This is a genomic window from Pseudomonas antarctica (genome assembly GCF_001647715.1).
In the GTDB taxonomy this organism is placed as follows: domain Bacteria; phylum Pseudomonadota; class Gammaproteobacteria; order Pseudomonadales; family Pseudomonadaceae; genus Aquipseudomonas; species Aquipseudomonas antarctica_A.
The window spans coordinates 3,874,309-3,989,651 of the sequence record NZ_CP015600.1 but is presented as its reverse complement, the minus strand read 5'-3'; the positions used below and the strand labels follow the sequence as shown (position 1 = coordinate 3,989,651).

Genomic DNA, 115,343 nt, shown 5'->3' with positions numbered 1-115,343 from the left:
TGGGTGTGTTGGGCTCGGTGTCGATGCCGATTGGCTCCACCGATGACTCGATGGTGAAGGTGGCGAGCGAGACGGTTTCGGCGCCGAAGTTTTATGAGCGTTACTTCTCGCTCGTGGATGTATTCCTGCCGCAAGAAGTGAAGAAGGCCGCGCACATTCCAGAGACGCCGAAGGCGGAGCTGGGCGTGCCGGAACCGAAAGCGGCGCCGGTTGCTGAAAAAGTCGAGGCGCCAAAGGAAGTACCGGCAGCGCCTGCCGTTTCGGAGCCGGTTGCCACGCCACCCGAGGCGGCACCGATTGCCCCGACAGCGGAACCGGCCCCAACGCCTGCAGCTGATCCTGCACCTGCGGCGACCAATCCAAAACTGCCGGCGCCAACAGAGGCGATTCCGCCCCTGCCAACCCCTTCGCAGTAACGTTGACCGCTGCGGGGTTCGTCTCTTCGACGTTCATCCCGTAGCGGCTCAAGCCTCCACGCGCTCCTTCGCGACCGATCATTCATACGCCAGCGGCTCAACGCCGCCAGCGCGATGAAGTGCGGGTGCCCGCCTCAAAGCCCTGATGCTAAATCTGCTCAGCGCTGCTGCGTTTTATCTTGAAGTGCAGGAACGTCACGACGCCGACATTTTTTCGTCATCACGGCACTTTAGGCTGGCTGTGCAGGTCATTTATTGACAGCCGCTTTAAACCAACAAGGAGTCCGCCATGGACGATTACCAAGAAGAACTGCTGGAGTACCACGCGTTTGAATTGGATCCGCTGGATCCGGTCGATGACGCAACCGAGCTGTAAGACCGACTTCAGGCGGAATGCCGCTGACTGCGGCGAAATTCCCCTGGGGTCTGGTTGTTCCACCGCCTGAACGCCCGTTGAAAGGCCTGGGCTGAGGCAAAACCGAGCAAATAGGCGATCTCGCCGAACGCCAGTTCCGTATCGCGAATGTAGGTCATGGCCAAGTCGCGGCGGGTATCGTTGAGAATCGCGCGAAACTGAGTGCCTTCTTCGGCCAGTTTGCGCCGCAGTGTCCAGGTAGGCAGCTTCAAGCGTGCCGCCACTTCTTCCAGGTCGGGCTCCCGGCCGCCATTGAGCATCGGCCCGAGCAACCGGGTAATGCGCTCACGCAGGCTGCGGGTGCGGGTCAACTGCTCCAATTCGTGTTCACATAACTTCAACAACAGGTGCCAGGTACTGGGGCAGTGCTGTGGGTTACGCAAGGCCAGGGTCTGCTGGTTGAGGCGCAGTTGATTGGCGTCGGCGCCGAAGTGGACCGGGCTGTCACCGAGTACACCGTACTGTTCGCTGTACGCCGGGGCTTCAAACTCGATGTCTATACGCTGTGCCTGCACCGGTTGCTGCGCCACACTCGACAATTGCTGCAGCCAGCCGGCGATGATCGAATCCACCACAAAACGGTTGTAGGCATTGTAAGGGCTGATGGAATAGAAACGCAGCCAGGCGCCTTCGGTGTCTTCGTGAAAGCTCGATTGCCCGCGATAGTTGGAGCCGTACAGCGCTTCAAAACGGGTCAATGTGCGGGCCGCTTCTCGCACATTCGGTGCCTGTGCGGCAGTCACGCCTGCCAGTCCAGCCTGGCTCAGGCGACTCAGTTGGCCCATGCGCAGCCCCAGGCCAGGGTCGCCGGTCAGTTGGATGGCTGCGTGGCCCAGGCGCATGTAGCGCGGGATCGACAGGCGCGCCCCCGCTTCGGCGAGGCGCGCCGGGTCCAGGCCGTATTGCAGCAACAGCGGTTGCGGGTCCAGGCTATGGCTTTCAATGGCGTCCGCCAGGGTGTGCACGAAGCCCACCGAAAGATCGCCCAGGCGCACCGGCTTCACGGCACTACAACCAGATATTCAGCAGGCGCGCGCCACGGGCGTCGTTGCCTGTGATGACGTGCCCGTTGCCGCTGAGGAAGCTGTGCCCGGCAGTGCCCAGGTCCCAGAACTGCCCGCGCAGGAATACGCTCATTCCGGCGCTTGCCTGGCTGATTGGCTGTTGGCTGATCAGGGTGAGGCGGCGCCAGGCTTCGCCTTCACTGAGTTCTTCGGGCTTGAGGCTGATTTCGGGCGGCGTTGAAACGCTTTTAAAGCCGCGCCATGGGCGCTCCCAGGTGTCGCGGCCGGTCACAAAGGCTGGCACTGCGACCAGTTGCGCGCCTTGCTCGTTGAGTTTGCGGTAATTGTCCGGGTACCAGCTGTCGCTGCCGATCAGGATGCCCAGGCGTCCGGCCGGGGTGTCGACCACGCTGACGATGTTCTCATCGCCCGGTTCGATAAAGCCGCGCTCGTCGTAGATCGGGTAGAACTGGCGCTGTGGCTGGCCTACCGGCAAACCGTCCGCGCCAAACACCAGGCTGGCGTTATACAGCGCACCCTGACCGACCTGCAGTTGCCCCTGGCTGACACTCGGGTTGGGCAGGGCGATAGAGCCGGCCACCAGCGTGACCCTGAATTCTTTGGCCAGGCCGCCGAACAGCAGCTGATAGTCGCGGGCCATGGCCGGTGCTTTCATGCGCAGGTAGGCATCGTCCATGCGGTTATCGCCGGTGGCGCTGATCCAGGCGCGGGCGAATTGCAACGGGTTGCTGGCCGACAGCCAATTCATTGCATCTTTCAGATGCACCGCCTGGTACAGCTCGTTCTTCTCGCCGCTGAGCATCAGCCACGTGCCGATGTGTTCCGGCAGCACGACGATGGTCTTGTCATTGATCAAGCCTTTGTCCCGCGCTTTTTGCAGGTAGGCCGCGAGCTTCAGGTGCAGGCGTTCCAGGCTTTGGTAATCGGCGGGAAACAGCTCTGGCTGGATACCCAGCAAGTTACCGCGATCGGCGGGTTGGCCTTCGTTGATAGCCAGGGTGATGCGCAGGTCCGATAGGTAATGCGCCACAGGGCGCTCCTGGGTCCAGACCAGATACGCGGCGACGGCGGCAACCAGGGCCATGGTGACGGTGAAGGCTAGAAGTTTACGCATGGGGCAACAGACAACAGACCGGGTGCAGGGTTCGCCGACTAGGGTAGGGCCCAGGCAGCGGCTTGCCAAGGGGCGCTGTGCATTTGGATCAATAACTTGTCAGTTTCAGTCATTGAGCGGTAGTCCATCGCCTCTTAGTCTGTGGGACATAAACCGATGGCGCGCCGTTCGAGCGCGTCACGTCCCGTGATGATCCGTTGTGGAGCTGTACCATGACCGCTGCTGCCTACCCGCACTTGCTGGCCCCGTTGGACCTGGGTTTTACCACCTTGCGCAACCGCACCCTGATGGGCTCGATGCACACTGGCCTGGAAGAAAAACCCGGTGGTTTCGAACGCATGGCCGCCTATTTTGCCGAGCGCGCCCGTGGCGGCGTCGGCCTGATGGTCACCGGCGGTATCGGCCCGAACGATGAAGGTGGCGTGTACGCCGGTGCAGCCAAACTGACCACCGACGAGGAAGCACAAAAGCACAAGATCGTGACCCAGGCGGTGCACGAGGCGGGCGGCAAGATCTGCATGCAGATCCTCCACGCCGGCCGTTACGCCTACAGCCCCAAGCAGGTCGCCCCCAGCGCGATTCAAGCGCCGATCAACCCGTTCAAACCCAAGGAGCTGGACGAGGAGGGCATCGAGAAGCAGATCCAGGATTTTGTCACCTGCTCGCTGCTGGCCCAGGTCGCCGAGTATGACGGCGTCGAAATCATGGGCTCCGAAGGCTACTTCATTAACCAGTTCCTCGCCGCCCACACCAACCACCGCACCGACCGTTGGGGCGGCAGCTACGAAAACCGTATGCGCCTGGCGGTGGACGTCGTGCGTCGAGTGCGTGAAGCCGTGGGCCCGAATTTCATCATTATTTTCCGCCTGTCGATGCTCGATCTGGTGGAAGGCGGCAGCTCCTGGGAAGAGATCGTGCAGTTGGCCAAGGCCATCGAGCAGGCCGGTGCGACCCTGATCAACACCGGTATCGGCTGGCACGAAGCGCGTATCCCGACCATCGCGACCAAGGTGCCGCGTGGTGCATTCAGTAAAGTCACCGCCAAGCTACGCGGCTCGGTGAAGATTCCGCTGATCACCACCAACCGCATCAACACCCCGGAAATCGCTGAGCAGATCCTCGCCGAAGGTGATGCCGATATGGTCTCGATGGCGCGGCCGTTCCTGGCCGACCCGGAGTTCGTCAACAAGGCCGCTGCCGGCCGTGCGGATGAAATCAACACCTGTATCGGCTGCAACCAGGCCTGCCTGGACCACACGTTTGGCGGCAAACTGACCACCTGCCTGGTCAACCCGCGGGCGTGCTACGAGACCGAACTCAACTACCTGCCGGTGAAACAGATCAAGAAAATTGCCGTGGTCGGTGCCGGTCCTGCCGGGCTGGCGGCGGCCACCGTGGCGGCTGAGCGCGGTCATCAAGTGACGCTGTTCGACTCCGCCAACGAGATCGGCGGCCAGTTCAATATCGCCAAGCGTGTACCGGGCAAGGAAGAGTTTTTTGAAACCCTGCGCTACTTCAAACGCAAGTTGCAGACCACCCACGTCGAGCTGTGCCTCAACACCCGCGTGGATGTCGCGCAACTGGCGGCGGGCGGCTATGACGAAATCATTCTGGCCACCGGCATTGCACCGCGCACCCCGGCCATCCCGGGTATCGATAACGCCAAGGTGCTGAGCTACCTGGACGTGATCCTTGAGCGCAAACCGGTGGGCAAGCGCGTTGCGGTGATTGGCGCCGGCGGTATCGGTTTTGACGTCTCCGAGTTCCTGGTGCATGAAGGCGTGTCCACCAGCCTGGACCGCGAAGCGTTCTGGAAAGAGTGGGGCATCGACACCCAACTGCAAGCCCGTGGTGGCGTGGCGGGCATCAAGCCCCAGCCCCATGCACCGGCGCGCGAAGTATTCCTGCTGCAACGCAAGACCTCCAAGGTCGGCGACGGGCTGGGCAAAACCACCGGCTGGATCCACCGCACGGGCCTGAAGAACAAGCGGGTGCAGATGCTCAACAGCGTCGACTACTTGAAGATCGATGACGAAGGCTTGCATATCCGCATCGGCGCCGAGGGTGAGCCTCAAGTGCTGGCGGTGGACAATATCGTCATCTGCGCCGGGCAGGATCCGCTGCGCGAATTGCACGATGGCCTGGTCGCAGCGGGCCAGAGCGTGCACCTCATCGGCGGTGCCGATGTGGCGGCCGAGCTGGATGCCAAGCGCGCCATCAACCAGGGCTCGCGTCTGGCTGCCGAGCTATAAGGCGACGCAAGGGGGCGGTGCTAGACTACCGCCCCGTTTTTTATTCAGATGCTTGCTAATGGGTCCTTTCGACTGGCTTCCTCGCGCTCCACTTGAACCCTTGCTGCTGGATTGGCTGAACGGGGTCGAGTTGGCCGTGCTGCGGCTGGACCGTATCGACCCACTTATCAGCGGCAACAAGTGGTTCAAGCTCACTCAACATCTGGCCGACGCGCAACAGGCCGGTGCCGCTGGACTCATCAGCCTGGGTGGCGCTCATTCCAACCATCTGCACGCGCTGGCGGCGGCCGGCAAGCGGTTTGATTTCCCCACCGTCGGCCTGTTGCGCGGCCATCCTCAAGACACCCCCACCATCCTTGATCTGAAAGCCTTCGGCATGCAGCTGCACTGGCTGGGTTACGGCGGTTATCGCGCGCGTCATGACGCCGGTTTCTGGCTGCCGTGGCGTGAACAATATCCCCATCTCTATCCCGTGCCCGAGGGCGGCGGCGGACGGGCCGGTGCAATGGGTTGCGGGGTGTTGGTCGAGCAGGCGCGCGAACAACTGAACACGCTCGGTTGGGCTGATTACGACGCATGGTGGTTGGCGGCGGGCACCGGCACCACACTGGCCGGGTTGGCGCTGGCAGAGGCGGGCGTGCATCCGGTGTTCGGTGCCTTGGCGGTACCGGATGATCACGGGGTTGCGCAGAATGTGCAGGCCATCGTGCAGCATGGCTATGAACTGCTGGACGCGAGCCGAGGCGGTTTCGCCAAGGTCGACCCGTTATTGCTCAATTTTATCCAGGCCACGGAGCAGGCATGCGGCCTGCTGCTGGAGCCGCTTTACACCGGCAAGGCCTTGCTGGCATTGAAGCAACAGATCGAGGCGGGACGCTTCGCCCCCGCCACTCGCTTGATCTTCGTGCACACCGGCGGCCTGCAAGGCCGCCGGAGCATGCAGGGTTAGCGCTTGGGCATCATGCGAAACACAGTGTTATCGCGCATGAAGTAATGGTGGTACAGGCCGGCCAAGGCATGCAGGCCGATCAGCCAATAACCGACGGTGCCTCCCAGCTCGTGCCATTCTTTGATCTGCTTGGACAGGTCTTTGTTTTCGCCAATCAAGGGCGGCAACTCGATCCCGTAGAACATCACGGAATGGCCCTGGGCACTCACGATCAGCCAGCCGAAAATCGGCATGCCGATCATGAATACGTACAGCGCCAGATGCATCAGTGTCGCCAGCAACGATTGCCATTGTGGCGGTGCCGGCACGATCTTCGGTGCAACGCCCAAGGTACGGGCAAACAGGCGCAGCCAGACCAGCACAAACACCGTCAGGCCGAACATGTAGTGCATTTCTACAATCAGCGCCCGCCCGCCACTGCCTTTGGGAAAGATCCCGCGAAACTCAATGCAGGCGTAAACCACCGCCAGCAGCACCACCATCAACCAGTGCAGTGCAATCGACATGGTGCTGTAGCGCGTATCGGAATTTTTCCACGGCATCGCTTTCTTCCTCACTCATCAGGGCAAACCTCCGTTCTTTGGCGACGGAGTCCTATTACTGTAAGCCTGTTTTGGCGGGTTTGCCCGGTGCGAATGCCGTTGTATTGACCTCTATCAGTGGCTTTGCGGCATTTCACCGCGGGCCAGGCGCTGGTTGATGTCGCTAATCACCGCCGGCAGGTCGGTAATGGTGTCGATCAGGTAATGCGGGCGCGAGCCTTTGAACATCGCCTCGATACGCTTGCGCTCGCTGGCCAGGGTGTCCTGGTCCAGCGCACGAAACTGTTCGTAGTTCAGGCCCAGGGCATTGCCCGAGCAGGTCAGGGCCACGGTCCACATTCCGGCGCGGCGTCCTTCGAGGATGCCCGGCACGGTGTCATCGACCTTCACGCACGCCGCCACATCGTCAATACCCAGGGCGATCACGTTGGCCAGGGCCTGGGCCGGCCACGGACGGCCGTTGGGCACTTCGTCGGTGGCAACCACGTGGTCGGCGATGTAGCCATTGATAGCGGCCAGGGCGACCACCTTGTCCATGACTTGCTTGGGGTAGCCGGAGCAGGAGCCGATCTTGATGCCTTGAACGCGCAGCCGGGCGAGGGTGTCGAGGGCGCCGGGGATGAGGGCCGAGTGCTCGGCGATCTTCTCGATCTGCAGCGGCATGAAGCGTTGGTAAATGGCAGTGACGTCGTCATCCGTCGGCGTGCGGCCGAAGGCCTTGCGGTAACGCTCGGCTACCTGCGGCTGGTCGCAGAGTGTGCGGATATGGTCCCACTTGCCCATGCCCATCGGGCCGCGGGCTTCGTCGATGGAGACTTGCACGTCGAACTCGGCGAAGGCTTCGACAAAGATCTGCGTGGGGGCGAAGGAGCCGAAGTCGACCACAGTGCCGGCCCAGTCGAGGATCACGGCCTGCAAGGTGGTGGGGTTTTGATAGTTCATAGCTGAGATCCAAAAGATGAAAGGTTGATGTGCATGGCGTGCAGTGCCTGGGCGATGGCCGCGACGGCGGCGCGCATCTCGGCCGTGTCGACATGGCCGATGCAGCCCACGCGAAAGGTGTCTACTTCGGTCAATTTGCCGGGATACAGGATGAAACCCTTGGCCTTGACCCGCTCGTAGAACGCCTTGAACTGGTAACGCGGGTCTTGTGGGGCATGGAAGGTGACGATGATCGGGGCCTGGATCGCCGTGGGCAGGAAACTGCGCAGGCCAAGTTCGGCCATGCCGTCGAGCAATGCCTGGCAGTTACGGGCGTAACGTTGATGGCGCGCGGGCAGGCCGCCTTCCTCAACGTATTGCAGCAGGGCTTCGTGCAGGGCCGCGACCACATGGGTCGGTGGCGTGAAACGCCATTGGCCGGTCTTGGCCATGTAGCTGTGTTGGTCGAACAGGTCCATCGCCAGGGAGTGGCAGTTGCCTTGGGCGGCGGCCAGCGCCTGTTTATCGGCGAACACAAAACCCATGCCTGGCACGCCTTCCAGGCATTTACCTGACGCTGCGATCAGCGCGTCGAACCGCACCTCGCGGGCATCGATCGGCAGCGCGCCGAAGGAACTCATGGCGTCGATGATCAGGCGCTTGCCGTGGTTTTTAACCACGTCGGCGATCTGCGGCAGCGGGTTGAGAATGCCGGTGCTGGTTTCACAGTGGATCAGCGCTACATGGGAAATGGCCGGGTCGGCTTGCAGCAGGCGGTCCACATCGGCGGCGGCGGTGGGTGCATCTTCGGCGGTTTCGAAGGTGCTGAAATCGCGGCCGAGCACTTCGCAAATCCTGGCCAGGCGCTTGCCGTAGGCGCCGTTGATCAGCACCAGTACCTTGCCATCACGCGGGACCAGCGTGCCGATGGCGGCTTCGACCGCGAAGGTGCCGCTGCCTTGCAACGGCACACAGTCATGGCTGTGGCTGGCGTTGAGGATCGCCAGCAGTTGCTCGCACACACTGGCGGTGAGTTGGTTGAAGCGCTCGTCCCATGAACCCCAATCCACCATCATCGCCTGGCGCGTGCGGGCGGACGTGGTCAGTGGGCCGGGTGTGAGCAGGATCGGCGCGGTGCTGGTCATCTGAGGTCCTCGCGGGCATTGGGTTGACTCTAAGGCGCCTAAATTGCAGTTTGGCTTGTCATCAATCAAATTGTTTGTTGTTATGCGAGCTATCAGTGAGGCCGATAGCTATGAATTTGTTCCAACTGCGCGCATTCGATGCCGTGGCCCGTGAGGGCAGTTTTACCCGGGCGGCGGCGCGGCTATTCATCAGCCAGCCGGCGGTGACCGGGCATATCAAGGCGCTGGAAGAGCACTACCAGATCCCGCTGTTGCGCCGTACGGCACGCCGGGTGGAATTGACCGAGGAAGGCACACGCCTGGCGGCGATCACCCGGGCGATCTTCGGCCTGGTGGACGAGGCACAGACCCTGCTGGAGGCCAATCGGCAATTGCTCGCCGGGCGCCTGGAAGTCGCGGCGGACGGCCCACACCTGGTGATGCCGATGATCGCGCGGCTGCGCGCACGCTACCCAGGCATTACCGTCAACCTGCGTCTGGGCAATGCCCAGGAAACCCTGGCGGCGCTGCTGTCGGAGCATGCCGATGTGGCGGTGCTCACCGAGGTGGAGCCGCGCAGTGGCTTGCATCTGCAGCCCCTTGATGAATCGCGGATCTGCGCCTTGGTACCGGCCGGGCACCCTTGGCTGACCGACCCGGCAGGCATTCGCCTGGAGCAATTGCACGACGTGATCATGGTGCTGCGCGAGCCCAGCTCCATCACCCGTCGCACTTTCGACAGCGCTTGCGCGATCGCCGCTGTGCAGCCCAGGGTGTTGCTGGAACTGGACAGCCGCGAGGCCGTCACCGAAGCCGTCGCCGCTGAACTGGGGGTGGGGGTGGTGTCGTCGATGGAGGTCAGCCGTGACCCGCGGGTGCATGCCATTCCCTTGCAGGGCGAGGGGCTGGTGAACCGGCACATGCTCGGTTGCCTGGAGCGACGCCGCTCATTGCGCCTGATCCAGGCGTTTTTCGAGTTGGCGTCTTGACGGTTTTTTGGTGGAACGATGGGTTTTTGCGCTATAAACTCTGCCCCCAAAGCGCCGGCCAGTAGACGTCTCGGCGCGATGGACAGGAAGAGAGTGAGTCATGGGCGCACAGTGGAAAGTCAAACATAAAGAAGCGGCATCCAATGCCAAGGGCAAGATTTTCGGCAAGCTGGTGAAAGAAATCACCATCGCCGCCCGCAACGGTGCCGACACCGCGACCAACGCCCACTTGCGTCTGGTGGTGGAGCAGGCCAAAAAAGCCTCGATGCCCAAGGAAACCCTGGAGCGCGCCATCAAGAAAGGCGCCGGCCTGCTGGGTGAAACCGTGCAGTACCACCGCGTGACGTACGAGGGTTTCGCTCCGCACCAGGTGCCGCTGATCGTCGAATGCGTGACCGACAACATCAACCGTACCGTGGCGGAAATCCGTGTAGCGTTCCGCAAGGGCCAATTGGGCGCATCCGGCTCTGTGGCGTGGGACTTCAACCATGTGGGCCTGATCGAGGCGTCGCCGGACAGCCCTGACGCTGATCCGGAAATGGCCGCCATTGAAGCGGGCGCCCAGGACTTTGAAGACGGCGAAGAAGAAGGCACCACCTTGTTCATCACCGAAACCACCGACCTCGATGCCGTGCAAAAAGCGCTGCCGGAGCAGGGTTTCACCGTGCTGTCGGCCAAGCTGGGCTATATCTCGAAGAACCCGGTGAGCGGGTTGACCGATGAGCAGATGGCCGAAGTCGAAGCCTTCCTGGAAGGCCTGGACAACCACGATGACGTGCAGGATATGTTCGTCGGCCTGGCCGGCTGATTTGTAGCTGAATACATGCAGTAAAAATGTGGGAGCAGGCTTGCTCGCGAATGCAGTGTGTCAGTCGCCAGATCAGCTGACTGACACGCCGCATTCGCGAGCAAGCCCGCTCCCACATTGGTTTAGTGGTTTGGCAGAGACCTCAGCAGCGCTTCGATTTCTTCGAAGCCCGGTCGCGCTAACACATCCGGTTGGCAGCATCGTTTCTGCAGTTCTACCAGTCCCTCGTCGTTGAACTCAGTCTCGATCCGCTCCAACAACTCCCCAAGCAACACCCCAAACGCGCGCACTTCGATGCGCTGCAATGCCCTGGTTTCCAGGGTGTCCGCCGTGGCATGGAACGACGCCGCGCCAAAGTCCCCGAGCAAGCAATCGCCTGCTGCATTCCACAGAATATTGTGGCCGTACAAATCGCCATGGGTGATGCCGTGCCGGTGCAAGTGCGCCGCCACCGAGGCGATGCCACGCGCCATGCGCAAGGCCACATCGACGCTGAAGCGAGTCGTGGGCTCGTAGATATCGCGCGTGCAGGACGCCAGGCTCGGCAATGCCGCGAGGTTGCGGTAGCTCGGGTCGATCAGGTCCATGACCAGCGCGGCTTGATTATCAGGGTGACCTTTGATGCGGCCTTCTACCTTGATCAGGTTGGGGTGCAACCCGGCAGCGATGCAGGCCTGCATTTCATGCAGCGGTGAACCGTCGCTGGTGATCGTGCCTTTGTACAGTTTTACCGCGACAGGCAAGGCTTGCGGCTTCCACAACGCTTTGCGAATGATCCCCGAGGCGCCTTCGCCCAGCACTTCGCCCAGGTCCAGTTCTGACCAGGGAATGTTCGGCGTCACGTCATCAGCGGCCACGTCCACCGCCATTTCCACCGGGTTACCGGCATAGGCCAGCCACGTCAGGCTTGGCAGCGTCAGCAGCCATTCCGGCAGTTGGGTCAGACGGTTGGAAGCGATGCGTATCAGCTCCAGGTTTTTGCAGTTGGCCAGGCTCTCCGGCAGGTGCGCCAGATGGTTGCCGGCCAGCATCAGTTTTTGCAGCAACGGCCGCTCGCCCAATTCGCTGGGAAGTTGGCTGATGCAGTTGTCGGTGAGGATCAGCCAGCGCAATTGCGGCGGCAGCGCGGCGGCGGGTACATGGCTGATCTGGTTGGCCTTGAAGCCGATCATGCTCAACTTGGCGCACTGGCCCAGGCATTCGGGCAGTTCGGTAAAGGCGTTGTCCGAGCAGAACAGCACCCGCAAGTGCGACAGGCGATGCAGGTCGTCCGGCAGGCTGCTCAGGGCGTTACCCGTGAGGTTGAGGATTTCCAGGGTGTCGGCCAGCTCGAAGATTTCTTGCGGGAATTCGGTCAGCCCGCAGGCCAGGTCCAGGCGCTTGGTACCGGCCAATTGGCCAGTCTTGAGTTGGTCGAGGGTATTCATGAACGGCGCGGTCACTCGGCAATAGGGTGTAAAAGGCGCTCATGATACCGGGTCGGGCGCACGTTGCGGGCAGACGGTTTGCAATTGGTTCAGGCGGCTGGCGGTGCGGGCGAGGTCGATGGCCTGGCCTTCCAGAGATTCGGTCAACGGCTGTTGGCCGATCAGGGTCAGGCGTTTGTCCTGGTCGTAGAGCACGTCTACCAGGTTGATAAAACGCTGCTGCACAGCAATTGGACACTCTGCCAGTTGCGGCAGGCCATCGATAACCCAGTGGTCGAAGTCCGCGCATAGCAGCAGGTAGTCCATGACCGCCGTGAGCTGTTCGCACAGGTCGTTGAAGGTGAACACGATAGTGCGCGCCTGATGGCTGCGGCACACGAGCTGCCGGTTGCCGACCCTCAGGGCGTGTGCCGGGCCCTGTGTGGCGGGCAGCCCGAGCGCTTCACGCTGGGCGACGGTACCCGGCCATACATACTGGCCGCCGGTAAAACGCTGCTCGGCATGGGCCTGGGGCAGGCTGCGAAAGTCCTGGGGTGAACTGACTTCCAGCACCTCCATACGCGCCGCGATCAGGTCAATTACCGGCTTGAACCGCTCGTGGTACAGCGGATTGGGCAGCAACCCTTCGGGCGCATAGTTGGAGGTCACCAGCACCAGCACGCCGCGCTGGAACAAGGCCTTGAACAACCGACTGATGAGCATGGCATCGCCGATGTCGTGGACGTGGAATTCGTCGAAACACAACACCCGGCAACCCGCCAGCAGCTCATTCAGGGTGGCGGCCAGGGCGTCGTCATGCTCACGGTGCTTGAACATGCCCCGGTGCAGGCGGGCAAAAAAAGTGTGGAAGTGCACGCGCTGTTTTTCGGCAATCGGCAGCGCCTGGAAAAAGCCATCCAGCAGCCAGCTTTTGCCACGCCCCACGGGGCCATACAGGTAAAGGCTACGGGTGGGCTGCCCGGCAAGCAGGTGCTGGGTCTCGCGGGCGAGGGCGGTGATTGCCCGGGTTTGGCCGGCACTGAGGATATAGCCCTGCTGCTCGGCCTTTTTCTGAAAAAACCTCGGGATCGGGGACGCGTTCGGGGTATCTGTTTTTTTACCGAGCAGACGCTGAATCAAGGAAAGCACAGCCAATGCGGTTCACTCTGTATTTCTGTGGTCCCTTACTTTAGGGCGCCCGCCGTGATTTGACCAATAGAGAACGGCGCCGCCAGCTATCTCGAAAAAGCATGGCGGGCGGGTAAACCTGAGCGAACTGGCGGTTTATCGTTAAATGACTAATCTCATACACAGTTGTCACCCCTGTATAAGGAATTGGGGCTGTGAAGGGACGAGCAGTATTGGCAGTAATGGGCGCCATGCTCTGTAACACGTTGTACGCTGCGCAACTTCAGGTTGAGGTGCGCATCGACGTGCAGCGAGGTTGCCAGCTGGTGGGAACCACCCGCAGTGCTGGCATCGAGCAACTTGGCGTACTGGATTTCGGCAGCGGCCCGCGTCTAGACGACCCGGCCGGTCCCCTGAGTGCGGCCCTGATCAGCCAGCGCCAGCCGCGTCTTGAATGCAACCCTGATACACCTTATCAAGTGCGCGTGGATGGTGGCCTGCATGGCGGCACCGGCGAAGTGCGCTACCTGACCAGCGCCACGTCTTCCACCCAACCCATTCCCTATCGTCTCTACGCCGACGCCGCGCGGCGTATCCCCTTGCCCGTGAATGAGCCACTGAGCGGCCGCGTGCCGGATTCCGGCAGCGTCGATCTGCCGTTGTATGGCCGCATTGAATCGCTCAAGGACATTCCTGCCGTCGGTCGCTACACCGACCTGCTCAAGGTCACGGTCACATGGTAAGCCGGGGCTGGGCCCTTGTGGCGATGGGCGGCCTGTTGCTGCTGGCCGACGACGTCCAGGCGGCTGTCAGCGGGCAGATCCACGCACGCCTGGTGATCACTGCCAGTTGCCAGGTGAGCAAAGGCATTGAGAGCGCACCGGTCAGCCCTTCGGGCGGCGGCGCATTGCTCGACTTCGGCAGCCAGGGCCCGACGTGGAGCAACCCGTTGGGCGCCGCTGTGACTGACGGCGCCAGTGCGCCGCTGTCGGTGTCGTGCAACCCGTCGGTGGTCAGCAGCTTCACGGTGACGATTGACGGTGGCGCCCACGGTGACGGCACCACGCGACGCCTGAGCAACGGGCGCCAGACCATTGCATATCGGCTGTCCGCTGATGCGCGGGGCCAAAGCGCCTACAGCATCGGCCAACAACGCAATTTCGTCGTGACCAAGGGCACGCAAGTACCGATCCCGGTATTCGGCTCGGTGGTGGCGAATACCAGGGCCCTACCGGCCGGCATCTACACAGACACCCTGACGGTGACTCTGGATTGGTAAATCATGAGGATGAACATCATGCATGCACTCGTATCGAAAGCAGTTTTTCCATTGATCGCGCTGGTGTGGGTGTCGGGCGCGCAGGCGGCCACCGTGGCCGGCACCGTGAGCGCGACCCTGGTGCTGACCAGCAGTTGCCAGGTCAATGGCGCGGCGGCGACCGGCGGGATGAGCTTCGGTAACTTGAACTTCGGTACGGCCAATAGCCTGTTCACCGAAGCCGACGGCCAGGTGTTGGGCGGAGGTGGTGGGGCGTTGTCGATTCTGTGCTCGGCAGGTACCTCGCCGACGTTGACGGTGTCTGCCGGTGCCAATGACGGCAAGTCCACAGGCGGCGCGCGGGCCCTGTATGACGGCGTCGCCAACTACGTGCCCTACGATCTCTACACCGACAGTGGTCATTCGAATTTGCTGGCAATCGGTGGGGTGATCAACCTGGCGCCCAGTACCGGTGTGGCTCAAGCCGTGAACATTTACGGCAAGGCCAATGGTAAGGCGGGACTGCCAGCCGGTACTTACACCGACACGGTTAACGTGACCCTGACGTTCTGAGTGCCATGAGCCGGGCAGCGTGGGCGGTGGTGGTGTGCATAGGCTGGGGAATGCCGGTGTCGCTGCAGGCGGTGACGAGCCAGTCGTTCCAGGTCAGCGCGACCATCACCCCCGGCTGCCTGGTGGTCGGGGGCGGCACTAATTACGGCAGCCTGGCGTTCGGCACGTATTCGGCACTGGCAACCAGCACGGCGTCCGTCGCGCTGACCGGCGGCGTGACCCTGCAATGTACGCCGGGGGTTGCGCTGAGCATGACGGTTGATGGCGGTTTGCATAACAACAGCGGGCGCCGCATGCAGCTCACTAGCGGCAGTGCTCAGGTGGCCTATCAGCTGTTTCGGGACGCGGCCTTCAGCCAGAGCCTTGGGATCAGCCAAAGCGTCAGCGTGGCCTACAGCAATGCCGCGAGTATCACCTTGCCAATTTATGGGCGAGTGCAGTTACCGGGTAATCAGCCTGGGGGGACGTACAGCGACACGTTGCAGGTGCAACTGTCGTGGTAAAGCGATTGGCAATGAGGAGTAAGACCTATGTATTCAGCTTCCCGGCACTGGTGGGCAGCAGGTTTGAGCGGGTTGTTGGCGTTAGCGGCGGGGCAGGCCCAGGCGGCCAGTTCGGTGCTGATCTGGCCGATTGATCCGGTGTTGGAGGCTGATCAACAGGCCAGCGCACTGTGGCTGGAAAATCGCGGCACGGAGACCGCCAACCTGCAAATCCGCGTGTTTGCCTGGTCCCAGAGCGGCTTCGATGAGCAGTACCAGAACCAGCGCGACGTGATCGGCAGCCCGCCGGTGGCGAAAATCGAACCGGGCCAGAAGCAATTGGTGCGCTTGACCCGTACCAAACAAGTGCCACCGGGCCAGGAGCTGGCCTATCGCATCATCATCGATGAGATCCCCTCGGCCACCCCTGCGCCGGCCCCTGCGGATGGCAAGACCGCCGCCGCGATCCGCTTCCAGATGCGTTATTCGGTGCCCTTGTTCGCCTATGGCCCAGGCCTTTGGAGCAAGGTTGACGGTACGCGCGATCGCGACCCCAAGAGCGCCGGCAAACCTGACTTGAGCTGGAAGAAAGTCACGGTGGGCGGGCGCAACTACGTCGAAATGCGCAACCAGGGCGCCGTTCACGCGCGCTTGACCGATGCCACATTCAAGCAGGGCGGCCAACCTCGTCCGCTGGTGGAAGGCTTGATGGGGTATGTACTGCCGGGTGCGACCATGCGCTGGCCAGTGCCGGATGGACTGCCGGCCGATCAGCCGCTGCAGGTACGAGTCAATGGTGCAACGCAATTGGAGAGCCTTGCGCCGGGGCGGTAAAGCAGTGTGGTAGGGCACGGAATAGCCCTTGATGTTAACGGATGGAGACGTCCATTGATGGACACAAAGCCTTGGTGAGCCACGATCGGGCTCGATGTCTATGGCGATCGGTGTGGGTGGTGAGTGGCCTCTGCGGGCTGGTGCTTGCGCCGCCGGGCGCCGCCGCGCCGTTGCCGCCCCCTCCCAGCAGTATGGAGGCTGTTGCCGATGCACAGTTATTCCTGGAACTGGTGGTCAACCAGAGGGACACCGGCCGCGTGGTCGCCGTCAATCAGCGCGCCGGGCAGCTGTTTTTGCCGGCGTCGGTGTTGCAGGAAGTCGGCATGAAACTGCCGGGTGAGGTCCCCGCCGAGGTGGCGCTGGAAAATCTGCCAGGCCTGCACACCGATTACGACAGCCAGGGCCAGCGCCTGATGCTCACGGTGCCGCCTGCCTGGTTGCCGGAGCAGTTTATCGGCAGTCGTGACAATTACCCGCGTACCCAGGCGCTGACCAGTTTCGGGGCGTTGCTCAACTACGACGCCTACCTCAACGATACGGATGACGCGGGCACCTATCTCGGCATCTTCAACGAAGTCAGGCTGTTCGATACCTGGGGCACCTTGTCCAATACCGGCCAGTACCGCACCACTATTGGCCGGGAGACCGTTGGCAGCAGTCTGGACAATGGCTATCGGCGTTATGACACTACCTGGCGATTCTCCGACGATGAACGCCTGTTGACCTATGAAGCGGGCGACGTCATCAGCGGTGCCTTGCCCTGGAGCACCTCGGTGCGCCTGGGCGGGGTGCAAGTGTCGCGGGACTTTGCAGTGCGCCCGGACCTGGTCACCTACCCCTTGCCGCAGTTTGCCGGGGAGGCGGCTGTGCCGTCGTCGGTGGACTTGTTTATCAATGGTTATAAGTCCAGCAGCGCCGATCTGCAGCCTGGCCCCTACACCCTCACCAACGTGCCGTTTATCAACGGCGCCGGGGAGGCGGTGGTGGTCACCACCGATACGCTGGGTCGGCAGGTCTCGACCACGGTGCCGTTCTATGTCACCAGTACCCTGTTGCAAAAGGGCTTGTCAGACTTCTCGGTGGCGGCCGGTAACCTGCGCCGCGATTACACCGTGCGTGATTTCGGCTACGGCCCCGGCGTGGCCAGCGGCACCTTTCGTTACGGGCTGTCGGACGCGTTTACCCTGGAAAGCCACGCCGAAGCCTCCAATGACCTGACCCTGGGTGGTGTGGGCGGCAACCTTCGCGTCGGCAACTTCGGCGTGCTCAATACGGCCATCAGCCAAAGCCAGTATGACGGCGGGACAGGCCAGCAACTGAGCCTGGGCTACCAATACAGCAACCAGCATTACAGCCTGTCGTATCAGCGCGTGGAGCGGCGCGATCAATATGCTGACCTGAGCCTGATCGACACCCCCTACGCCAGCCTCAGCAAGCGCAGCCAGCAGGCGACGTTGAGCCTTAACCTCAACGAGTTCGGCAGCCTGGGCGTGGGCTATTTTGATGTGCAGGCGGCCGACAACTCTCGCACCCGCCTGGTGAACATGACCTGGAGCAAGCCGCTGTGGCGCAACAGCAGTTTTTACCTGTCCGCCAACCATGAAGTCGGTGACAGCAGCTGGGCGGTGCAGGCCCAAGTGGTGGTTCCCTTCGACGTCTACGGCAGTCTCAGCCTGGGCACTGAGCGCAGTAAAACCGGGCAAAGCCAGCAGCGGGTCAATTACAGCCGCGCGGTACCTGCCGAGGGTGGCGTGGGCTTCAACCTGGGTTACGCCAGCGGCGATGGGCCGGCCTATCGTCAGGCTGACCTGACCTGGCGCCTGCAGTCGGTGCAGTTGCAGGCGGGTGTGTATGGCAGCAGCGACGCGCAAACCCGTTGGGCGGACGCTACCGGGTCGCTGGTGTGGATGGACAACCAAGTGTTCGCCGCCAACCGCGTCAACGATGCGTTTGTGGTGGTGAGTACGGATGGCGTGGGTGGCGTGCCGGTGCGCTACGAAAATCAGGTCGTGGGCGAAACCGATCGCAACGGCCACCTGTTGGTGCCGTGGACCAGTGCCTACTACCGCGCCAAATACGAGATCGACCCGCTGAACCTGCCGTCCAACGTGCAAGTGCCGAATGTGGAGCAACGGGTTGCCGTGCGCCGGGGCAGCGGCTACTTGCTTGAGTTTCCGGTGCGTCGGGTGCTCGCGGCGAGCATCACGCTGGTCGATGCCCAGCATCAGGATTTGCCCCTGGGCAGCCAGGTACGCCATGAGCAAAGCGGTGCACTGGCGGTGGTGGGTTGGGACGGCCTGGTGTACCTGGAAAACCTGGTGGCCCATAACACCTTGCAAGTCACGGTGGGCGACGGCCAGACCTGCCAGGCAACGTTCGAGCTGGATACCACGCAAGAGCAAGTGCCGCTGATCGGGCCACTGGTGTGCCAATGACATAAGGAGTGTGCGAGTGCGAGTGAGGGTCAAGGAATGGCTGTTGGTGTGGCTGCTATTGGCGAGCCTGGGTGTGTCGGCGCAGGTGCAGGCCGTGTGTTCGGTGGTCGCCACCGTGCCGGCCAGCTTTGGCACGACGGTAAGTTCGATGACTGTGCGCACCACGTCCCAGCCCAGCTCAACGACCAACGCCGGCTTGAGCTGTACCCCGGCGGTGCTGTCGGTATTGGCTTCCAGCGACCATTTCTACGCGACCGTTACCGGTTCGTCGCAGGGCGGTTTAGTTGGGCCGACCGGTGATGTCATCAGCTATACCATCTACGCCAACAACACCGCGTCGTTTCCGATGACTCGCGGTACCGCGTTCGATTTTGGCGGCAGTGGCGGCATTGCCGCGTCCCTGGGGCTGGTGTTTGGGCCCGGCACAAAAACCGTTCCGCTGTACTTCGCTACCACCGTTGGCAGCAACGTGGCGGCGGGTGTGTACAGCGAGACGCTGAGCATTTTCTGGAACTGGAACTATTGCTCGGGCATTGGCATTGGCGGGATCTGCCTGGGCCGCGAGATCAACAGCGGAACGACCACGCTGAACGTCAGCATGACCGTGGTCAATGACTGCCAGATCACCACGCCGCCGATCGCATTCGGCAGTGCCCCGGTGGTCAGTGCCTTCGCCACGGTCACCGGGCAGGCCAGCATTGCCTGCACCAAGGGCAGTGCCTACACCGTAGGGCTCAGCGATGGGCAGAACCCGCTCAGTGTGGGCGGCCGTCGGCAGATGGTTTCTGGCAGTAATTTTCTCGCCTATGACATTTTCCAGGGAGCGGGCTCCACCCGCTGGGGTAGCGTGGGCGCAGCGCGGCGGGCCAGCGCCTCGGCAGAGATCAACCCGGGCAACGGCTTGGGCACCGGCAGTCAGGTATTCAACTACAACGCGAAAATCTACACCGACCAGGCCACACCGCCGGGTGGCACCTACCTCGACAACGTGGTGCTGGACGTGGGCTTCTAGAACTTCAACATCTGCGTGGCGGGCTGATCCACCGGGCTGACCATCGCATAGTTGTACCCGGCGCCGGACCAGTATTCGGCTTGCAAGCCATCGGCGCTGCGGCTGCCACGGGGCAGGAAGCCGTTGTCCGGGCCCGGCGGGCGAATATAGAAGCTGATGCGGCGACCTGTCGGGTCTTCGTACAGCACCATGGCTGCCGCGCCTTGGTCCGTGGTGAGCAGGCGCCCGCTCACCGGTTTGAAACCGGACTGGCTCAAGTCCGGCAGGCGATGCGCCTGGTTGAAATAACGGTCCAGCCACGCCTGCATGGTGCCGCCATCCTGCGTCTTGTAGTCGGCGGGCATGATGCCGTCCTGGGCAAACAGGCGGTAAGCCTGCATGGCATCGGCCATCGGCAACATCGGCGGTTGAGTGGCTTCGCGGGCATGCCATCCCCCCACGCCGCCGAGGCTGACGGCGATCAGCAACACGGCTGCGGTGGCGAAGTGGCGACGGGACTGATGCTTGATGCGTAGGCGAATCAGTGCCGGGTCCAGGTCGGGGTTGGCCGGTTGTTGCAAGGCCCCGCTCAGTGACGCACGCAGCAGGTGCGCATCCTGCTGCCAGGCCTGTACCTGAGCGGCGATGTCGGGGTGCGCCGCCAAGTAGGTTTCAAGCACGCGACGGTCGCTCTCCAACAGTTGGTGGTCGACGTAGGCATGCAAATCGCGTTCGCTGGGGGGCAGGCTGATCATTTGAGTATCCGCAGGGAAGGGCTGGCAATTTCGCCATCGCTGAGTTGACGCAAGGCTTGGCGCGCCCGGGACAGGCGCGACATGACGGTGCCCACAGGCACCTCCAGGATATTGGCAACTTCCTTGTAGCTTAAGCCTTCGACCGACACCCACAGCAGCAGGGCGCGTTGTTCGGTGTTGAGTCGGTCGAAGGCTTGCAGGGTCGATTGGGCCATCACCGTGCGCTCCACCGAGGGCTGTGCGTCGTCACGGCCGGTGAAGAATTCGAGCATGCGCGCATAGCGCCGACTGCGGCGGTGGGTGTCGAGGAACTGCCGGTAGAGGATCGAGAACAGCCAGGCGCGAAGGTCGCCTTCGAGGCGTTTATCGGCCCAACTGATGATCGCCCGTTCCAGGGTCGACTGCACCAGATCGTCTGCGCTGCTGGCGTTACGCGTCAGTGACACGGCAAAACGCCGCATTCTGGGGATGAGTTCACGTAACTGTTCGTCGAGTTCATGCATGGGGGTCTGGCTGGTCGCTACGCTGGGACTAGAGAGACGTCCGGCGTTGAGGGTTATTCCCGGTTCCGAAAAATAAACCCGGAACCCGGGAATAGAGCTGATCGGCGTTCGTCTTAATGCTCCGACCTTATGTTTCAACCCTTAGGCCTCTGGCCCTGGAGTCAGTTCATGGTAGATCACTCATCACCGCCCCGTCCTCCCTTGAGTACCGCGAGCCTGATCGCGCGGCTCGCCGGTATCGGTGCTGTGGTTGCAGTTGTTGCTGGGGCGTTTGCCTACGTCAACGGCACGCTTGACCCACAGCGCCTGCGCCCCAAAACCCTGGTCAATGCTCTGGAAGCCAATAACGGTTTGCACCCGGGCTTCCGACGCAATCATGCCAAAGGCGTGTGCGTGGCCGGTTACTTCGAGAGCAGCGCCGACGCGCGTGCTTACTCCAGTGCGCAGGTGTTCAGCGCGGCTAAAACCCCGGTGATTGGTCGATTTGCCTTGCCCAGCGGCAACCCCTATGCGCCGGACAGCAGTGTGCCGATTCGCAGCTTTGCGCTGCAATTCAGCCAGGCCAACGGCCAGCAATGGCGCACGGGGATGAACAGCATGCCGGTGTTCCCGGTGGGCACGCCTGAGGCGTTCTACCAGATGCTCAAGGCCGGCGCGCCAGACCCTGCGACCGGTAAGCCAAACCCGGCGAGTATACCGGCGTTTTTTGCCGCGCACCCGGAAACCGCGCCGTTCCTGGCATGGGTAAAGACCGCCAAGCCATCGGCGAGTTACGCGACTGAAACCTACAACGGCATCAATGCGTTTTATCTGGTGAGCGCCGACGGCAAGCGCCAGGCGGTGCGTTGGGGGGTAGTGCCGCAGAGCCAGGATGCGGCGGGTGATACCGCGCCCTCGGGCAGCGACTTCCTGGAAAAAGACCTGGTGCAGCGCCTGACGTCGGGCCCGCTGCGCTGGCAGTTGAACATGACGCTGGCCAACCCCGGTGACCCGCTGGACGATGCGAGCAAACCCTGGGTGGGCGAACACAAGGTGCTCAACGCCGGCACTCTGGTGCTGCAAAGCAGCCAGCCGCAAGCGGAGGGTGATTGCCGCGATATCAACTTTGACCCGCTGATTTTGCCCAATGGTATCCAAGCCTCCAACGACCCGCTGCTGGCAGCACGTTCGGCTGCCTATGCCAGTTCGTACCTGCGCCGCGCCGGTGAAGTCAGCCCCTTGCACAGCGCCCCCCTGGAGTCGAAGCCATGAATGTTCAACCACGGTTTTTCGCGCCGCTGGCCCGTCTGCTGCATTGGCTGATGGCACTGATGGTCATCGCCATGTTGTTTATCGGAGCGGGTATGGCCGCGTCGGTGTCGGAGCGCCATGAGTGGCTGATTCATCTGCACAAGCCGCTGGGTATCGCGATCTTGGCGTTGGTGATCGTACGGTTGGTGGTGCGCTTTTCCACACGGCAACCGCCGCTTCCGGCCGATTTGCCATTGTGGCAAGTGCTGGCCGCCAAGGCCTCGCACGTAGTGCTGTACGGATTGATGCTGGTGTTGCCGCTGCTGGGGTGGGCGATGATTTCCGCGGCCGGTGACCCGGTAATGCTCAGCAGTTCGGTGCAACTGCCGGCGCTGGTGGGGGCCAACGCGCCGTTGTTTGCGCTGTTGCGCAAAGCCCATGGCTATCTCGCCTATCTGTTGTTCCTGACGGTGCTGTTGCACCTGGCGGCGGCCCTGTTCCATGGGCTGATTCGTCGCGACGGCGTGCTGCAAAGCATGACCGGCACCAAGGACTGATGCCGGGGGCAGGGCGGTTAGCGTAGCGCCGTGACGATTTCGGCCACGGTGCTCAATACGTCCTTGCCCAGCTGTTTGGAGCGTTCACCTGACCAGCCGGTTTTCGGGTTGGGCGCGTCGTCGTTGTCCTTGAAGGGCATCTCCAGAGTCAGTGACAGGCAGTCATACCTTTCACCGACCGCATTACAGGCCAGCGTCATGTTGGCCTCGCCCGGCAGATCACGGGTGTAACCGTGGGTGGTCTGGAAGTCGCGGGTAAGGGCGCTCAAGTGGCTGCGGAAGTGTTTTTCCAACGCTTCGATACGCGGGGTGTAACCGGGGTTGCCTTCGCAGCCGGCGGTGAACACGTAGGGGATTTCCTCGTCGCCGTGGATATCGAGGAACAGGTCGACGCCGTATTTTTCCATCTGCTGCTGGGCGAACAGCACTTCCGGGCTGATCTCCTGGCTGGCGTTCTGCCAGGCACGATTCAGGTCCTGGCCCATGGCGTTGGTGCGCAAGTGGCCATGGAAGGCGCCGTCAGGGTTCATGTTCGGAATAAGGTACAGGTCGGCGACAGACAGGAGTTTTTTCAGCTCAGTGTCACCGTCCTGTTGCAGTCGCTCGATGATCCCTTCCATGAACCATTCGGCCATGTGTTCGCCGGGGTGTTGCTGGGCGATGATCCAGACATTACGCCGGCCCTCGCCACCTTTGCCGCGGCGCAGCAGTTGGATGTCGCGACCTTCTGCACTTTTGCCGGTGGCGAGCAATTGGGTGCCGGCGCGGTTCAAAGCCTGCCCGATCAGCCAGTCATGACGTTTACGGCTGTAGGGTTCAAAGTAGGCGATCCATGCATGTTTCTCGCGGGTTTCCAAACTGATGTGCAGCGTTTCGCCATCAAAGCGCGTGGGCACGCGGAACCAGTTGATGTGGTCGTAGGACGCCACGGCGTTGTAGCCGCTCCAGGCGTTTTTGTAGGAGGACTGGCTGGCGTTACTCAAGCGAAAGGTATGGGTGTGACCCACGTGCATACCTTCGGCCTTGAAGTGGAACCATTGGAAATGCGCGCTGCGGGTATCGGGTTTGATCGCCAGCAACAGCTGGTAAGCGTCGCTGGCATCCAGGACCTGGATGTTGCCGCTGTCGAAGTCGGTGCTGATCTTGATGGAGGTCAAGGCCACGGTCATAGTCTGGGCTGCCTGAGTATGATTGTTGTGGCGGATATCTTACACAGGAGTCAGGCAAAATCTTGATGCAAAATTGTTGCATGGGGAGGGGGCGTCATCCTTGACGCAACAGCAGCTTAGAATCTATGAGATTGATTCTCAAGCGCTATTTCGCAAAGATCCGGGCTAGAGCGTTCGTTCGGCTTGGTTTTGGGGATGGTCTTTTGCTACCATGCGCACCATTAAGCAACACACAGTCTTCATTAGCCTGAAGCCATGCCAGGGAAACTGGCAAAAAAAAGACCCGGCCAAAGAGCCGGGTCAAAAACCGTGATTAGCCTGATGAGGAGATATTCCAAGAGTCCGACCTAAGGTCCCTTGGTCTATCGACTGATCTCGCGATCAGCTGGGTCCAATAGTAATCATTATCATTTGCAAGTCAAATGTTTTTATCCATCCGATAGAAATATTTTTCCTTCGCGCCCGTCACGCGGTGGCCTGAGCAGCAGGCACGTGCAGCGTCTGCTCCACCATCGCTTTCGCCATATCAATCAAATACACCACCGAAAACGCCAGGTCCCGCTGATTGCCCTGACGGCTGCTTGCCGATTCATAGGCTGCTGCTGCCGCACTGCGTAACAGGTCCGAAGCGTGCACCAGTGCATCCTCATGGCTGATGCCGGGCTTGATGTCGAAAAACGTGGCGTCCGTGATCGGCGCCGACACATCTTCTTTCAAGTAATAGTCGAGTGCGCGCTTGGCGGCGCCGCTGTTGCACATGAGCAACAGTTCGTCGGTTTCAGCCGCGTCAGGCTGGTGATTTGGGCTGGTCGTCATGAGGGCGGGTACTCTGAGTGAATGTCGAAAACCTGCACCTGATATTAATACGAATCGTATTTATGTCATTTGATGGATTACTACAAACTGTTTATTGTCGTGGCGAATACGCAACGTATCGTCACGCCCCATGGATAACTGGATAGCGTTGGTCAAAACCAACATGAAAGACCGCAAGGTCACGCAGGACGAACTGGCCGAACGCTTGGGCATGTCCCAGGGCGGCGTTGGGCATTGGCTCAACAAACGTCGTGTGCCCAGCCTGGCGGACATGAACCGGGTACTTGCCGAGTTAGGGCTGGGCGATCTGGAAGTGGCGCTGGAAATTCGCGAGAGAGCCCATGAAGCGCCGGCGTTGGAAAAACACTACAACCCGTATTTTCGCTACCCGGTCAGCGACTGGAAGGGCGTCTGTGAAGTTCGTGAAGAACGCCCGACCTACGGCGCTGCGCGATTCGAATTGACCGATTACCACGCCCGCGGTGAAGCCTTCTGGCTGCCTGTGACAGGAGACGCCATGACCGCCCCGAGCGGACTGAGCATCGGCGCAGGCATGATGATCCTGGTGGACCCGGCCATCGATGCCGAACCCGGTAAACTGGTGGTCGCTCAATGGGCCGACAGCACCCAGGCGACCTTTCGCCAGTTATTGGTAGAGAGCGGCCAGCTTTACCTGGTACCGCTCAACCCGACTTACCCCAAATTACGCTTCACCGACGATTGCCGAATTCTTGGGGTCGTCGTGCAAGCCACTGCGAAGTTTTAGTCCGCTGCTTCGAGCTCCACCAAGGCACTGCCTTCGGCAACCATTTCGCCTTCCTGGCAGAACAGCGCCTTGACCACGCCGGTTTGCGGCGCGCGGATGCTGTGCTCCATCTTCATCGCCTCCAGTACCACCAGTTGGGTCCCGGCTTCCACGGTTTGCCCGACCTCCACCAGCACGCGCACGATGCTGCCATTCATCGGCGCGGTGAGGTCACCCTGATGAGATTGGTTGGCCTCGACCGCCGCAATCGGGTCAAACAGGCTGACAGCGTGCATCTCACCGTTCCAGCGCAGGTACACGGTGTCTTCGTTACGCATCGCCAGATGAGCGCGGCGTACGCCGTTGTGTTCGGTCCATAACTGTTCACCTTGCAACTGCGGCGGGCTCTGGCACAGCCTTACCAGATGATCCTGCCCATTGCAGCTCAGGTGCAGCGAAACATCGGCCGGTAATCCCGTGCGAAACCCGCGCGTATCCGCCCAAGGACCTTCACCGGCCGGCAAACTCTGCATAAATGCCGAGCCCGCTGCCTGCCAGAATTCATCACTCAAGGCGCCGGCCACGGGCAGTAGCTGGTCCTGATAGCGCGGAATAAACCCGGTATCCAATTCAGCTGCCGCAAACGCCGGGTGGCCGATGATGCGCCGTAAGAAGCCGAGGTTGGTCTTGAGCCCGCCCACGGCGAACTCATCCAGCATGCTCAACAAGCGCAGACGTGCCTGTTCACGGTCTTCACCCCAGGCAATCAGTTTGCCGAGCATCGGGTCGTAGAACGGTGAAACGCTGTCGCCTTGTTCGACGCCGCTGTCCACGCGGCGGCCCGGTCCCGGCGCAGATTCGCGGTACAGCGTAAGGTGCCCGGTGGCCGGCAGGAAATCATTGGCCGGGTCCTCGGCATACAAGCGCACTTCAATCGCATGACCCCTCAACGGCACCTGCGCTTGAGTGATCGGCAGTGGCTCACCCTGGGCGACACGAATCTGCCAGGCCACCAGGTCGAGGCCGGTAATCGCCTCAGTCACCGGATGCTCCACTTGCAGCCGCGTGTTCATCTCCATAAAGAAAAATTCGCCGCGCGAGTCCAGCAAAAACTCCACCGTGCCTGCGCCCACGTAGCCGATCGCCTGGGCGGCGCGCACGGCGGCTTCGCCCATGGCTTTGCGCTGTGCAACACTCAGGCCCGGCGCCGGCGCTTCTTCCACCACCTTTTGGTGACGACGCTGAATCGAGCAGTCGCGTTCATTGAGGTACAGGCAGTGGCCGTGCTGGTCGGCAAACACCTGGATTTCCACATGGCGCGGCTTGAGCAGGTATTTTTCCACCAGCATCTGCCCGTTGCCGAAGGATGAAAGCGCTTCCCGCTGGGCCGACGCCAAGGCTTCGGCCAGTTGGCTGACCTCCTCGACCACCTTCATGCCTTTGCCGCCGCCCCCGGCCGTGGCCTTGAGCAACACCGGATAACCGATACTTTCACAGGCATCGCGAAAGGTTTCCAGGTCCTGAGCGTCCCCGTGATAACCCGGCACCAGCGGCACGCCGGCCTTTTCCATCAATGCCTTGGCTGCCGATTTGCTGCCCATGGCGTCAATGGCAGAGGCGGGCGGGCCGAGGAAGATCAAACCCGCCGCCTCAATTGCACGGGCAAATCCGGCATTTTCTGACAGGAAACCATACCCCGGATGAATCGCCTGGGCGCCGCTGGCCTGTGCAGCGGCGATCAGCTTGTCGATTTGCAGGTAGCTGTCGGTGGCCTTGCTGCCACCCAGGTCGACACGAATATCCGCTTCGCGGCTATGGCGCGCATCGCGGTCCGTGGCGCTGTGCACGGCCACGGTGGTCAGCCCCATGGCCTTGGCCGTGCGCATCACTCGGCAAGCAATTTCGCCACGGTTGGCCACCAGTACAGTGGTCAGTGTGCTCATGAACGGGGCTCCTGGGCTTGCCAACTGGGCGAGCGTTTTTGCAGGAAGGACCGCAACCCTTCTTGACCCTCGGCGCTGACGCGAATCCGCGCAATGGCGTTTTCGCAGTAACGACGCAGGGCCGGGGTGAGTGCGCCGTTGCCCACCTCACGCAACAAATCCTTGCTGGCGCGCATGGCGGCCGGGCTGTTAAGCAGTAGATTGGCGACCCACTGTTCTACGTGTTGGTCCAGTTCGCCCGCCGGGTAACTTTCCGCCAACAAGCCGATATCCCGTGCCTGCTGGCCGCCAAAACGCTCGGCCGTCAGGGCATAGCGCCGCGCCGCACGCTCGCCGATGGCCTGCACCACGAACGGGCTGATCACCGCCGGTGCCAGGCCGATGCGCACTTCCGACAGGCAGAACTGCGCGTCATCGGCCCCAATCGCCATGTCGCAGCAGCTGATCAAGCCCAGTGCGCCACCGTAGGCCGCACCTTGTACCACCGCCAGCGTCGGGATTTTCAGCTTGGCCAGGTTGTACATCAGTTCGGCCAGCTCGCGGGCGTCGTCCAGGTTGGTGTGGTAGTCCAGCTCGGCAGATTGTTGCATCCAGGCTAGGTCAGCACCGGCGCTGAAGTGCTTGCCGCGTCCGCGCAGCACCAAAAAACGCAGGGATGAATCACCCTGCACCTGGTCGAGGGCGATGATCAGTTCGCGGATCATCTCGGCGTTGAACGCGTTGTTCTTGGCTTCACGGCTGAGCCACAGTGTGGCGAAGCCACGGCTGTCGGTGATCAGTTCGAGGGTGTTGAAATCGCTCATGGGTACAGCTCCATTTACATGCGGAACACGCCGAAGCGGCTCGGCTCGATGGGGGCATTCAGCGAAGCTGACAAGGCCAGCGCCAGCACGTCGCGGGTCTGCAACGGGTCAATCACACCGTCATCCCACAGGCGCGCGCTGGAGTAGTAGGGGTGGCCCTGGGTTTCGTACTGGTCGAGGATCGGCTGCTTGATGGCGGCTTCTTCCTCGGCGCTGAACCCGACGCCTGCACGTTCGGCCTGTTCACGCTTGACCTGGACCAATACGCCGGCCGCTTGTTCTGCCCCCATTACGCCGATGCGCGCATTTGGCCACATCCACAGAAACCGCGGGTCGTAGGCGCGCCCGCACATGCCATAGTTCCCGGCACCAAAGCTGCCGCCGATGATCACCGTAAACTTCGGCACCTTGGCGCAGGCCACTGCGGTAACCAGCTTGGCGCCATGCTTGGCGATGCCGCCGGCTTCGTACTTTTGGCCGACCATAAAGCCGGTGATGTTCTGCAGGAACAGCAGGGGAATCCCGCGCTGGCAGGCCAGTTCGATAAAGTGCGCGCCTTTTTGTGCCGCTTCGGCAAACAGAATCCCGTTATTGGCGAGGATCGCAATCGGGTAGCCGTGAAGGTGGGCAAAGCCGCACACCAAGGTGGTGCCGAACAGCGCCTTGAACTCATCGAACACCGAGCCATCCACCAGGCGCGCGATGACTTCGCGCACATCAAACGGCTGCTTTGCGTCGGCCGGGATCACACCGTAAAGCTCTTCGCTGCTGTACAGCGGCGCCACCGGCGTGCGTTGCAGTAACTCACCCTGTTTGCGCCAGTTAAGGTTGGCCACGCTGCGCCGTGCAAGGGCCAGGGCGTGTTCATCACTGTCGGCATAATGGTCGGCTACGCCGGAGATCTTGCAGTGCACATCGGCACCGCCCAGGTCTTCGGCGCTGACCACTTCGCCAGTCGCCGCTTTTACCAGTGGCGGCCCGGCGAGGAATATCGTGGCTTGCTGGCGCACCATGATCGCTTCGTCGGCCATCGCCGGCACATACGCGCCGCCGGCGGTGCACGAGCCCATCACCACTGCGATCTGCGGGATGCCCTGGGCGCTCATGTTGGCTTGGTTGAAGAAGATGCGTCCGAAGTGTTCGCGGTCGGGGAACACCTCGTCCTGGCGGGGCAGGTTGGCGCCGCCGGAATCCACCAGGTAGATGCACGGCAGGCGGTTTTGCTCGGCGATGGTCTGGGCGCGCAGGTGTTTTTTTACCGTGAGCGGGTAGTACGAGCCGCCTTTTACCGTGGCGTCGTTGGCGACGATCATGCATTCGACGCCTTCCACGCGGCCGATCCCGGCGATCACGCCGGCGGCGGGTACGTCTTCGCCATACACCTGATGGGCAGCCAGTTGGCTGAGTTCGAGGAACGGCGAGCCAGCATCGAGCAAACGGTTGATTCGCTCGCGAGGTAGCAGCTTGCCGCGTGAAGTGTGCCGCTCCTGGGCTTTCGCGCCGCCGCCTTGTTGCACGTGGGCGAGCAGGGTATGCAGGGCGTCGACCTGGTGGCGCATCGCCGCGCTGTTGGCGGCAAATTCCGCCGAGCGCGGGTTGAGCTGGGTGTGCAAGGTGGCCATGGGCGCGCTCCGTCAGCGGGTTTCGTTGAAGAGTTCGCGACCGATCAACATGCGGCGAATCTCACTGGTGCCGGCGCCAATTTCGTACAGCTTGGCGTCACGCAGCAGTCGCCCGGCGGGGAATTCGTTGATGTAGCCGTTGCCGCCGAGAATCTGGATCGCGTCGAGGGCCATTTGCGTGGCGCGCTCGGAGGTGTAAAGGATCACCCCAGCGGCATCCTTGCGTGTGGTTTCGCCGCGCTCGCAGGCCCGGGCCACGGCGTACAGGTAGGCGCGACCCGCGTTGAGATGGGTGTACATGTCGGCGACCTTGCCCTGGATCAGCTGGAATTCGCCGATGCTTTGGCCGAACTGCTTGCGATCGTGGATGTACGGCACGATCAGGTCCATGCACGCTTGCATGATGCCGATCGGGCCACCCGCCAGCACCACGCGTTCGTAGTCCAGGCCGCTCATCAGCACTTTGACGCCGCCATTAAGTACGCCGAGGATGTTTTCTTCCGGCACTTGCACGTCATCGAAAAACAGCTCGCAGGTGTTGGAGCCGCGCATGCCCAGCTTGTCGAATTTGTTGCTGCGGCTGAAGCCTTTCCAGTCGCGCTCGACGATAAAGGCGGTGATGCCGTGAGGGCCTTTTTCCAGGTCGGTCTTGGCGTAGATCACGAAGGTATTGGCGTCGGGGCCGTTGGTGATCCAGGTCTTGCTGCCATTGAGCACGTAATGGTCGCCGCGTTTTTCGGCGCGCAATTTCATCGAGACGACATCGGAGCCGGCATTCGGCTCGCTCATGGCGAGCGCGCCGACGTGCTCGCCGCTGATCAGCTTGGGCAGGTACTTGAGCTTCTGCGCGTGGCTGCCGTTGCGGTTGATCTGGTTGACGCACAGGTTGGAGTGGGCGCCGTAGGACAAGCCGACCGAGGCCGACCCACGGCTGATTTCTTCAATGGCGACCACATGCGCGAGGTAACCCAGGCCGGCGCCGCCATACTCTTCCGGCACGGTGATACCGAGCAAGCCCATGTCACCGAACTTGCGCCACATATCGGCGGGGAACAGGTTGTCACTGTCGATTTGTGCCGCGCGGGGAGCGATTTCCTTGGCCACGAAGGACTGCACCTGATCGCGCAGCATGTCGATGGTTTCGCCGAGGGCGAAGTTCAGGGACGGGTAACTCATGGACAGGCACCTTAATGTGAGCATTGTTTTTGTGTGGGTTGAGCGCCGGGGGAGGTTGCTCACCTTTACGTTAACGTAAGCTTGCGTTGCGAGGCTGTCAATCGTAGTTTACGTTTACGTCAAGCAACCGCCGTCCACCTTACAAAAAAGACAAAAGGGGTCGTTATGGATCAACTGAATCAGAGCTACAGCCGTGGCGCTCAGGACAAGACGTTGCTGGCCATGACTATCGGCCAAGCCTTCGACAACACGGTTTCGCAATACCCCGATGGCGAAGCGCTGGTGGTGCGCCATCAGCAACGCCGCTACACCTGGCGACAATTGGCCGAGACTGTTGATCTGCACGCACGCGCGTTCCTCGCCTTGGGCATGCAAACCGGTGACCGCCTGGGAGTCTGGGCTCCCAATTGCGCCGAGTGGTGTATCAGCCAAATCGCCAGCGCCAAGCTCGGGGTGATTTTGGTGAATATCAACCCCGCCTATCGCAGCAGCGAATTGGCGTACGTCCTCAAGCAATCCGGTTGCCAGTGGCTGGTGTGTGCGGGGTCGTTCAAGGGCTCTGATTACCACGCCATGCTGCAAGAGTTGCAGCCGGACCTGCGTGCCATGATCAGCCTCGACCCGAGCCCGCCCGCAGGATTCCTGCCCTGGTCACAATTGTCGGCCCTCGGCGCAGGCGTCCCGCCCGAACAACTGCAAAGCCGCCAGGCCAGCCTGCACTTCGATCAAGCCGTCAACATCCAGTACACCTCCGGCACCACCGGCTTCCCCAAAGGGGCCACCCTCAGTCACCACAACATCCTCAATAACGGTTACATGGTCGGTGAAAGCCTGGGCCTCACGGCGCAGGATCGCCTGGTGATCCCGGTGCCGCTGTATCACTGCTTCGGCATGGTGATGGGCAACCTTGGTTGCATCACCCATGGCACCACCATGATCTACCCCAATGATGGCTTCGACCCTCTGCTGACGCTCACTGCCGTTGCCGAAGAGCGCGCCACCGGGCTGTACGGGGTACCGACGATGTTCATCGCGTTGCTCGATCACCCGCGCCGGGGCGAGTTCGACCTGTCGACCCTGCGCACCGGCATCATGGCCGGCGCTACATGCCCCATCGAGGTCATGCGCCGTGTCATCAGCGAGCTGCACATGGGCGAGGTGCAGATCGCCTATGGCATGACCGAAACCAGCCCGGTGTCACTGCAGACCGGCGCCAATGACGACCTCGAGCGCCGTGTCACTACCGTCGGGCGCACTCAGCCGCAACTGGAAAACAAGATCATCGACATCGATGGCAATACGGTTGCACGCGGTGAGATCGGCGAATTGTGCACCCGGGGCTACAGCGTGATGCTCGGCTACTGGAATAACCCCGACGGCACCCGCGACGCCATCGATGACGCGGGCTGGATGCACACCGGCGACCTGGCGACCATGGACGAGCACGGCTATGTGTGCATCGCCGGGCGTAACAAGGACATGATTATTCGCGGCGGTGAAAACGTGTACCCGCGTGAGCTGGAAGAGTTTTTCTTCACCCACCCGGCGGTGGCTGACGTGCAAATCATCGGCATCCCGGATGCGCGTTACGGTGAAGAGATCGTGGCGTGGATCAAGTTCCATCCCGGCCATGTCGCCAACGAGCTGGAGCTGCAAACCTGGTGCAAGGGCCGCATTGCGCACTTCAAGACGCCCAAACATTTCAAGTTCGTAGAAGAGTTTCCGATGACCGTAACCGGCAAGATCCAGAAGTTTCGCATGCGTGAGATCAGCATTAAGGAACTGACGCGTTAACTACTTAGCCCCCGGCGCAAAAGTAGCTCATTAAATTGGTCTTTTGAGAACACTCACTGGACCGGATATGCCCGATATAGACACCGCCTACGCACTGGTAGAGGCGCAGAGCATTCATGTGGGGCCAATCCGGGAGCACATCCCGGGTTGGTATGCCGACTCTTCATTGCGCCGTAAGCGCGAACTGGCTGAATTTGCACTTGATGTGCCGGACTTTTACCTCAGCGCCAGTACCCTTGAGTGTGAAAACCTCCACACGGCCCATGCCGACGGTTGGGCTGCATTGAATGCGGTCGATCGGGTTTTTGATGGGCTCAAGGACAGCGTCGAATTTGTCGAGCCGTTATTGGTCAAGGCGATAAAAGCGCAGCTCAACCTTGATTTGGATGTCAGGAAAACCTTTTACGCACGCAAAATTTACTACCGCAACCGTGTCGATGAGCGCAGCGATTTTGGCGGGGCATTTGCGTTTTCCACAGGCGTTGGTGGGCCCAGAGACTATTACTACTCCGGCATCACGTTGCTGGAAGCCGCGATGGGTAACTTCTCTGCTGACGAAGGGATTGCGGGATCATGCGACGATTGCCAGCTGATTACCCGGTTCGATTTTCAGGCTGACAGCGCAGTATTGCCCACTGAATTTGCGGTCAAACAGCTGGCGCTGACACTGCCTGCTCATCGGTTTGCGGCCCTGTGTCGCAGCCTCGATCTGGGTAAGCAGTACCAGGCACATGTTAACGCAGTGCTTGCGCCCGTTGACCCTCCAGGCACCGAGGCAGGCACGGCGGCCACGGCACTGCTGAGGGAACTGGTGACGTATCAAAAAATACAACTGGAGGTGCAGGCCCGGATAGCGCTGGCGCGTAAACACATCGAAGCGGATAGCTTCCAGATGATCATGGATTACGGCGCCTATCGGCTAGGGAGCAAGGTCGTCACTTGGAGGGGACTCGATATGATGTGTTCCACCCCGACCATCGAGCGTGTCCAAACCAGACAGATCATGTTGTTTTACACGGACACCCCGCGGGTTGAGAACTACCTGCTTTACATACCGGGTGACCCAGACAAGCCCCTGATGGAATACACCTCGCTCTGGGCCGTGGCCGATGATTTGGCCAAGCGTCTGTGCGTCTTCAAGTACCGGGTGTTTTTCAGTCAATTTATTCCGGTTGAGTACCAGCATAAATTTTTTACCGCGGTTAAACAGACCCTGGATCCTCAAGACATCTATGAGCCCCATGACAACTTCACGTTAGACAGCCATGCAGGGCACCACCGGCCTCGGATATTCGAAACAACGTACTACGTCGATTGGCACTACTGGGCGCAGCAGAAGCTCACCCTGACCCGCGATAACGCCAAGGCACTGGTGGTGTCGACCGCTGATCAAGACACGCGGGCCCAGCGTGAATGGTTGCAGGCCGTTGGCAGTGCCGCGTTGGATGTCCTCAATTTGGCGTCATTCGTTGTGCCGGGGTTAGGCCCGTTGATGATGATGGTCGGTGCCATTCAAATGATGAGTGAGCTTGAGGAGACCGTTTCCGCGATCAGGGAAGGTGATACGAAAGAGGCGTGGGCGCATGCGTCAGGGATCATGCTGAACCTGGCGTTTGTGGGTGCCGGGCACACGCTGATTCCGGTCATCAGCGAGTCTGAGTACGTCAAAGGATGGGTGCATGTGGTCTCGCCCCAGGGGAAAACACGCCTGGCAAGGCCAGACGTCGACGATTACCAACAATCCGTGGTCCTACCACCGGGCACGCGCCCGGATTCCCTGGGTGTGTATACCCACGCCGGCAAACGTTATTTGTCGGCGCAGAACGGGCGTTATTACGCACTGGCGAATGCGGATGGCGCATTCACGCTCCGCCACCCCAGCGATTTACGACGGTATGCGCCACGCGTCGTGCATAACGGTATGGGCGCCTGGGTACACGAATTCGAGCAACCGCTCAGTTGGGACCGGCGCACGCTTATGCGGCGTATAGGCCCTTCGGTGGACGGGCTCAGCGACGAGCAGTTAGAGCAGATTTACCAGGTCAGCGGTATTCACGAAGATCAATTGCGCAGGATGTATATCGACCTGTCGCCACCGCCACCATTATTGGCCGAGAGCATCCGACGTTTTCAGATCGGTCGTCGTTACAGCGTTTTTATGGAGCAGATGTGCAGTCCCGACGCCGAGGTCTACAGCCAGTCAGATCCTGACCTGCAGGTGGAACTGCTGACCCACGAAAGAATCTGGCCACCGTCCAGGGGCCTGAGTGTCATCGACACTGAACAAGGCGCCACGATTTATCAGGCGCCTGCGGGTTCCCAAGCGAAGGCCCAGGTAGCGATCAGCAGGCAGGCGCTGTACAGCGGGCAATTGCTTGATACGGTGGTCGCGGAGCTGAGCGATGAACAGTTGCAGGTCTTGTTGGGCGAGGATGTCCAGGAAGCCCGGCTGCGCGAAGGGCTCAGTAAAAATCCTTCCTCAGGCAGTTACTCGTGGGAACTGACCAACTTGTTGCGCCGCCCGCGTGATCCCGGCATGACCCTGTCGAGGTTAAGACTGCGACTGGCACTGGCGGCCCGGCTCAAGCGTGATGAGCTGTTGAACGCCGTACCTCAGAGTCCAGACGCGCCTGCACGCTGGATCCAGGAGGCGTTTCCCGCGTTGCCCGACGTAGCGGTCGAGCAATTGCTGGAACATATGGATGAGGTTCAGCGTCAGCAACTGATTACCACCCAACGACCGCCTTTGCAGCTTTCGCAAGAGGCGCGCGAATACCTCGACGCATTTCGCCTGCAGCGGGCCTACGAAAGCCTCTACCTCCCTGTAGGCATGAGCGAAGACATGGCGCGTCTCGCCCTGCACACCCTGGAGAATATGCCGGGGTGGTCGGACACCGTACGTATCGAGTTGCGTGACGGCACCTACACAGGGCCGGTGTTGGACAGTATCGGACTACTCGATGCCAAACGCAGACATGTCTGGATCAAGCGTGCCGATGGACGCGTAGGGAGTACCTGGCATGCCTATGACACCGACAGGTTCTACGAGTCACTGTTTGAGTGGGTGCCGACGCCTGATGTCGAGGTGATGGTTTACCCGGCGCAAGCGCGTTGGACTAATCTTCGCCGTGCCTTGCAGCAGCAGGCGCGTACCCCTGCCGAGCTGCGGGACACCCTCGATATGCCCGCCGTCGAGCAAGGCTATCAATCGCCGATGGGATTGGCTCAAGGTGCTCGTGGTGACGGCGCGGTAACGCCTTCAACGCGTGCCATTCAATGCCGTCTCAAAGCTCAGAAGCTCTATCCCGGTTCGACGCTGGAGCAAATAGAGGACTACCTGAACGTCAAGGGGCAGGGTGATGCCTTCATGCTCAAGGAGGTTCGCCGAATGCAGGTTGAATTTGACCGCTTGAGTGAGGACTTGAAGCAATGGGCAGGCACTCAGCCTCTTAAGTTGAAGGTGGCAGAGCGGATCAAGAGGTGCTGGCAGCGACGTACCGATCTCGTCCGCAATAATGCCGATGAGGCGACAGGTTACGCCCTGGACCTCAGCAATTGGCATGTCGAAGACTTGCCGACGTTAACGGTTGAAATGCCCAACGTCGCAAGCCTGACGCTGCGAAACATGAGGTTGTCGAATTCGAATAATGTCGGCGAGTTTCTGGGTTCCTTCAAGGGGCTGCGTCACCTGGATTTGAGTGGAAATCGCCTGACTCATCTGCCGAAGATTATTGGCAGCATGAGCGGGCTGAGCCGATTGTCCCTGGCGGACAACCAACTGCAGTTGACCGCTGACAGCGTGGCGGCGTTGGCGCGCTTGAACCACTTGCGGGTGCTTTCACTGGCGAACAACCCTCTGCTGCTGGCACCTGATGTCAGTGCTATGACGCGGTTGGATCAACTCTACCTGGCCAGGTGCGGATTGAACGTATTGCCTGTCGGAGGGCTGGAGCTGCGTTGGTTAACGCGTCTGGACTTGCGTAACAACCTGCTGCAGGAACTGCCTGAAACGCTGTTTGAGCGAACAGCGCAGCAGAACAGGGGGACGACATTGGGTGAGAATCCACTGTCCGAGCAAACCCGGGATCGAATTGAAGCCTATCGACAGCGCAGTGGTGTGGCATTGCTCGACAGGGCGATGTCACGGCATGTCACCGAGAGCGTTGCCTTGTTGATTTGGCTTGAGGAAATGCCGGCCGCTCAACGTGTGCAACTGGAGCAGCTATGGCGCGACCTTCGGTCAGAACCTGGTGCGGATGCTTTCTTTCGGTTGATTGCGGACATGACCCGTTCGGCCACTTACAAGGCAGCGAATGCGCGTGCCGGGCTCGCTGGGCAAGTCTGGGAGCTGATAAGAGATGTTTCGGACGATGAGGCACTTCGTCAGGAAATTTTCAAGGCGGTCGACGTCCCTGGGACCTGCACGGACCAACGCACTGATGTGCTGTTCAAACTCCGTCTGCAGGTGCGGATTCATAAAGCCAGGCTTGACGCGGGTACTTTGCAGGTAGAACCGAGGCTGATAGAGCTGGGCAGGGGCCATTTTCGTCTGGTGGAGCTGGATAAACTGGTCAGCGCGGATATTGCCGGGCGCGAATCGGCCTTGCACGCACGTGCTGCTGCGGATGCGCTGAACATGGCTGCGACGGTGGCTGGAGAACAAGGTTTGCCCGGTGCCGCCGCTTTGGCCGAAGCCGCTCTGGCGGCAACAGCCGCTGCAGATACCGCGCAAGCCGCAGCGGAGTTGGGCGCGCCAGGGGCTCTCGCCGCAGACGCCGCCGAGCGCCAGGTACGCGCGATTGCGAGCGCGGCAGGTGTCGTTGATTGGCCCAGAGAGCCCTATAGTGAAGGTATCGAGGTGGATCTGGTTTATCGAACGTCCCTGGCCGATCGGCTCAACTTACCGCTTCAGCCGCGCCTCTTGACGTTTGCGCACTTGTACCCGGTCAGTGAACCGCTCATCCGCCAAGCTGGCGAAACCGTGCTGGAGCAGGAGGCCGTGCCGGGTGCGCTGGCGCGCTTCTTGGTGGAAGAGACCTTTTGGGGCAATCACCTGACGAGTCTCTATGCCCAAGAGATTGAGCAACACTTCGGTGAAACAAAACAATTGCTACAAGAACAATCGTCGGTGCTGGATGACCTCGAAACGTGCGTCAGAGCCTATGATGAGGCCGAGAATGCTGCGGCTCGTGTCTCGCATCTAGAGGATATAAACGAGGCATTGGAAGACGTGATGAGGCTTTTTGGTTTAGAGCGCCAGCAGATTGTCGGGCCTGCGGGAATGCCGCAAGCCGACTTTCTATCAACGCAACGCATTGCGGTGGGAGAGCGTTGGGCGATAGAGGAAAAACGTGCGCTGGTGGCTGTTACCCAATCAATACTGGATAGGCCCATACCCGTCTGAACCCGTGCGCCAGAAAGCACAAAGGGGACCCGAAGGTCCCCTTTAATTTGTCGTTGCGTGCTCTTTTTTTATTATTGAGGGGCGGTCTATTGTTGTTTTTGGCAACCGTTACCCTTTACCGCTGTTTTTGGCGACCCCCATCCGGGGTCAAGAGCAAACGTATTTTTTTGAGCGCTGATCTGCTTCTTCGTAATCGATCCAACCAGTGGGTAGCTACCTGAGGTAGTTTTATTTTTCTCTAACCGGTTGCGGGTTTCGGCACGCCGTACCCTGCGAAGCACATCTTCTCCAAAAAAATCTGTTAGCTGCGTCTCTGCCGTGTTGTTTTTGTTATGTCAGAGTCGTTTCGTCTTATTTTTATTAGGTTTGGCGCTTTTTATTCTTGTTATGCAATAGAGATAGCAGAAGCCGTGCCAACTTTTAAAAGTCCTTTAAAATCAATGGTTTGATTTTTTCGTGGGAAATGAACTACGGCAAATAAGACAAAATATGTTCCCGTGTTACTCGCTATGTAGCGGTGCGGTAACACATTGTCACGGCTAAGCTACTCAACCGGCTGTTCGGGCCTTTGCCACACGCGAACCGGTTGGGCGCCCCAGCACCTGACTGATCTGCAGGCCCGCGCGAATCAGCGCCTGCAAGTCGACTCCGGTGTCGATACCCAGGCCATTGAGCAGGTACACCACATCCTCGGTGGCGACGTTACCGCTAGCGCCTTTGGCGTAAGGGCAGCCGCCAAGGCCTGCGATAGAGCTGTCGAACACACTCACACCTTCGAGCAGGCTGGCGTAGATATTCGCAATCGCCTGGCCGTAGGTGTCATGAAAGTGCCCGGCCAGCTTGTCCCGTGGCACCTGCGCACCGACCACTTCAAACAGCTGCCGCGTGGCGCCCGCCGTGCCGGTGCCGATGGTGTCGCCCAGGGAAACCTCATAGCAGCCCATGGCATACAACTCGCGCGCGACCGCCGCGACCTGTTCCGGGGCGATGTCACCTTCGTAAGGGCAACCCAACACACACGACACATAGCCGCGCACGCTGATGCCGTGCTGCTTGGCCGCCGCCATGATTGGCGCAAAGCGCTCCAGGCTTTCGCTGATCGAGCAGTTGATATTGCGCTGGGAAAACGCCTCGGACGCTGCCGCGAACACCGCCACTTCCTTCACGCCTGCAGCCAGCGCATCTTCAAACCCGCGCAGGTTCGGTGCGAGTGCGCCGTAGGTCACGCCGGGCTTGCGCTGAATCTGCGCAAACACCTCGGCCGAGCCGGCCATCTGCGGCACCCATTTGGGCGACACAAAACTGCCAACCTCGATATAGCGCAAGCCTGCGCCGGTCAGGGCATCCACCAACTGGACCTTGTCGGCCACGCTGATGGGCTGGGCTTCGTTCTGTAATCCGTCGCGCGGGCCGACTTCCACCAGGCGTACGTGTGAGGGGAGGGACATGGCAGCTACCTTCTGGTTATTGGCCAACCTGGCTCATGGTCTGCGCCAGGGCCTGGGTGCAACGCTCTTCGGCGGTGTCCAGTTCCAGTTTCATCTGTTCGATATCCAGCAACTGTTGCTCAAGCTGCTCGCGGCGCTCGGCGATCTTGGCCAGCATGCTGTTGAGCTGGATGTGGTTGCCGCTGGTAGGGTCGTAGAGTTCGATCAGCTCGCGGCATTCGGCCAGGGAGAAGCCGATGCGTTTGCCACGCAGGATCAGCTTGAGGCTGACCTTGTCCCGCGCCGAGTAGATGCGCTCCTGGCCCCGACGTTCAGGGGCCAGCAGGCCTTGTTCTTCATAGAAACGAATGGCGCGGGTAGTAATGTCGAGCTCGCGGGCGAGGTCGGAAATGCTGTAGGTCGTGCTCATGGGGGCGCTCAAGAAGGTCTTGGCGCTAAGCTAATGGCACGTTGACGTAAACGTCAAGGGCTGCCGTGCAGCCCAGCGCAAGCAAGCCCCCTGCGAGGCTCAAGCTTGCTTGCCATCGAGCTTCTTCTCATGCGCCGTCACCTGTTGGCACAACTCGATCATCTGCTCACGCATCCAGCGGTTGGCCGGGTCCTGGTCGGTGCTTTCGTGCCAGTACAGGTGGGTTTCCACCGGCGGCACGTCGTTGACCGGCAAGTTGAACCAGTGCAGTTCGTGGCGGCGGGCGAAGCGTTCGGGCACGGTCATGACCATGTCGGTCTGCTGCAACACTTGCGAAGCCATCAGGTAATGCTGGGAGCGCAGGGCGATCTTGCGCTGGATGCCCATTTTGCCCAACGCCAGGTCGACATGGCCCAAGCCGTTGCGGCGGCTGGAGATATGGATATGGGTCAGTGACAGGTAGTCGTCCAGGGTGAATTTGTCCTTGCCCGCCATCGGGTGGCCCTTGCGCATGGCGCACACGTAGCGGTCTTCCATCAGCTTCACATGGCGCACTTGCGGGTCAGTGTTAAGCGGCGCGTCCACGGCAAAGTCCAGGCGCCCGGCGGCCAGCTCCTTGGTGGTTTCGCGGCGTTTGGACAGGAAACTCTCGATCACCACGGTCGGCGCCAGGCGGCGCAGGCGCTGGAACAGCAACGGCAGAATCACCGCCTCGGTAAGGTCGGTCATGCTGATGCGATAGGTCTTGGCCGCCTGTTGCGGGTTGAAAATCCGGCTTTCCTGCACCGACACCCGCAGCAGCGACAACGCGTTGCGCACCGGGCCGATGATGTTCTGCGCCATCGGCGTAGGCACCATGCCTTGGGCGGTGCGCACGAACAGCGGGTCGTTGAACGTCTCGCGCAGGCGCGCCAGTGCGTTGGACACCGCCGGCTGGGTGATGCCGACAATTTGCCCGGCGCGAGTCAGGTTGGCTTCGGTGTAGATCGCGTCGAAGACGATAAAGAGGTTGAGGTCGACCTTGCTCAGATTCATGTCGTTGCGCTCTTATTGTTAGGTGGCGATTTGTTAAGTGCCCATGCGCCGATCATATATCGGTGATGAATGTTAATACACGCCGAGAATAGGCTAGGTAAATTATCAACCCTGTTCTAGCATCGATTGCATGACCTAAACAACCTCTCAGAGAAGGGAGCTGCTCATGGATTTCGCCTATTCGCCCAAGGTTCAGGAACTGCGTGAACGCGTCACCGCGTTCATGGACGCTTACGTTTACCCGGCCGAGACGGTGTTTGAACGCCAGGTCAGCGAAGGTGACCGCTGGCAGCCCACCGCCATCATGGAGGAGCTGAAAGCCAAGGCAAAAGCCGAAGGCCTGTGGAACCTGTTCCTGCCGGAATCCGAGCTGGGCGCCGGCCTGACCAACCTCGAATACGCGCCGTTGGCCGAGATCATGGGCCGCTCCTTGCTGGGACCGGAGCCGTTCAACTGCTCCGCCCCCGACACCGGCAACATGGAAGTGCTGGTGCGCTACGCCAACGCAGAACAGAAACAACGCTGGCTCGAACCGCTGCTGCGCGGCGAGATCCGCTCGGCCTTTGCCATGACCGAGCCGGACGTGGCCTCCTCAGACGCCACCAACATGGCCGCCCGCGCCGAACGCCAGGGCGATGAGTGGGTGATCAACGGCAAGAAGTGGTGGACCTCCGGCGCCTGCGACCCGCGCTGCAAGATCCTGATCTTCATGGGCCTGAGCAACCCGGATGCACCGCGTCACCAGCAGCACTCGATGATCCTGGTGCCGGTGGACACCCCCGGCGTGAAGATCGTGCGCCCGCTGCCGGTATTCGGTTACGACGACGCCCCTCACGGCCACGCTGAAGTGCTGTTCGACAACGTGCGCGTACCGTATGAAAACGTACTGCTCGGTGAAGGCCGCGGCTTTGAAATTGCCCAGGGTCGCCTTGGCCCAGGCCGTATCCACCACTGCATGCGCTCCGTCGGCATGGCCGAGCGTGCGCTGGAGCTGATGTGCAAACGCGCCGTCAGCCGTACCGCGTTCGGCAAGCCATTGGCACGCTTGGGCGGCAATATCGACAAGATCGCCGACTCGCGGATGGAAATCGACATGGCGCGCCTGCTGACCTTGAAGGCGGCCTACATGATGGATACCGTCGGTAACAAAGTGGCGAAAAGCGAAATCGCCCAGATTAAGGTCGTGGCGCCGAACGTGGCGTTGAAGGTGATCGACCGCGCGATCCAGATCCACGGAGGTGCCGGGGTGTCCAACGACTTCCCGCTGGCCTACATGTACGCCATGCAACGCACCTTGCGCCTGGCCGACGGCCCGGATGAAGTACACCGCGCGGCGATCGGCAAGTTCGAGATCGGCAAGTATGTGCCTAAAGAGCTGATGCGCAGCGGGCAGTAACACCGCGTCGCCCCTATCGCGGGCAAGCCAGCTCCCACAATTGACCGATTTCCAACATGAGAATGAGGTCGAATGTGGGACCGGGCTTGCCCGCGCAGAGGCCAGTGTTTACACCATAAAACTCAAGGTTCAGTACACCCAAACCTCCACCCGCCGATTCTTGATCCGGCCCTCATCCGCCGTATTCGCCGCCACCGGCATCTGCGCGCCGAACCCGCGAATATCGCGCAGCACCACGCCGCTTTTGACCAATTCCCGGCGCACCGCCATCGCCCGCAATTTTGACAAGAGCGCCGCACGCTGCGGGTCATTCTTGGCATCACCAAACCCCACCAGTGTCACGTGCCTGTCGAGCTTGCCGTGGCTGCGGATATAAGCCACCACCCGCTGCAAATCCTGGCGAGCCTTGTTGTCCAGGCTGGCACTGCCTTCCTCGAAACGAAAATTCACCGTCAAGCGCTGGGCATCACGGGCGATGGCCTGATAGTCCTCGGGCATTGAGTTGCGCGGCTCCACGCCAATTGCCTGTACTTGCTGCGCGATAAAACCGTTGGCAGCCACAATCGCCTGGCCTTTGCTGCTCTGGGTAAAGTCCACCAATGCCTTGGCCCAAGGGTTATGGCTTGATGGCGGCCAGTAGAAATACAAGCGGCGTGACAGCGGGTAATCCTCGGTGGCAATCAGGCTGGTCAGCGGCTGCATGGGTTGTGAGTCACCGTCGACAATCGCCACGGCTTTGGCCTGGCGCACATAAGGCAGGCCGATGAACCCGATGCCTTGTGGGTCATGGCTCACCGCGTCGGACAACGCTTCACTGGACTCGAAGCGCTTGGCGGACGTTGCGAGAGGCTTACCGCGCAGGCGTAGCACCAGTTCCTTAAAGGTGTCGTAGGTGCCGGATTGATCATCCCGGGCATATAAATGAATGGCACCGCCGGTGCCGCCCAGCGCCTCCCAGGTGCTGACCTCGCCGTTGAAGATCTGCGCCAGTTGGTCGGTGTTCAAGGTATTCAACGGGTTTTGCGGATTCAGGATGATTGCCAGGCCGTCAATGGCGATCACTTGCTCGGCCTCGGGGCTTTTCAGGTCTCCCTGGGGTTCCAGGTCAACCAGTTCGCTGTCCTTGATCGGCCGGGACGACGCCGCGAGGTCGGCGCTGGCGTTTTTGAGCGCGCTAAACCCGGTGCTGGAACCGTGGGCGGCCACCTCGATAGTCACGGTCTTGCCCTGACGTGTCGTGCCGATCACTCGTCGTTCGTTGGCGCCATCGCCGGGCTCGCTGTGTACCGTCTGCAAGCCCTGGTGCTCCATCAAACCCTTGACCAGCGCGGGCCCCAAGGCCGCGCCAATGGTATTGGAGCCCTGGATACGCAATGCGGGGCCTTGATCGGGAACGGGCAGGGGAGTGGCGACAGCGTAGAGGGGCAGGAGCAACAGGAGCAGAACGCGCAGCATCATGCCGGCACCTTCTTAAGCCAAAGGGAGTGCCGCCAGATTAAGTCAGGCAGGTTGCATAAATATGACGGGTACGCCGCTGATCAACGCGTGGGAGCTGGCACGCCAACTCCCGCACTGAGTAATGGTGTCAGCTCAGTTCGAGCCAGATCGGCGCATGGTCCGATGGCTTTTCCAGACCACGCAAATCGTAGTCCACACCGGCATCCTTGACCCGTGACAGCAAGCCGTTGGACGCCATGATCACGTCAATGCGCAGCCCACGCTTGGGCTCGTCCTCGAAACCACGGCTGCGGTAGTCGAACCAGCTGAAGCGGTCGGTCACGTCCGGGTTCAAGTGACGGAAACTGTCGACCAGGCCCCAGTTCTTCAAGCGCGCCATCCACTCGCGTTCTTCCGGCAGGAAGCTGCACTTGCCGGTTTTCAGCCAACGCTTGGCATTGTCGGCGCCGATGCCGATGTCGCAATCTTCCGGGGAAATGTTCACGTCGCCCATCACCACCAGCGCCTGGTCATTGCTGAACTGGCTTTCCAGCAGGTGCTGCAAGTCTGCGTAGAAGCGCTGCTTGGCCGGGAACTTGGTGGGGTGGTCGCGGCTTTCGCCCTGGGGGAAGTAGCCGTTCATGACAGTCACGGGGTTGCCGTTCTCATCGGCGAAGGTGCCCCAGATAAAGCGGCGCTGGGCGTCTTCTTCATCACTGGCAAACCCTTTGTGCACGCTCAATGCTTCTTTGCGCGAGAGCAAGGCCACACCGTAGTGGCCTTTTTGGCCGTGGTAGTACACGTGGTAGCCCAGTGCCTGCACTTCGGCCAGCGGGAACTGGTCATCGTGGACCTTGGTTTCCTGCAGGCCAATCACGTCGGGTTGATGCTTTTCAATCAGCGCCGCCAGCTGATGAGGGCGGGCGCGCAGCCCGTTGATATTGAAGGAGACGATTTTCATGGTCGGCAGTCCAGTCTGGCAAAAAGGCGATGCTAGCCGACAAGTCGGACGGGGGCCAGCGTGGCGGTAGGGCGGATGCACTGCTAATGTCTGGGAACGACTGGTGCTGCGTAGGTTCGTACCCATAAGAACGCCATCTTTTGAATGGCGCCCAGGGAGATTAACTGCATGCCTGACACTTCGACTGCCATCGCCGACATTCGCCTGCTCAACAGCGGCTATTCCCGCGAGGCGCGTTCCTTGTTGTACCAGGCTTATCGGCATGAGCCGACCTTCGCCTATATCTTCGAGGCCGAGCGTTCGGGTTATGAACAGCGGGTACGGGCCACCGTGCGCGAACTGGTCAAGCAGCACTTCTTTCAGAAACTTCCCGCCATCGGGCTGTTCGTCAACGACCGGCTGATCGGCATCGCGCTGATCGCGCCACCGCAGCGGCGCCTGGGCATCACCGAGAGCTGGGCCTGGCAATTGCGGATGTGGTTGAGCACCGGGGTGCGCGGTACTCGGCGTTACTTGGAATACCATTACGCAGTGCTGGCGTGCCTGCCCAGCGAGTCGGTGCATGTGCTGCCGCTGTTGGGCATTCACCCGCAATTTCAGGGCAAACATTACGGCGAACAGTTGCTGGAAGCCGTGCACAACTGGTGTGCCGATGACCCGCACTCTTCAGGCGTCGTGCTCGACACTGGCGATTCGCGCTATCTGGATTTTTACAAGCGCCAGGGCTATGAGGAAATTGGTGAAGTGGCGATAGGCCCGATTCTGGAACACGTTTTTTTCCACCCCAATCCGCAGTCGTTACATGCTGCAACGGCTTAATACAGAATTATTCAGATAATTCCGGGTTCAAAGAGCCTCCCAAGGTCGTGTAGCATCCGCGCGTATGAAGCTCCCAGGAAGATTTACCAGCGGCTTGATTCTGCTGTTCACAAGCTGCGGCGCATTGGCGCAAAGCGAATTGGACGTGCGAATCAAGCCTTCAAACGACGCGTTGAAAGCCAACATCGAAGGCTATATCGGCGGGGTAGGCGATCGCGATGAAGAAGCCTTGCTGCGGTTCAGCCGTGGCGCCGAAGAGCAGGCCCGCAAAGCGGCCCAGGCTCTGGGCTTCTATCAGCCTCTGATCAGCAGTGATGTAAAGGGCGGTAAAAACCCGCGCCTGGTCCTCACCATCGACCCCGGCGAACCGGTGCATTTGCGCAACGTGACCATTCGGGTCGACGGCCAGGCCGCGAGCCTCAAGGCTTTTCGCGTGCCCGAAGGCAGCGACCTCACCTCCGGTGCCGTGCTCAACCACGGCCACTATGAAGACGCCAAGCGTCTGATCCAGAACCAGGCCTCGCGCTACGGCTTTTTCAGCGGGCGCTTTACCAGCCAGAAACTCATCGTTGACCCGAAAGCCGGTGTCGCCGATATCGAACTCGTGTACGACAGTGGCCCGCGCTACACCATGGGTAACGTCAGCTTTACCGGCGATACGCCGTTTGATGAAGACCTGTTGCAACGCATGGTGCCGTTCAAAAGCGGCACGCCTTACGACTCCGAATTGATCGCTGAACTCAATCAGAACCTGCAATCGAGCGGTTTCTTCGAAGGCGTGCGCGTGGACGCCACACCCGCCGGCTCGGCCAATGACGTGATCCCGGTGGCCGTGCAACTGGAAACCCGCAAGCCACGCACTATGGGCCTGGGCCTCGGTTACTCCACCGACGTCGGCCCGCGTGGCAAGGCCAACTGGACCCGCCACTGGGTCAACCCTCAGGGCCACAGCTATGGTTGGGAAGCCGAACTGTCGGCGCCGCGGCAGAACGTCGGGCTGTGGTACGACATTCCGCTGGACCCACCGTTGACCGACAAATTGCGCTTCGCCGGTGGCTACCAGAATGAAGAACTGGCCAACACTGACACCCTGAGTAAATTGCTCACCCTTGGCCCGGAATGGCACAGCAAACTGCCCAGCGGCTGGACCCGTGTGATCTCGCTCAAATACCAGCGCGAGGAATACCGCCTGGGCAATGACTCGGGCCTGAGTAATCTGGTGATGCCGGGGATCAATTATTCCTACCTGCGCAGCGACAACCGCATCGACCCGCACAATGGCTATCGCCTGATGTTCGACGCCAAGGTTGCCAAGGAAGGCCTCGGCTCCGACACCAACCTGCTTTACGGCACTGCCACGATCAAAGGCCTGACGACCGTGTGGGATAACCACCGTTTCCTGGGCCGTGCGCAGTTCGGCGGCAGCGCCACCAATGGCTACCAGTCCGTGCCCCCTTCGTTGCGCTTTTTTGCCGGTGGTGACCAGAGCGTGCGGGGCTATGAGTACCAGACGCTGTCGCCGGAAAATGACCGTGGTGACCGTATTGGCGGCCGCTACATGGTGGCGTTGAGCGCTGAGTATCAATATTCAATCGCCGAAAAATGGCGGATCGCGACCTTTATCGACCAGGGCAACTCCTTCAATACCCTGGAAATGCCAAGCCTGAAAACCGGTGTTGGCGTGGGCATACGTTGGGTCTCGCCCGTCGGCCCGATTCGCCTTGACCTGGCCCATGCCCTGGAAGACCCGGGCGGTATTCGTTTGCACTTTTCCATGGGGCCTGAGCTGTGATGCGTGGTTTGAAAATAGCAGGGCTGGCCATCGTGGCTGTCCTCGTCTTAGCGTTGTTGGCGCTGTGGACCGTGCTCGGCACCCAGGCGGGCAGCCGCTGGGTCCTGAACCAAGTGCCGGGTTTGACGGTGGAGAATTTCCAGGGCCACTTGGGTGGCCAATGGAGTGCCGATCATCTGCTGTGGCAGCAGGACGCCAGCCGGGTCGAGCTCAACGCACCGAAGTTTGACTGGTCGCCGGCGTGCCTGCTGCGCATGACCTTGTGCATTAATCAGCTGGACGTGGAGCAGGTCAGCCTGCAGTTTCCACCCAGCGCAGAAGAAAGTAGCAGCGGGCCGATCCAATTGCCGGAGCTGAAACTGCCGGTAGCGATCCAGTTGGGCGACGTTCGCGTCGGCAGCCTGCTGTTTAACGGCAGCGAAGAGCTCAAAGGCCTGCAATTGGCCGCGCACTGGACGGCTGCCGGTATGCAGATCGACTCAGTGCACGTGCAGCGCGACGACCTGGTGCTGGACCTCGCCGGTCTGTTGCAACCCACCGGCAATTGGCCGCTGAATGCCACCGGCAACCTGAGCCTGCCTTACGCCCCCGGCGGCGCGCCGTGGAAGGTGGCCCTCAAGGTGGACGGCGACCTGCTCAAGACCCTCAAGCTCGATGCCGACAGCAGTGGCTACTTGCCCGCCAAACTCAGTGGCGAGCTGCAACCGCTGGCGGAGAACCTGCCCGCGCAGTTGCACATCACCGCCGATGGCTTCAAGCCCAGCGCCGAGTTGCCTGACACCCTGCAACTCAATCAACTGGACCTCACCGCCAAGGGCGACCTGAGCAACGGCTACCAACTGTTGGGCAAAGCCGTGCTGCCGGCGGACAAAGGTCCGGTGGACTTGCTGTTGCAAGGCAAAGTCGACGCCAAGGGCGCGCAGATCGCTGGCCTGGACTTGAGTGCCGGGGACAAGCAAAGCCTCAAACTCAGCGCCAATCTGGATTGGCAGCAAGGCTTCAGTGCCGACGCCAAGATCGACTGGCTGGATTTCCCCTGGCACCGCCTCTACCCCTTGATTGATGAACCGCAGGTTGCGTTACGCACCTTCAATGGCGAGATCGCCTATAAGGACGGCAACTACCTCGGCAACCTCAAGGCCGACCTCGACGGCCCGGCCGGTAAATTCAATGTGGTGACGCCGTTCAGTGGCGACCTCAAGCAGGTCTTCCTGCCCGAGTTGAAATTGACCGCAGGCCAAGGCAAAGCCGAAGGCCATCTGAACTTGCAATTTGCCGATGGCATTGCCTGGGACACGGCGCTGGACCTGTCGGCGCTGAACCCGGCGTACTGGGTGGCGGAATTACCCGGCACCTTGGCCGGCCCGCTGCGCAGCAAAGGCGAGTTCAAAAATGAACAACTCAAGCTGAACGCCGACCTCGACCTCAAGGGCCGTTTGCGCGGCCAAACCGCTGTGCTGGCGGCCAAGGCCGAAGGCGCGGGTGAGCAATGGACCCTCGCCAACCTGGATATCCGCCTGGGCGACAACCGCATCAATGGCAGCGGCAGCCTGCAACAACGCCTGGCCGGTCAGATCGATATCAAACTGGCGCGCCTGGCCCAGTTGTGGCCGCAGTTACGTGGGCAAATCAATGGGCGGGTCGATGTGGCCGGGACGCTGAAGGCACCCCAAGGCAAGCTCGACCTTAAAGGTCAGCAACTGGCCTTCGCCGACAATCACCTGCAAAACCTCAACCTCGACGCGACGCTCGACAACGCCCAGCGCGCGAAGATCGACCTCAAGGGCACGGGCATCCAAACCGGCGATACCCAGGTTGGCACCCTGACCGCCAGTGCCCAAGGCGATATCAAGAGCCAGAAGGTCCAGCTGGATCTGGCGGGGCCGCTGCTCAAGCTGGCCCTGGCGTTGGACGGCAATCTCGACAAAGGCAACTGGCGCGGGCGCCTGGCCAGCGGCGAGGTGCAGGCCGGTGGCCAGGACTGGAAACTGCAGGCCCCGGCGAAGATCGAGCGCCTGGCCGACGGCAAGCTGACCTTTGCGGCGCATTGCTGGGTGTCTGGCCCTGCCAGCTTGTGCGGCGAAGATCAGCGGCTGATGCCTGAGCCGAAACTGCGTTACCACCTCAAGCAATTCCCCATCGACAGCCTGGCGGCCTTCTTGCCTAAAGATTTCGCCTGGCAGGGCAAGCTCAACGCCGATGTGCAGCTCGACCTGCCCGCCAGCGGGCCTAAAGGCGTGGTGTCGGTAGACGCCAGCGGCGGCACGTTGCGCGTGAAAGACAAGGACCAGTGGCTGGATTTCCCCTACGACACCTTGAAGCTGGAAACCACCCTCAACCCCAAGCGCATCGACACTCAGCTCAACTTCCGCGGCGGCAAGCTCGGTGAATTACTGTTGCAGGCGCAGATCAATCCGCTGCCGAAGAACAAGCCGATTACCGGTAACTTCAGCCTCAACGGGCTGGACCTCGCAGTGGCGCGGCCGTTTGTGCCGATGGTGGAAAAACTCAGCGGCAAGCTCAACGGCAACGGCCGCATCTCCGGTGGTTTGCTGGCGCCGCAGGTCAATGGCAGCGTGAACCTCGTCGGCGGGGAGATCGCCGGGCCTGAACTACCGATCAGCCTTGAAGGCTTGAACGTACAGGCGTTGATTGCCGGCGAAAGCGTGCAGTTGAACGGCGCCTGGCACAGTGGCAAAGCCGGGCAGGGTAGCCTCAAGGGGCAGGTCGACTGGGGCCAGGCCCTGGTGGTGGACCTCAGTCTGCAAGGCTCGCAACTGCCGGTTACGGTAGAGCCTTATGCCACGCTGGAAGTGGCGCCCGATCTGAAGATCAGCCTCAAAAACGACAAGTTGGCGATTGCCGGCAAGGTGCACATCCCGCGGGGCGACATCACCGTGCGTGAATTGCCGCCGTCGACGGTCAAGGTCTCGGATGACACGCTGATCGTCGGCAGCCAGACCGAGGAGGGCAAGCCGCCAATGGCGATGGCCATGGATATCGATGTGGAGGTGGGCGAAGACCAGCTTAACTTCGCGGGCTTTGGCCTGACTGCCAAAGTGCAGGGCCATGTGCATATCGGCGACAACATGGACACCCGTGGCGAGCTGTGGCTCAACGACGGCCGCTACCGCGCCTATGGCCAAAGGCTCAACGTGCGCCGTGCGCGACTGTTGTTCGCCGGGCCGCTGGATCAACCGTTCCTGGATATCGAAGCCGTGCGTGTCGTCACCGAACCTTCCAGAACAGTCACGGCCGGGATTCGCCTGAGCGGCAGCGCTGAACAGCCGACCACGCAGATTTTCTCCGAGCCGGCCATGCCCCAGGAGGATGCATTGTCGTACTTGGTGCTGGGGCGTTCGCGTAACAACACCGGTGAGGACAACAACATGCTCGCCGAAGCGGCCTTGGGCCTGGGCTTGATGGGCAGCGCCGGGGTGACCTCGGATATTGCCAACAAGTTGGGTATCCAGGACTTCGACCTCGATACCCAGGGCAGTGGCAACACCACCGCCGTGGTGGCCAGCGGCAAGATCACCGAAAAACTCAGCCTGCGTTACGGGGTAGGCGTGTTCGAGCCGGCCAGCACCATTGCCTTGCGCTACTTGTTGAGCAAGAAGGTCTACCTGGAAGTGGCCAGTGGCGTGGCCAGCTCGTTGGATATCTTCTACAAACGGGATTTCTAAGCCCCGTACCGGGTAAACAATGTGGGAGCTGGATTGCCTGCGATAGCGGTACATCAGTCGATGATTTATTGACTGACACACCGCCATCCCAGGCAAGCCAGCTCCTACATTTGTTTGCATTGCAGCCCACCTGTCGTGAAATTAGCAAGCAAGCTAATAATTCCATTTGACATTCGCTGCCTAAGCAGTAACATCTTGTCATACATTCACTGCCTAGGCAGTAATAAGGTGACTTTCGATGACCCACTTCACCCCTGACAGCTTTCGCAACTGCCACCTCGGCTTGTTGCTGGGCCGCGCGGCGCTGCTCAAGGACCGCATTATCGACACCCACATGGAACCTCACGGCGTGACGGCCGCGCAGTTCAAGGTGTTGATCATCATTGCCCAGTTTGATGTGGACACCCCGGCCGAGCTGTGCCGCAACTTGTCGCTGGACAGCGGTTCCATGACCCGCATGCTCGATCGTCTGGAGCAAAAGGGCCTGCTGGCGCGCAAGCGTTCCGAACAGGACCGGCGCCAGGTGCAGCTGGTGCTCACCGAAGACGGCCAGCGCCTGGCCGACATGCTCCCGCACATCGGCGCCCAGTCAATGAACGAACTGGCCGGTGCCCTCGAGCCCGGTGAGTTGCAGACCCTGGAAGCCATCCTCACAAAAATTCTGGTAGCTGCCGGTGACGCCATCGTCATCCAGCGGGTAGGTAATAAATGAACACACGTGCACTTAGCCTGGTGCTGGTGGCGATGAGCATGGCCGGTTGCGCCAACTTCAGCGGCCTCGACACCCAAGGCCAACGCCTCGACGCCAACACGTTGCAAACCGGCAAATCCCTCAGCGGCGTGACCCTGTCCACTGCCGCATGGCCGAGTGCCGATTGGTGGAAAAGCCTGGGCGACCCACAGCTCGACGGCTTGATCCATGAAGCCCTGCAAAACAGCCCCGACATGCAGGTCGCCAGCGCCCGTGCCCACCAGGCGCAAGCCGCTGCCTATGCCGCCGACGCGGCACGCATGCCGACCCTGGATGCCAGCGCTGGCGTGAGCCGTTCGCGCCTGGCCAAGGACCAGGACCCGCGCGGCGAGGGCGATGCCTACGCCACCGTGCGTAATATTGGCGCCAGTTTCAATTACAACTTCGACCTCTGGGGTGGCCAGCGCGCCGCCTGGGAAGCCGCCTTGGGCCAGGCGCGTGCCGCCGAAGTCGATCAACAAGCCGCACGCCTGACCTTGGCCGCCAACGTGGCCAAGGCCTACAGCGACCTGGGCCAGGCCCATATCGTGCGTGACCTGGCCAATGACGACCTCAAGCGTACCCGCCAGATGCTCGACTTGAGCAAGCGCCGCCTCAGCTCCGGCATCGACAGCCAGTACCAGTACCAACAGACCGAAAGCCTGGAAGCCAGCTCCCAGTCGCAATTGATCGATGCGGAAAAACAACTGCAAAGCGCCAAGATTGCCCTCGCCGTATTGCTCGGCAAAGGCCCGGACCGTGGCAGTGAGCTGGTGCGCCCGAACGTGTTGAAACCCAGCGTCGTTGCCGTGCCTTCAGTCTTGCCGGCCGAACTGCTCGGCCGTCGCCCGGACCTGATCGCCGCGCGCTGGCGGGTGGAGGCGGCGAGCAAGAACGTGGCCGCGAGCAAAACCCGTTTCTATCCCAACCTCAACCTGAGCGCGAGCGCCGGGGCCGAGTCGTTGCTGGGGGATGCGATGTTTGGCTCAGCCAGTCGTTTCTTCAGCATTGCGCCGACGATCTCGTTGCCGATCTTTGACGGTGGCCGCTTGCGTGCCGACCTGGATGCCCGCGACGCCGATTACGACCTGGCGGTGGCTCAGTACAACAAAACCCTGGTGCAAGCCTTGGGCGATATCGGTAACACCCTGATGCAGTTGCGCGAAACCGGGCGGCAGATCCAGGCACAGCAACATGCCGCGGACATTGCCCAGCAGTCTTACGACACCGGGGTGCAGCGTTACAGCTCAGGCATCGGTAATTACCTGGATGTGCTCAGCATCGAGCAGCAATTGCTGCAGGCCCAGCGTCAGCTGGCGACCCTGAATGCTGCGCAGATCGATCTGTCGATTCAATTGATGCAGGCCCTGGGTGGCGGGTTCAACGCCGATAACGTGGCCGCGACCACCCCAGCCACACGCACGGAATAATTTGAGGTATTTGTCATGGCCACTGCCGACAGCAACAACGTCACTGAAAAACCGGATAACAACCCACGCAAACGCAAAATCATGCTGATCGGCCTGGCGCTGATCGTCATCCTCGGCGTGCTGGGCGTGTGGGGTTGGTATGAGTTCTACGGTCGCTTCAACGAAAGCACCGACGACGCCTACGTGAACGGCAACGTGGTGGAAATCACCCCGCTGGTCACCGGCACGGTAGTCAGCATCGGCGCCGACGATGGCGACCTGGTCCACGAGGGCCAGGTGCTGATCAATTTTGACCCGAATGACGCCGCTGTCGGCCTGCAAAGTGCGCAGGCCAACCTGGCGCGCACCGTGCGTCAGGTGCGTGGTCTCTACAGCAATGTCGACGGCATGAAAGCCCAAGTGCTGGCCCAGCAGGCCAACGTGCAAAAGGCTCAGGACAACTACAATCGCCGTAAGAATCTGGCTGCCGGCGGCGCGATTTCCCAGGAAGAACTGTCCCATGCGCGTGACGACCTGACCTCGGCGCAAAATGCCCTGGCCAACGTGCAGCAACAGTTCAAGACCAGCAGCGCGCTGGTGGATGACACGGTGATTTCGTCCCACCCGGACGTGCAGGCCGCCGCCGCGCAGTTGCGTCAGGCTTACCTGACCAACGCTCGCAGCACCTTGATCGCCCCCGTCACCGGCTACGTTGCCAAGCGCACCGTGCAACTGGGCCAGCGCGTGCAGCCGGGGACTGCGTTGATGGCGGTGATCCCGCTGAACCAACTGTGGATCGACGCCAACTTCAAGGAAACCCAACTGCGCGATATGCGTATTGGGCAGCCGGTGGACATCGAGTCCGACATCTACGGCAGTGACGTGAAGTTCAGCGGCACCGTGGATAGCCTGGGCGCCGGTACCGGCAGCGCGTTCGCCCTGCTGCCGGCGCAAAACGCCACCGGTAACTGGATCAAGATCGTGCAGCGGGTGCCCGTGCGTATCCATATCAACGCCGATGAGCTGGCCCAGCACCCGCTGCGGGTGGGCCTGAGCACCGTGGTCAATGTGGACCTGCACGATACGAGCGGCCCGGTACTGGCGCAACAGGCGCCGCAAAAGGCCTCGTTCACCACCAACGTGTATGACCGCCAACTGGCCGAAGCCGACGCCATGATCAGCCAACTGATCCATGACAACAGCCTCGCCGCACCCAAGGCTGTGCAACGCTGATGAGCAATAACGCCTCCTTCACGCCACCCAGCCTGTTGATGGCCACTATTGGCCTGTCGCTGGCGACCTTTATGCAGGTGCTCGACACCACCATCGCCAACGTGGCGTTGCCGACCATCTCCGGCAACCTGGGTGTGAGCTCGGAGCAGGGCACCTGGGTGATCACTTCGTTTGCGGTGAGCAACGCGATTGCCTTGCCGCTCACCGGCTGGCTGAGCCGGCGCTTTGGCGAGGTGAAGCTGTTTTTGTGGGCGACCATCCTCTTTGTGCTGGCGTCGTTCCTCTGTGGTATTTCCACTTCGATGCCCGAGCTGATTGGTTTTCGGGTGCTGCAAGGCCTGGTCGCGGGGCCGTTGTACCCGATGACCCAAACCTTGCTGATTGCGGTCTACCCGCCAGCCAGGCGCGGCATGGCCCTGGCGTTATTGGCGATGGTCACGGTGGTGGCGCCGATTGCCGGGCCGATCCTCGGCGGCTGGATCACTGACAGCTACAGCTGGCCCTGGATTTTCTTTATCAACGTGCCCATCGGCATCTTTGCGGTGATGGTGGTGCGTTCGCAACTGAAGAAGCGTCCGGTGGTGACCAGCTACCAGCCGATGGATTACGTCGGGTTGCTGAGCTTGATCGTCGGTGTCGGCGCCTTGCAGATCATCCTCGACAAGGGCAACGACCTGGACTGGTTCGAGTCCAACTTCATCATCATCGGTGCGGCGATCTCGGCCGTCGCCCTGGCGGTGTTCGTCATCTGGGAACTCACCGACAAACACCCGGTGGTCAACCTGCGGCTGTTTGCCTACCGCAACTTCCGCATCGGCACCATTGTGTTGGTGCTGGGGTATGCCGGGTTCTTCGGGATCAACCTGATCCTGCCCCAATGGCTGCAAACCCAAATGGGCTACACCGCCACCTGGGCTGGCCTGGCGGTGGCGCCGATCGGGATTCTGCCGGTACTGATGTCGCCGTTTGTGGGCAAATACGCGCACAAGTTCGACCTGCGCTTGCTGGCCGGCCTGGCATTTCTGGCGATTGGCTTGAGCTGCTTCATGCGGGCGGGCTTCACCAATGAGGTGGACTTCCAGCACATCGCCCTGGTGCAACTGTTCATGGGTATTGGTGTGGCACTGTTCTTTATGCCGACCTTGAGCATCTTGATGTCCGATTTGCCGCCGGCACAAATCGCCGATGGCGCCGGCCTTGCGACGTTCCTGCGAACCCTGGGCGGCAGTTTTGCGGCATCGCTGACCACCTGGATCTGGATTCGCCGCGCGGATCAGCACCATGCGTACATGAGCGAGAACATGACCACCTATGACTCGGCGACCCGCGATGCGCTGCAGGCGCTTGGCGGGGCAGGGCATAAGGCCTATGCGCAGTTGGACCAGATCCTCACCAGCCAGGCGTACATGATGTCCACCGTGGATTACTTCACGTTGCTGGGGTGGATGTTCATGGGCTTGATCGTGATTGTGTGGCTGGCGAAACCGCCGTTTGCGGCGAAGGCAGGGCCGGAGGCTTCCGGCCACTAACGGGTGTACTCAATCAATGTGGGAGCTGGCTTGCCTGCGATAGCATCACCTCGGAGTATCTGATGTACCGAGTTGTCTGCATCGCAGGCAAGCCAGCTCCCACATTTGATTGGGGTTGTGCTTGAGTTATGCGCCGGGCAACGCCAGTTGCGGATTGACGAAGTCAAACGCCGCCAACTGAAACCCTTGCTCATCCACCTGCAAGGCCCAGCCCTGCTTGTCCCAATCCCCCAGCACGATGCGCTTGGCCGCCTGGTCACCAATCTGCAACTTATGAATGGCCGGGCGGTGCGTATGGCCGTGGACCAGGGTGCGCACGCCGAACTGCTGCATCACCCGCGGCACTTCCTCGGGCGTCACATCGACAATGTCGTTGGCTTTCATGCGTACCTGGGCGCTGCTCTCGCTGCGCAGCTTGCGGGCCAGCTTGTGCCGGGTACGCAAGGGCAGGTGGCGCAGGATAAACAGCACAATCGGATTACGCAGGATGCGCCGCAGCTTCATATAGCCGACGTCGCGGGTGCAGAGGCTGTCGCCGTGCATCAACAGCACAGGCTCGCCATAGAACTGCACGACACTGGGGTCCTTGAGCAAGGTGGCGCCTGCCGCTTTGCAGAATGCCTTGCCGATCAGGAAGTCCCGGTTGCCATGCATGATAAAAATCGGGGTGCCACTGTCGCTCAGCTCACGCAGAGCCTCGCAAATCGAGCGCTGGAACGGAGTCATCCCATCGTCGCCAATCCAGGCTTCAAAGAAGTCCCCCAGAATGTACAACGCCTGGGCGCCACGGGCGCGGCCGTGGAGCAAATCCAGAAACGCCCGGGTGATGTCCGGGCGCTCCTCTTCCAGATGCAAATCTGAAATCAGCAATATCACCCAACGATCTCGGCTTTCTCGACGATTACGTCTTCTACCGGAACATCCTGGTGACCGGCTTTACCGGTGGTTTGCACGCCTTTGATCTTGTCGACGACGTCCTGGCCTTCGGTCACTTTACCGAATACCGCGTAACCCCAACCCTGCACGTTCTTGCCGCTGTGATTCAGGAAGGCGTTGTCGGCCACGTTGATGAAGAACTGCGCGGAGGCCGAATGTGGCTCCATGGTACGGGCCATGGCGACGGTGTACTTGTCGTTGGAGAGGCCGTTGTCTGCTTCGTTCTGGATGCTTGGGCGCTTGTCTTTCTTTTCTTTCATGCCGGGCTCGAAACCGCCGCCCTGGACCATGAAGTTGCCGATGACACGGTGGAAAACGGTGTTTTCGTAGTGGCCGGCTTTAACGTATTCGATGAAGTTGGCGACGGTGATCGGCGCTTTCTCGGCGTTCAGCTCGATGACGATGTCACCGTGGTTGGTGGTCAGTTTGACTTGAGTCATGTTCACTACTCTTTTCAGGGAATTCGTGGGTTTGGACGCCGGGGCGTCTTACCTGTCTGGCTAAACGAGGGCCAAGGCGCGCAGTTTAGCGTGCCCGGCGGGAATTTCGAGGTGGTTTTTTATCGCCCCGGTCATTAAAAGAGGAATTAAACAGCAGTTTTTGGTCCCAGCCTGTCAGTGTCTTGACTGCTTCGGCTATTATGAGCCCTTTGTTTTATCTGGCCCCACCTGGCCACGAACCTGTCTGTTCAAGGATCCTATGAGCAAGCCCACTGTCGACCCTACCTCGAATTCCAAGGCCGGACCTGCCGTCCCGGTCAATTTCCTGCGCCCGATCATCCAGGCGGACCTGGATTCGGGCAAGCATACGCAGATCGTCACCCGTTTCCCGCCAGAGCCCAACGGCTACCTGCACATCGGTCACGCCAAGTCGATTTGTGTGAACTTCGGCCTGGCCCAGGAGTTCGGTGGCGTCACGCACCTGCGTTTCGACGACACCAACCCGGCCAAGGAAGACCAGGAATACATCGACGCCATCGAAAGCGACATCAAGTGGCTGGGCTTCGAATGGTCCGGTGAAGTGCGCTATGCATCCAAGTATTTCGACCAGTTGTTCGACTGGGCCGTCGAGTTGATCAAGGCTGGCAAGGCCTACGTTGACGACCTGACCCCCGAGCAAGCCAAGGAATACCGTGGCAGCCTGACCGAGCCTGGCAAGAACAGCCCGTTCCGCGACCGTTCGGTGGAAGAGAACCTGGACTGGTTCAACCGCATGCGCGCCGGTGAGTTCCCGGACGGCGCCCGCGTGCTGCGCGCCAAGATCGACATGGCCTCGCCGAACATGAACCTGCGCGACCCGATCATGTACCGCATTCGCCATGCCCACCATCACCAGACCGGTGACAAGTGGTGCATCTACCCGAACTACGACTTCACCCACGGCCAGTCGGACGCCATCGAAGGCATCACCCACTCCATTTGCACCCTGGAGTTCGAAAGCCACCGTCCACTGTACGAATGGTTCCTCGACAGCCTGCCGGTACCGGCGCACCCGCGTCAGTACGAATTCAGCCGCCTGAACCTGAACTACACCATCACCAGCAAGCGCAAGCTCAAGCAACTGGTCGATGAAAAGCACGTGCATGGCTGGGACGACCCGCGCATGTCGACCCTTTCGGGTTTCCGTCGTCGTGGCTACACCCCGGCGTCGATCCGCAATTTCTGCGACATGGTCGGCACCAACCGTTCTGACGGTGTGGTCGATTACGGCATGCTTGAGTTCAGCATCCGTCAGGATCTGGACGCGAACGCGCCGCGCGCCATGTGCGTGCTGCGTCCGTTGAAAGTCGTGATCACCAACTACCCGGAAGACAAGGTCGACCACCTCGAGCTGCCGCGTCATCCGCAGAAAGAAGAGCTGGGCGTGCGCAAGCTGCCGTTCGCTCGCGAAATCTACATCGACCGTGATGACTTCATGGAAGAGCCGCCAAAAGGCTACAAGCGCCTGGAGCCGAACGGCGAAGTGCGCCTGCGCGGCAGCTACGTGATCCGTGCCGACGAAGCCATCAAGGACGCCGATGGCAACATCGTCGAACTGCGTTGCTCCTACGACCCGGAAACCCTGGGCAAGAACCCGGAAGGCCGCAAGGTCAAAGGCGTCGTGCACTGGGTGCCGGCCGCTGCGAGCATCGAATGCGAAGTGCGCCTGTACGATCGCCTGTTCCGTTCGGCCAACCCTGAGAAGGCCGAAGACAGCGCGAGTTTCCTCGACAACATCAACCCTGACTCGCTGCAAGTGCTTACAGGTTGTCGTGCCGAGCCATCGCTTGGCGACGCACAGCCGGAAGACCGTTTCCAGTTCGAGCGCGAAGGTTACTTCTGCGCGGATATCAAGGACTCGAAACCCGGTGCTCCGGTATTCAACCGTACCGTGACCTTGCGTGATTCGTGGGGCCAGTGATCAAGTCTTAAGGGATACGTCGTGCTAACGATCTACAACACACTCAGCAAAACCAAAGAAGTCTTCAAGCCGCTGGATGGCAACAAGGTGCGCATGTACGTGTGCGGCATGACCGTGTACGACTACTGCCACATCGGCCACGGCCGCAGCATGGTTGCCTTCGACCTGGTGACGCGCTGGTTGCGTTTCAGCGGCTATGACTTGACGTATGTGCGCAACATCACGGACATCGACGACAAGATCATCAACCGCGCCAACGAAAACGGCGAGTCGTTCGACGCGCTGACCGAGCGCATGATCGCTGCCATGCATGAGGACGAGGCGCGCCTCAACATCCTCAAGCCGGACATGGAACCGCGCGCCACGGACCACATCCCCGGCATGCACGCGATGATCCAGACCCTGATCGACAAGGGTTACGCCTACGCCCCGGGCAATGGCGACGTGTACTACCGCGTCGCCAAGTTCATGGGCTACGGCAAGCTGTCGCGCAAGAAAATCGAAGACCTGCGCATCGGCGCGCGCATCGAAGTCGACGAAGCCAAGCAAGACCCGCTCGACTTCGTGCTGTGGAAAGGCACCAAGCCCGGCGAGCCGAGCTGGGAGTCGCCATGGGGCGCCGGGCGTCCGGGCTGGCACATCGAATGCTCGGTGATGTCCACCTGCTGCCTGGGCGAGACCTTCGACATTCATGGCGGCGGCAGCGACCTCGAGTTCCCGCACCACGAAAACGAAATCGCCCAAAGCGAAGCGGCTACCGGCAAGACCTACGCCAACGCCTGGATGCACTGCGGCATGATCCGCATCAATGGCGAGAAGATGTCCAAGTCCTTGAACAACTTCTTCACCATTCGCGACGTGCTGGAAAAGTACCCTCCTGAGGTTGTGCGTTATTTGCTGGTGTCCAGTCACTACCGCAGCGCCATCAACTATTCGGAAGACAACCTCAAGGACGCCAAAGGCGCCCTGGAGCGTTTCTACCACGCGTTGAAAGGCCTGCCAGCCGTGGCGCCTGCCGGCGGTGAAGCATTCGTGGCACGGTTTACCGAAGTCATGAACGACGACTTCGGCACGCCGGAAGCCTGCGCGGTGTTGTTTGAGATGGTGCGGGAGATCAACCGCCTGCGCGAGACTGATCTCGACGCGGCGGCAGGGCTTGCTGCGCGCCTGAAAGAGCTGGCCAGCGTGCTGGGTGTTCTGCAGATGGAAGCCGACGACTTCCTGCAAGCCGGCGCCGAAGGGCGTGTGGATGCGGCTGAAGTGGACGCGTTGATTCAGGCGCGTTTGGCTGCCCGAGCTAATAAAGACTGGGCGGAATCCGACCGTATCCGTGACCAACTGACCGCGATGGGTGTGGTGTTGGAAGACGGCAAGGGCGGGACAACGTGGCGGTTGGCCGATCAGGCCTGATCGGTAAACGCTGAATAAAAAACGCCCCGACTGGTTCGGGGCGTTTTTTTGCACGGTGTTATTTCAGCGACCTACCCAATCCAAATGTGGGAGCGGGCTTGCTCGCGAATGCGGTGGATCAGTTAAAGATGTATCAACTGACACTCCGTTTTCGCGAGCAAGCCCGCTCCCACATTTTACCGTGCCCACTCTGCATACCCGCTGTTGTTGGGTTTATGCCTGCGTTGGGCTGGAATTGAGGCTTAGTGTTTTTTCCACCATCAACTGGATTCCCTCCAGCATCCGGCAAATTCCGAGCACCACGCTGCGGGGATTGCCGTCTACCTCAAACGCCAAATGGCTTGCCAGCGCTTGAACTGACGCAAGATCCTCCGAAGCATTGACCAGCAGCGTCTCGACGTCTAATCCTTCGCGCACGGTAAACACACCATGGCTTTCAGCAGACGCCTCTGGTTTCTCGGAAGGATTCAGATAATGGTTAATTGCTCGATGAGCAGCAGCGTGAAACGCGGTTGAATCTGACGGCGGGTTTGGACTGTCTTTAATCATGGCGAAGCTCCTAGAGTATTGGAGTCACCACCCATCGCTGCGAAACGATAATCGGGTGGCAGCTGTACGCAGGTTCGCAGACCGGGACTCTAGGCACCCGGCATACCCGAAGGTATCCCGCGCACAGCCGCCATAACATCAGGCATAAAAAAGCGCCCGCTATCTTGAGGTGGACGCTGTGCGTCTAGAGTTTAACCGGGCTGCGAAACCCGGTCGCTGAATTTGCAGCGACCCCGGAAGATTAGGCAGCCATCTTCCGAGGGGTAACCCTAAAAAGCTGTCGGAAACTTCCGAGTGTTGGCATGGCGGTTAACCGCATCGCTATAGGAGCGTCAGGTTGCTTCAACGACCCGATACGTACTCTGAACAAACCCATTCTGCGACACATACGTGCCGACATGGCGCAGTTCACGCTCACTGCCGATCTGGCTGAACAGGGGAACCCCTTTGCCCAACAGAACCGGAATACGGGTGATGATCAACTCGTCGATCAGGCCTGCTTCAAGAAACGCCTGGATCGTTTGGCCCCCATCGATATACAGGTGTTTCATGCCGCGCTCGGCTAACTGTTTGACGAGGGTGGTGACGTCCGCCGACATCACCTCAACCTTGCCCTGCACATGGGCGGGTAGCGCTAATGATTGGTGCGAGAGGGCGATGACAGGCGTGCCTTTATAGGGCCACTCCGGGAAGGACACGACTTTTTCCAGGGTTTTGCGGCCCATCACCAGCGCATCGACCGTGGCGATAAAACTGTCGTAGGTCAGGCCATTCAGCTGCGCGGTTTCGTACTCTGGCCGGTGCAGCCACTCGATATCACCGTCTGGCCGAGCGATGAAACCGTCGACGCTGGCCGCGATGAAGACGGAGCATTTGATATCCATTAAAAGTAAATCTCCTTGAACACATAGTCCTCTACAGTTTTGCACCAACCGCCCGTATCCCAAAGCCCGCAATACTCGCCAACTGCTCAACCGTCGCACCGCCTTTGCTGGCGATTCATAACGCTTAGGCGGCTTTTGTCGAGGAACTTTGTGGAAATACATTTTTTGACGCCCGCCGAATCATGGTTTTATAGGGCGGCGACGACCAAACTCATGAAGAAACCGGTGGATATCCAAGATGGATTGTATTTTTTGCAGCATTGTCCGAAGGACCTCTCCCGCCCACATTCTGTGGGAGGACGAACACCATATGGCGTTCTTGTCGATTTTCCCCAACACGCCGGGTTTCAGTGTGGTGATCCCCAAGCAGCATTACGGCAGCTATGCGTTTGCGCAGTCAGATGCCGTGCTGGCTGATTTAGTCGTGGCGGCGAAGAAAACCGCGCTGCAGATTGATCGGGCGTTTCCTGACGTGGCGCGCACGGGGATGATGCTGGAAGGGTACGGCGTGGATCATCTGCACGCGAAGCTGTTCCCCATGCATGGCACGGGTCAGGACAGCGCATTCAAGCCCATCAGTTCCAAAGTGGATAAATTTTTTGAGGCCTATGAGGGCTATATCTCGTCCCACGATTTCGTGCGGGCAGATGATGCCGAATTGGCGCAGTTGGCGGCGCGCATCCGCTCGTTTGCTTAAGGATTATCTGGCGCTATCCCCCCATCCAAATGTGGGGGCAGGCCTGAGAAATATAAAGAACGGTGAGAGGGCTTCGGTTGCCTGGATTTTTTAATGGGAGGATCAGAATTCTCTTATAGAGGGGGCGGGTTTTTTTTCCTAGTTTGGCTGCAACGGTTCTTAGGACGAGGACACTTTTCAGTGGCTCTGTTGCAGAGGATTGATTATGCCAATTTCCCTTATCCCGTACGCCAATTCTCAAAATGGGCGCCCATCGCCCGCGGATAATTCACCTTTCACATTCGCTTCATCCTCCGAGTCTCCCCAACCTGCACGCCAAAGCCTGGGCGGTTTTGCGCCGCCTGCACCGGAAGGCGATCAAAAACAATTGCCCGTGTTCGCGCCCATCGAAACACGTGGAGGCCTGAGATCGCCCGGGCGATTCGGGCAACCTTCCGAGGGTACCGACCCTGTCGCTGTACGGCGCGAGAAACGCGCGCTTGTGCAGACGCCTGACAAACCTGCGCGCAACACGCTGGGCCTGTTGGCGGGTGCGCACTCTCACTCCGCCGATGCAGATGAAACCCTTCAGACGCAGTTGATTGCGCAGATGGGCAGTGTGCCGGATGCGCTGGTGACCGTGCCCGTGCGGTCGCTGATGTCTCAGCCGTTCGACATCTACAAGCGCGTGCTGAATCAGCCCGAGGTTTTAGCCTGGTTGAGGGGCAAGGGTTTTTCCCTGGACTCGGTGACGATCGGCAAAAACGCTGTATCGGGCCTTGTTACCCATAATGGCGTGACCTCTCATCAGGCATACACCCTGCAAGACACCTCTGGTTGGTGGCAGGTATCGGCGCGTGTGATGCACGCGCTTGAGGCGTTAGACCCCACGCACCAGGGTGTGCCTTATGTCTCTATCAACAGCCAGCAAATTTCGCGGAATGTGGCGAGCTTGTTTTATGGCGTCAGTCCGCCACATACCGCCGAGCAAGCGAATGCGCTTGTGACAAGCCTGGAGGCAGGCTGGCCTGCGTTGTCTGCAGCGGAAACACGCAATCACCCACTCCGGTCTGAATGGTCAAAGCGTGTTATCAATGAGCTCGATGATCGAGAAAACCTCGCCGACGCGCTGGAACGCACGGCGCTGGGCGTTGCGGACAGTAGGCCATTATCGTTATCGGGTACCGAGTTTGAGGTCTCTCGAACAAACCCGTTGAAACGTGATGATGAGGCCCGCAGGCGCCTGGCCGAGCTGGTTGCACTGCCTGAGATGCAGGGTGTTCTGGCGGATCTGGGGCAAACCTTGCCGGACCAGGCGGTTCGTATCAGCGAAGGCCACCTGCAAGTGCTGCAACCGACCCTGAATCAGTGGCTGGATGTACCTGTCAGTGATCGTTGGAGCCAGCCGTTGAAAGACGCATTAGCGGCGGTTGTCGTGTTGAGCGAGCAGACGGGTAACGCGCTCTACTCAGACGATCGCCACGATCTGCGGCAGGTCGCGAGGTCGATGGGCCTGGGTGCACTCGATACCGCAGGGCAGGCTCGCGCCGCCGCCCAATGGTTGCGCACCCACTTCCCACCGACTGCGCCTGTCGGCAATTATGCGAAATTACTGCCCCAGGCATGGGCTGCGGGCACCTTGTCGGCGAGCGACAAAACTACGTTGATTTCGCTGGCGACGGATCAGAAGTATGGCGCCAATACCATAGGGCTCGCATGGGGGCGTCAGATCGTGACGCAAGTCGACCCGCAGGAAACAGCAGCCAAGGCAGACCCGATCTGGGACGAACTACTCAACACCCCGCAGGCCCAGCAGTGGGGTCGGGAACTCGCCCAGGCGTTGGGTTGATATAAGGGGGAGGGTGATGACGATATCGATGCCGCGCAACGCAAAAGTCTGCTGACCGCCGCCATCATGCTCAGTGTCGAGCCTAATGTTCCCGCCGCCCAGGGAAGCGCCGCCGGTTATCAATTTTACACTCCGGCCAATATGGGTCGTGAAATGCGGGCTGTACGCAAAGACTTTGAAAAACACTTAATCGAGAAAAAAGGCGTGAGCGCACGTGCTGCGCCGTTGGTGGCTCATCTGTTCCTGGCACACGCCGCCCCGGAGTTTCTGGTGAAACCTGACCAGCAGGAGTCAACAAAGCTCCCTGAGCCGCTACGTCAGTCTCCAGACAAAATACGTGTAGGCAGCCCGGCGTGGATGACGGTTAGCCTGGGCAGTGCATTGGCCGAAGTGTGGGGCGGTGCTGGAGCCAGTCGCGGCATGAGCCTGAATGAGCTTGGAGCACTGACCACCCTGGAAACCGTCCAGCCGCAACAGCAAGCCCTGGCTATAGCACTGGGTGCAAAGCGGGTGCTCGATGTGGGAATCATGACCGGTACTGTGCCCCGGCGTAGTGACGGTAACTATACGCCCGGCGATTATCAGTTGGCTTCTGACGGCATTACTCGTCGTTCCGAGGCGGTCGAGCAATCCATAGTCACCCTGGGGACGGCACCGCCCACCCGTAGCAGCCTCGCAATCAAGGCGCTGAAACAAGCGTTCCCGGAGTTGACTGACAGTGAGATAGAAACAATCACAGTGAGAAAGCCCGCCACTCAACGCAGCCTCTCAGGTGTCGGCATTAATACGAAGTGGCCGACGTTGGTTGAGGCGTATGCAACGGGGGATCTGCATCAGCATTGGTTTTCCTTCAGTCATCCTCGGATTACACAAGCGCAATTTGACGCCCGGATAAAGACACTTCCTCCTATTGCCGATCAGGTCGGGGGTGCAGTCGATCACTATCTGAGTAATGTCAAAGGGGCGATGCCCTCACTCATGAAGATGAGTCTTGCAGACTTGCCGCTTGACGTTCGGCAGGCTATGGAATGGGGCGAGGTCCAGGTCTATAGGCTGCGTCGGGAAACCGGTGAGACGCAGCCCGAAGACGCCGGCAGGGGAAGTAAAGTCGCCGAGAATCGGGGTTGGCACGGGGTGTTGCTGGTCATCAAATACGAGGGAAAAAATCGGTTGCTTGAGTTTTTCCCCACGTCCGGGACGGTTATTGATCGCACGGCCAGTTTGGCGGGGAAAAGATTGAGCCTGAATGATGGTGTCATCGAAGAAGAGACCGTGCCCAGATGGCGAAGTGGCACGAAGACACTTCGGTATTTGCGGGGCACTCAAGCACCTTTTGATTTCAACGCATACCTCACGGGGGAGGCGCCTCGTAACAATACCTCGTCGAAGGTGATCATTTCCAAAGTAGGGGCTTCCATGGCGGCGGCTGCGTCGAAAGGGTCGGGTGACAACCGCAATGAGTGGGTGCCTGACACCTTTGGCTCCGCCAAAAGCCAGGCGATTATCGACGTTATACTTTCGGGGAATTACATAGGCAACTATAGCGGGCATCGCCAGGCATTCATTGATCATGCGAATGCAGTGCTGCCCAGCGAAGATAACGTTCGGGGCTACGTCAATCGTCTGATGAGCAAAGAAAATGGTCGCGCGCTGGTGTCGATGATTTCGTTCATCGGCCCATTGGTTGACATCTATGAGGGCAATATCAAGGACGGCTTGAAAGGCTTGGCAATTGATACGTTGCTGTTTATTGGCGCGGGAGGATTACAGGCCACCCGCAAAGCATGGAACGCGATCAGGTTTGCATCACGGCTGAACAAGCAGGCATTTCGTGTCTCTGTTCTCAAGGAAGGCACTGCATTGCTGCGGGGGATATTTAATCCGAGTGAAGGCTTCTTTGGTCTGCCGAACCAGCCGAGTCGACTGGGAGATTTTCTAAGACGTGCGCGCAAGGGCGTTCCCGTCGGGATCGGGATGGGGGTGTACGTACCTGTTGATCTTTTCGCAAAGGCTCGCTTTGCCAATGATGCTGCTCCCACCGTATCCGAGATGCTCAAGAAGGCGAATGCCAAGCCGGTGACGCCCATACAGGGTACGGTTAACCAGGTAACGCTGAAGGCCATCAAGGAGCAGGAAAAATGGTATGCGATCGATCCCGATAGCGGTGTGCCGTTCGGCTCGCCACTTCAAGGCTTTACCCCTCAAACCCCCTAGTGCCGACGGGCTGATGGAGTCGCTCGGCTATTTGGCTCGGCGACTACTCACCTCGGCAGGCACATCATCGCCGGCCATGCGCTTACGGAACAGCGCCGTCCTCGCCAATAGCAGCGTGGTCACCGGCACCGTGATCGACAACAAAATCGGAATCAACCACCCGTGCAATACCGGCCCGGACTTGAGTACCGAAAAGTAGATAATCGACGCCAACGCCACACACCACGCGCCCAGCGTCGAGGCCAGCGCGGGTGGGTGCATGCGCTGGAAAAAGTCCTTCATGCGCAGCAACCCGATCGCGCCGATCAACGCAAACACGCTGCTCAGCACCAGCAATAGCGCCACGCTCACTTCAACCCATAACGGCATCATTCAATCACCTCGCCACGCAGCAGGAATTTGGCCAGGGCGAACGACCCGACAAAGCCAAACAGCGCAATCAGCAGCGCCGCTTCAAAGTAGGTGTCACTGGCATAGCGAATGCCGAGCACCAGCATCATCAGCATCGCCAGGATGTACAGATAATCCAGCGCCAGGACCCGGTCCTGCGCGGAAGGGCCTTTGAACAGGCGTAACAGCGTCAGCACCATCGCCAGGGAAAACAGGAACAGGCTGAGCAGGATCGCATTGGAGAGCAGGGCGCTCATTCGAAGATCTCCATCAGGGGCCGCTCGTAGGCGTGTTTGAAGTGCTGGATAAACTGCGCTTCGTCATCCAGGTCGAACACGTGGATCAGCAAAATACTGCGGTCCAGCGCCAGTTCCGACCAGACGGTGCCGGGCGTGACGCTGGTGATCATCGACAGCACGGCCAGGCCGTTGGCGTCGCGCAGGTCCAGCGAGATTTTCACAAACCTCGAGCGCGGTGGCCGCGAGCCGCAGACCAACACGCCCCATGCCACATGCAGATTGGAAACGATCACGTCGCGCCCCACCCGAAAAAACAGGCGGATGATCACGCCTGGGCGGCGGATGCGGATCGGCAACGGGCGCAGCGGTGCCATCAGCAGCGGCGCGAGAAAACCCAGCAGCGCGCCCAGCAACAGGTTGCCGGGGCTGATCGACAAGTTCAGCACCAGCCACAACACCCACAATGCCAGCGACAACCATGGGGCAGGCAACAGACGCTTCATGGCTGCACCTCCAACGCCGCGGTTTTGGCTTCAGGGCTCGGTATCGGACGCGTCGCCATTACCGCCATCACATAGTGTTCCGGATTGTTCAGGCTCTCGGCGGTGGCTTGGGTGTAGCGCATCAACGGTTCGGCCTTGAAGGTCAGAATGATGCTCAGGCCGAGCAGGAAGAAGATCGGCAAGCACTCGTAGCGACGCAGCAGGGGCGATGGACGCTCTTCCGGGGTCCAGAAGCGCTGGATGCCCAGGCGGGCGAAGGCGATCAGCGAAGCCAGGCCGGACAGGATCAGGAGCGCCACCAGGCCCCAGGCGGCCGGCCGGATCGGTTCATCCACCGCGTTACCCAGGCCCATTGGGTTGACCAGCGCACTCAACAAGCTGAGCTTGCCGATAAACCCGGACAACGGCGGCATGCCGATAATCAGCAGCGCACAGGCGACAAAGCTCAAGCCGAGGAAGGCCATGGTCCAGGGAATCACTTGGCCGACCACGGCTTTCTGCTCGTCATCAAGGTTGACGCCGGGACGCGGATGCAGAGATTCCATGGCTTTGGGCAGGGCATCGATTTCTTCATCCAACGGCAGGTCATTGGCCGAGCGCGAACGCTCGATCAACTCAGCCAGCAGGAACAGCGCGCTCAAGGCCAGGGTTGAGCTGACCAGATAGAACAACGCGCCGGCGGTCAGGCTTGGCTGGGCAAAACCCACGGCCGACAGCAGGATCCCGGCCGACACCAGAATGCTCAAACTCGCCATGCGCTCCAGCCGTTGCGCGGCCAACATCGCCAGCGCCGCGCAGATAATGGTCGCCATGCCGCCGTACACCAGCCAGTCGCCCCCAAACAGCGCCGAAGCACCGGCCTGGCCGGAGAACAGCAGGGTCCACAGGCGCAGCACGGTGTACACGCCAACTTTGGTCATGATCGCAAACATCGCCGCCACCGGTGCGCTGGCCGAGGAATAGGCGGGCGCCAACCAGAAGTTCAACGGCCACATGCCGGCTTTAGCCAGGAATGCCGTCGCCAGAATCGCCGCGCCTGCGTGCAACAGGCCGCGATCCGCCTCCGGCACCAGCGGGATTTTCAGTGCCAGGTCAGCAAAGTTCAGCGTGCCGGTCACGCCGTAGATCATCGCCGCGCCAATCAGGAACAGCGACGACGCCAGCAGGTTGATCGCGATGTAATGCAGCCCCGACGACACCCGAGCGCGGCCCGAGCCGTGCAACATCAAGCCGTAGGACGCGGCCAGCAGCACCTCGAAGAACACGAACAGGTTGAACAAATCTGCCGTGAGAAAGGCGCCGTACAGGCCCATCATCTGGATCTGGAACAGCGCATGAAAACTGGTACCGGCACGGTCCCAGCGAGCCATGGCGAACAGCAGCGCACTCACGCCGATAATGCCGGTGAGTACCAGCATCAATGCCGAGAGTTGATCCACCACCAGTACGATGCCGAACGGCACCTGCCAGTTGCCCGGCAGGTACACGCCGATTGAGCCGGGGCCGCCTTGTTGCGTCCAGTACAGCAGCAGAATGGCAATGCCCAGGCCGACAATGCTGGAGAACAGGTTGATTTTTGCCTTCAGCGGGCGACGTTTTTCGCCCAGCATCAGCATCAGTGCGGCCGTCAGCAGTGGCAGCAGGATCGGCGCAACGATCATTTGGTTGACCCAATTCATTCCTTGGGCTCCCGGCCGTCCACATGGTCCGTACCGGTCAGGCCCCGGGAAGCCAGCAGCACCACCAGGAACAAGGCGGTCATGGCGAAGCTGATCACGATCGCCGTCAGCACCAGGGCTTGTGGCAGGGGATCGGTGTAGTGCAGCAGGTCTTGCGGCACGCCGTCCTTGATGATCGGCTCCTTGCCGATAAAGAGGCTGCCCATGCTGAAAATGAACAGGTTGACCCCGTACGACAGCAGGCACAGGCCCATCACCACCTGGAACGTCCGTGGTCGCAGGATCAACCAGACGCCGGAGGCCGCCAGGACTCCAATGGCAATTGCGATGACTTCTTCCATCAGGCGGCTCCTTCCGTTGCGGCAACGGCTTTCGCCTGGTTGCTCGGTTTATGGGCCCGCACGGATTGGTGACCGAGGGCGGTGAGCATCAACAGCGTCGAACCGACGACCATGGCGTACACGCCGATGTCGAAGAACAGTGCGCTGGCAATATGGATATCGCCCAGCACCGGCAGGCTGAAATGCCAGGTGTGGGTCGTGAGGAAGGGGTACCCGGCAAACAATGCGCCAAGCCCGGTTAATGTTGCAGAGAGCAGGCCGAAGCCCATCCAGCGCATCGGCCGCAGGCTCATCTGTGCCTCGACCCACTGGGTGCCGGCCACCATGTATTGAAGGATAAACGCCACCGACATCACCAGGCCTGCGACGAACCCGCCACCCGGCTGGTTGTGGCCGCGCATAAACAGATAGAACGACACCACCAGCGCAATCGGCAGCAGCAGGCGCACGAGCACCGCCGGCACCATCATGAAGCCCAGGGCGGTGTCGCTGGCCTGGCGCGGGTTGACCAGGTCGGTGGCCACGTCCGGCGCCAACTGGCGCTGTTGTGCGGGCAGTTGCATGCTTTCTTTCGAGGGGCGGAACCGACGCAGCAGGGCATAGACCGTCAGCGCCACGGCGCCGAGTACGGTGATTTCGCCCAAGGTGTCGAAGCCACGGAAGTCCACCAGCATCACGTTCACCACATTGCTGCCGCCGCCTTCGGGCAGGGCGCGGCTGAGGTAGAACGAGGAGATATCGTTGGGCGTCTGGCGGGTCAGCATCGCGTAGGACAACAGCGCCATGCCGCCGCCCACCACGGTGGACAGCAGGAAGTCACGCAGGCGACGGATGCGTGCCTTGCGCAGCGAACTGGGCAATGGCGACACTTCTTCGATGCGTCGTGGCAGCCAGCGCAGGCCCAGCAGGATCAACACGGTGGTCACCACTTCGACCACCAGTTGCGTGAGCGCCAGGTCCGGCGCCGAGAACCACACGAAGGTGATGCACGTCATCATGCCGCACACGCTGACCATGGTCAGGGCTGCCAGCCGGTGATACTTGGCTTGCCAGGCGGCGCCCAAGGCGCAAGCGATTGCCAGCAGCCATAGGGTGACGAATACGATGGAACCCGGGATCTTCGGCCGGTCGCCCCAACTGAGGCCACTGTTGAGCATTGGGATCAGGCCGGCCACCACCGCCGCCAGCACCAGCAGGAACAGCTGAGTTTGCAGGCGCTTGGTGCTGATGCGTTTTTCGATCTTGCGCACGCCGCGCATCATCACTACCAGGCTGCGCTCGAACATGCGCTTGCCGTTGAAGTAGCTGATGACGGGCGGGTACTTGAAGCGACCGCGCTTGAGTTGCTTGCGCAGCAGCAGGTACAGCACCACGCCGCCGGACATGGCCACCAGGCTCATGATCATCGGTGCATTCCAGCCGTGCCAGATGGCCAGGCTGTACTCGGGCAGTACACCGCCGACAACCGGCAGTGCGGCGGCGGCGAGGATCGAACCGACTACCTGGGCCGGGAAAATCCCCACCAGCAGGCACGTGAATACCAGCAACTCAACCGGTGCGCGCATCCAGCGCGGCGGTTCATGAGGCGTGTGGGGCAGGTCGGTTGCGGGCGGGCCGAAGAACACGTCGACTGTGAAGCGCAGCGCATACGCCACGCTGAAGGTGCCGGCGATGGTCGCGATCATCGGCAGGGCGATTTCCACCCAGGCGGTCGATGAAACAAACACGGTTTCGGCGAAGAACATTTCTTTGGACAGGAAGCCATTGAGCAACGGCACGCCGGCCATGGATGCGCTGGCCACCATTGCCAGGGTCGCGGTAAACGGGATCAGCCGCACCAGGCCACTGAGCTTGCGGATATCCCGCGTGCCGCTTTCATGGTCGATGATGCCCGCCGCCATGAACAGCGAGGCCTTGAAGGTAGCGTGGTTGAGGATATGGAACACCGCAGCGACGGCGGCCAGCGGGCTGTTGAGGCCCAGCAGCAGGGTGATCAGCCCGAGGTGGCTGATGGTGGAATAGGCCAGCAGGCCCTTGAGGTCATTCTGAAACATGGCGCAGTAAGCGCCGAGGAGAAGGGTGATCGCGCCGGCGCCGCCGACGATCCAGAACCATTCTTCGCTGCCGGACAGCGACGGCCACAGGCGGGCCAGCAGGAACACGCCGGCCTTCACCATCGTCGCCGAGTGCAAATAGGCAGAAACCGGAGTCGGTGCCGCCATCGCGTGGGGCAGCCAGAAGTGGAAGGGGAACTGGGCGCTTTTGCTCAAGGCGCCGATCAGCACCAGGGCCAGCATCACCGGGTACAGCGAGTGCGCACGAATCTGATCGCCCGCCGCCAGCACCTGGTCCAGGTCATAGCTGCCGACGATATGCCCCAGCAGCATCACGCCGGCCAGCAGGCACAAACCGCCCGCGCCGGTGACCATCAAGGCCATATAAGCCCCGCGCCTGGCGTCGGCGCGGTGGTGCCAGTAGCCGATCAGCAGGAACGAGAACAGGCTGGTCAGTTCCCAGAAGAACACGATCTGGATCAGGTTGCCGGAAACCACCAGGCCGAGCATGGCGCCCATAAAGGCCAGGAAAAATGCGAAGAAACGCGGCACCGGGTCGTCCGGCGACATGTAGTAGCGCGCATACAGCGACACCAGCGTGCCGATACCCAGCACCAGCATCGAGAACAGCCAGGCAAACCCGTCCATGCGCAACACGAAGTTCAGCCCAAGGCTGGGCAACCACATGAATTCTTCGCGGATCACGCCACCGTGGGCGATCTGGGGGTAGAGCAGGGCGACTTGAATAGTGCCGACCAAGGCCGCAAGGCCGGCCAGCAGGGATTCGGTGTTACGTGCATTATGCGGCAGCAAGGCCGCCAGACAGCTGCCGATAAAAGGCAGCAGCAGTAGAACTATCAGGGACATAGGCTTCTAATCTGCGGGAGTTTGGGATGCATCATACGTGCCGCTTTCTCGATCACCAAACGGCAAGATGTGGCAGGATCCTACAAGGTAGGCCGAAAACCCCGGTTTAGCATTGTTTCAGCTGAACCCATTCCAGCAAGCGACACCCTACACTGTGGGAGCCGGGCTTGCCCGCGATGGCGATCTGACAGCCACCACCAGCAGTCTGACCTTACCCTTGCTGTTCCTGTTCCCTTTCATCGCGTAGTTCGAGCGCCTTCTGCCCCTTCGTCTTCAACTCACTCACAATCACGGCCGCCACAATCAACGCCGCCCCGACCATCGCAATCGGCGGGAAGCGCTCACCGGCAATTCGCCCGATCACGCCGGCCCACACCGGTTCACCGGCATAGATCAGGGTGGCGCGTGTCGGCGATACACTTTGCTGCGCCCAGTTCATCGCGACCTGGATCACTGCACTGGTCAAGCCCAGGCCCACGGCGCTGAACAGCAGCAGCCAGGAGAACCCCGGCAATGCCTCACCCATCGGCACCACCATCAAAAACGACAACAGCGATGCCGTGGCCAATTGCACGACGGTCACGCGACGCACATCCACCTGCCCGGCAAACGCGCTGATCAGAATGATTTCGGCCGCCACTGCCACGGCGCAGATCAACGTGGCAATTTCGCCGGGGCTGAAGTTCAGCGAGGCGCCGGCCGGGCCGGTGAGCAGCATCAACCCGGTAAACGCCAGCATGATGCCGATGGCCGGCATCAGCCCCGGCCGGCGCCCCAGCACCAGCCACTGCAGCAGTGGGACAAACGGCACATACAGCGCAGTAATGAACGCCGATTGGCTGCTCGGAATGGTCTGTAACCCGATGGTTTGCATGCCGTAGCCGAACATGATCGACGTGCCAATGAAGGCGCCGGCTTTCAATTCAAACAGGGTCAGGCCGCGCAAGGTGCGCAATGAAAAGAAGCCCACCACGATGGCCGCCGCTGCAAACCGCAGGCCGACAAAAAACATCGGGCCGCTGACGGTCATGGCGTGTTGCACGAGCAAAAACGTGCCGCCCCAAATCATGGTGATGACCACCAGGATGCATTCGGCTTTGCTGAAACGGTTGAAACGTGTGGAAGCGTTCGGGGCGGTCATGGCGGCTCGGTCTTGCAAGGGAAAGGCACGGACCGCACAATGCGCCGCACGCTGGGCAGTATACTGCGCACACCTACCTATTGAGCAATATAGTGCACAAAGAAAATCCACAACGGGCCTCGGTCCTGCAACACGTCAGCCAGAACGTTCGTCGTCTGCGGCATGCTGCCGACTTGAGCCAAACCGCGCTATCGGAGAAGTCCGGGGTCAGCCGACGCATGCTGGTGGCTATCGAGGCGGGCGAGAAAAACGTCAGCCTGTCCACTCTGGACCGTGTGGCCGAAGCGTTGGACGTGGCCTTCAGCGACCTGATCCAGGCCCCGGATGCGGGTGACCACAGCCGCATCAACGAGCTGGCCTGGGCCGGCGATATTCCCGGCAGTAAAGCCGTATTGCTGGCCAAAGCCACCGCGCGCCGCGAAGTGGAATTGTGGGAGATGCGCCTGGAACCAGGTGATCGTTACAACCCCGAGCCAGACCCGGAAGGCTGGAGCGTGCAGCTGTTCGTCTTCGAAGGCCGCCTGACGCTGATTCTGGATGGCGAAGAACAGCACGTCGCCGCCGGCGAGTTCTACATGTTCGCCAGCCGTCAGGCCCACGGTTATCGCAATGACGGTGAGGTGGCCGTGCGCTTTGTGCGCAACGTGGTGATCTAACTGTTTACCAGGCAACAGTAGATGCACACTTTGCTGGTTTGACGCGTGGTCAATCGCCGTGTTTTACCAGCAACTCACTGATTTTATTGCTGATTAAATTCAGGCACGACTCCTGCAATCACCCAGGTATCTCATCGGAGCCTGGAGTCGGCCCATGTCAGCCCATCCTCAACACCCTGCCCATATCATCCGCTCGGATGCCGAAGCCATTGAGGTCGCCACTCGGTTGGCCGCCCGCTTTGCCGTCGACGCCAGCGTGCGCGACCGCGAGCGGCGCCTGCCCGTCGACGAGCTTGACGAATTTTCTGCCAGCGGCCTGTGGGGTATCACCATTCCCAAGGCCTACGGCGGCGCCGAGGTGTCCTATGTAACCGTGGCCGAGGTGATCAAGTTGATCTCCGCCGCCGACCCGTCCCTGGGGCAAATCCCGCAAAATCACCTGGGCGTGGTGGACATCCTGCTGCAAACCGCCAGCGCGGAACAAAAGCGTCACTACTTCGGCAAGGTCCTGGCGGGCTACCGATTCGGCAACGCCTTCTCTGAGGCCAAGAGCAAAAACGTCGGCACGTTTGACACCCAGATCCGTTTCGAGGGCGACACCGCGCAAATCAACGGCGAAAAGTTTTACTGCACCGGCGCGTTGTTCGCCCATCTCGTGCCCACCGTCGGCAACAACGAAAACGGCCAGGCCTTCATCGCGTTCGTCGAACGCGATGCGCCGGGCCTCACTGTGATTGATAGTTGGGATGGCTTCGGCCAGCGCACCACCGCCAGCGGTGGCGTGACCCTCGACGGCGTGACCGTGCCCCGCACGGCGGTGATCCCGGCCCACCTGGCCTTTGACCAACCCACCGCCAATGGCCCGATTTCGCAGATTATCCAGGCGGCGGTCGACACTGGTATCGCCCTGGGCGCTCTGGAACAGGCGAAATCGTATGCGCGCCAGGCACGCCCGTGGATCGACAGCCAGCAGGATCACGGCTGGCAAGACCCGTTCACGATTGCGGCCATTGGCGACCTGGAGTGGCGCGTGCACGGCACCGAAGCCATCCTCGCCAAAGCCGGCAAGGCGGTTGACCTGGCCCTGGCCGAGCCGAATGCAGACACCGTGGCCAACGCTTCGCTGGTGGTCGCCCAGGCCAAAGTCCTGTCGGCTGAAACCGCTTTGCTCGCCAGCAGCAAACTCTTCGAACTGGCCGGCACCCGCTCGGTCACGGGCAAGCACAACCTCGATCGCTTCTGGCGCAACGCGCGCACCCACACCCTGCACGACCCGGCACGCTGGAAATACCACTTGATCGGCAACTTTGTGCTCAACGGCGTGAAGCCTGCACGCCACGCCTGGAACTGAGGAGCCTGACCCATGACCGCACTCAACGAAGCACTGAGCCATACACTGAAGCACACACTGAACCACCCACTGCATCAGGCGCGCCAACTGTTGGAGAACAGTCGGCGCTTTGTCCAGGCCAGCGATGACCCCTATGTGATCAGCCGCTTCGGCGATGTGCAGATTCGCATCGACGTGGCCGCCGCGCTGCTGGAACGCGCCGAAACCCATCCCAGCCCCGTGGCCTTGATCGAAGCACAAATCGCCGCCGCCGAAGCCCTCATTGCTGCCAGCAATGCTGAATTCGAACTGACCGGCCAACGCACCGCGCTGCCGTCGACCCTCGACGACCCGCTGCGCGGCAAATACCAGGCTGTCGGCAACTACCACCTCAACGGAGTGCTTTGATGTCCCGTGAAATCCGTTTGAATGCCTTCGACATGAACTGTGTCGGCCACCAATCCCCCGGCTTGTGGGCGCATCCGCGTGACCGCTCGTGGCAGTACAAGGACCTGGAATATTGGACCGATCTGGCGAAAATCCTTGAACGCGGCAAATTCGACGGGCTGTTTATCGCCGACGTGCTGGGTATCTACGATGTGTACAACGGCAACGGTGACGCGGCGATTCGCCAGGCCGCGCAAGTGCCGGTCAACGATCCCTTGTCGCTGATTGCGCCGATGGCCCTGGTCACCGAACACCTGGGCTTTGGCCTCACCGCATCGTTGTCCTTCGAGCATCCGTACCCGTTTGCCCGCAGGCTTTCCACGCTTGATCACCTGACCAAGGGCCGCGTTGGCTGGAACATTGTCACGTCGTACCTGGAAAGCGGCGCCAAGAACCTCGGCCAGAAAGCCCAGACCGAACACGACGCGCGCTATGACTATGCCGAGGAATACCTGGAAGTTTGCTACAAACTCTGGGAAGGCAGTTGGGAAGAGGGCGCCGTACTGCGTGACCGCGAACGGCGGATTTTCAGCGACCCGAGCAAGATCCACGAGATCCGCCACGTTGGCAAACACTTCCAGGTGCCCGGTATTCACCTGTGCGAGCCATCGCCGCAGCGCACGCCGGTGCTCTACCAGGCCGGTGCGTCCAGCCGTGGCAAGCAGTTCGCCGCCGAACAGGCCGAGTGCGTGTTCGTCGCCGCGCCATCCAAGGTGCTGCTGAAAAAGACCGTCGCCGACATCCGCCGCCGCGCCGCTGAGGCGGGGCGTGATCCGAAGAAAATCCTGATCTTCAACTTGCAGACGGTGATCGTCGGCGAGACCGACGCCAAGGCGAAAGCCAAGTTCGAGGAGTACAAATCCTACGTCAGTTACGAAGGTGCAATGGCGCTGATCTCCGGCTGGACCGGCATTGATTTCAGCCAGTTCAAACCGGATGAGCCGCTCAAGCATGTGCACACCAATGCCATTCAATCGGCCGTGGAAGCCTTCTCCACGGCGGACCCGAACAAGGTCTGGACACCCAACGAGCTGGCCGATTGGGTCGGCATTGGCGGCTTTGGCCCGCTGTTTGTCGGTGGCCCCGAGACCGTGGCTGACCTGTTGCAGGAGTGGGTCGAAGAGACCGATGTGGACGGCTTCAACCTGGCCTACGCGCTGACCCACGAAACCTTTATCGACGCCGTGGACTTGCTGGTGCCGGAGTTGCAAAAACGCGGCGTGTACAAGACCGAATACGCCCAGGGCACCTTGCGCGAAAAGCTGTTCGGCGAGGGCGCGCGGCTGGCGTCGAACCATCCGGGTGCCGGCTATCGCGACCTCAAAGCGACCACCCTCTAACTGAACAAACTCAATGCATGTGGGAGCTGGCTTGCCTGCGATGGCGGTGGGGCAGCTGGAAAATTGCCAACTGACACGCCGCCATCGCAGGCAAGCCAGCTCCCACAGTTAATCGTTGTCGATCCAAATAATTCAGCCAGCGGACCACCGCACGCTTAACCACCCAATAGGAGTATTACCCCTATGAGCGTGCACGAACTCAAACGTCCGCAGGTGCTGGAATGGCCCGCTGAACGGCTCGACCATTTACCCAGAGCCCAGGCGCAATTGCACCACTGGGCGCAGATTACCCCGCTGCACATCGCCTTGCGGCACAAGCGCCAGGGCCAGTGGTATGCGTGGCGCTGGATCGATGCCTTGCGCGATGTGGAACGCCTGGCCGACGGCCTGCGCCAGCAGGGTTTCGGCGAGCAATCGCGGCTGGCCCTCAGCGGTGCTTTCGAGCCCAACCTGTTGCTGTTGGCGCTGGCCGCACAGTCCATCGGCGGGCAAGTATTGACCCTGGCCGATGACCTGGAGCCCGAAGCCCTGTACCAGCAGCTGTGGCGCATTCATCCCACTCATTCTTATGCGCAGGGGCGTCAGCAGGTGCGGCATTGGCAGTCCGCCAACCTGTTGGATTTTAACCAACTGCTCGGCCCGGTAGACCCGGCGCAACATCTGCATCGCTGGTGGCAATCAAGCGGTGAAACCGTGTTGTGGAGTGAGGAGGGCACTCACTGGCAAGGCGGCCTGAAGGAGGTCCTGGAGCAATGGCTGAACAGCGGCCACGGCCTGGCATTTCCGGAAAGCCTCGCCTCGGCCCGGCGCGATTGCAGCGAGGTCGCGCCGACCGGCCTGCTGCTGTCGCCCGAGCGCTTGCAGCACGTGGCTGACGCTATCGAGCGTCGCCTCGCGCCCCCCGGCACCTGGCGTCGACGCCTGTGCGATTGGGCCATTGCGCACCCGCAAAGTGGCGTGCGGCGCCTGATCAAAAACCGCGTGCGCAAACTGCTGGGCTTCCAGCGCCTGGCTTACATCTGGCAGCCACCCAGCACGCAAAAGCCCCACAACGACCCAGCATGGCTGGCTGAATTCAAACGGGATATCGCATGAGCCAGGCCATTCTCCAAGTGCGGGATATCTCGCTGTCGTTCAAAGGGGTCAAGGCGATCAATGCCTTGTCCTTCCAGGTGCAGCGCGGCGAGATCTGTGCGCTGATCGGCCCCAATGGCGCCGGCAAAAGTTCGTTGCTCAACGTGCTTAACGGCGTGTATCGCTTTGACGCTGGTGAAATCGTTTTTGAGCAACACCACTTCCACCGCATCGACCCGTTGGGCGCCGCGCGTCGCGGCATCGGCCGCACGTTCCAGAACAACGCGCTGTTCAAGAAGATGAGCGTGCTCGACAACATCCTCACCGGCCTGTCGCGGCATATGCGCACCACCTTTATTGAACAAGCCCTCGACTTGCCGCGCGCGCGTCGAGAGGCCGAAGCGTTTCGCCTGCGTGCTCAAGGCATTCTCGAATTCCTCGAACTGCAAGCCCATCGCGATGTGCTGGTGGGCAACCTGTCCTATGGCCTGCAAAAGCGCGTAGAGCTTGGCCGCGCGTTAATCGCGGGCCCCAGCCTGTTGCTGCTGGATGAGCCCATGGCCGGGATGAATGCCGAGGAAAAACAGGAAATGGCCCGCTTCGTCGCCGATGTGAACCGCGACCTGGGCACCACCGTGGTGTTGATCGAACACGACATGGGCGTGGTCATGGGCTTGTCCGACCATGTGGTGGTGCTCGACTACGGACGCAAGGTTGGCGACGGCACGCCCGCCCAAGTACAGGCCAACCCGGATGTGATCGCGGCTTATCTGGGAGTTACGCACTGATGACGTTCTTCTTCGAAACCCTGCTCGGCGGCCTGCTCGCCGGCACCCTGTATTCGCTGGTCGCCATCGGCTTCGTGCTGATCTACAAGGCCAGCGGCGTGTTCAACTTCGCCCAGGGCTCGATGCTGCTGTTTGCCGCCCTGACCTTTGTCAGCCTGCATGACCAGGGTGTGCCGTTTGCCCTGGCGTTGTTGCTGACGGTGATTGTGATGATCGTTGGCGCCTTGCTCATCGAGCGTCTGGTATTGCGGCCGCTGGTCAATCGCTCGCAGATCACCCTGTTCATGGCCACCTTGGGCCTGTCGTTCATTATCGAAGGCCTGGCCCAGGGCGTGATGGGCTCGCAGGTGCGCGCGCTGGATTTGGGCATCGACGATGTGCCGCTGTTTGTCGGGCCGCTGATGCTCAGCCAGTTCGACCTGATCGCCGCGGCAGCCGCCGTGGTGCTGGTGACCGTGCTGGCGCTGCTGTTCAACAAGACGCGCATCGGTGTGTCGCTGCGTGCGGTGGCGGATGACACCACGGCGGCGTTGTCCATCGGCATCAACCTCAACCGCATCTGGCAGATCGTCTGGGCGGTGGCCGGCATCGTCGGCCTGGTGGCGGGCCTGTTGTGGGGCGCGCGCCAGGGCGTGCAGTTTTCCCTGTCGCTGGTGGTGCTCAAGGCTCTGCCGGTATTGATCATCGGTGGCTTTACCTCGATCGGCGGGGCGATCGTCGGCGGGCTGATTGTCGGCGCGGCGGAGAACCTCGCCGAGGTGTATATCGGCCCGCTGATCGGCGGCGGCATCACGCCATGGTTCGCCTATGTATTGGCCCTGGCCTTCCTGTATATCCGTCCCGCCGGCCTGTTCGGCGAGCGCGCCATCGAGCGAGTCTGAAACCATGTCGATTCCCGTTGCTCAACAAACTGCGCCGTTGCTGTTGATTCAGCGGCGTGTGCCCTGGGGCCTTATCGGCCTGTTCGTGCTGGCCTTTATCGTGGTGCCGCTGTGGGGCAATGATTATTGGCTGAATGCGATCCTGATTCCATTTTTGGTGCTGTCACTGGCCGGGCTGGGCTTGAACCTGTTGACCGGCTACACCGGGCAAACCTCGGTGGGCGCGGCCGGGTTCATGGCTGTCGGTGCGTTTGCCACCTACGGCTTTCTGCTGCGCCTGCCGGAGCTGGGCTTGCCGGTGGCGCTGCTCGGTGGCGGGATCATCAGTGCATTGGTGGGGTTGGTATTTGGGCTGCCCAGCTCGCGGATCAAGGGCTTCTACTTGATGGTCACGACGCTGACGGCGCAATTCTTCCTGGAATGGCTGTTCGTCAAATTCCCCTGGTTCTACAACTACGGTTCCTCCGGCACCATTTCCGCGCCAAAACTCGCACTGTTCGGCCATGACCTCAATACGCCGCTGGGCCGCTACCTGCTGACCCTGGTCACGGTGCTGCTGCTGACCTGGACCGCCGTCAACCTGGTCCGCAGCCAGGTCGGCCGCAACTGGATGGCGATTCGCGACATGGACACCGCCGCCGCCGTGGTCGGCATCCCGGTAGTGCGCTACAAGCGCCTGGCCTTCGCCGTCAGTTCGTTCTATCTCGGCATTGCCGGCGCGCTGTGGGCTTTCGCTTACCTGGGCACCGCCAGCGCGAGCAGCTTCGACATCAACCGTTCGTTCCAGATCCTGTTCATCATCATTATCGGTGGCATGGGCAGCATCGCCGGCAACTTTGTGGGCGCGGCCTTTATCAGTCTGCTGCCGATCTTTCTCAGCCATGCCGGGCAGGCGTTGTTCGGTGGTTCGGTGGACGCGGGGCAGTTGCAGAACCTGCAGAAAATCATCTTTGGCGTGTTGATCATCGTGTTCCTGATTAAGGAACCCGAGGGGTTGATCCGCCTGCTGCACAACCTGCGTGACCGTCTGCGGCAGTGGCCGCTGCGCTTCTAACATTCCCTCAAGAGCATCCAATATGCGTGCAACCTTCAAACGTTCTCTGGTCGGCGCGGCCTTCGCACTGGCTGCCCTGGCCGGTGCGGTACCCCAGGCAGTGGCGTCGCCCGACCAGCAATTTATCCCGTTGGCTACCTATCGTGTGGGCGCCTACGCGTCCAGTGGCGTGCAGGTGTGGGCCGGGATGATCGATTACCTGCGCTATATCAATGAGGTCGAAGGCGGCATCAACGGCGTCAAATTGGTGTGGCAGGAATGCGAGACCGAATGGACGGCGGAGAAGGGCATCGAGTGCTACGAGCGCTTCAAGAATGGCCTGGATGGCGCGCCGGTTGCGGTCTATCAGCCCAATGGTGCACCGGCCGCTTATGCCCTGAGCGAGCGGGCGGAGGTGGACAAGATCCCGCTGATTACCCTTGGCTACGGCCGCACCGAAGCCACCGACGGCACGGTGTTCCCGTATAACTTTCCGGTGATGCTGACCTTCTACAGCGAAGCGTCGACCCTGGTGAACTACATCGCCCAACGCGAGGGTGGCTTCGACAAACTCAAGGGCAAGAAGATCGCCACGGTGTATCACGACTCGGCCTACGGGCGTGAAACCCTCGGCCCGTTGAAACTGTTGGCTGAGAAATACGGCTTTGAAAATATCCAGATTCCGGTGGCCGACCCCGGCAACGAACAGTCGGCGCAGTGGCGTCAGGTACGCCAGGCCAACCCGGACTGGGTGTTCCTGCGCACCTGGGGTGTGTCGACCCCGGTGGCGGTGAAAACCGCTGCGCGTTTCGGCTTCCCGGTGGACCACATCATCGGCGATATCTGGGCCAGTTCCAGCGAAGACGTGTTGCCCGCACGCGCCGCTGCCAAAGGTTACCTGGCGCTCACGCCATACCCGGCCGGTGCCGATTTCGAGATCCACAAACGCCTCAAGCAGTCCGTCCTCGACAAAGGGCACAGCGACCTCAAAGACCTGAAAAACTTCGGCAGCGTCTACTACAACTCGGGTCTGGTAAACGCCGCCGTGGCCGTGGAAGCGATTCGCACCGCCCAGGCCAGGTTCGGCAAGCGCCCATTGAATGGTGAAGAAGGTCGCTGGGGCCTGGAGCACTTGAACATCGATGACGCGCGTCTCAAAGCCATGGGCTACCTGGGCCTGATGCAGAACCTCAAACTGTCGTGCCGCGACCACGAAGGTGGCGGCTCGGCGCGGGTGCAACAGTGGGACGGTGCCAACTGGACGCTGATCAGCGACTGGATCGCCGCCGACCGTGCATTGCTGCGCCCATTGATCGATGAAAAATCCGCCGCGTTCGCCAAGGAAAAAGGCCTGACGCCGCGCACCTGCACGGGGGACGAATAAGCCATGAGTCAGCCCGCCGCTGAACCCGCGCCCCCGTCGCTGCTGACGGTCAACGACATCGAAGTGATCTACGACGGCGCGATCCTGGCGGTCGCCGGGGTCTCATTGACGGTGCCCAAGGGCGCCATCGTTGCCTTGCTCGGCGCCAATGGCGCCGGCAAGAGCACCACGCTCAAGGCGATTTCAGGGCTGGTGCGTGCCGAGCGGGCCGAAGTCAGCCGCGGCATGATCGAGTATGCCGGCCGCGATCTGGCCGGCATCGACCCCAGCCATCGCGTGCGCCAGGGCATGGTCCATGTGTTGGAAGGCCGGCATGTGTTCGGCCAATTGACCGTGGAAGACAACCTGCGCAGCGGCGGCTTTGTGCGGCGCCTGAGCCGCAAAGACATGGAACACGACCTGGAACGCCTCTACGCCTGGTTCCCCCGACTCAAGACCAAGCGCCATACCCGCGCCGGGCTGACCTCTGGCGGTGAGCAGCAGATGGTTGCCATCGGCAGGGCATTGATGACACGCCCCACGTTGGTGCTGCTCGACGAGCCGTCCATGGGGTTGGCGCCGATGATCGTGCAGGAGATTTTCGAGATCATCGCGCAGCTCAACCGCGAGCAGCAGGTGAGCTTTCTGATCGCCGAGCAAAACATCAACGTCGCGCTTAACTATGCGTCCCAGGGCTACGTGCTGGATACTGGGCGCGTGGTCTTGAGCGGCAGCGCCACAGAGTTGCTGGCGCGGGGCGATTTGCATGATATTTATCTGGGTAAACAGTAAGGGCGAATGTGCATGACTGAATCCATCCGCAACGCTGATGTGCTGATCATCGGTGGCGGTCTGAGCGGCACGATGTTGGCGGTGCAACTGCTGCGCTTGCCCGGGCAGCGGCATATCCTGGTAATCGAACCGCGTGCCGAGCTTGGCCGTGGCGAGGCCTACAGCGCCGTCGAATTGGGCCACACCCTCAATGGTAACGCCGCGCGCATGAGTGTCGACCCGGATAACGCGGATGACCTGACGCAATGGCTCACCGGCTACCTTGACGCCGGTGGTTGGCCGCAGGCGCACCAGCAGCCTGTGCCGATCAGTGAGCTGTTCCCGCCACGCGGGATTTTTGGTGTGTACGCGCAGCAGAGGTTGGCGGAGGCTAAGGCGCTGTCAGCGTCCACGGTCGAGCACATTCGTGCCGAGGTGGTCGACCTGATCGTGGACGAAACCTCCACACGCTTGACCCTCGATAACGGCCAGCAACTGCGCGGCGCCTACGCGGTGTTGGCCACCGGTATGTTCCCGGCGGCGCGCACACCACAGACCGAGTCCAGCGGCGTGAACGCAGCGGCGGTGGACCCGTGGGACGTCCAGGCCATGACCCGGATCGACCCGCAATCGACGGTGCTGATCATTGGTTCCGGGCTGACCATGGTGGATGCCGTGGTATCCCTGGAGCAGGCCGGTCATCGTGGGCCGATCGAGATTTTCTCGCGCCACGGTTTGTTGCCCCATGTGCGCCGACAGCCGCCGAGCTGGGAGGATTTCCTCGCCGCTGACCCCAGCCTGCGCAGCCCTCGGCAATTGCTGCGCGAGGTGCGGCGCCAATGCCGCATCGCGCAGGCCCAGGGCATCGACTGGCAGGCGCCGCTGGACACCGTGCGTGCGCACATAGGTCGCCTGTGGAGCCAGGCTGGCGAGCGCGAGAAACGCCAGTTCGTGCGCCATGTACGGCCCTGGTGGGAAAGCCATCACCATCGCTCGCCGCCGTTGAGTGCGCAGTTGGTGGCGCGGTTGCAGGAGGAAGGGCGACTACGCATTCAGGCGGCGTCGTTCAAGGGCCTGGTCGCGTCCGATGACGCAGTGACGATCAACGTGCGTCGTCGCGGCGAGCAGGTGGTCACTCAGGTGGCGGGTGCGGCACTGATCAACTCCAGCGGCATTGAATACGATTGGCGCCGCGTGGCCCGGCCGTTACCGCAGCAGTTGCTCAAGCGCGGGTTGATCCAGCCCGGGCCGCTCGCGCTGGGGATTGCGGCGGATGTGTCGGGCGCGGTTGTCGATGCCGAAGGCAAGGTCAGCCAGCGCCTGTTCGCCATGGGCCCGCCGTTGCGCGGGATGTGGTGGGAGAGCACGGCGGTGACTGATGTGGCGATTCAGGCCAAGGCGCTGGCAGCAAGGTTGACGCAACGCTAATTGTGGGAGCTGGCTTGCTTGCGATAGCGGTGGGTCAGCTAGAAATGTGTCAACTGATACACCGCCATCGCAGGCAAGCCAGCTCCCACATTTTTGATCTCCACTGATCTTGAGGAGGTGTTCAACTTCCTGCTTTTACGAACCCAGGCTTGAGCCCAAACACTTCAACGCCTTGGGCGGTCGACTGCCCGGTCGTCACCTTCACCCGCTCCACCGGCTTATCCATCGCCGCGCGATACTCCACGGTCATGTCATCGCGGTTAATGGCGTGGCTCGGCACCACGATCGCCTGCTCATTGTTGTAAGTCACAATGGTCAAGCGTGCGCTCATCCCCAGCCGCACCCGCTGCAACTGCTGGGCGGTGAGCTTGGGAATCGACAATGTCACCGGAAACTGCGCGCTGCCCTGGCTATCGCTGGCAATCGCCAGGCCGCTGACCACACTGACGGACCCGGTCAGCCGCTCACCGTCGAACCCATCGCCCATCACCTCTACCGCCTGGCCCTGGTGCAATTGGTTGATGTCCAACTCCGACACCCTGGCGACAATTTTCAGCCGCTCGATGTTGGCCAGGCCGAACAGCACCTGCCCCTGGCTCACCTTGCTGCCGGCCTGGACCGGCGCGTTGTTATTACCGCCACTTTGAGGTGAATTATTATTGCCGGGGGCGGGCACCACGATGCCGGAGAAAGGCGCCTTGACCTCCTTGCCATCGAGCAACGTGTGCAGCGCGTCGTACTTCACCGTGGCGTTGGTCAGTTCCATATCAGCGATTTGCCTGTATTCGCCCTGGCCCTGAGCCTGTGCCTGCTGCAAATCGCTGCGTGCAGAGGCGAGGTCCAGTTGCTGCTGTTGGGTCTGTTGCTTGAGGTCATCCAGTTCGTTGCGCGGGATGATGCCGCGCTTGAACAGGTTTTCACTCTCGGTGAGTTTGCGCTGGGTGTTACCGGCGGTCATTTCGGCGGTGCGCAGGCTGCGACGCGCGCGGCTGACGGCGGGGCTGCTGTCCCAGTCCTGCATCTCTTGCACGGTGCGCCGGGCCTTGAGCTGGGCGGACAAGGCATCGCGCAGCTGCACTTCAAGGGTGGCCGGGTCCATGCGCAGCAGCACTTGGCCGGCTTCGACCCGTTGGCCCTGTTCCACCAGGTTGGCCAGCACGTTGCCGTCGAACGGCGCGGTAAGGGTGAGGGTGGTGTCGGGTTCGATCTTGCCCACCAGACCAATCTGATGCACCAGCGAGTCAGGCTTCACGGCCAGCCATTGTTCGGCTGTGTTCGTCTGCCCGGCATCGCTGCGGTGGCTGAGCGCGGTCACGCCGGCGCCTGTCAGCAGCACGATCAACGTAGCGCCCAGCAGGCGTTTTTTATTAGTGGTCATTGAGGGCGATTTCCCAACTTTCCAGGGTCATGCCCAGTGTCAGGTCGAACTGGGTCTGGGCGTTCAAATAAGCGATCAGCGCGTTGAGCTGCGCGTTCTCGGCATTGCGCAGGTCGGCCTCGAAACTCAGCACCTGGAAGTTGGTGGAGCGCCCGGCGCTGAGTTTTTCCCGCTCGATCTCGATCTTGCGTCGTGACAATTCCACGGCACGCTGGGAGATTTCATATTGGCGCCAGCGGGTGCCAAGGTCACGCACCACGTCGTTGACGTTGCGCTCCAGTTCCTGGCGCGCATCGGTGATGCGGATCTCCTGATCCTCCACATTCACCCGTGCTCGCACCTCGGCCTGGCGCGTGCTGATGTCGCCGATCGGGATCTGCACCTGAACACCGGCGTAGCTGTTCCATGTGCGGTTATTGCTGTTGCCATTGTCGATGTTGCTGTTGCTGTAGGCATCGCGTACCTGGTTGGCCCCGGCCACCAGGTCCACTTGCCAGCGTCCGGAATCCTTGGCGATGACCAGGTTGAGGTCGGCCTGCTGGCTACCGAGCAGGGCGGCGAGGTACTCCGGCTGCTGGGTTTGCGCGAGGTTGAAGGCCTGGCGCTTGTCGATGATCATTGGCTTGGCTTCCAGGGCCTCACTGGCGCGGATCGGCGTCGACAGGTCCAAGGCCAGCAGGCGCAATAAGGCCAGGCGGCTGGTGTCCAGCTGGTTGCGGGCTTCTTCCACACCGAGTTGCTGAGTCGCGATATCGGCTTCGGTCTGCACGATTTCGAACTCGGCCATGCGCCCCGCGCTGATCAGCGCCTTGTTCACATCCAGCAGGGTGTTGGAACGTTTCAGGGCATCCTGGACGATGCTCAACTGCTCCTGGGCGCGCAGCAATTCACGGTAAGTGGCGATGATCTGGCTGATGGTCTGCGCCACGGTGGCCTTGAGGTTCAGACGGTTGGCCTGCTCCGACAGGCGCGACAGGCGCAGCGGCGCGGTGGTGGCGTCCCAACCTGCGCCGCGCATCAGCGGCTGGATGAGCGCCAGGTCCAGGCCATCGCTGCGGTAGCGGCCAGCGCGGTCGGCGGTGTTCAGTTGTTGGGTCCAGGCCATGCTCAGCCGGGTGCCGTACTCGCCGAGCAAGGTTGCATTCGGAGCCAGGTTGGCGTTGCGCGAATTATCGATGGAGCCGCGACTTTGGCGGTAATAACTGTTGAGGGTGAGCTTGGGGTTGAACGTATCTTCGGCCACCCGCAGGTCGAACTTCTGCGCCACCCGTTGCAGGTAGGCACTGCGGATCGCCGGGTTGTTGCGCAAGCCCAGGTACACCGCATCGCCCAGGGTCATCGTGGTGACCTGCGCGTTCAGCGACACGCTTCGATCGTAACCACTGCGGGTGGTGCTGGGGGCGGACGGGTTGATGACCACGTCGGCGGCCATGCCCGGCAGGCTCACCAGCACGAGCAGGCCTAGCCATTTATTCATCACGCAAGGCCTCCACCGGCTGCAGCCGCGAGGCCGAGACCGCCGGGTAGATGCCAAAGAACAAGCCCACCAGCAGCGTGCTGCCGACCCCCAGCGGCAGGGCGGCGGCAGCCAGCGCAAACTGCCAGCCCGACAGCCAGGCGTAGAGCCAGGCGGCAGTCATGCCCAGCACCGCGCCGCATAATGCGCCGACGGCCGTCAGGGTGACGGCCTCCAGCAGGAACAGGTTGCGGATATCGCGTTGGCGCGCACCCAGGGCCATGCGAATGCCGATTTCACGGCGACGCTCCGAGACATTCATCAGCATCACGTTCATCACCCCGACACCGCCGCCTACCAGGGAGATGGCGCCCAGGGCCAGCAACAAGTAGGCGAACGTGCGGCTTTGCCGGGTCATGCCATCGATCATTTGTTGGGGCACCTGGATGTCGACATCGTGGTCGGTGAGCTGGCTTTTCAGTGCGACGGCGGCGTCGCGCGCGATGCGTTCCATATCCTGCCCGGGGGTGGCGCGGATAATCACGTTACTGATTTGCGGGGTCGGGTAGATGCGGCGCATGCCTTCGGCGGGGATGAACAGGGATTCGTTGGCTTGCACCGGCATCAGCATGGCCCGGGGTTGGTTGTGCAGGATGCCCACCACCAGGAACAGGTAATCGTTGATGCGCACGCGGTCGCCCAGCTTCAGCGGGTCGCCCGGTTTACTCAGGGCCTGGGCGATCTGGTCGCCGACCACGCCGTAGGTTTCGCCGGCGTCGAAGCCGGACAGAAAACGCCCCTCACGTACCGCCAGGCGCATGGCGTCCTTGATGTCCGGCGTGGTGCCGACAAAGTTGGCGCTGATCGTGCGGCCGTGGAACACGATGGGTCCGCCGAACACACTGAGCGCGCCGATATGGGCGATGCCCGGCACCGATTGGCGCACGGCTTCAAGGTCAAGGCTGGCGCGCATCGGTGCATTGCTGTTGCCTTTGGGCGGGAACTGGGCGACGAGGGTGTCGGTGCCCATGTCCTTGAAAATCATCGCGGCATCCACCGCCGCGTTGTGGCCGATATTGATCAACGCCACCACCGATGAACTGCCGATCACGATGCCCAGCAGCGCCAGGATTGAGCGTTTGCCCAGGGTGCGCAGGCTGACGAACGCTTCATGCAGCAGTTGGCTGAGGCTCTGTTCGACCCGCAGGCTGCTCTCTACCCGCAGGCTCATAGGCGCTCGGCCTCATGCACCACGCCATTGCGTACCAGAATCTTGCGTTCCAGGCGCTCGGCGATATGCGGGTCATGGGTGACGATGATCAGCGTCACCTGCTGCTCGCGGTTGAGGGCCAGGAGCACGTCCATGATCTCCTGGGCGGTGGTGCTGTCGAGGTTGCCGGTGGGTTCGTCGGCGAGGATCACCGACGGCTTGCCAACCAGGGCGCGAGCAATTGCCACGCGCTGGCGCTGGCCACCGGAGAGGTCGGCCGGGCGGTGATGCGCACGTTCGGCCAGGCCGACTTGCTCGAGCATGCGCAGTGCCTGCTCCACTGATTCATGGCGCGACACGCCGCGGTAACTGAGGGGCAGGGCGACGTTGTCCAGCGCACTGAGGCGCGGCAGCAGGTTGAAGCTCTGGAATACAAAACCGATCTGCTGGTTGCGGATCGCGGCCAGTTCATCGGGCGTCGCGCTGAAAATATCGTGACCGGCAAAGTGATACCGGCCGCAATTGGGCAGGTCCAGCAGGCCGAGGATGTTGAGCAGGGTGCTTTTGCCGGAACCGGAGGCACCGAGTATGCCGCAGCTGTCGCCGCTGGCGATGGACAGGCACACATCATTGAGAATGGACAGGTGTTGCCCGGCGAGCTGATAGCTTTTGCCGATGCCTTGCAGGGAGATCAAGCCTGGGTGCGCGGGGGTATCTGTCATCATGACTACGCCTGCAGTCTCGACGGTGCCGTCATGCCCCCGGTAAATCCTTGTAACAAGTTCGGGAGCTGCCTGGTACGCGTCACGGACTGGTTTTGTTTCTTGTTTTTAAAATATTGTTTGAATGTTGTTTGAATAGTAACCGCGTTCAATCCGCTTCGCCAGCGATGGATGTAGAGCGGTTTCATCCTTTGAAACGCTTTTTCTGTGGCTCGGTTCAGGCGGTCACGAGTGCCTTCGGCTATCTTCAGAAAGCCCGGTTATACAGGCTTTTATAGGGATAAGGCGTGTCACTGCTTGCTTTCGAAAGGCCGCCCCGGTATAAAAAATCAAATTATTTTTTAAAACAATATTTCCCCCGTGGAACTCCTATGGTCGCGAAGAAACTCAGCGCTCCAAACGTTACCAAGACTCGACTGCTGGATGCGACAGAGGCGCTTTTCATCAAATACGGCTATGACGCCGTTCTGCTGCGGCAGATTACCGAGCGCGCGCAGGTGAACCTGGCCGCCGTCAACTATCACTTCGGGGACAAGGATTCCCTGATGAAAACCCTGCTGATGCAGCGCCTGGAGCCGCTCAACGAGCAACGCCTGGAATTGCTCGCGCGCTGCGAAGCCGAAGCCAGCGGCCCGCTCGATTGCGACACCTTGCTTGGGGTGCTGTTTGCCCCGGCCATGGGCCTGGAGCGCAGTGACCCGGCCAGCGGGGAAGGGCGGTCGTTCATTCGTTTCCTGGGGCGGGTCTACAGCGACACGTCGCCGTTTATCCAGGAATACCTCAAGGTGCATTACCAGCCGGTGTTCCAACGCTTCTTCGAAGCGTTCGCCCTGGCGCTGCCGGATCTGCCACGCAACGAGCTGGGCGTGCGCCTGCAATTTGCCCTCAAGGCCATTTCCGGGGTGATGGCGGGGACGGAACTGCGCCTACTGATGAATTCCATGAGCCTGGGCCGGCCAGCCACAGATGCTGAAGTGATGGCCAAGTTGATCACTTTGGTGTCGGCCGCGATTCGTGTACCGCAGCAAAGCCCCGAAGCTGAAACCGCGTTGGCCAAGGTGCTGGATACCCAGCGAGCCATTCGTGAGCAAGCGGTCGCGCCTGCCAGCAAGGCCGTGCGTTAACGCTCAAATCCCAGGCAAAAAAAGCCCGCTGGGGCGGCGGGCTTGATGTGCAACGTTTGTAACGGATGAGGCTTCACCCTACGGCTTCGGATGTGAATAAAGCGTGAAAAATATGTAAGAAAAAGACTGGGTGGCGAGAGATCTATAATCCCCTTTTTGTCTGTCGGATTTTTCCTTTAAGCCATACCGTTCGTCGCCACTGTCATTTCTGACAGCTAGACTCCAATAGGTCCTCAGGCGCTTGATCTGCCTTGCCCCGCGCGATTTATGGCGCATTAACTGAGCAAGGTGATAAAAATGGCCAGCCAACCCGCTGATAATATTGACTACGATCTTGATCCGCCCATTTCGTATTTTCCTGCTGTCCAGTTCGATCCCAAGGTCACCGATACCCCCCCAAAATACCCCGAAACCGCCGTTTGGGGCATGGGTATCCGTCATGCATTTCCCGCCAGGTTCTCCTTTAGGGCATGGCCCGCACTTGGCTTCGCTGACAATTACTCCATCTACATTCATGACCCGGACATCTTCGCCGCTTCGGACGTCGTCAAAGACATTACCTCGAACGCTTACTACCTGACGGTCAACGAGTTGCCGGAGGGCGAAGTCGAGATGTTCGGTCGGGTTGTGCGCGCCGATAGCTTGCAGGAGAGCCGCTCGATCACGCAGACCATCCTGATCAAAACCACTAACCCTGGTGGTCGAGATCGTGAGGTCGCCAAGAAGTGGCACAGTGGGTTGAATATGTCGATTGAAGGCCTGCCCAGTGGCTCGTCCCTTAACAAGGACAATACTGCAGACGGAATCTGGTGCTTGATTTCCAAGTATCTGTATATTCGCAAAAACGACACCATTACCGTCAAATATGACGGAATCTCCGTCGAGCATATTGTTAGCCCCGAAGAGGCCGCAGGGCCTGGGCCGATCCGGGTGTTTATCAGCCCGCAAGTCATCGCCCAAGGCAGTCAGAATGGCGTGATAGAGGTCGTATTTACGGTTAGAGACCTGGTAGGGAACATCCCTGAAGGTGAATGGGTGCATTCCAAGCGCTACAAACTGATCTCGGAACTGAGCGCCGCCCTCCCAATCCCAATTTTTCTGGTAGATGGCGAGGAGTTTGATGAACTGGATCTCGACCTCAATAGCCAGTCCACGTTAGAGGTGTTGGTTGCGCCGCCCCGCAAGTCGCCGAAACCCAACCCCCCGAATCAGGTCACGGTCGTTTTGACGCTTTTCCCGGACAAAGGTCGAAGCCAGACTGTACGATTGAATCCTGTTACCGACAGGAATCTGGGTATCGAGACGATCACGCTCAGCTACGACCTCTTCACCGGGCTGGCAAACGGGCGGTTCCAGGTAGCGTTCGAGTCGTATACCTCCGCTGGGGTGCTGCTGGGGACATCAGGCAGTAACTCGATCAGCGTGGGGGGCCTGCCGGTATCGATGCCGGCGGTGACGGTCAGCCCGATTGAAGCGGGCCTTATCCCGCTGGATACCGACATCACCGTAACAATTCCTACCTACCAGCCCCATGGTGAAAGCCTGCTGGAAACTCTGGTGATCGAAACCAGTGACGGCAGAACGCACTATACCCAGTTGCAACCGGCAGGCGTTCAGGGCGGCACCCGGCGTGTGTCCAAAGAGACTCTGAAAGACTTTGAGGGCCAAGGTGCCTTCCAGATTTACTACATCACCGACGACGGCGAAGGTACTTCAGCGTCGGTCCACGAATCATCGAAGCTGGAAGTCCAGTTGGGTGATCGTGTGGCCGTGCTGGATGCGCCGATTGTTCAGGGCTCCCGTGGTAATAATATCGACCCTGCCGACGTGGTAGATCCTGAGATTCAGCTGTTGTTTCCCTATTCAGGCACGGTCGTGGGCGATCTGCTGTATTGGAGTGTGATCGGCAGGGGCGTGCAGGGCTCTGCCAGCGGCACCATCAAGATTAACCAGGCGTATGCAGGGCACGTCTTGCCGTCTGTGTTTTTTCCGGTTGACCGTAAAGTCGTGGACAACAATATCAACGCCAGCATCTCTGTCAGCTACACCGTGGTGCGTCCGGGCCAACCTCAGCAGGTCTTTCGCTCCCAGGTGCTTGACCTCACCGTTGGCCTGCCGGTAGAACTGGGATTACTGAAAATTCTTGAGGCTGATCAGGCTCTGGGAACGATTCAGCCGAAGAAGGTCATCAACGGTGCCACCTTGCGCATCAGCTACAAGTCGATGCAGGCCGGTGATCAAATTGCGTACAAATGGCTCGGCCAATATGACGTCAGCCAATTTGAAGACGTAGTGCCAGGCGATCCGAAGACCAACAGCGTCGATGTGCCCATCCCGGCCTATGTCATTGCCAAGGGCTTGCGTCGAGACGGCAACAACGTCAGCGTGGATTGCGAGGTTCGGCGCGGGCAATTCACCTACACGTTCGAGACCTTGTCCGTGCGGTTGCTGCCTCTTGCGGTGCTGCCGACACCGCGCATTCGCGGGTTTGAAAACACCACGGTGCTGCCGGTTAGCCTGGTGGGTGAAGAGCCTCGCATCGATATTGCCGTGTGGGATTTCATGCGTGAAGACCAACTGATGTGGCTGACGTGCACCGGCACTTTTGATGATGGGACGCCGTACACCGAGAAACTTTACACCGCCAACAAGGTCGTCGCAGGCGACCTCATCAAGGGAGTTTCTCTGCCATTCCCGCTGGATAAAGCTCGCTTGCTCAAGGACGGCTCGATCTTTGAAATGAAGTTTTGGGTGAGTTTCCCGGCAATCCCCAGTAGGCAAACGGCGACCCTGTTTGGCGTGGCCAACTATGTAATCCAGCAACTGCCGGCGGTGCTGCCTTATCCAACCCTTAACGGTGCCTCAGGTACCACGCAAGAGGTCACGGTTGACCCGGTGACCATTCAAAACGACACCGGTGTGACGGTTAAATACCCAGGGATGCTGGCGACGGATACCATCACGCTGAGTTGGATTTTTGAGGATGGCACTAACTATCAAGCAACACTTAAAGGCCAGACGAGTGGCTCGGTGGTGTTTGACCTGACCGCGGCTCAAGTGCTGCATAACAGTGTCAATAGCCGGGTGCAGTTGAGTTACTCGATGCTGCGCGGTGATGAAACTACGCCGTCTAATGTTCAAACGGTAATGGTCGACACGATTGCGGCTGCCAGTCTTCCGAAGGCAACGATTAATAATCAGGCCAATGGAAGTACTGTCGACTTGAATACGTTTGTCAATAGTCGGGTGGACGTGGGCAAGTGGCCCTTGATTAAGCAAGGGCAACGGGTGTGGGTAGATATTATTGGGAGTGGTAAAGTCCAGGCGGTGCTAACTGCTTATTTGATTGATTCTCTAGATGCGACGAATGGCTTGGTGAATAAGGCTGTGCGGCGTGCAATATTGACTTCGCTGACGTTGGGCTCCAAGTTTCAAGTTGAAGTCAGAGTGTCATATGATGGCAGTACGGACGCGTCGCGGGCCGTTGTATTCCCAGTGGTTGAATACGGTGTTAATGATTCATGGCTATACCGTTTTACAGACTTTGCTTCGAGTAATGGTGGGTGGGCATTTGGACCTGCTGCCAAAGCCCCGGTGCGAGGTGGTATGGGCTTGTTCTTCGGTACGCCAGCTGGCACGCCAGCGGGCGCATTGATTACCCAAACGTTAAATTTCAACACTGCTTTCCGTTATCGCATTACTGTTCCGGTCTTTAACACTAGCCCTGCGGGAACCCTGCAGCCTATTATTTCGGTAGAAGTCGGTGGCAGGGTGGTTATTGCAAACACTACCGTTCCTGCCCGTAATTGGACGTATATAAAAGCTGAATTTACGGTGCCGGCAAACAGTGCTGCGAGTGTTGCGGTTATCAATCGTCAAGCCGGGTCAAATGGCAACGACTTTCATATACAGTTCGTAGAGTTGAAACGTTTAACCTAATCATGGCTGAGTGTTAATGAGGGGACAGCTCTACTTAACCGTAGACTGTCCCTTTTTTATCAACCACTCAAATCTTCCAATGGCTAGCCGTCCTGGCCAACCTCTGACGCATCACGTCGACATTTCCCGCCAACTGCAACGTCAACAACCGATACCCATCCAACGCACTCTGCACCGGCGCCTCCAGTACGCTTTCATCCGGCACCTGCGTGGCCGGCCGATCAAGCCGTTCGGTGAACCCGGACTTCAACGCCCGCGCCATCCCCACCAGCTGCACGCGTATCTGTCGGTGTTCGGCTTTCAGCATCACCTGCATGCGTGCCATCGCCTGCTCATCCCGAGGGTCGGGCCGGGTATTGCCAAGAATTTCCAGGGTGCTGATGCACATGCGCAAATGCCGCTGGATCGCGTCCAGCTCGGTCATGGAGATCCGGACTTCCTTGGACACCGAGGGCATCAACGAGCGCAGTTGCAGCATCGCCGCATTCAGGCGGTTGAGCAGTTTGAGGTGTTCATCATCGGTGACCGACTGGCCGCTGATGATCCGGCTGTAAATCTGGGCGCAGTCGCGTAACGCACTGGCCAGGTTGTAGCGCCACGAGTACACGGCGTACAGCGGCAGGGCGAACGAAAACGCCAGGGCCAGCACAATGCCGATCAGGATATCGACGGTGCGCCACAGGCCATCCGAGATTGGATTGTCCCCGTGGCCGGCGACGATAAACACCGTGATCGCCGACAGCAGCGCGATGTAACCGCCCTTACCGATGGCGTGGTAGGAAAAGAACCCGCACACCACCGACATCAACAAATAGGTCAACAGCGGTTGGCCGAAATACGCCTGTTGCACCACCAGCAGCAAGCCCACGCTGGCGCCGATCAAGGTGCCGTAGGCGCGCTCCACGGCTTTTTTGCCGATATTGCCGTGGTGCTGCAAGCCGCCGATGACGATCAGCATGGTCACCGAGGCCCATTCACCGTGGGGCAGGTTGATGCCGGTGGTAAGGAGGATCGTCGCCAGCAAGCCGATGGACACGCGTACCGCGTGAATCAGCTTGGCATGGCGATAGCGACGGTACGGGTCCAGCAAGGGGCGCAACAAGCGCCGAGCGAACACGGGCAAATGCAGGTTCATCGGTATTAAAGTGGCCTTAGTAGTCAGGGCGAACGCGGTCAATTATGGAAGCCAGGCTTGTGTGGGAGCTGGCTTGCCTGCGATAGCATCACCGCGGTCAGACGTAACGACCGAGGTGCCGGCATCGCAGGCAAGCCAGCTCCCACACTGGACTGCTTTCACCAAGGAACCGAGGTGCCTTTAGAAAATATAGTCAGTGGTCAAGAAACTTGAGTCACGGTTGCGCAAAATATCGCTGACCAGCGCCTTGTTGCTCTCCTGAAACTTGGTCGCTACCAGCGTGCGGATCGAGAACACGCGCAGCGCGTCATGCACAGACAACGTGCCTTCGGCCGAGTTCTTGCGCCCATTGAACGGGAAGGTGTCCGGCCCGCGCTGGCACTGGGCGTTGATATTGATACGACCGACCTGGTTGGCAAAGGTGTCCACCAGCCGCCCGACTGCTACCGCGTTGGTGCCGAAAATACTCAGTTGCTGACCGAAGTCCGAGTCCAGTACGTAGTCGATCACCGTCTCCAGGTCACGGTAAGGCACGATCGGCACCACCGGGCCGAATTGTTCCTCGTGGTACACGCGCATCTGCGGGTTCACCGGGTACAGCACTGCCGGGTAGAAGAACGAACCGCGACTGGCGCCGCCATTGGCATTCATCACCTTGGCGCCGTGCTGCGCCGCATCGGCCACCAGTGCGTTGAGGTAGTCGACCTTGCCCACTTCCGGCAGTGGGGTCAGTGAAACGCCGTCTTCCCACGGCATGCCAGGCTTTAGCGTCGCAAGCTTGGCGTTGAATTTCTCAATGAAGCTATCGACCACATCTTCATGCACAAACAGGATTTTCAACGCGGTGCAGCGCTGGCCGTTGAACGACAAAGAGCCGGTGACCGCCTCATTGACCGCATTGTCCAGGTCGACCTCTGGCAATACGATGCCGGGGTTTTTCGCATCCAGGCCCAATGCCGCGCGCAAGCGGTGCGGTTTGGGGTGCAGTTTTTTCAAATCGCTGGCGGCCTTGTTGGTGCCGATAAACGCAAAGATATCGATCTTGCCGCTGGCCATCAGCGCGCTGACGGTTTCGCGACCACTGCCGTAGATCACATTGATCACCCCGGCCGGGAAGCTGTCGCGGAACGCCTCCAGCAATGGGCGAATCAACAGCACGCCGAGCTTGGCCGGCTTGAACACCACGGTATTGCCCATGATCAACGCCGGGATCAGCGTGGTAAAGGTCTCGTTCAGCGGGTAGTTATAAGGCCCCATGCACAGCGCTACGCCCAGCGGCACGCGGCGGATTTGCCCGAGGGTGTCCTGTTCCAGTTCGAAACGGCTGGAGCGGCGGTCGAGTTCCTTGAGGGCGTTGATGGTGTCGGTGATGTAGTCGCAGGTGCGGTCGAATTCTTTCTGCGAGTCCTTGAGGTTCTTGCCGATCTCCCACATCAGCAGCTTGACCACCGCATCACGCTGTTCGCGCATGCGGCGCAAAAACGCTTCCACATGCTGGATACGTTCAGCCACACGCATCGTCGGCCATTCACCTTGGCCACGGTCATAGGCGCGCACGGCGGCGTCCAGGGCGGTGAGGGCGGTGTCGGCATCCAGCAGCGGCGTGCTGCCGATATGCACCCGCTCATCGCCCAGTTGCACCGGGCTGAGCACCTGGGCCAGCGGACCGTTCCACACCTGCAACTGGCCGTCGACCAGGTAATCACGCTGTTCAATGGGCGCCCCAAGGCGAAATTGCTCGGGAATCTCGGCGGTGGAGGCGGGAAACAGCTGGGCGAGCAGGTTACTGGTGGTCATGTTGCTACCCCTGGAATAGTTGCAAAACATGACTAGAGAGTCGCCCAACAACCGGCTCTATGGCAAGGCTTGTGCGCTTTCTTGTGCGCACCGCTGTGTGTGCCGCGCTCGTCGGAGTAAACTGCGCGCCTTTATTGAAGGAGTTCACATGAGTCAGTACCAGCCGGGCATTCTTGCCGCACCGGTGCCATTGCAGGCACGCCATCTGTTTTTTGCCGTGGATTCCCTGGAGGCTGTGCCCGCTGCGTTGGACGCGCTGGTGCAGTTGACGGATTCGGCCGCAGTGGTTGGTTTCGGTGAGCCGCTGGTAACCGCTTTGGGCACTCAGGTTGAAGGGTTGCGCGCCTTTCCCGCCGTCAGCGGCCCGGGTGCGCATAACCCGTCCACTCAGCAGGCGCTGTGGGTGTGGCTGCATGGCGTGGATCGCGGTGAGCTGCTGTTGCGCAGCCGCACCTTTGAAAAAGCCCTGGCCCCGGCGTTTCGCCTGGTCCAGATGACCGAGGGCTTCCGCTACAAGACCGGTTTCGATTTGACCGATTACGAAGACGGCACCGAAAACCCCCACGACGATGCCGCCGTTGAAGCCGCCATGACCGACAGCGGTGCCAGCTTCGCCGCTATCCAGCAATGGCAGCACGACCTCGATGGCTTCGCCGCCTTGCCGGCCCAGGAGCGTGACCACATCATCGGCCGCCGCCATGGCGATAACGAAGAGCTGGACGACGCCCCCGAATCCGCCCACACCAAGCGCACCGCCCAGGAGAGCTTCACCCCGGAAGCCTTCGTGGTCCGCCGCTCGATGCCGTGGGCCGAGAACGGCCAGGCGGGGCTGATGTTCCTTGCGTTTGGCCATTCCTTTGAGGCGTTTGAAGCGCAATTGCGGCGCATGAGTGGGCTGGAGGATGGGATTGTGGATGGCTTGTATCGCATCAGTACGCCGTTGACCGGGGGCTACTACTGGTGCCCGCCGCTCAAGGACGGGCATCTGGACCTGAGTGCACTCGCCGTTACAGCGCAAAGCTAAACACTGTGTGGCAACTGTCTTCACCCGCCATCCGTCACCACCATCACAGGCAAGCCAGCTCCCACACTTATTTGTGTCTGACCTGAATTCTGCGTCTGCTGCAGTTCAAATGTGGGAGCTGGGCTTGCCCGCGATGGCGGTGTATCGGTAACAGCGGGACTGACTGACCCACCGCCATCGCAGGCAAGCCAGCTCCCACACTTATTTGTGTCTGACCAGAATTCTGCGCCCGCCGCAGTCCAAATGTGGGAGCCGGGCTTGCCCGCGATGGCGGTTTATCAGTAACAGCCAGGCTGACTGACCCACCGCCATCGCAGGCAAGCCAGCTCCCACACTTATTTGTGTCTGACCTGAACTCTGCGCCCGCCGCAGTCCAAATGTGGGAGCCGGGCTTGCCCGCGATGGCGGTGTATCAGTAACAGCCAGGCCGACTGACCCACCGCCATCGCAGGCAAGCCAGCTCCCACACTTATTTGTGTCTGACTAGAATTCTGCGTCTGCCGCAGTTCAAATGTGGGAGCCGGGCTTGCCCGCGATAGCGGTTTATCAGTAACAGCCAGGCTGGCTGACCCACCACCATCGCAGGCAAGCCAGCTCCCACACTTATTTGTGTCTGACCTGAATTCTGCGCCCGCCGCAGTCCAAATGTGGGAGCCGGGCTTGCCCGCGATGGCGGTGTATCTGTAACAGCGAGACTGACTGACCCACCGCCATCGCAGGCAAGCCAGCTCCCACAGTTGACCTGGGTGGCTGATTGATTGAGGTCAGATCACGTCACACACCCGTCGCTCACCGCCAGCTCCCAAAGGCTTGGGTTGTCACCACCGGCGTGAATCATCAACGGCCTGTTTTTCCCACGGCATGAGCCGGCCCGATCAGCTGTTTTGCAGGCTTATCTGAGCAAACTGCGGCATCATCCCGGCACCTCGGCAGTGTCGGCAGCCATAGACTCCAAGTACGACGGGCTCCTTCGCCACGTCGACGTGCGCACGTTGGACCCAGGTGGGGGCGACAAAGCGGTAACCCTGGCCGGGCGCCGTGGCGATGTAGACAGACTCGTCGTCGCCGAGTGCGCGGCGCAGGGTCTTGATCTGTGTGCGCAGGTTGCATTCCTCCACCACCGTTTTCGGCCAGGCGATACCGAGCAATCGGTTTTTTTCCAGCAGTTCCCCAGGCCGTGAGGCGAGGGCGATCAGCAGGGTCAGGGCGCGGCTGCCCAGCGCCACGGGTTGCCCGTGCTTGAGCAGCAGATGACGTTGGGGCAGCAGTTGGAACGGGCCGAAGTGGATCTCGAACGAGGCGTCATCGGTGAGGTGGCTGCGAGTCGAATACGTCATGTCTTTTACCTTTATGCGTGGGAATCACAGCTCGGCGTGGCTCCTTTTCACCCCGAGCTGCCGGGAAGGGTCAGGTGTTGATGGCAGGGATCGGGTCTGCCGGGTAATCGCCCTCCATGGTCGGGCCGCCGGTCAAGCCGTATTGCTGCAGCACCGGTGCCAGCTGCCCGTAAAATGCGTCTTGCGCCTTGCCGTGGGCATCGGCCAGCGCGAACGGCAAAAACGCACTGCCGATACCGCCGAGAATCGCCGTGGCGCCGCCGAGAATGCCGCTGAGGGTGCCCGCCACCGCGCCGATTTCCGTGGCGCCATACAAACCGGCACCGGCTTCCACCAGGCCCGCCACGGCTGCGCCCGTGCCGAGTACACCGGTGGCGACCGAAAAACTGCCGGTGAGGTAATCACCTTTTTTCAGCGAGTCGACACCGCCGATAATCCCGATTACGCCGCCGATGATGCCGCCCGCCGACCCGATGATCTTGCCCGCCGCGCCGATATTGGCGATCTGCTGCGGTGACAGCGGGCCCTTGCCCACCGGCACCTTGCCGGGGAAATCGCCGAGGGTGCCGCCGTCCGGGCGGTTGACCCACGTGATGCCATAGCCGGCTTCCTTGGCGTATTTGGTACCGCCTTCGAGCAACAGCCCGGCAAATTGCAAGCCGGCCGACACGCGGTTGGCATCCGCCACCGGGGTGGTGCTGCCGCTGGCCGAACGCGCCATCAGCACGCCGCTCATCAACACTGCACTGCCGATGTGCAGCAGGCCCTGTTTGAATGCCGGGCTGACATCGCCGAACTTCATGCCTTCGATGGCTTTCGGCAAGGCGTCGGCGATCTTGTTGCCCTGGCGGCCGATGTCCCATACCGAACGCAGCATCGAGACCACTTGCGCCGGGTCAATCTTGCCGCCGTCGGAGGTCACGAACATCTGCGGATCTTTTTGCTGAGCATCGTTGATCGCGGCGGTGACTTTGGCTTCGTCAAAGTTGCCGTTGCCATCGCCGAGCGTGACGTTAAGCGTATCGGTGGTGGCGCCACCGAGCAGCGCATCGCTGAGGTTTTCGTTGAAGTTGACCTGCAAGGTCGCCGCCTCATCCGCCGTCGCCTTGTCACCGAGGAACGCCTGGGCCGACGCGGTGCTTGCGGCGAAACTGCTGGCTGCGACGGTCGGGTCCATGCCGGCGGCCACGGCGTCGGTGAAGGCTTTGCCGGTCACCAGTTCGTTCTTGTAGTAGCTTTGGATCGCGTCGCTCTGCCCGGCGTTGGCGGCGACTTTGGTCAAGTCGACATGGCCATTGCCGCCCAGCGCCAGGTTGGCGATGGTCGCGTCGTTGGCAGCGTTTTGCAGGCCCATGCCCATGTCGATCTGCTTGCCGTTCTGGTCCTTGGCGTTGAGGTTATCGTTGAGGTTCTTGCCTGACTCAATGCCATCGGCAAAGTAATTTTGCATGGCGACTTTCAGGGTCGGATCGCTGCCGACGATATCGCTCAGCGCAGGGCCACGGTTGTTCTGCAGGAACGCCTGGACGTCCGGGTCCGCCGACAGGGTCTCAATGCCGCTTTGCAGCTGCGCCTTGATCTTGTCTTCGTTGGGGTTCAGGCCGTAGTGAGGCGAGGTGTACTTGTCCATCAAGCCTGCGTTGGGCACATAGTCGCTGACCAACAGGCGCGTCTGCGCATCGCTCAGTTGCACCAGCACCGCGGCTTTCTGTGCGCCCGTGTAGTTTTGCGGGTTGGCCAGGATGTCGGCGGTCAGCTTGGAGGTGTCCACACCGGCGACGGCATCGCGGGTGGCGGCGCTGTCAAGGAAGGTCAGGGTGTCGCTGTCGGTTTTCGGCGCCTGTTTTTCCAGCCAGGCACCGATATTGTCGCGGGTGCCAACGGCGTCTGATTTGCCGGTGGCCGGGTTGTCGCCGCCGGTTTCGAGGGCGTGGAACATGCCGGGTTTCGACCACATGGCGGCGGCACCCGTCAGCTCGTTGCTCAGGGCCGAATCGCTGCCCAGTGCCTCGAGGTTGTCGGGGCGAATCATGCCGTCGTTGCTGCGCTGTTGATCGCCCGGGCGCATGGCGGTGCCGGAGCTGGCCACCAGGCTTTCGTTAGCCATCACGATGGCGGCGGACTTGGCGTTGGCTTTGGCCAGGTCGCCTGGATGGCTGCCCATGAATGTGCCATAGGCTTTCGATGCTGCACCGATGTCGCTCTTGGTGTTGCTGATGAAGTGGTCGACGTCGGCGTGGGTGATGACATTGTCGGCTTTACCGCGACCGCCGCTGTCCAGCGCCGCCATCAGGTTTGGGCTGCTGGCTACGTACTTGAGTACTGCCTGGGCTTCGGGTGGCAAGGTGGTGGGCGGGTTGGCGAAGTCGATGGGCGCACCGTGCAGGCCCCACGCGTCCCAATTCTGCGAGAGCAATTGCGCGGCGGCGCGGGGGCGGTTCAGGTCCAGTTCTTCTTTGGTGGGCGTGCCGCTGGTGTTGCCGGTGAGGGTGTCCCAGTCCCTGGCGCCGGACACACCGAACGACGAGTTGTCGATCCACGAGGTGTCTGCAGCACCCGCCGCGCCGGTGGTCCCGGCGTACAACTTGGCCATTTGGTCATAGAGCGCGGGAGTAATGTCCTGGGACACGATCACCTTGTCGCCGGAGGCGGTGTTATAGCGAATCAGGCCGGGCCCGACTTCTTCGGGAGGGCCGACGTTGGCGGCCGGGTCCAGGGTCTCGTTGGGGCTGGCCAAACGGTAGCCTTCAGCCTGGCTGGCATTGATTGCAAACAGCTTGGCCGAGTCGCCGCTGACCTGGGCGAACAGCCCCGGGGTTTCTTTCTGGCTGACCACAATCCTGTCGCCGGAAGTGGTTTCGTAGCGGATCAGCCCGGGGCCCAGTTCCGTCGTGCTGCCGATCGCCTTGTAGTTGCCCAGGCCTGGCGCCACGGTGCTGGCGTCGGCCTCGATGTAGCCGGCCGCTTTGCTCGCGGCGAGGTTCTTTTCCAGGTTCGCATCGCTCTGCTGGGCGTCGTACTGGTCAACCAGCGTCTGGTAGAGACGCGGGTTATCACTTTGCTTGAGGGTGACCGGCTTGTCGCTGCCCAGCGGTGTGTAGGTGATGCTGTTGTTCGCCGGTGCCTGCACATTCTGATAGGGCAGGGGAATCGACGGGCCACGGATTTTGGAGGGGTCGAAGGCAGGTTGGTTGACGGCCGTGAACAGCGCGGTTTCGAATTTTTTCTGGGGGCCGTCCGTGCCCTTGCTTTCGGCCGGATCAAGGCCACTCGGAATCGCAGTCATAGAACACCTGGAAGTTGTTTCATATATTAAAGCCCGCGCACTAAGGTTTTCGGCTATTAGTGCAACTGTACTAATTACGCGCACATCACTAGTTGTTCGCGGGCATTGAAGGTCGCTCACGCCGAGCTATCAAACGCGATGAGCAAGTCGCTTTTGTTACAAATGGAAATATCTGCGAAGTTGGGCAAAAGGCTAGTAGTGAAAAATGTGAAGTCGATACGAAAAAAATGCAGATGCCGTGATGAACCGCTCGTTTATAGGGTGGGAAAGAGCGGCTTAGTGTTCAGCCATATTCGAGTTCAGGTGCGCAATCCCCTGTAAACACTGGGTATTGGCGGTGTTTTGGCTTTTCGTTAAAAGTTCCACGGCGACACGGGGATGAGTTTTTCTCAACGCCAGGTTGAGCCAAACCGTTCACACCCGGTATCTGAAACGTTTCACAAGCTTTCACAGCGAAGGCGTTTTGATCGTGAGTAGTATGGCCCCCATGCAAACCAACGACGGTTCGAAAGCTCACTGTCTGACGTTTTGGGCGTTCATCCGGTTTGCATACTTTCAGCGTGCTGATGCGCAACTGAATAACTTCCCTATCACTGCAAGGAGATGAACATGGCTGATGTCCCACCAGTAAAAGCAGGCGGCGCCGACGACGCTATCGCGAAGATGGAAGCGACCTTCAACATGGCTATCGAAAAGTCGGCAAAAATCACTGAAATCAGCACCGCCAAAAAAGCGGAACTCGACGCCACCAAACAGCGTCCGCAGAACTGATTCGCCAAACGGGCGGCGCCGGCGCTGCCCGTTTACTTCTGGCCCGTATTTATCCTGATTCTTGACCCCGTTGCACATGCTCAAGGGGGCAAACCCGAAAATGACAGCCTTGATTTCCATGGGCCCGGTCGCCGGTATTGGCGTACCGACCCTGACGGTGACCAGCGGTTTGCACCAGGGCAGTTCCCTGGTGCTCGACCAGCCTGTCTACACCCTCGGCGCGGACCTCGCGGCCGACCTGGTACTCAGCGACCCCGCAATTGCCGGCCTGCACCTGCGCCTGCGTTTTGAAGGCGGCCAGGTCGCGATTGAAGCGTTGGGTGGCGACGTGCTGCTCGGCGCGAATGTGCGCATTCCCCAGGGCAGCGGCCATCGCGCGCGACTGCCTTTGCACCTGCGTATCGGCACTGTAGGCGTGAGCCTGGCACTGCCTGAGGGGGCTGAAAAACCTGCGCACGCGCCCCGCACATTTGCGCCCTGGATTGTCGCAACCGCCTTGCTGTTTCTCTGTGCCGCAGCGCTGGCGTTTCGCAATGACTCGCCGCCGGCGCCCCCGGCAGCAGTCGTCGACGTTCCGGTGGTGCAAGCACCGTCTCACGAACAGGCCAAGGCCTGGCTGGAGCAGCAACTGCAAGCGGCGCATTTGGATGCGGTGAAGGTCAGCAGCAGTAATGGCCAACTGAGTGCCGTCGGCAGTTTCGAACAGTCACAAAAACCGCAATGGCTGGCGCTGCAACAAGCCTTCGACCAGCGTTATGGCCAGCAGATCGTCCTCAACCCCCGCGTCGCAGTGCGTGCCGATGCTGCGCGGCCGCGGGTGCGGTTCCAGGCCGTATGGTTCGGCACTAATCCCTATGTGATCAACGACAGCGGCAAACGCCTGTACCCCGGCGCAGCGCTCGCGGACAACTGGGTGCTGGAGCGCATCGAGAACAACCAAGTGATTCTCGCCCGTGGCGAGGAGCGCTTTACCTTCACCTTATGAGTCGATCTATGGAATGCACGCACTCCAACTGTGGGCGCTGGCTTGCCTGCGATGGCGTCGGTACAGCGCGCCTGGGTGCGGGTTGGCCGACCGACATCCCCACCCTTGACGATGCCCCATTCCTGACACAGGCCCACGCATGAAAGTCGAACCCCGCCCGTTGATTCCCAGTGATGTGCGCAGCGCGCCGGTCGAGGCCGTTCGCGCGGTCAATTCACGCCAGGCCACCGCCTTCGAAGCGGTGCTCAAGACTCGCAAAACCCAGACCCGGCGCTCCCTGCGCGGTGACCTCGAAGCACTCACCAGCGCCGCCGGTGTTGATTCGTTGCTGTTCGGCAGCGCCCGTTCCCTGGAGTTGCTGGAACACGTGATGGAACACCTGCTGCCGACGCTGGACGCGGAGCCTGCAATTAAAGCGCTGGCCCACGACCTGATCCGCGAAGAGATCGATATGCGCCGCAACCTCGAACAGCAACGCTCGGAGGTCCATGCCTGATGGCCCGCGATAACCACGACGCCGTGCAACTGCTCAAGGGCATTGGCGAGCTGTACCGGCGCAATGGCCAGTCCCAACGTGCGTTGGTGATGTTGCTGATTGCGGTCAGTGTCGCGCCCCATGACGGCGTGTTGCTGCGTTCGCTGGTGCTGGCGTTTACCGACAGCGGCGACGCCACCCGCGCGCTGGGTGCGCTCGACCGCCTGGTGGCGCTGGAAGGTGAGTCTGCCAGCCTGTTGCTGCTGCGCGCTCGCGCGCTGTGGTACGGCGAGCGCAAGGACGAAGCGCGTCAGTGTTTCAAACGCTACCTGGCCGCACGCAGGGCCGGCGCATGAGTGCACTTAACCGCCTGAACACCCTGGCGCGCATGGCGGCCCAGCGCACAGACGTGATCATCGTCGCGTTCATGCTGATGGCGATTGTGATGATGATCATCCCGCTGCCCACCTACCTGGTGGACATGCTGATCGGCCTCAATATTGCCCTGAGCATCCTGATTCTCATTGTTGCGTTCTACATCGGCCACTCCGTGGAGTTCTCCGCGCTGCCGCCGTTGATCCTGCTCAGCACACTGTTTCGCTTGTCGTTGTCCATCACCACCACCCGCTTGATCCTGCTGCACGGCGACGCCGGGCATATCGTCAAGGCCTTCGGTGACTTTGTGATCGCAGGCCAGGTGGTGGTCGGTATGGTGGTGTTCCTGATCATTACCGTGGCGCAGTTCGTGGTCATCACCAAGGGCGCCGAGCGTGTGGCGGAAGTGGCCGCGCGTTTCACCCTGGACGCCATGCCCGGCAAACAGATGAGCATCGACAACGACCTGCGCAATGGCGATATCGACCAGGCCGAAGCCCGTCGCCGGCGCTCGCGCCTGGAGCGTGAAAGCCAGATGTTCGGCGCGATGGACGGCGCCATGAAGTTCGTCAAAGGCGATGCCATCGCCGGCCTGGTGATTCTTGCGGTCAACCTGCTGGGTGGCATGCTGATCGGCATGATCGAACGCGACATGCCGTTCGGCGTGGCGGTGCACACCTATTCGCTGCTGACGGTGGGTGACGGCCTGATCGCACAGATTCCGGCGCTGTTGATTTCCGTGGCGGCAGGCACCGTGGTCACCCGCGTCAACAGCGACGGTGAAGCCGGTGACCTGGGCAGTGAAATCATCAAACAGCTGGGCGCCAGCTACCGTGCACTGGGCCTGACCGCGTTGATCATGATTGGCGTCAGCCTGTTGCCGGGCTTTCCCACTTGGGTGTTTCTCGGGTTGTCTGCAGCCTTTGGCGGTGCGGCGTTCGTGATGTATCGCCGGCATACCCGCCAGCCTCAAGGCGAGTTGGAAACGTTGGTCGAGACGCCGGAACCGCTGGTCGAAGCCCAGGCCGAACTGGACGACAACCTGCTCCCCGAGACCCGCGTGCTGCTGACCCTCGGCAGTGGCGTGTCCCAGAGCGCGCCCCGCCAGTTGCTGCGCCAGCGTGTCGAAGCGCTGTGCCACGACCTGCGCACCGACCTCGGCGTGGACGTGCCGGTGCCGGGCATCTACATGGAGGCCAAGGCCACGCCCGGCAGTTACCGCGTATCCCTGGAAGGTGTGCCGGTGAGCGAAGGTGAACTGCCGATTAACTGCCTGCTGTTGCAGGACGATCCGGTGCATGTGCAACTGCTGGACATCGCCACCGTGCAAGCCGATTCGCCGCTTAACGGTCGCAGCGCCCATTGGATTGAGCGCCAGCACGAAGAGACCTTGCGCAACGCCGGCATTGGTTTCCTGCTGCCCGATGAAGTGTTGCGCGGTGTGCTGGAACGCAGCCTGCGCCGGTATGCCGCCGACTTCCTCGGCATCCAGGAAACCCGTCTGTTGCTGGAGCGCACCGAAGCCACTTACGGCGAACTGGTGAAAGAAGCGTTGCGCCTGGTGCCGTTGCAGCGGGTTGCCGAAACCTTGCGGCTGTTGGTCGGTGAAGGCGTGTCGATCCGCAACCAGCGCGCCTTGCTCGAAGCCATGGTGGAGTGGGGCGCGCGCGAAACCGACGCCGGGCGCCTGGCCGAACACTTGCGTGCGGCATTGGCGCGCCAGATCAGCCATCACTACGCAGACCGTAATCGCGTGATCGGCGCGCTGGTACTGGCGCCGGGTCTGGAAGACCAGTTGCGCGCATCCCTGCGCCGCCAGGAGGCCCAGCGCGAATTGATCCCCGAAGACGTCAGCCGTGCCTTGCTCGCCCAGCTGCGCCAGGCCTGTGAGAACACGCGTGAGGTCAACAGTGCGGTGTTGCTGGTGCACCCGGAGCTGCGCCGCAGCCTCCGTCGGCTGGTGCTGCGCGGCGAATTGGAGCTGGCGGTGCTGTCGTTCCGCGAGCTGGCCACCGAATACAACCTGCAAGCGTTGGTGACCATCAGCCTTACTGATATTTCGAACCGCCGTGCGCCTGCCACGGCCTCCGTCACTTCCCTGGCGTCTGCCTCATGATGCGTTTTTGTGTGTTGTTGCTCGCTTTGATTTCGTGTGCCAGCCAGGCCCAGGAGATTGCCAATGGGGCCGGGGGCTCGATCAACCTGGCGTCCGGTGAGGGGCGGATTTTGCATTTTGCCGCGCCGGTGGATTCGGTATTGGTGGCTGAGCCGAATGTGGCCGACCTGCAGGTAGTGTCGCCCGGTACGCTCTATATCTTCGGCAAGGCGCCGGGCAATACCAGCCTGATCGCCCTCGGCAACGACGGCAAACAATTGGCCAGCCTGACCTTGTCCGTCAGCAGCGGCGCCCAGGCGGTGACCACGCCGATGCAGGAACTGCACCCCGGTAACGGCGCGCAGATTACCGGCGCCGGCAACCGCCTGATCGCCAAAGGCACCGTCGGTTCGGTGGCCGAAGCGACTGACCTTAACGCGCTGCTTAACCCTCAGGGCCAAGGCTTTCAGAGCGCGATCAACACCACCGAATACGCCGGCGCAGCCCAAGTGAACTTACGGGTGCGCTTTGCCGAAGTGTCCCGTTCCGAGTTGCTGCACTACGGCGTGAACTGGAACGCGATGTTCAATAACGGCACGTTTTCCTTTGGCCTGATCACCGGGGGGCCGTTGGCGGCGGCGACGGCAGGTGGTTTGGCGACTGCAGGCACCGGCTCGGGCAATGTGAATATCGACGGCATGCTCGACGCGCTGCAGGCCAACGGCATTTTGCAGATCCTCGCCGAACCGAACATCACCGCCATGACCGGCCAAACCGCCAGCTTCCTCGCCGGTGGCGAAGTGGCGATTCCGGTGCCGGTCAACCGGGACCTGGTGGGCATCGAGTACAAGTCATTCGGCGTGTCGCTGCTGTTCAACCCGACCTTGTTGCCCAACGGCCGCATCGCCCTGCAAGTGCGCCCGGAAGTCAGCAGTGTGGTCAGCGGCGGCACCGTGGATTTCGGCAACTTCCATGTGCCGTCCTTCAGCGTGCGCCGTGCCGATACGCGCGTGGAAGTCGGCAGCGGGCAGACCTTTGCCATTGCTGGGCTGTTCCAGCGTCAAAGCAGCCAGGACATCGAGAAACTGCCGCTGTTGGGTGACTTGCCGATCCTCGGCAACCTGTTCCGCTCCAAGCGCTTTCAGCGCAATGAAACCGAGTTGGTGATCCTGATTACCCCGTACCTGGTGGAGCCGGTGCGCAGCCGCACGCTCGCCACGCCCCTGGACGCACAACCGGCTACCGCAGCGGCCACCGGACCGCGCAGCGGCGGGGCGTTCGGTTTCTACATGAATTGATAAGGGGCCTGCCATGACTGCTTTGCGTATGTTGATGCTGTTGCCCCTGGCTCTGATGGGTTGCCAGACCCACTTGGCGCCGGTGTATTACTCACCGGAATACCGGGCGGATGGTTTGCCAAGTCAGTGCCAGCAACCGGCGGCCAAGGATGCGATCGGGCTGGATGAGGATTTCAAGCCGACCTTGCCGTTGGGCTGTGCGAACAATTTGAATTTGATGCAGATGGTCGAGCGCAAGCAGGACCTGAACCAGGGCCGCGCCACGGGACCTGCCATGGCCGCGCCGGTGGGGCGTGCGGCGCAGGTGTACATCGAAGGATTTGATCGTGAGCAGTTGCAGCGGCGCAAGGATCAGCAGGAAGCCAAGGCCGGCGCTACCGGAGGTCAGCAATGATCGCGCGTACGCCGATGTCCTGTGGGAGCAGGCTTGCTCCCGAAAGCGGCCTCATCGCCGAACACTCTCCAACTGATGCGCCGCGATCCAACTGTGGGAGCTGGCTTGCCTGCGATAGCGGCCCCATCGCCGAACACTCTCCAACTGATGCACCGCGATCCAACTGTGGGAGCTGGCTTGCCTGCGATGGCGGCCCCATCGCCGAAAACTCTCCAACTGATGCACCGCGATCCAACTGTGGGAGCTGGCTTGCCTGCGATGGCGGCCCCATCGCCGATCACTCTCCAACTGATGCACCGCGATCCAACTGTGGGAGCTGGCTTGCCTGCGATAGCGGCCCCATCGCCGATCACTCTCCAACTGATGCACCGCGATCCAACTGTGGGAGCTGGCTTGCCTGCGATAGCGGCCTCATCGCCGATCATTCTCCAACTGATGCACCGCGATCCAACTGTGGGAGCTGGCTTGCCTGCGATAGCGGCCTCATCGCCGATCACTCTCCAACTGATGCACCGCGATCCAACTGTGGGAGCGGGCTTGCTCGCGAAAGCGATGTGTCGGGCGCCGGGGATCTTTGGTCGGCGTACATATCCACTGCTGCGGTAACGGCCGCCTGCGGCTCCTTCCTTACAGCGGGTCACTTTTGGAAAGCCTGGAAGCCGGCCCCGCCAAAAGTAACCAAAAGGTCTTCGCCCCACCACTCGGCACCTCGCCAGGGCTCGGTGTGCCCTCACGCAGGCTTGAGTCCGTGGGCCGCCGCACTGGGCCATCCTTGGCACAGTGCGGCTAACCCGGCGTCCCGCCGGGCTAATCCTGTATCAACGCGGATCAACCAGCCCCAGTTCCTTGGCCTGCGCCATCGGATCACTGATTGCCTTGATGCGCTTGGCTTCGATCACCAATCGCGCGCGCTCGGCGGCGGGAATATCGTCCAACGGCAATCCGGCAACCTTTTGCTCATAGCCCGCCAGCACCATCACCAGCAGCTCATTACGCTGATGCCGGGGCAGGGCGCGGGGCGATTGAGTGACGGGGGCGATGGTGTCCAGCGCCTGTTGCGACTGCCCGCCGAGGGCATAGGCCAGGGCCAGGTTGCAGCGGCTGTCGAGGTCGTCGGGTTGCAGGCTGAGGCTTTTGGCGAAGGCGGTTTGTGCCGCAGTGGCCTGGCCGTTCAGGACTTGGGCGATGCCCAGGCGGGTGTAGGCGACGGGCAGGTGGCTGATGTCGGCAGCCTGGCCCAAGGCAGTCACGGCGCGTTGGGTTTTGCCCAACTGCAACTGCGCAGTGCCGAGACCGAGCAGGGCGTCGGCGTTGTGGGCGTCCAGGCCCAGCGCTTGCTGGTAGGCGCGCTCTGCGCCCAGCGCGTCCTTGGCATCGAGCCTGGCCTGGCCGAGCTTGAGCCACAACTCGATGCCGGCCCCCGGTTGCTGGGTGGCGCGCTCGTACAACGCAGCCGCGCTGGCGTAGTCGCCGCGCTTGCTCAGGTCGTTGGCCAGTTGCAGGGACTTGTCGGAATCGGTCGCAGGTTTGCTGGAACAGGCAGCCAGCAACAGGGTACTGGCAAGCAGGAAATTCTTGGTCATCGTCACAACTCGTCGGGCGAAGGCGCAGGCCATGTAAGCATATTTTTGCTGGCGCTCCTATGTCTGTTCAGCGCTGGTTTTGCCCACGCTGGCGAAGAGCCCGAATGGTTTTCCAAACCCTATGCCTACGTGCTGGTCGATCAGGATGTGCGCAGCGCGCTGGAAGAATTCGGCCAGAACCTCGACGTGCCCCTGGTGCTCTCGGAGAAGGTGCGCGGCAAGGCTCGCAGCACTATTCGCGCCGCCACCGCCGGTGAGTTTCTGCAAACCCTGTGCAGCACCAACGGCCTCACCTGGTACTTCGACGGCAACCTTCTGTACCTCAACAGCAGCGACGAGATCAGCACCAAATTGTTCAAGGCCAGTGCGCTGAACCTCGACCAGTTGCAGGGCTATCTCAATACCCTCGATGTATTCGGCCAGCAACTGTCGATGCGCAGCGGCCCCGAGGGCGATGAAGTATTCGTGACCGGCCCGCCGCCGTATCTGGCGCTGGTGCAACAGCATGTGGATCACCTGCAACCCACGGCCGTGGCCGCCCCGGTGGCGCGCGAGCGCGGTGTGCGAGTGTTCCGCGGCGCGCAAGTCAGTACCGAAACCCCAACCCAGTAAAGGAGCAGCACCATGTCCGTAACGGCCGTAGACACTAACCTCGCCCCCGGTGGCGTCAGCCCTGAAGCCAAGTTCAACGCCGCAGTGGATAACGCCAAGTCGGCGGATAAACCGGCAGATACCACGGACGCGGACGACGCCAAGTTCAACGATGCGTTGATCACCCAGGCCGTCACCATCGGCGGCCAGTTCATCATCATGCCGAAGATGCAGGAACTGCTGAACGACGCCATGTCCGATGACGACGAAGAGTAGGAAGCCCCTATGACTATCAGTCTCGCCGCCGGCGCCACGGCCTTGCCGCCGTCCGCCGGTGCGGGGCCCGCCGGGGCCTCGCAGAACCTGTTCGAGCACATGGCCAACACCGCCAAGGGCATGCCCGAAGGCGCGAGCCCGCACCAGATCGGCTCGGGCCTGATGGAGCGCATGAACAGTTTCATCGACCGTACACGGGCTTTTTCCGAGCGTGCCGACCTGCTCACCAACAACCCGTCGGCACCGCCGCCGGCCTCGGCTGAGATCCGCACCGCGAGTGTTTCACCGTCCGCTGAGCCTGGGAAAAAGGTCGGCGAGCAACAGGTCGATCAGATCGTCCATTCCCTGGGCAAGATGTTCGACTACTCCATCGAAACCCAGATGGTGGTGCGCGGTGCGACGCAGATTTCCGGTTCCGCCAACACGTTGCTCAAGGGTCAATAACACCATGCCAAGCCCAAACCGCGCACTGCGTCTGTTGCTGATCGGCCTGCTCGCCAGCCTGCTGCAAGCGTGCAACACCGACCTCTATACCAACCTCAGCGAACGCGATGCCAACACCATGGTCGCGGTGCTGCTGCGCGGTGGGATCCCGGCAGAGCGCAAGACCCAGGACAACGGCCAGCTCAAAGTGGTGGTCGACGAGGAGCGCTTCGCCGAAGCCATGACGCTGCTCGACAACGCCGGTCTGCCGCAACAGAGTTTTTCCAATATGGGCGAGGTGTTCAAGGGCAATGGCCTGGTGTCCTCGCCGGTGCAGGAGCGGGCGCAGATGATTTACGCCCTGAGCGAAGAACTGTCGCACTCGGTGTCGCAGATCGACGGCATTGTCGCCGCCCGTGTGCACGTGGTGCTGCCGGACAATGACTTGCTCAAGCGCGTGATTTCACCGTCTTCGGCCTCGGTGCTGGTGCGCTACGACCCGGGCACCGACATCAACACGCTGATCCCGCAGATCAAGACGCTGGTCGCCAACGGTATTTCCGGCCTGAACTACGAAGGCGTCTCGGTGACCGCGATCAAAGCCGCCGTCGCCATCAGTCAGAACCCGGCGCAACCGCGGCTGGCCCGCTTTATGGGCTTGTGGCTGTTGGAAGACAACCTGCCCCAGGCACGCTTTATGTTTGGCAGCCTGCTGCTGGTCGCCCTTGGCGCTCTCGGGGTACTCGCCCGCCAGCACTGGGCGCGGCGCCAGTCCCAGGCGTTGTATGTGCTCAAGGAGGGTGAATGAGCGTGTTGGAGCGCTGGCAAGGGTTGATCGCCGAGCCTTTGCAGTTTGTGCGTGGCCCCAGCCTGGGCGCGTGCTTCGCGGCTGATTTGCCGGATGACGTGCTGCACGCCCTGCAGGGCCAGCCGCGTTTTCGTCAACGCCTGGAGCAGTTGCTGGTCAGCCATTACCAATTGGCGCCCCTCGCGCAGTTGGTCACCCCACAGGTGGCTGATCTGCCGGTATTGCTGCTGTCACCTGCGCAATTTGCTCGCTTGCCGAGGTTGTGCGGCGCCATCTGGCACGGCGCGACGTTGAGCCGGGAGATCCGACGCGATGTGGTCCAGGCGTTGCGTGAAGGCCTGGGCGCGGAGGTCTTCGTTCAGGCCCTGGCTTTGCGCCAACTCGGCGGCGCGGCGGATTTGCTGCGTGAGCCTGCCGAACTGATCGAGGCGATCGACCGTGACGGCCACGGCTGTGTTGCCGCGTGGCTGCACGCCCAGCACGCCGATTGGCGGGGTTGGCTGCGTTTGCGTTTCGACTTCCCCAAGGGCTACAGCGCGCGGTTGCCGCGTGACCTGGAGATCGTACAGGCCGCCGCCGCGTGCCTGCTGGCCGAGGACATCACCCCATGAGTGAATTACCGAGCCGCCCCACGGCGCGCATTTTGCGCGCTGAAGACGCCGCGCTGTGGAGCGATGGTTTTGCTTTTCTGCAGGCAGCCAAAGCGCAGGCCGAGCAAATCAAGGCCGACAGTGACCAGTGGCTGCAAGCCGCCCGCGCCGAAGGCTTTGAAAGCGCGCGGCAAGAGGGCGCCGAACACGTCGCGCAATTGCTGGTGCACACCCAGTCTCAAGTGCAGCAGTACTTGAGCAGCCTGGAGGCGTCGCTGGCCGACCTGGCGTTGGGCATCGTGCGCGAAGTGCTGGGCGACCTGGACAGCGCCGATCGTGTGGCGCGGTGTACGCGTCAGGCCTTGAGCGCGTTTCGCCAGGACCAGGCCTTGACCCTCTGGGTGCCGCCGGCCGAGGTCGACGCCCTGCGCCAACGCCTGACGCTCGAAGGCCTGGCGATTGCCGTGGCCGGGGATGAACAGCTGGGTGCCGGCCAGGCCCGCCTCAGCAGCCCGGCCGGCTCGGTTGAACTGGGCGTGGAAGCCCAATTGCAAACCCTGCGCCGCAGCCTGCTGCCCTTTGCCGAAGAAGGTGTGACATGAACCTGGAGCTGCTGCTGCCACGCCTGACTGAGCGCCTCACCCAGACACGCCTGCGGCCGATGCACGGCACCGTGTTGAGCATTCGTGGTGTGCTGTTGCGCGCCAGTGTCGCCGGGGCGAGCATCGGTGAATTGTGCCAATTGCGCGACCCGGTCAGTGGCCGCAGCTTGAGTGCCGAGGTGATCGGCTTTGAGGGTGACGAGGCGATTCTTTCGCCCATCGGTTCCATGGAGGGCCTATCCACCCGCACACAAATCACCGCCACCGGCGAGACCCTGGGTGTGGCCGTCGGTGACGCGCAGCTCGGTCGAGTGATCAGCCCCATGGGCGACTTCCTCGACGGCGACGGCCTACCGCCGACCC

At 61.0% G+C, this 115,343-nt stretch carries 98 protein-coding genes (2 of these 98 only partly in view); 58 read left to right on the top strand and 40 right to left on the bottom strand.

Going from position 1 to position 115,343, the window contains the following annotated elements:
* Window positions 1–416, top strand: the 3' portion of a protein-coding gene (locus A7J50_RS17825; RefSeq protein ID WP_064453003.1) for a DUF2242 domain-containing protein. It extends 391 nt beyond the left edge of the window; the window shows 416 of its 807 coding nt (coding positions 392–807); the start codon falls outside the window, past its left edge; it ends in the stop codon at window positions 414–416.
* 384 nt (window positions 417–800) lie between these two features.
* Here A7J50_RS17825 and A7J50_RS17820 read toward each other — a convergent pair whose 3' ends face one another.
* Complete coding sequence (locus A7J50_RS17820; RefSeq protein ID WP_064453002.1) at window positions 801–1,835, bottom strand: AraC family transcriptional regulator; 1,035 nt, start codon at window positions 1,833–1,835, stop codon at window positions 801–803.
* A gap of 4 nt (window positions 1,836–1,839) precedes the next feature.
* Entirely contained in the window at window positions 1,840–2,970 is a 1,131-nt protein-coding gene (locus A7J50_RS17815; RefSeq protein WP_064453001.1) for a carbon-nitrogen hydrolase family protein, read from the bottom strand.
* Window positions 2,971–3,182: 212 nt separating this feature from the next.
* Here A7J50_RS17815 and A7J50_RS17810 point away from each other — a divergent pair, with 212 nt between their 5' ends.
* Both A7J50_RS17810 and A7J50_RS17805 read left to right on the top strand, forming a co-directional pair.
* Window positions 3,183–5,222: an NADPH-dependent 2,4-dienoyl-CoA reductase gene (locus A7J50_RS17810; RefSeq protein WP_064453000.1), complete on the top strand. Its 2,040-nt coding sequence runs from the start codon at window positions 3,183–3,185 to the stop codon at window positions 5,220–5,222.
* A gap of 58 nt (window positions 5,223–5,280) precedes the next feature.
* Complete coding sequence (locus A7J50_RS17805) at window positions 5,281–6,171, top strand: 1-aminocyclopropane-1-carboxylate deaminase/D-cysteine desulfhydrase (protein ID WP_064452999.1); 891 nt, start codon at window positions 5,281–5,283, stop codon at window positions 6,169–6,171.
* Here the strand turns inward: A7J50_RS17805 and A7J50_RS17800 are convergent.
* The 3 genes from A7J50_RS17800 to A7J50_RS17790 all read right to left on the bottom strand — a co-directional run bounded on the left by A7J50_RS17800 (window position 6,168) and on the right by A7J50_RS17790 (window position 8,779).
* Window positions 6,168–6,713, bottom strand: a complete 546-nt coding sequence (locus tag A7J50_RS17800) for a cytochrome b (protein ID WP_064452998.1) — start codon at window positions 6,711–6,713, stop codon at window positions 6,168–6,170. The two genes, A7J50_RS17805 and A7J50_RS17800, sit on opposite strands and share 4 nt — an antisense overlap.
* Before the next feature lie 114 nt (window positions 6,714–6,827).
* The gene (phnX, locus tag A7J50_RS17795; protein ID WP_064452997.1) at window positions 6,828–7,655 is read right to left on the bottom strand and encodes a phosphonoacetaldehyde hydrolase; all 828 of its coding nucleotides are present in this window, start codon (window positions 7,653–7,655) and stop codon (window positions 6,828–6,830) included.
* Window positions 7,652–8,779, bottom strand: coding sequence for a 2-aminoethylphosphonate--pyruvate transaminase (locus A7J50_RS17790; RefSeq protein WP_064452996.1), 1,128 nt, complete (start codon window positions 8,777–8,779; stop codon window positions 7,652–7,654). Before A7J50_RS17790 ends, phnX begins: the two co-directional genes overlap by 4 nt.
* A 110-nt stretch (window positions 8,780–8,889) precedes the next feature.
* Between A7J50_RS17790 and A7J50_RS17785 the strand changes: the two genes are divergently transcribed.
* Window positions 8,890–9,747: a LysR substrate-binding domain-containing protein gene (locus tag A7J50_RS17785; RefSeq protein WP_064452995.1), complete on the top strand. Its 858-nt coding sequence runs from the start codon at window positions 8,890–8,892 to the stop codon at window positions 9,745–9,747.
* Between the two features lie 100 nt (window positions 9,748–9,847).
* Window positions 9,848–10,555, top strand: coding sequence for a YebC/PmpR family DNA-binding transcriptional regulator (locus A7J50_RS17780; RefSeq protein ID WP_064452994.1), 708 nt, complete (start codon window positions 9,848–9,850; stop codon window positions 10,553–10,555).
* Window positions 10,556–10,677: 122 nt separating this feature from the next.
* Here A7J50_RS17780 and A7J50_RS17775 read toward each other — a convergent pair whose 3' ends face one another.
* Window positions 10,678–11,982 (bottom strand): protein kinase, encoded by a 1,305-nt coding sequence (locus A7J50_RS17775; RefSeq protein ID WP_064454966.1) that lies wholly within the window; start codon window positions 11,980–11,982, stop codon window positions 10,678–10,680.
* A 39-nt stretch (window positions 11,983–12,021) separates the two neighbouring features.
* Window positions 12,022–13,116 carry a cell division protein ZapE gene (zapE, locus tag A7J50_RS17770; RefSeq protein ID WP_064452993.1) on the bottom strand — a complete coding sequence of 365 codons (1,095 nt, stop codon included), beginning with the start codon at window positions 13,114–13,116 and terminating at the stop codon, window positions 12,022–12,024.
* Between the two features lie 224 nt (window positions 13,117–13,340).
* On the opposite strand from zapE, the gene A7J50_RS17765 reads away from it, so the two are divergent.
* Genes A7J50_RS17765 through A7J50_RS17735 form a run of 7 tightly spaced genes read left to right on the top strand, consistent with a single transcriptional unit; the run spans window position 13,341 to window position 19,683 of the window.
* Window positions 13,341–13,832, top strand: a complete 492-nt coding sequence (locus A7J50_RS17765; protein WP_208604473.1) for a spore coat U domain-containing protein — start codon at window positions 13,341–13,343, stop codon at window positions 13,830–13,832.
* Window positions 13,826–14,368, top strand: coding sequence for a spore coat U domain-containing protein (locus A7J50_RS17760; RefSeq protein WP_064452991.1), 543 nt, complete (start codon window positions 13,826–13,828; stop codon window positions 14,366–14,368). The genes A7J50_RS17765 and A7J50_RS17760 overlap by 7 nt, the downstream gene beginning before the upstream one ends.
* A gap of 18 nt (window positions 14,369–14,386) precedes the next feature.
* The gene (locus A7J50_RS17755) at window positions 14,387–14,920 is read left to right on the top strand and encodes a spore coat U domain-containing protein (protein ID WP_064454965.1); all 534 of its coding nucleotides are present in this window, start codon (window positions 14,387–14,389) and stop codon (window positions 14,918–14,920) included.
* Between the two features lie 5 nt (window positions 14,921–14,925).
* Entirely contained in the window at window positions 14,926–15,423 is a 498-nt protein-coding gene (locus A7J50_RS17750; RefSeq protein WP_064452990.1) for a spore coat U domain-containing protein, read from the top strand.
* A gap of 27 nt (window positions 15,424–15,450) precedes the next feature.
* Window positions 15,451–16,236 (top strand): molecular chaperone, encoded by a 786-nt coding sequence (locus A7J50_RS17745; protein WP_064452989.1) that lies wholly within the window; start codon window positions 15,451–15,453, stop codon window positions 16,234–16,236.
* Between the two features lie 41 nt (window positions 16,237–16,277).
* A complete protein-coding gene (locus A7J50_RS17740; RefSeq protein ID WP_064452988.1) occupies window positions 16,278–18,671 on the top strand; it encodes a fimbria/pilus outer membrane usher protein in 2,394 nt (797 codons plus the stop codon).
* A gap of 22 nt (window positions 18,672–18,693) precedes the next feature.
* Window positions 18,694–19,683 (top strand): spore coat U domain-containing protein, encoded by a 990-nt coding sequence (locus tag A7J50_RS17735; protein WP_156526326.1) that lies wholly within the window; start codon window positions 18,694–18,696, stop codon window positions 19,681–19,683.
* Here the strand turns inward: A7J50_RS17735 and A7J50_RS17730 are convergent.
* Window positions 19,680–20,417, bottom strand: coding sequence for an anti-sigma factor family protein (locus A7J50_RS17730; RefSeq protein WP_064452986.1), 738 nt, complete (start codon window positions 20,415–20,417; stop codon window positions 19,680–19,682). The genes A7J50_RS17735 and A7J50_RS17730 overlap by 4 nt on opposite strands.
* Window positions 20,414–20,920: a sigma-70 family RNA polymerase sigma factor gene (locus tag A7J50_RS17725; RefSeq protein ID WP_064452985.1), complete on the bottom strand. Its 507-nt coding sequence runs from the start codon at window positions 20,918–20,920 to the stop codon at window positions 20,414–20,416. Before A7J50_RS17725 ends, A7J50_RS17730 begins: the two co-directional genes overlap by 4 nt.
* A 168-nt stretch (window positions 20,921–21,088) precedes the next feature.
* On the opposite strand from A7J50_RS17725, the gene A7J50_RS17720 reads away from it, so the two are divergent.
* Together A7J50_RS17720 and A7J50_RS17715 are read left to right on the top strand one after the other, a co-directional pair.
* Window positions 21,089–22,171 (top strand): catalase family peroxidase, encoded by a 1,083-nt coding sequence (locus tag A7J50_RS17720; protein ID WP_064452984.1) that lies wholly within the window; start codon window positions 21,089–21,091, stop codon window positions 22,169–22,171.
* Window positions 22,168–22,707 (top strand): cytochrome b, encoded by a 540-nt coding sequence (locus A7J50_RS17715; RefSeq protein ID WP_064452983.1) that lies wholly within the window; start codon window positions 22,168–22,170, stop codon window positions 22,705–22,707. The genes A7J50_RS17720 and A7J50_RS17715 overlap by 4 nt, the downstream gene beginning before the upstream one ends.
* Before the next feature lie 17 nt (window positions 22,708–22,724).
* On the opposite strand, the gene A7J50_RS17710 is transcribed toward A7J50_RS17715, so the two are convergent.
* On the bottom strand, window positions 22,725–23,876 hold the full coding sequence (locus A7J50_RS17710; protein ID WP_064452982.1) for a M14 family metallopeptidase: 1,152 nt from the start codon (window positions 23,874–23,876) through the stop codon (window positions 22,725–22,727).
* Between the two features lie 465 nt (window positions 23,877–24,341).
* A complete protein-coding gene (locus A7J50_RS17705) occupies window positions 24,342–24,692 on the bottom strand; it encodes a DUF6124 family protein (protein WP_064452981.1) in 351 nt (116 codons plus the stop codon).
* A 130-nt stretch (window positions 24,693–24,822) separates the two neighbouring features.
* On the opposite strand from A7J50_RS17705, the gene A7J50_RS17700 reads away from it, so the two are divergent.
* The gene (locus A7J50_RS17700) at window positions 24,823–25,458 is read left to right on the top strand and encodes a LexA family protein (protein WP_064452980.1); all 636 of its coding nucleotides are present in this window, start codon (window positions 24,823–24,825) and stop codon (window positions 25,456–25,458) included.
* On the opposite strand, the gene A7J50_RS17695 is transcribed toward A7J50_RS17700, so the two are convergent.
* From A7J50_RS17695 to A7J50_RS17680, 4 genes are read right to left on the bottom strand one after another with little or no spacing between them, the layout of a single operon-like run.
* A complete protein-coding gene (locus A7J50_RS17695) occupies window positions 25,455–27,380 on the bottom strand; it encodes an acetyl/propionyl/methylcrotonyl-CoA carboxylase subunit alpha (protein WP_064452979.1) in 1,926 nt (641 codons plus the stop codon). The genes A7J50_RS17700 and A7J50_RS17695 overlap by 4 nt on opposite strands.
* Window positions 27,377–28,183: a gamma-carboxygeranoyl-CoA hydratase gene (locus tag A7J50_RS17690; protein WP_064452978.1), complete on the bottom strand. Its 807-nt coding sequence runs from the start codon at window positions 28,181–28,183 to the stop codon at window positions 27,377–27,379. Before A7J50_RS17690 ends, A7J50_RS17695 begins: the two co-directional genes overlap by 4 nt.
* 14 nt (window positions 28,184–28,197) lie before the next feature.
* Window positions 28,198–29,805, bottom strand: a complete 1,608-nt coding sequence (locus tag A7J50_RS17685) for a carboxyl transferase domain-containing protein (RefSeq protein ID WP_064452977.1) — start codon at window positions 29,803–29,805, stop codon at window positions 28,198–28,200.
* 12 nt (window positions 29,806–29,817) lie between these two features.
* Window positions 29,818–30,981, bottom strand: a complete 1,164-nt coding sequence (locus A7J50_RS17680) for an isovaleryl-CoA dehydrogenase (RefSeq protein WP_064452976.1) — start codon at window positions 30,979–30,981, stop codon at window positions 29,818–29,820.
* 174 nt (window positions 30,982–31,155) lie between these two features.
* On the opposite strand from A7J50_RS17680, the gene A7J50_RS17675 reads away from it, so the two are divergent.
* Together A7J50_RS17675 and A7J50_RS17670 are read left to right on the top strand one after the other, a co-directional pair.
* Window positions 31,156–32,775 carry an AMP-binding protein gene (locus A7J50_RS17675; protein ID WP_167353734.1) on the top strand — a complete coding sequence of 540 codons (1,620 nt, stop codon included), beginning with the start codon at window positions 31,156–31,158 and terminating at the stop codon, window positions 32,773–32,775.
* 67 nt (window positions 32,776–32,842) lie between these two features.
* Window positions 32,843–38,179 (top strand): NEL-type E3 ubiquitin ligase domain-containing protein, encoded by a 5,337-nt coding sequence (locus tag A7J50_RS17670; protein ID WP_064452974.1) that lies wholly within the window; start codon window positions 32,843–32,845, stop codon window positions 38,177–38,179.
* A 548-nt stretch (window positions 38,180–38,727) separates the two neighbouring features.
* Here the strand turns inward: A7J50_RS17670 and A7J50_RS17665 are convergent.
* The 3 genes from A7J50_RS17665 to A7J50_RS17655 form a co-directional block, all read right to left on the bottom strand.
* Window positions 38,728–39,627: a hydroxymethylglutaryl-CoA lyase gene (locus A7J50_RS17665; protein WP_064454964.1), complete on the bottom strand. Its 900-nt coding sequence runs from the start codon at window positions 39,625–39,627 to the stop codon at window positions 38,728–38,730.
* Window positions 39,628–39,643: 16 nt separating this feature from the next.
* Window positions 39,644–40,036: a MerR family transcriptional regulator gene (locus A7J50_RS17660; RefSeq protein ID WP_053256917.1), complete on the bottom strand. Its 393-nt coding sequence runs from the start codon at window positions 40,034–40,036 to the stop codon at window positions 39,644–39,646.
* Between the two features lie 99 nt (window positions 40,037–40,135).
* Window positions 40,136–41,071 carry a LysR family transcriptional regulator gene (locus A7J50_RS17655; RefSeq protein WP_017136514.1) on the bottom strand — a complete coding sequence of 312 codons (936 nt, stop codon included), beginning with the start codon at window positions 41,069–41,071 and terminating at the stop codon, window positions 40,136–40,138.
* A 166-nt stretch (window positions 41,072–41,237) separates the two neighbouring features.
* On the opposite strand from A7J50_RS17655, the gene A7J50_RS17650 reads away from it, so the two are divergent.
* Entirely contained in the window at window positions 41,238–42,467 is a 1,230-nt protein-coding gene (locus A7J50_RS17650; protein ID WP_064452973.1) for an acyl-CoA dehydrogenase, read from the top strand.
* A gap of 129 nt (window positions 42,468–42,596) precedes the next feature.
* Here A7J50_RS17650 and A7J50_RS17645 read toward each other — a convergent pair whose 3' ends face one another.
* Together A7J50_RS17645 and xthA are read right to left on the bottom strand one after the other, a co-directional pair.
* Window positions 42,597–43,925: a substrate-binding domain-containing protein gene (locus A7J50_RS17645; RefSeq protein ID WP_064452972.1), complete on the bottom strand. Its 1,329-nt coding sequence runs from the start codon at window positions 43,923–43,925 to the stop codon at window positions 42,597–42,599.
* A gap of 127 nt (window positions 43,926–44,052) precedes the next feature.
* Window positions 44,053–44,865, bottom strand: coding sequence for an exodeoxyribonuclease III (xthA, locus tag A7J50_RS17640; protein WP_064452971.1), 813 nt, complete (start codon window positions 44,863–44,865; stop codon window positions 44,053–44,055).
* Between the two features lie 168 nt (window positions 44,866–45,033).
* Between xthA and A7J50_RS17635 the strand changes: the two genes are divergently transcribed.
* The 7 genes from A7J50_RS17635 to A7J50_RS17605 all read left to right on the top strand — a co-directional run bounded on the left by A7J50_RS17635 (window position 45,034) and on the right by A7J50_RS17605 (window position 56,063).
* Window positions 45,034–45,684, top strand: a complete 651-nt coding sequence (locus tag A7J50_RS17635) for a GNAT family N-acetyltransferase (protein WP_064452970.1) — start codon at window positions 45,034–45,036, stop codon at window positions 45,682–45,684.
* A 64-nt stretch (window positions 45,685–45,748) separates the two neighbouring features.
* On the top strand, window positions 45,749–47,476 hold the full coding sequence (locus A7J50_RS17630) for an autotransporter assembly complex protein TamA (protein ID WP_064452969.1): 1,728 nt from the start codon (window positions 45,749–45,751) through the stop codon (window positions 47,474–47,476).
* A complete protein-coding gene (locus A7J50_RS17625; protein ID WP_082895914.1) occupies window positions 47,476–51,162 on the top strand; it encodes a translocation/assembly module TamB domain-containing protein in 3,687 nt (1,228 codons plus the stop codon). Before A7J50_RS17630 ends, A7J50_RS17625 begins: the two co-directional genes overlap by 1 nt.
* Before the next feature lie 238 nt (window positions 51,163–51,400).
* Entirely contained in the window at window positions 51,401–51,874 is a 474-nt protein-coding gene (locus tag A7J50_RS17620; RefSeq protein WP_053256909.1) for a MarR family winged helix-turn-helix transcriptional regulator, read from the top strand.
* Window positions 51,871–53,322 carry an efflux transporter outer membrane subunit gene (locus A7J50_RS17615; protein WP_064452967.1) on the top strand — a complete coding sequence of 484 codons (1,452 nt, stop codon included), beginning with the start codon at window positions 51,871–51,873 and terminating at the stop codon, window positions 53,320–53,322. The genes A7J50_RS17620 and A7J50_RS17615 overlap by 4 nt, the downstream gene beginning before the upstream one ends.
* Before the next feature lie 15 nt (window positions 53,323–53,337).
* Complete coding sequence (locus A7J50_RS17610) at window positions 53,338–54,534, top strand: efflux RND transporter periplasmic adaptor subunit (RefSeq protein ID WP_064452966.1); 1,197 nt, start codon at window positions 53,338–53,340, stop codon at window positions 54,532–54,534.
* On the top strand, window positions 54,534–56,063 hold the full coding sequence (locus A7J50_RS17605; protein WP_064452965.1) for a DHA2 family efflux MFS transporter permease subunit: 1,530 nt from the start codon (window positions 54,534–54,536) through the stop codon (window positions 56,061–56,063). The genes A7J50_RS17610 and A7J50_RS17605 overlap by 1 nt, the downstream gene beginning before the upstream one ends.
* A 126-nt stretch (window positions 56,064–56,189) precedes the next feature.
* On the opposite strand, the gene lpxH is transcribed toward A7J50_RS17605, so the two are convergent.
* The gene (gene lpxH, locus A7J50_RS17600) at window positions 56,190–56,939 is read right to left on the bottom strand and encodes a UDP-2,3-diacylglucosamine diphosphatase (RefSeq protein ID WP_064452964.1); all 750 of its coding nucleotides are present in this window, start codon (window positions 56,937–56,939) and stop codon (window positions 56,190–56,192) included.
* Window positions 56,936–57,439, bottom strand: a complete 504-nt coding sequence (locus A7J50_RS17595; protein ID WP_043205556.1) for a peptidylprolyl isomerase — start codon at window positions 57,437–57,439, stop codon at window positions 56,936–56,938. Before A7J50_RS17595 ends, lpxH begins: the two co-directional genes overlap by 4 nt.
* A 259-nt stretch (window positions 57,440–57,698) precedes the next feature.
* On the opposite strand from A7J50_RS17595, the gene A7J50_RS17590 reads away from it, so the two are divergent.
* On the top strand, window positions 57,699–59,399 hold the full coding sequence (locus A7J50_RS17590; protein WP_064452963.1) for a glutamine--tRNA ligase/YqeY domain fusion protein: 1,701 nt from the start codon (window positions 57,699–57,701) through the stop codon (window positions 59,397–59,399).
* Window positions 59,400–59,420: 21 nt separating this feature from the next.
* Complete coding sequence (gene cysS, locus A7J50_RS17585; RefSeq protein WP_064452962.1) at window positions 59,421–60,809, top strand: cysteine--tRNA ligase; 1,389 nt, start codon at window positions 59,421–59,423, stop codon at window positions 60,807–60,809.
* A gap of 213 nt (window positions 60,810–61,022) precedes the next feature.
* Here the strand turns inward: cysS and A7J50_RS17580 are convergent, their stop codons facing one another.
* Together A7J50_RS17580 and A7J50_RS17575 are read right to left on the bottom strand one after the other, a co-directional pair.
* Window positions 61,023–61,358, bottom strand: a complete 336-nt coding sequence (locus A7J50_RS17580; RefSeq protein ID WP_064452961.1) for a DUF6124 family protein — start codon at window positions 61,356–61,358, stop codon at window positions 61,023–61,025.
* A gap of 332 nt (window positions 61,359–61,690) precedes the next feature.
* Window positions 61,691–62,242, bottom strand: coding sequence for a dihydrofolate reductase family protein (locus tag A7J50_RS17575; RefSeq protein WP_064452960.1), 552 nt, complete (start codon window positions 62,240–62,242; stop codon window positions 61,691–61,693).
* Window positions 62,243–62,480: 238 nt separating this feature from the next.
* Between A7J50_RS17575 and A7J50_RS17570 the strand changes: the two genes are divergently transcribed.
* The 3 genes from A7J50_RS17570 to A7J50_RS17560 all read left to right on the top strand — a co-directional run bounded on the left by A7J50_RS17570 (window position 62,481) and on the right by A7J50_RS17560 (window position 66,981).
* Window positions 62,481–62,939, top strand: coding sequence for an HIT family protein (locus A7J50_RS17570; RefSeq protein WP_064452959.1), 459 nt, complete (start codon window positions 62,481–62,483; stop codon window positions 62,937–62,939).
* Window positions 62,940–63,144: 205 nt separating this feature from the next.
* Window positions 63,145–64,767 (top strand): hypothetical protein, encoded by a 1,623-nt coding sequence (locus A7J50_RS17565; RefSeq protein ID WP_156526288.1) that lies wholly within the window; start codon window positions 63,145–63,147, stop codon window positions 64,765–64,767.
* 66 nt (window positions 64,768–64,833) lie between these two features.
* Window positions 64,834–66,981 carry a hypothetical protein gene (locus tag A7J50_RS17560; RefSeq protein WP_064452957.1) on the top strand — a complete coding sequence of 716 codons (2,148 nt, stop codon included), beginning with the start codon at window positions 64,834–64,836 and terminating at the stop codon, window positions 66,979–66,981.
* 27 nt (window positions 66,982–67,008) lie between these two features.
* Here the strand turns inward: A7J50_RS17560 and A7J50_RS17555 are convergent, their stop codons facing one another.
* The 7 genes from A7J50_RS17555 to A7J50_RS17525 all read right to left on the bottom strand — a co-directional run bounded on the left by A7J50_RS17555 (window position 67,009) and on the right by A7J50_RS17525 (window position 74,195).
* Entirely contained in the window at window positions 67,009–67,353 is a 345-nt protein-coding gene (locus tag A7J50_RS17555; protein ID WP_064452956.1) for a Na+/H+ antiporter subunit G, read from the bottom strand.
* Complete coding sequence (locus tag A7J50_RS17550; protein WP_064452955.1) at window positions 67,350–67,628, bottom strand: K+/H+ antiporter subunit F; 279 nt, start codon at window positions 67,626–67,628, stop codon at window positions 67,350–67,352. The genes A7J50_RS17555 and A7J50_RS17550 overlap by 4 nt, the downstream gene beginning before the upstream one ends.
* Entirely contained in the window at window positions 67,625–68,113 is a 489-nt protein-coding gene (locus A7J50_RS17545; RefSeq protein WP_064452954.1) for a Na+/H+ antiporter subunit E, read from the bottom strand. The genes A7J50_RS17550 and A7J50_RS17545 overlap by 4 nt, the downstream gene beginning before the upstream one ends.
* Window positions 68,110–69,792 carry a monovalent cation/H+ antiporter subunit D gene (locus A7J50_RS17540; protein ID WP_064452953.1) on the bottom strand — a complete coding sequence of 561 codons (1,683 nt, stop codon included), beginning with the start codon at window positions 69,790–69,792 and terminating at the stop codon, window positions 68,110–68,112. Before A7J50_RS17540 ends, A7J50_RS17545 begins: the two co-directional genes overlap by 4 nt.
* Complete coding sequence (locus A7J50_RS17535) at window positions 69,789–70,133, bottom strand: Na+/H+ antiporter subunit C (RefSeq protein ID WP_007986256.1); 345 nt, start codon at window positions 70,131–70,133, stop codon at window positions 69,789–69,791. The genes A7J50_RS17540 and A7J50_RS17535 overlap by 4 nt, the downstream gene beginning before the upstream one ends.
* Entirely contained in the window at window positions 70,133–73,054 is a 2,922-nt protein-coding gene (locus A7J50_RS17530; RefSeq protein WP_064452952.1) for a monovalent cation/H+ antiporter subunit A, read from the bottom strand. Before A7J50_RS17530 ends, A7J50_RS17535 begins: the two co-directional genes overlap by 1 nt.
* Before the next feature lie 211 nt (window positions 73,055–73,265).
* Window positions 73,266–74,195 (bottom strand): DMT family transporter, encoded by a 930-nt coding sequence (locus tag A7J50_RS17525; protein ID WP_064452951.1) that lies wholly within the window; start codon window positions 74,193–74,195, stop codon window positions 73,266–73,268.
* Between the two features lie 92 nt (window positions 74,196–74,287).
* Here A7J50_RS17525 and A7J50_RS17520 point away from each other — a divergent pair, with 92 nt between their 5' ends.
* The 11 genes from A7J50_RS17520 to A7J50_RS17470 all read left to right on the top strand — a co-directional run bounded on the left by A7J50_RS17520 (window position 74,288) and on the right by A7J50_RS17470 (window position 85,306).
* On the top strand, window positions 74,288–74,851 hold the full coding sequence (locus tag A7J50_RS17520; RefSeq protein ID WP_064452950.1) for a helix-turn-helix domain-containing protein: 564 nt from the start codon (window positions 74,288–74,290) through the stop codon (window positions 74,849–74,851).
* Between the two features lie 154 nt (window positions 74,852–75,005).
* Window positions 75,006–76,202, top strand: coding sequence for an SfnB family sulfur acquisition oxidoreductase (locus A7J50_RS17515; RefSeq protein ID WP_064452949.1), 1,197 nt, complete (start codon window positions 75,006–75,008; stop codon window positions 76,200–76,202).
* Between the two features lie 12 nt (window positions 76,203–76,214).
* The gene (locus A7J50_RS17510) at window positions 76,215–76,589 is read left to right on the top strand and encodes a hypothetical protein (protein WP_064452948.1); all 375 of its coding nucleotides are present in this window, start codon (window positions 76,215–76,217) and stop codon (window positions 76,587–76,589) included.
* Window positions 76,589–77,968: an LLM class flavin-dependent oxidoreductase gene (locus A7J50_RS17505; protein ID WP_064452947.1), complete on the top strand. Its 1,380-nt coding sequence runs from the start codon at window positions 76,589–76,591 to the stop codon at window positions 77,966–77,968. The genes A7J50_RS17510 and A7J50_RS17505 overlap by 1 nt, the downstream gene beginning before the upstream one ends.
* A gap of 183 nt (window positions 77,969–78,151) precedes the next feature.
* A complete protein-coding gene (locus A7J50_RS17500) occupies window positions 78,152–79,063 on the top strand; it encodes an AMP-binding protein (protein ID WP_064452946.1) in 912 nt (303 codons plus the stop codon).
* Window positions 79,060–79,830 (top strand): ABC transporter ATP-binding protein, encoded by a 771-nt coding sequence (locus A7J50_RS17495; RefSeq protein WP_064452945.1) that lies wholly within the window; start codon window positions 79,060–79,062, stop codon window positions 79,828–79,830. The genes A7J50_RS17500 and A7J50_RS17495 overlap by 4 nt, the downstream gene beginning before the upstream one ends.
* Window positions 79,830–80,711 (top strand): branched-chain amino acid ABC transporter permease, encoded by an 882-nt coding sequence (locus tag A7J50_RS17490; RefSeq protein ID WP_064452944.1) that lies wholly within the window; start codon window positions 79,830–79,832, stop codon window positions 80,709–80,711. The genes A7J50_RS17495 and A7J50_RS17490 overlap by 1 nt, the downstream gene beginning before the upstream one ends.
* A 4-nt stretch (window positions 80,712–80,715) precedes the next feature.
* Window positions 80,716–81,765, top strand: coding sequence for a branched-chain amino acid ABC transporter permease (locus A7J50_RS17485; RefSeq protein ID WP_064452943.1), 1,050 nt, complete (start codon window positions 80,716–80,718; stop codon window positions 81,763–81,765).
* Window positions 81,766–81,787: 22 nt separating this feature from the next.
* Window positions 81,788–83,128: an ABC transporter substrate-binding protein gene (locus A7J50_RS17480; protein WP_064452942.1), complete on the top strand. Its 1,341-nt coding sequence runs from the start codon at window positions 81,788–81,790 to the stop codon at window positions 83,126–83,128.
* Between the two features lie 3 nt (window positions 83,129–83,131).
* Entirely contained in the window at window positions 83,132–83,899 is a 768-nt protein-coding gene (locus A7J50_RS17475; RefSeq protein WP_064452941.1) for an ABC transporter ATP-binding protein, read from the top strand.
* 12 nt (window positions 83,900–83,911) lie between these two features.
* Window positions 83,912–85,306 carry an FAD/NAD(P)-binding protein gene (locus A7J50_RS17470; RefSeq protein WP_064452940.1) on the top strand — a complete coding sequence of 465 codons (1,395 nt, stop codon included), beginning with the start codon at window positions 83,912–83,914 and terminating at the stop codon, window positions 85,304–85,306.
* A 121-nt stretch (window positions 85,307–85,427) separates the two neighbouring features.
* On the opposite strand, the gene A7J50_RS17465 is transcribed toward A7J50_RS17470, so the two are convergent.
* From A7J50_RS17465 to A7J50_RS17450, 4 genes are read right to left on the bottom strand one after another with little or no spacing between them, the layout of a single operon-like run.
* On the bottom strand, window positions 85,428–86,684 hold the full coding sequence (locus A7J50_RS17465; RefSeq protein ID WP_064452939.1) for an efflux RND transporter periplasmic adaptor subunit: 1,257 nt from the start codon (window positions 86,682–86,684) through the stop codon (window positions 85,428–85,430).
* Window positions 86,674–88,161, bottom strand: coding sequence for a TolC family protein (locus A7J50_RS17460; protein ID WP_064452938.1), 1,488 nt, complete (start codon window positions 88,159–88,161; stop codon window positions 86,674–86,676). The genes A7J50_RS17465 and A7J50_RS17460 overlap by 11 nt, the downstream gene beginning before the upstream one ends.
* On the bottom strand, window positions 88,154–89,371 hold the full coding sequence (locus tag A7J50_RS17455) for an ABC transporter permease (protein ID WP_064452937.1): 1,218 nt from the start codon (window positions 89,369–89,371) through the stop codon (window positions 88,154–88,156). The genes A7J50_RS17460 and A7J50_RS17455 overlap by 8 nt, the downstream gene beginning before the upstream one ends.
* Window positions 89,368–90,075 carry an ABC transporter ATP-binding protein gene (locus A7J50_RS17450; protein WP_064452936.1) on the bottom strand — a complete coding sequence of 236 codons (708 nt, stop codon included), beginning with the start codon at window positions 90,073–90,075 and terminating at the stop codon, window positions 89,368–89,370. Before A7J50_RS17450 ends, A7J50_RS17455 begins: the two co-directional genes overlap by 4 nt.
* Before the next feature lie 368 nt (window positions 90,076–90,443).
* On the opposite strand from A7J50_RS17450, the gene A7J50_RS17445 reads away from it, so the two are divergent.
* Both A7J50_RS17445 and A7J50_RS17440 read left to right on the top strand, forming a co-directional pair.
* A complete protein-coding gene (locus A7J50_RS17445) occupies window positions 90,444–91,196 on the top strand; it encodes a TetR/AcrR family transcriptional regulator (protein ID WP_064452935.1) in 753 nt (250 codons plus the stop codon).
* Between the two features lie 297 nt (window positions 91,197–91,493).
* Window positions 91,494–95,135, top strand: coding sequence for a hypothetical protein (locus A7J50_RS17440; protein WP_064452934.1), 3,642 nt, complete (start codon window positions 91,494–91,496; stop codon window positions 95,133–95,135).
* 67 nt (window positions 95,136–95,202) lie between these two features.
* Here A7J50_RS17440 and A7J50_RS17435 read toward each other — a convergent pair whose 3' ends face one another.
* Both A7J50_RS17435 and A7J50_RS17430 read right to left on the bottom strand, forming a co-directional pair.
* Entirely contained in the window at window positions 95,203–96,264 is a 1,062-nt protein-coding gene (locus A7J50_RS17435; protein WP_064454963.1) for an FUSC family protein, read from the bottom strand.
* Window positions 96,265–96,450: 186 nt separating this feature from the next.
* Complete coding sequence (locus A7J50_RS17430) at window positions 96,451–98,067, bottom strand: NADP-dependent glyceraldehyde-3-phosphate dehydrogenase (protein ID WP_064452933.1); 1,617 nt, start codon at window positions 98,065–98,067, stop codon at window positions 96,451–96,453.
* A gap of 148 nt (window positions 98,068–98,215) precedes the next feature.
* Between A7J50_RS17430 and A7J50_RS17425 the strand changes: the two genes are divergently transcribed.
* Window positions 98,216–99,091 carry a Dyp-type peroxidase gene (locus tag A7J50_RS17425; protein ID WP_064452932.1) on the top strand — a complete coding sequence of 292 codons (876 nt, stop codon included), beginning with the start codon at window positions 98,216–98,218 and terminating at the stop codon, window positions 99,089–99,091.
* 875 nt (window positions 99,092–99,966) lie between these two features.
* Here A7J50_RS17425 and A7J50_RS17420 read toward each other — a convergent pair.
* Entirely contained in the window at window positions 99,967–100,428 is a 462-nt protein-coding gene (locus A7J50_RS17420; protein ID WP_064452931.1) for a winged helix-turn-helix domain-containing protein, read from the bottom strand.
* Window positions 100,429–100,498: 70 nt separating this feature from the next.
* A complete protein-coding gene (locus A7J50_RS17415; RefSeq protein ID WP_064452930.1) occupies window positions 100,499–103,714 on the bottom strand; it encodes a type III effector HrpK domain-containing protein in 3,216 nt (1,071 codons plus the stop codon).
* A 609-nt stretch (window positions 103,715–104,323) separates the two neighbouring features.
* Between A7J50_RS17415 and A7J50_RS31675 the strand changes: the two genes are divergently transcribed.
* The 7 genes from A7J50_RS31675 (at window position 104,324) to A7J50_RS17385 (ending at window position 110,107) form a co-directional block, all read left to right on the top strand.
* Window positions 104,324–104,485 (top strand): hypothetical protein, encoded by a 162-nt coding sequence (locus A7J50_RS31675; protein ID WP_016969018.1) that lies wholly within the window; start codon window positions 104,324–104,326, stop codon window positions 104,483–104,485.
* A gap of 100 nt (window positions 104,486–104,585) precedes the next feature.
* The gene (locus A7J50_RS17410) at window positions 104,586–105,470 is read left to right on the top strand and encodes an FHA domain-containing protein (protein WP_064454962.1); all 885 of its coding nucleotides are present in this window, start codon (window positions 104,586–104,588) and stop codon (window positions 105,468–105,470) included.
* Window positions 105,471–105,609: 139 nt separating this feature from the next.
* Window positions 105,610–105,966, top strand: a complete 357-nt coding sequence (locus A7J50_RS17405; RefSeq protein ID WP_064452929.1) for a hypothetical protein — start codon at window positions 105,610–105,612, stop codon at window positions 105,964–105,966.
* A complete protein-coding gene (locus A7J50_RS17400) occupies window positions 105,966–106,301 on the top strand; it encodes a tetratricopeptide repeat protein (protein WP_064452928.1) in 336 nt (111 codons plus the stop codon). The genes A7J50_RS17405 and A7J50_RS17400 overlap by 1 nt, the downstream gene beginning before the upstream one ends.
* A complete protein-coding gene (sctV, locus tag A7J50_RS17395) occupies window positions 106,298–108,436 on the top strand; it encodes a type III secretion system export apparatus subunit SctV (protein ID WP_064452927.1) in 2,139 nt (712 codons plus the stop codon). Before A7J50_RS17400 ends, sctV begins: the two co-directional genes overlap by 4 nt.
* Window positions 108,433–109,713, top strand: a complete 1,281-nt coding sequence (locus A7J50_RS17390) for a type II and III secretion system protein family protein (RefSeq protein ID WP_064452926.1) — start codon at window positions 108,433–108,435, stop codon at window positions 109,711–109,713. The genes sctV and A7J50_RS17390 overlap by 4 nt, the downstream gene beginning before the upstream one ends.
* A 13-nt stretch (window positions 109,714–109,726) precedes the next feature.
* The gene (locus tag A7J50_RS17385; protein ID WP_064452925.1) at window positions 109,727–110,107 is read left to right on the top strand and encodes a hypothetical protein; all 381 of its coding nucleotides are present in this window, start codon (window positions 109,727–109,729) and stop codon (window positions 110,105–110,107) included.
* 818 nt (window positions 110,108–110,925) lie between these two features.
* Here the strand turns inward: A7J50_RS17385 and A7J50_RS17380 are convergent.
* Complete coding sequence (locus A7J50_RS17380) at window positions 110,926–111,690, bottom strand: tetratricopeptide repeat protein (protein ID WP_064452924.1); 765 nt, start codon at window positions 111,688–111,690, stop codon at window positions 110,926–110,928.
* A gap of 48 nt (window positions 111,691–111,738) precedes the next feature.
* On the opposite strand from A7J50_RS17380, the gene A7J50_RS17375 reads away from it, so the two are divergent.
* The 7 genes in view from A7J50_RS17375 to A7J50_RS17345 are tightly spaced (at most 12 nt apart) and all read left to right on the top strand, a layout consistent with a single transcriptional unit that may run on beyond the window.
* A complete protein-coding gene (locus A7J50_RS17375; protein ID WP_064454961.1) occupies window positions 111,739–112,302 on the top strand; it encodes a hypothetical protein in 564 nt (187 codons plus the stop codon).
* Window positions 112,303–112,314: 12 nt separating this feature from the next.
* Complete coding sequence (locus tag A7J50_RS17370; protein ID WP_064452923.1) at window positions 112,315–112,557, top strand: hypothetical protein; 243 nt, start codon at window positions 112,315–112,317, stop codon at window positions 112,555–112,557.
* A gap of 9 nt (window positions 112,558–112,566) precedes the next feature.
* Entirely contained in the window at window positions 112,567–113,001 is a 435-nt protein-coding gene (locus A7J50_RS17365; RefSeq protein ID WP_064452922.1) for a hypothetical protein, read from the top strand.
* A 4-nt stretch (window positions 113,002–113,005) separates the two neighbouring features.
* On the top strand, window positions 113,006–113,788 hold the full coding sequence (gene sctJ, locus A7J50_RS17360; RefSeq protein ID WP_064452921.1) for a type III secretion system inner membrane ring lipoprotein SctJ: 783 nt from the start codon (window positions 113,006–113,008) through the stop codon (window positions 113,786–113,788).
* Window positions 113,785–114,399 (top strand): hypothetical protein, encoded by a 615-nt coding sequence (locus A7J50_RS17355; RefSeq protein WP_064452920.1) that lies wholly within the window; start codon window positions 113,785–113,787, stop codon window positions 114,397–114,399. Before sctJ ends, A7J50_RS17355 begins: the two co-directional genes overlap by 4 nt.
* A complete protein-coding gene (gene sctL / locus A7J50_RS17350; protein ID WP_064452919.1) occupies window positions 114,396–114,980 on the top strand; it encodes a type III secretion system stator protein SctL in 585 nt (194 codons plus the stop codon). The genes A7J50_RS17355 and sctL overlap by 4 nt, the downstream gene beginning before the upstream one ends.
* Window positions 114,977–115,343, top strand: partial view of a FliI/YscN family ATPase gene (locus A7J50_RS17345; protein ID WP_064452918.1) — the beginning only. It continues 956 nt past the right edge of the window; 367 of the gene's 1,323 nt are visible here — the first part of the coding sequence; it begins with the start codon at window positions 114,977–114,979; its stop codon lies off the right edge, out of view. Before sctL ends, A7J50_RS17345 begins: the two co-directional genes overlap by 4 nt.

Excerpts from the sequence above, each read along its gene's own strand:
- A7J50_RS17815 (WP_064453001.1), bottom strand. The coding sequence starts at position 2,970 with ATGCGTAAACTTCTAGCCTTCACCGTCACCATGGCCCTGGTTGCCGCC.
- A7J50_RS17810 (WP_064453000.1), top strand. The coding sequence starts at position 3,183 with ATGACCGCTGCTGCCTACCCGCACTTGCTGGCCCCGTTGGACCTGGGT.
- A7J50_RS17805 (WP_064452999.1), top strand. The coding sequence starts at position 5,281 with ATGGGTCCTTTCGACTGGCTTCCTCGCGCTCCACTTGAACCCTTGCTG.
- A7J50_RS17800 (WP_064452998.1), bottom strand. The coding sequence starts at position 6,713 with ATGCCGTGGAAAAATTCCGATACGCGCTACAGCACCATGTCGATTGCA.
- phnX (WP_064452997.1), bottom strand. The coding sequence starts at position 7,655 with ATGAACTATCAAAACCCCACCACCTTGCAGGCCGTGATCCTCGACTGG.
- A7J50_RS17790 (WP_064452996.1), bottom strand. The coding sequence starts at position 8,779 with ATGACCAGCACCGCGCCGATCCTGCTCACACCCGGCCCACTGACCACG.
- A7J50_RS17785 (WP_064452995.1), top strand. The coding sequence starts at position 8,890 with ATGAATTTGTTCCAACTGCGCGCATTCGATGCCGTGGCCCGTGAGGGC.
- A7J50_RS17780 (WP_064452994.1), top strand. The coding sequence starts at position 9,848 with ATGGGCGCACAGTGGAAAGTCAAACATAAAGAAGCGGCATCCAATGCC.
- A7J50_RS17775 (WP_064454966.1), bottom strand. The coding sequence starts at position 11,982 with ATGAATACCCTCGACCAACTCAAGACTGGCCAATTGGCCGGTACCAAG.
- A7J50_RS17765 (WP_208604473.1), top strand. The coding sequence starts at position 13,341 with ATGCTCTGTAACACGTTGTACGCTGCGCAACTTCAGGTTGAGGTGCGC.
- A7J50_RS17760 (WP_064452991.1), top strand. The coding sequence starts at position 13,826 with ATGGTAAGCCGGGGCTGGGCCCTTGTGGCGATGGGCGGCCTGTTGCTG.
- A7J50_RS17755 (WP_064454965.1), top strand. The coding sequence starts at position 14,387 with ATGCATGCACTCGTATCGAAAGCAGTTTTTCCATTGATCGCGCTGGTG.
- A7J50_RS17750 (WP_064452990.1), top strand. The coding sequence starts at position 14,926 with ATGAGCCGGGCAGCGTGGGCGGTGGTGGTGTGCATAGGCTGGGGAATG.
- A7J50_RS17745 (WP_064452989.1), top strand. The coding sequence starts at position 15,451 with ATGTATTCAGCTTCCCGGCACTGGTGGGCAGCAGGTTTGAGCGGGTTG.
- A7J50_RS17740 (WP_064452988.1), top strand. The coding sequence starts at position 16,278 with ATGGAGACGTCCATTGATGGACACAAAGCCTTGGTGAGCCACGATCGG.
- A7J50_RS17730 (WP_064452986.1), bottom strand. The coding sequence starts at position 20,417 with ATGATCAGCCTGCCCCCCAGCGAACGCGATTTGCATGCCTACGTCGAC.
- A7J50_RS17725 (WP_064452985.1), bottom strand. The coding sequence starts at position 20,920 with ATGCATGAACTCGACGAACAGTTACGTGAACTCATCCCCAGAATGCGG.
- A7J50_RS17720 (WP_064452984.1), top strand. The coding sequence starts at position 21,089 with ATGGTAGATCACTCATCACCGCCCCGTCCTCCCTTGAGTACCGCGAGC.
- A7J50_RS17715 (WP_064452983.1), top strand. The coding sequence starts at position 22,168 with ATGAATGTTCAACCACGGTTTTTCGCGCCGCTGGCCCGTCTGCTGCAT.
- A7J50_RS17710 (WP_064452982.1), bottom strand. The coding sequence starts at position 23,876 with ATGACCGTGGCCTTGACCTCCATCAAGATCAGCACCGACTTCGACAGC.
- A7J50_RS17705 (WP_064452981.1), bottom strand. The coding sequence starts at position 24,692 with ATGACGACCAGCCCAAATCACCAGCCTGACGCGGCTGAAACCGACGAA.
- A7J50_RS17700 (WP_064452980.1), top strand. The coding sequence starts at position 24,823 with ATGGATAACTGGATAGCGTTGGTCAAAACCAACATGAAAGACCGCAAG.
- A7J50_RS17695 (WP_064452979.1), bottom strand. The coding sequence starts at position 27,380 with ATGAGCACACTGACCACTGTACTGGTGGCCAACCGTGGCGAAATTGCT.
- A7J50_RS17690 (WP_064452978.1), bottom strand. The coding sequence starts at position 28,183 with ATGAGCGATTTCAACACCCTCGAACTGATCACCGACAGCCGTGGCTTC.
- A7J50_RS17685 (WP_064452977.1), bottom strand. The coding sequence starts at position 29,805 with ATGGCCACCTTGCACACCCAGCTCAACCCGCGCTCGGCGGAATTTGCC.
- A7J50_RS17680 (WP_064452976.1), bottom strand. The coding sequence starts at position 30,981 with ATGAGTTACCCGTCCCTGAACTTCGCCCTCGGCGAAACCATCGACATG.
- A7J50_RS17670 (WP_064452974.1), top strand. The coding sequence starts at position 32,843 with ATGCCCGATATAGACACCGCCTACGCACTGGTAGAGGCGCAGAGCATT.
- A7J50_RS17665 (WP_064454964.1), bottom strand. The coding sequence starts at position 39,627 with ATGTCCCTCCCCTCACACGTACGCCTGGTGGAAGTCGGCCCGCGCGAC.
- A7J50_RS17660 (WP_053256917.1), bottom strand. The coding sequence starts at position 40,036 with ATGAGCACGACCTACAGCATTTCCGACCTCGCCCGCGAGCTCGACATT.
- A7J50_RS17655 (WP_017136514.1), bottom strand. The coding sequence starts at position 41,071 with ATGAATCTGAGCAAGGTCGACCTCAACCTCTTTATCGTCTTCGACGCG.
- A7J50_RS17650 (WP_064452973.1), top strand. The coding sequence starts at position 41,238 with ATGGATTTCGCCTATTCGCCCAAGGTTCAGGAACTGCGTGAACGCGTC.
- A7J50_RS17645 (WP_064452972.1), bottom strand. The coding sequence starts at position 43,925 with ATGATGCTGCGCGTTCTGCTCCTGTTGCTCCTGCCCCTCTACGCTGTC.
- xthA (WP_064452971.1), bottom strand. The coding sequence starts at position 44,865 with ATGAAAATCGTCTCCTTCAATATCAACGGGCTGCGCGCCCGCCCTCAT.
- A7J50_RS17635 (WP_064452970.1), top strand. The coding sequence starts at position 45,034 with ATGCCTGACACTTCGACTGCCATCGCCGACATTCGCCTGCTCAACAGC.
- A7J50_RS17630 (WP_064452969.1), top strand. The coding sequence starts at position 45,749 with ATGAAGCTCCCAGGAAGATTTACCAGCGGCTTGATTCTGCTGTTCACA.
- A7J50_RS17625 (WP_082895914.1), top strand. The coding sequence starts at position 47,476 with ATGCGTGGTTTGAAAATAGCAGGGCTGGCCATCGTGGCTGTCCTCGTC.
- A7J50_RS17620 (WP_053256909.1), top strand. The coding sequence starts at position 51,401 with ATGACCCACTTCACCCCTGACAGCTTTCGCAACTGCCACCTCGGCTTG.
- A7J50_RS17615 (WP_064452967.1), top strand. The coding sequence starts at position 51,871 with ATGAACACACGTGCACTTAGCCTGGTGCTGGTGGCGATGAGCATGGCC.
- A7J50_RS17610 (WP_064452966.1), top strand. The coding sequence starts at position 53,338 with ATGGCCACTGCCGACAGCAACAACGTCACTGAAAAACCGGATAACAAC.
- A7J50_RS17605 (WP_064452965.1), top strand. The coding sequence starts at position 54,534 with ATGAGCAATAACGCCTCCTTCACGCCACCCAGCCTGTTGATGGCCACT.
- A7J50_RS17595 (WP_043205556.1), bottom strand. The coding sequence starts at position 57,439 with ATGACTCAAGTCAAACTGACCACCAACCACGGTGACATCGTCATCGAG.
- A7J50_RS17590 (WP_064452963.1), top strand. The coding sequence starts at position 57,699 with ATGAGCAAGCCCACTGTCGACCCTACCTCGAATTCCAAGGCCGGACCT.
- A7J50_RS17580 (WP_064452961.1), bottom strand. The coding sequence starts at position 61,358 with ATGATTAAAGACAGTCCAAACCCGCCGTCAGATTCAACCGCGTTTCAC.
- A7J50_RS17575 (WP_064452960.1), bottom strand. The coding sequence starts at position 62,242 with ATGGATATCAAATGCTCCGTCTTCATCGCGGCCAGCGTCGACGGTTTC.
- A7J50_RS17570 (WP_064452959.1), top strand. The coding sequence starts at position 62,481 with ATGGATTGTATTTTTTGCAGCATTGTCCGAAGGACCTCTCCCGCCCAC.
- A7J50_RS17565 (WP_156526288.1), top strand. The coding sequence starts at position 63,145 with ATGCCAATTTCCCTTATCCCGTACGCCAATTCTCAAAATGGGCGCCCA.
- A7J50_RS17560 (WP_064452957.1), top strand. The coding sequence starts at position 64,834 with ATGCTCAGTGTCGAGCCTAATGTTCCCGCCGCCCAGGGAAGCGCCGCC.
- A7J50_RS17555 (WP_064452956.1), bottom strand. The coding sequence starts at position 67,353 with ATGATGCCGTTATGGGTTGAAGTGAGCGTGGCGCTATTGCTGGTGCTG.
- A7J50_RS17550 (WP_064452955.1), bottom strand. The coding sequence starts at position 67,628 with ATGAGCGCCCTGCTCTCCAATGCGATCCTGCTCAGCCTGTTCCTGTTT.
- A7J50_RS17545 (WP_064452954.1), bottom strand. The coding sequence starts at position 68,113 with ATGAAGCGTCTGTTGCCTGCCCCATGGTTGTCGCTGGCATTGTGGGTG.
- A7J50_RS17540 (WP_064452953.1), bottom strand. The coding sequence starts at position 69,792 with ATGAATTGGGTCAACCAAATGATCGTTGCGCCGATCCTGCTGCCACTG.
- A7J50_RS17535 (WP_007986256.1), bottom strand. The coding sequence starts at position 70,133 with ATGGAAGAAGTCATCGCAATTGCCATTGGAGTCCTGGCGGCCTCCGGC.
- A7J50_RS17530 (WP_064452952.1), bottom strand. The coding sequence starts at position 73,054 with ATGTCCCTGATAGTTCTACTGCTGCTGCCTTTTATCGGCAGCTGTCTG.
- A7J50_RS17525 (WP_064452951.1), bottom strand. The coding sequence starts at position 74,195 with ATGACCGCCCCGAACGCTTCCACACGTTTCAACCGTTTCAGCAAAGCC.
- A7J50_RS17515 (WP_064452949.1), top strand. The coding sequence starts at position 75,006 with ATGTCAGCCCATCCTCAACACCCTGCCCATATCATCCGCTCGGATGCC.
- A7J50_RS17510 (WP_064452948.1), top strand. The coding sequence starts at position 76,215 with ATGACCGCACTCAACGAAGCACTGAGCCATACACTGAAGCACACACTG.
- A7J50_RS17505 (WP_064452947.1), top strand. The coding sequence starts at position 76,589 with ATGTCCCGTGAAATCCGTTTGAATGCCTTCGACATGAACTGTGTCGGC.
- A7J50_RS17500 (WP_064452946.1), top strand. The coding sequence starts at position 78,152 with ATGAGCGTGCACGAACTCAAACGTCCGCAGGTGCTGGAATGGCCCGCT.
- A7J50_RS17495 (WP_064452945.1), top strand. The coding sequence starts at position 79,060 with ATGAGCCAGGCCATTCTCCAAGTGCGGGATATCTCGCTGTCGTTCAAA.
- A7J50_RS17490 (WP_064452944.1), top strand. The coding sequence starts at position 79,830 with ATGACGTTCTTCTTCGAAACCCTGCTCGGCGGCCTGCTCGCCGGCACC.
- A7J50_RS17485 (WP_064452943.1), top strand. The coding sequence starts at position 80,716 with ATGTCGATTCCCGTTGCTCAACAAACTGCGCCGTTGCTGTTGATTCAG.
- A7J50_RS17480 (WP_064452942.1), top strand. The coding sequence starts at position 81,788 with ATGCGTGCAACCTTCAAACGTTCTCTGGTCGGCGCGGCCTTCGCACTG.
- A7J50_RS17475 (WP_064452941.1), top strand. The coding sequence starts at position 83,132 with ATGAGTCAGCCCGCCGCTGAACCCGCGCCCCCGTCGCTGCTGACGGTC.
- A7J50_RS17470 (WP_064452940.1), top strand. The coding sequence starts at position 83,912 with ATGACTGAATCCATCCGCAACGCTGATGTGCTGATCATCGGTGGCGGT.
- A7J50_RS17465 (WP_064452939.1), bottom strand. The coding sequence starts at position 86,684 with ATGACCACTAATAAAAAACGCCTGCTGGGCGCTACGTTGATCGTGCTG.
- A7J50_RS17460 (WP_064452938.1), bottom strand. The coding sequence starts at position 88,161 with ATGAATAAATGGCTAGGCCTGCTCGTGCTGGTGAGCCTGCCGGGCATG.
- A7J50_RS17455 (WP_064452937.1), bottom strand. The coding sequence starts at position 89,371 with ATGAGCCTGCGGGTAGAGAGCAGCCTGCGGGTCGAACAGAGCCTCAGC.
- A7J50_RS17450 (WP_064452936.1), bottom strand. The coding sequence starts at position 90,075 with ATGATGACAGATACCCCCGCGCACCCAGGCTTGATCTCCCTGCAAGGC.
- A7J50_RS17445 (WP_064452935.1), top strand. The coding sequence starts at position 90,444 with ATGGTCGCGAAGAAACTCAGCGCTCCAAACGTTACCAAGACTCGACTG.
- A7J50_RS17440 (WP_064452934.1), top strand. The coding sequence starts at position 91,494 with ATGGCCAGCCAACCCGCTGATAATATTGACTACGATCTTGATCCGCCC.
- A7J50_RS17430 (WP_064452933.1), bottom strand. The coding sequence starts at position 98,067 with ATGACCACCAGTAACCTGCTCGCCCAGCTGTTTCCCGCCTCCACCGCC.
- A7J50_RS17425 (WP_064452932.1), top strand. The coding sequence starts at position 98,216 with ATGAGTCAGTACCAGCCGGGCATTCTTGCCGCACCGGTGCCATTGCAG.
- A7J50_RS17420 (WP_064452931.1), bottom strand. The coding sequence starts at position 100,428 with ATGACGTATTCGACTCGCAGCCACCTCACCGATGACGCCTCGTTCGAG.
- A7J50_RS17415 (WP_064452930.1), bottom strand. The coding sequence starts at position 103,714 with ATGACTGCGATTCCGAGTGGCCTTGATCCGGCCGAAAGCAAGGGCACG.
- A7J50_RS31675 (WP_016969018.1), top strand. The coding sequence starts at position 104,324 with ATGGCTGATGTCCCACCAGTAAAAGCAGGCGGCGCCGACGACGCTATC.
- A7J50_RS17410 (WP_064454962.1), top strand. The coding sequence starts at position 104,586 with ATGACAGCCTTGATTTCCATGGGCCCGGTCGCCGGTATTGGCGTACCG.
- A7J50_RS17405 (WP_064452929.1), top strand. The coding sequence starts at position 105,610 with ATGAAAGTCGAACCCCGCCCGTTGATTCCCAGTGATGTGCGCAGCGCG.
- A7J50_RS17400 (WP_064452928.1), top strand. The coding sequence starts at position 105,966 with ATGGCCCGCGATAACCACGACGCCGTGCAACTGCTCAAGGGCATTGGC.
- sctV (WP_064452927.1), top strand. The coding sequence starts at position 106,298 with ATGAGTGCACTTAACCGCCTGAACACCCTGGCGCGCATGGCGGCCCAG.
- A7J50_RS17390 (WP_064452926.1), top strand. The coding sequence starts at position 108,433 with ATGATGCGTTTTTGTGTGTTGTTGCTCGCTTTGATTTCGTGTGCCAGC.
- A7J50_RS17385 (WP_064452925.1), top strand. The coding sequence starts at position 109,727 with ATGACTGCTTTGCGTATGTTGATGCTGTTGCCCCTGGCTCTGATGGGT.
- A7J50_RS17380 (WP_064452924.1), bottom strand. The coding sequence starts at position 111,690 with ATGACCAAGAATTTCCTGCTTGCCAGTACCCTGTTGCTGGCTGCCTGT.
- A7J50_RS17370 (WP_064452923.1), top strand. The coding sequence starts at position 112,315 with ATGTCCGTAACGGCCGTAGACACTAACCTCGCCCCCGGTGGCGTCAGC.
- A7J50_RS17365 (WP_064452922.1), top strand. The coding sequence starts at position 112,567 with ATGACTATCAGTCTCGCCGCCGGCGCCACGGCCTTGCCGCCGTCCGCC.
- sctJ (WP_064452921.1), top strand. The coding sequence starts at position 113,006 with ATGCCAAGCCCAAACCGCGCACTGCGTCTGTTGCTGATCGGCCTGCTC.
- A7J50_RS17355 (WP_064452920.1), top strand. The coding sequence starts at position 113,785 with ATGAGCGTGTTGGAGCGCTGGCAAGGGTTGATCGCCGAGCCTTTGCAG.
- sctL (WP_064452919.1), top strand. The coding sequence starts at position 114,396 with ATGAGTGAATTACCGAGCCGCCCCACGGCGCGCATTTTGCGCGCTGAA.